The organism is Streptomyces sp. NPDC005374 (genome assembly GCF_042872225.1).
Lineage (GTDB): Bacteria > Actinomycetota > Actinomycetes > Streptomycetales > Streptomycetaceae > Streptomyces.
In genome coordinates, this window is sequence record NZ_JBIAKA010000007.1 from 1 (window position 1) to 113,790 (window position 113,790).

At 70.9% G+C, this 113,790-nt stretch carries 95 protein-coding genes and 2 pseudogenes; 38 read left to right on the forward strand and 59 right to left on the reverse strand.

All coding sequences use genetic code 11. From position 1 onward, the window contains the following. Positions 1 to 254, reverse strand: a pseudogene (locus tag ACFYRX_RS18735) (serine/threonine-protein phosphatase); the annotation flags it as partial. A gap of 388 nt (positions 255 to 642) precedes the next feature. Here ACFYRX_RS18735 and ACFYRX_RS18740 point away from each other — a divergent pair. Together ACFYRX_RS18740 and ACFYRX_RS18745 are read left to right on the forward strand one after the other, a co-directional pair. Beyond that, complete coding sequence (locus ACFYRX_RS18740) at positions 643 to 858, forward strand: DUF6243 family protein (RefSeq protein WP_389100882.1); 216 nt, start codon at positions 643 to 645, stop codon at positions 856 to 858. A gap of 639 nt (positions 859 to 1,497) precedes the next feature. Beyond that, entirely contained in the window at positions 1,498 to 1,863 is a 366-nt protein-coding gene (locus ACFYRX_RS18745; protein ID WP_389100884.1) for a hypothetical protein, read from the forward strand. A gap of 448 nt (positions 1,864 to 2,311) precedes the next feature. Here ACFYRX_RS18745 and adh read toward each other — a convergent pair whose 3' ends face one another. The 6 genes from adh to xylB form a co-directional block, all read right to left on the reverse strand. Continuing rightward, entirely contained in the window at positions 2,312 to 3,835 is a 1,524-nt protein-coding gene (gene adh / locus ACFYRX_RS18750) for an aldehyde dehydrogenase (protein WP_389100886.1), read from the reverse strand. A 56-nt stretch (positions 3,836 to 3,891) separates the two neighbouring features. After that, positions 3,892 to 5,172 (reverse strand): GAF domain-containing protein, encoded by a 1,281-nt coding sequence (locus ACFYRX_RS18755; RefSeq protein ID WP_389100888.1) that lies wholly within the window; start codon positions 5,170 to 5,172, stop codon positions 3,892 to 3,894. Positions 5,173 to 5,280: 108 nt separating this feature from the next. Then, positions 5,281 to 5,880, reverse strand: coding sequence for an N-acetylmuramoyl-L-alanine amidase (locus ACFYRX_RS18760; RefSeq protein WP_389100890.1), 600 nt, complete (start codon positions 5,878 to 5,880; stop codon positions 5,281 to 5,283). Positions 5,881 to 5,909: 29 nt separating this feature from the next. Further along, a complete protein-coding gene (locus ACFYRX_RS18765; protein ID WP_389100892.1) occupies positions 5,910 to 6,923 on the reverse strand; it encodes an acetamidase/formamidase family protein in 1,014 nt (337 codons plus the stop codon). A 276-nt stretch (positions 6,924 to 7,199) separates the two neighbouring features. Beyond that, entirely contained in the window at positions 7,200 to 8,408 is a 1,209-nt protein-coding gene (locus tag ACFYRX_RS18770) for an ROK family protein (protein WP_389100893.1), read from the reverse strand. A 60-nt stretch (positions 8,409 to 8,468) separates the two neighbouring features. Beyond that, positions 8,469 to 9,914 (reverse strand): xylulokinase, encoded by a 1,446-nt coding sequence (gene xylB / locus ACFYRX_RS18775; protein WP_389100895.1) that lies wholly within the window; start codon positions 9,912 to 9,914, stop codon positions 8,469 to 8,471. Between the two features lie 146 nt (positions 9,915 to 10,060). On the opposite strand from xylB, the gene xylA reads away from it, so the two are divergent. Both xylA and ACFYRX_RS18785 read left to right on the forward strand, forming a co-directional pair. Next, positions 10,061 to 11,227: a xylose isomerase gene (gene xylA / locus ACFYRX_RS18780; protein ID WP_389100897.1), complete on the forward strand. Its 1,167-nt coding sequence runs from the start codon at positions 10,061 to 10,063 to the stop codon at positions 11,225 to 11,227. Positions 11,228 to 11,407: 180 nt separating this feature from the next. Continuing rightward, positions 11,408 to 11,863, forward strand: coding sequence for a hypothetical protein (locus ACFYRX_RS18785; protein WP_389100899.1), 456 nt, complete (start codon positions 11,408 to 11,410; stop codon positions 11,861 to 11,863). A gap of 9 nt (positions 11,864 to 11,872) precedes the next feature. On the opposite strand, the gene ACFYRX_RS18790 is transcribed toward ACFYRX_RS18785, so the two are convergent. Both ACFYRX_RS18790 and ACFYRX_RS18795 read right to left on the reverse strand, forming a co-directional pair. Next, entirely contained in the window at positions 11,873 to 13,213 is a 1,341-nt protein-coding gene (locus tag ACFYRX_RS18790) for an esterase-like activity of phytase family protein (protein ID WP_389100901.1), read from the reverse strand. 147 nt (positions 13,214 to 13,360) lie between these two features. After that, positions 13,361 to 14,041, reverse strand: coding sequence for a TetR/AcrR family transcriptional regulator (locus tag ACFYRX_RS18795; protein ID WP_389100903.1), 681 nt, complete (start codon positions 14,039 to 14,041; stop codon positions 13,361 to 13,363). Between the two features lie 119 nt (positions 14,042 to 14,160). Between ACFYRX_RS18795 and ACFYRX_RS18800 the strand changes: the two genes are divergently transcribed. Both ACFYRX_RS18800 and ACFYRX_RS18805 read left to right on the forward strand, forming a co-directional pair. Then, entirely contained in the window at positions 14,161 to 15,006 is an 846-nt protein-coding gene (locus ACFYRX_RS18800; RefSeq protein WP_389100905.1) for a patatin-like phospholipase family protein, read from the forward strand. Between the two features lie 52 nt (positions 15,007 to 15,058). Beyond that, complete coding sequence (locus ACFYRX_RS18805) at positions 15,059 to 16,234, forward strand: cytochrome P450 (RefSeq protein WP_389100907.1); 1,176 nt, start codon at positions 15,059 to 15,061, stop codon at positions 16,232 to 16,234. On the opposite strand, the gene ACFYRX_RS18810 is transcribed toward ACFYRX_RS18805, so the two are convergent. Both ACFYRX_RS18810 and ACFYRX_RS18815 read right to left on the reverse strand, forming a co-directional pair. Beyond that, entirely contained in the window at positions 16,214 to 17,494 is a 1,281-nt protein-coding gene (locus ACFYRX_RS18810) for an SWF or SNF family helicase (RefSeq protein ID WP_389100909.1), read from the reverse strand. The two genes, ACFYRX_RS18805 and ACFYRX_RS18810, sit on opposite strands and share 21 nt — an antisense overlap. Next, positions 17,491 to 20,334, reverse strand: a complete 2,844-nt coding sequence (locus tag ACFYRX_RS18815; RefSeq protein ID WP_389101639.1) for an SNF2-related protein — start codon at positions 20,332 to 20,334, stop codon at positions 17,491 to 17,493. The genes ACFYRX_RS18810 and ACFYRX_RS18815 overlap by 4 nt, the downstream gene beginning before the upstream one ends. A 235-nt stretch (positions 20,335 to 20,569) precedes the next feature. Here ACFYRX_RS18815 and ACFYRX_RS18820 point away from each other — a divergent pair, with 235 nt between their 5' ends. Beyond that, the gene (locus ACFYRX_RS18820) at positions 20,570 to 21,628 is read left to right on the forward strand and encodes an acyl-CoA desaturase (protein ID WP_389100910.1); all 1,059 of its coding nucleotides are present in this window, start codon (positions 20,570 to 20,572) and stop codon (positions 21,626 to 21,628) included. Between the two features lie 132 nt (positions 21,629 to 21,760). After that, the gene (locus ACFYRX_RS18825; protein ID WP_389100912.1) at positions 21,761 to 21,940 is read left to right on the forward strand and encodes a hypothetical protein; all 180 of its coding nucleotides are present in this window, start codon (positions 21,761 to 21,763) and stop codon (positions 21,938 to 21,940) included. Positions 21,941 to 21,994: 54 nt separating this feature from the next. On the opposite strand, the gene ACFYRX_RS18830 is transcribed toward ACFYRX_RS18825, so the two are convergent. Both ACFYRX_RS18830 and ACFYRX_RS18835 read right to left on the reverse strand, forming a co-directional pair. Then, positions 21,995 to 22,897 (reverse strand): hypothetical protein, encoded by a 903-nt coding sequence (locus ACFYRX_RS18830; RefSeq protein ID WP_389100913.1) that lies wholly within the window; start codon positions 22,895 to 22,897, stop codon positions 21,995 to 21,997. A gap of 136 nt (positions 22,898 to 23,033) precedes the next feature. After that, positions 23,034 to 23,330: a hypothetical protein gene (locus ACFYRX_RS18835; RefSeq protein WP_389100915.1), complete on the reverse strand. Its 297-nt coding sequence runs from the start codon at positions 23,328 to 23,330 to the stop codon at positions 23,034 to 23,036. 409 nt (positions 23,331 to 23,739) lie between these two features. Here ACFYRX_RS18835 and ACFYRX_RS18840 point away from each other — a divergent pair, with 409 nt between their 5' ends. Further along, positions 23,740 to 25,095: an NAD(P)/FAD-dependent oxidoreductase gene (locus ACFYRX_RS18840; RefSeq protein ID WP_389101641.1), complete on the forward strand. Its 1,356-nt coding sequence runs from the start codon at positions 23,740 to 23,742 to the stop codon at positions 25,093 to 25,095. Between the two features lie 66 nt (positions 25,096 to 25,161). Here the strand turns inward: ACFYRX_RS18840 and ACFYRX_RS18845 are convergent. Beyond that, a pseudogene (locus ACFYRX_RS18845) lies at positions 25,162 to 25,450 on the reverse strand (PadR family transcriptional regulator); the annotation flags it as partial. 43 nt (positions 25,451 to 25,493) lie between these two features. Here ACFYRX_RS18845 and ACFYRX_RS18850 point away from each other — a divergent pair. Then, positions 25,494 to 26,249: an alpha/beta fold hydrolase gene (locus ACFYRX_RS18850; RefSeq protein WP_389100917.1), complete on the forward strand. Its 756-nt coding sequence runs from the start codon at positions 25,494 to 25,496 to the stop codon at positions 26,247 to 26,249. Positions 26,250 to 26,255: 6 nt separating this feature from the next. On the opposite strand, the gene ACFYRX_RS18855 is transcribed toward ACFYRX_RS18850, so the two are convergent. Then, complete coding sequence (locus ACFYRX_RS18855) at positions 26,256 to 26,855, reverse strand: class I SAM-dependent methyltransferase (RefSeq protein WP_389100919.1); 600 nt, start codon at positions 26,853 to 26,855, stop codon at positions 26,256 to 26,258. Between the two features lie 153 nt (positions 26,856 to 27,008). Here ACFYRX_RS18855 and ACFYRX_RS18860 point away from each other — a divergent pair, with 153 nt between their 5' ends. From ACFYRX_RS18860 to ACFYRX_RS18880, 5 genes are all read left to right on the forward strand, one after another. Further along, complete coding sequence (locus ACFYRX_RS18860; RefSeq protein ID WP_389100921.1) at positions 27,009 to 27,782, forward strand: MHYT domain-containing protein; 774 nt, start codon at positions 27,009 to 27,011, stop codon at positions 27,780 to 27,782. Positions 27,783 to 27,848: 66 nt separating this feature from the next. Next, positions 27,849 to 30,374, forward strand: a complete 2,526-nt coding sequence (locus ACFYRX_RS18865) for a nitrate- and nitrite sensing domain-containing protein (RefSeq protein ID WP_389100923.1) — start codon at positions 27,849 to 27,851, stop codon at positions 30,372 to 30,374. Continuing rightward, positions 30,371 to 30,808: a roadblock/LC7 domain-containing protein gene (locus ACFYRX_RS18870; protein WP_389100924.1), complete on the forward strand. Its 438-nt coding sequence runs from the start codon at positions 30,371 to 30,373 to the stop codon at positions 30,806 to 30,808. Before ACFYRX_RS18865 ends, ACFYRX_RS18870 begins: the two co-directional genes overlap by 4 nt. A 22-nt stretch (positions 30,809 to 30,830) precedes the next feature. Further along, positions 30,831 to 31,241 (forward strand): DUF742 domain-containing protein, encoded by a 411-nt coding sequence (locus tag ACFYRX_RS18875; protein ID WP_389100926.1) that lies wholly within the window; start codon positions 30,831 to 30,833, stop codon positions 31,239 to 31,241. 129 nt (positions 31,242 to 31,370) lie between these two features. Continuing rightward, positions 31,371 to 31,976, forward strand: coding sequence for an ATP/GTP-binding protein (locus tag ACFYRX_RS18880; protein WP_389100928.1), 606 nt, complete (start codon positions 31,371 to 31,373; stop codon positions 31,974 to 31,976). 34 nt (positions 31,977 to 32,010) lie between these two features. On the opposite strand, the gene ACFYRX_RS18885 is transcribed toward ACFYRX_RS18880, so the two are convergent. Then, positions 32,011 to 32,439: a PPOX class F420-dependent oxidoreductase gene (locus ACFYRX_RS18885; protein WP_389100930.1), complete on the reverse strand. Its 429-nt coding sequence runs from the start codon at positions 32,437 to 32,439 to the stop codon at positions 32,011 to 32,013. A 92-nt stretch (positions 32,440 to 32,531) separates the two neighbouring features. On the opposite strand from ACFYRX_RS18885, the gene ACFYRX_RS18890 reads away from it, so the two are divergent. Beyond that, complete coding sequence (locus tag ACFYRX_RS18890) at positions 32,532 to 32,945, forward strand: roadblock/LC7 domain-containing protein (protein ID WP_389100932.1); 414 nt, start codon at positions 32,532 to 32,534, stop codon at positions 32,943 to 32,945. A gap of 127 nt (positions 32,946 to 33,072) precedes the next feature. Continuing rightward, entirely contained in the window at positions 33,073 to 33,957 is an 885-nt protein-coding gene (locus ACFYRX_RS18895) for a DUF6397 family protein (RefSeq protein WP_389100933.1), read from the forward strand. A 1-nt stretch (position 33,958) separates the two neighbouring features. Here ACFYRX_RS18895 and ACFYRX_RS18900 read toward each other — a convergent pair whose 3' ends face one another. Together ACFYRX_RS18900 and ACFYRX_RS18905 are read right to left on the reverse strand one after the other, a co-directional pair. Continuing rightward, on the reverse strand, positions 33,959 to 34,825 hold the full coding sequence (locus ACFYRX_RS18900) for an acyl-CoA thioesterase (RefSeq protein ID WP_389100935.1): 867 nt from the start codon (positions 34,823 to 34,825) through the stop codon (positions 33,959 to 33,961). 37 nt (positions 34,826 to 34,862) lie between these two features. Beyond that, a complete protein-coding gene (locus tag ACFYRX_RS18905; protein WP_389100937.1) occupies positions 34,863 to 37,376 on the reverse strand; it encodes a DEAD/DEAH box helicase in 2,514 nt (837 codons plus the stop codon). Between the two features lie 145 nt (positions 37,377 to 37,521). On the opposite strand from ACFYRX_RS18905, the gene ACFYRX_RS18910 reads away from it, so the two are divergent. After that, positions 37,522 to 38,316 carry a metal-dependent hydrolase gene (locus ACFYRX_RS18910; protein ID WP_389100939.1) on the forward strand — a complete coding sequence of 265 codons (795 nt, stop codon included), beginning with the start codon at positions 37,522 to 37,524 and terminating at the stop codon, positions 38,314 to 38,316. A gap of 32 nt (positions 38,317 to 38,348) precedes the next feature. Here ACFYRX_RS18910 and ACFYRX_RS18915 read toward each other — a convergent pair whose 3' ends face one another. From ACFYRX_RS18915 to ACFYRX_RS18930, 4 genes are all read right to left on the reverse strand, one after another. After that, on the reverse strand, positions 38,349 to 38,609 hold the full coding sequence (locus ACFYRX_RS18915) for a type B 50S ribosomal protein L31 (RefSeq protein WP_328745183.1): 261 nt from the start codon (positions 38,607 to 38,609) through the stop codon (positions 38,349 to 38,351). Between the two features lie 85 nt (positions 38,610 to 38,694). After that, positions 38,695 to 39,165, reverse strand: a complete 471-nt coding sequence (locus ACFYRX_RS18920) for a DUF5709 domain-containing protein (RefSeq protein WP_389100941.1) — start codon at positions 39,163 to 39,165, stop codon at positions 38,695 to 38,697. Positions 39,166 to 39,729: 564 nt separating this feature from the next. Next, positions 39,730 to 41,511: an ABC transporter ATP-binding protein gene (locus tag ACFYRX_RS18925; RefSeq protein ID WP_389100943.1), complete on the reverse strand. Its 1,782-nt coding sequence runs from the start codon at positions 41,509 to 41,511 to the stop codon at positions 39,730 to 39,732. After that, complete coding sequence (locus tag ACFYRX_RS18930; protein ID WP_389100944.1) at positions 41,508 to 43,298, reverse strand: ABC transporter transmembrane domain-containing protein; 1,791 nt, start codon at positions 43,296 to 43,298, stop codon at positions 41,508 to 41,510. The genes ACFYRX_RS18925 and ACFYRX_RS18930 overlap by 4 nt, the downstream gene beginning before the upstream one ends. A gap of 182 nt (positions 43,299 to 43,480) precedes the next feature. Here ACFYRX_RS18930 and ACFYRX_RS18935 point away from each other — a divergent pair, with 182 nt between their 5' ends. Together ACFYRX_RS18935 and ACFYRX_RS18940 are read left to right on the forward strand one after the other, a co-directional pair. Continuing rightward, positions 43,481 to 44,290 carry a hypothetical protein gene (locus tag ACFYRX_RS18935; protein WP_389100947.1) on the forward strand — a complete coding sequence of 270 codons (810 nt, stop codon included), beginning with the start codon at positions 43,481 to 43,483 and terminating at the stop codon, positions 44,288 to 44,290. 492 nt (positions 44,291 to 44,782) lie between these two features. After that, positions 44,783 to 46,153 (forward strand): cation:dicarboxylate symporter family transporter, encoded by a 1,371-nt coding sequence (locus ACFYRX_RS18940; protein WP_389100948.1) that lies wholly within the window; start codon positions 44,783 to 44,785, stop codon positions 46,151 to 46,153. A 38-nt stretch (positions 46,154 to 46,191) separates the two neighbouring features. Here the strand turns inward: ACFYRX_RS18940 and ACFYRX_RS18945 are convergent, their stop codons facing one another. Next, positions 46,192 to 46,668 (reverse strand): MarR family winged helix-turn-helix transcriptional regulator, encoded by a 477-nt coding sequence (locus tag ACFYRX_RS18945; RefSeq protein WP_389100949.1) that lies wholly within the window; start codon positions 46,666 to 46,668, stop codon positions 46,192 to 46,194. A 94-nt stretch (positions 46,669 to 46,762) separates the two neighbouring features. On the opposite strand from ACFYRX_RS18945, the gene ACFYRX_RS18950 reads away from it, so the two are divergent. Then, a complete protein-coding gene (locus ACFYRX_RS18950; RefSeq protein WP_389100951.1) occupies positions 46,763 to 48,643 on the forward strand; it encodes an ABC transporter ATP-binding protein in 1,881 nt (626 codons plus the stop codon). A 62-nt stretch (positions 48,644 to 48,705) separates the two neighbouring features. Then, positions 48,706 to 49,560 carry an endolytic transglycosylase MltG gene (gene mltG / locus ACFYRX_RS18955; protein WP_389100953.1) on the forward strand — a complete coding sequence of 285 codons (855 nt, stop codon included), beginning with the start codon at positions 48,706 to 48,708 and terminating at the stop codon, positions 49,558 to 49,560. Positions 49,561 to 49,572: 12 nt separating this feature from the next. Here the strand turns inward: mltG and ACFYRX_RS18960 are convergent, their stop codons facing one another. From ACFYRX_RS18960 to ACFYRX_RS18985, 6 genes are all read right to left on the reverse strand, one after another. Continuing rightward, positions 49,573 to 50,658 carry an NAD(P)-binding domain-containing protein gene (locus ACFYRX_RS18960; protein ID WP_389100955.1) on the reverse strand — a complete coding sequence of 362 codons (1,086 nt, stop codon included), beginning with the start codon at positions 50,656 to 50,658 and terminating at the stop codon, positions 49,573 to 49,575. Positions 50,659 to 50,700: 42 nt separating this feature from the next. Continuing rightward, on the reverse strand, positions 50,701 to 51,843 hold the full coding sequence (locus ACFYRX_RS18965; RefSeq protein ID WP_389100957.1) for an LLM class flavin-dependent oxidoreductase: 1,143 nt from the start codon (positions 51,841 to 51,843) through the stop codon (positions 50,701 to 50,703). A gap of 4 nt (positions 51,844 to 51,847) precedes the next feature. Then, positions 51,848 to 52,870 (reverse strand): ABC transporter substrate-binding protein, encoded by a 1,023-nt coding sequence (locus ACFYRX_RS18970; RefSeq protein WP_389100959.1) that lies wholly within the window; start codon positions 52,868 to 52,870, stop codon positions 51,848 to 51,850. A gap of 69 nt (positions 52,871 to 52,939) precedes the next feature. Then, on the reverse strand, positions 52,940 to 53,770 hold the full coding sequence (locus ACFYRX_RS18975) for an ABC transporter ATP-binding protein (protein WP_389100961.1): 831 nt from the start codon (positions 53,768 to 53,770) through the stop codon (positions 52,940 to 52,942). Further along, complete coding sequence (locus ACFYRX_RS18980) at positions 53,743 to 54,732, reverse strand: ABC transporter permease subunit (protein ID WP_389100963.1); 990 nt, start codon at positions 54,730 to 54,732, stop codon at positions 53,743 to 53,745. The genes ACFYRX_RS18975 and ACFYRX_RS18980 overlap by 28 nt, the downstream gene beginning before the upstream one ends. A 144-nt stretch (positions 54,733 to 54,876) precedes the next feature. Next, positions 54,877 to 54,960: a putative leader peptide gene (locus ACFYRX_RS18985; protein ID WP_349817350.1), complete on the reverse strand. Its 84-nt coding sequence runs from the start codon at positions 54,958 to 54,960 to the stop codon at positions 54,877 to 54,879. A 122-nt stretch (positions 54,961 to 55,082) separates the two neighbouring features. Between ACFYRX_RS18985 and ACFYRX_RS18990 the strand changes: the two genes are divergently transcribed. Then, a complete protein-coding gene (locus ACFYRX_RS18990) occupies positions 55,083 to 55,505 on the forward strand; it encodes a secondary thiamine-phosphate synthase enzyme YjbQ (protein WP_389100965.1) in 423 nt (140 codons plus the stop codon). Positions 55,506 to 55,780: 275 nt separating this feature from the next. Here the strand turns inward: ACFYRX_RS18990 and ACFYRX_RS18995 are convergent, their stop codons facing one another. Then, positions 55,781 to 57,238, reverse strand: a complete 1,458-nt coding sequence (locus ACFYRX_RS18995) for an MFS transporter (RefSeq protein ID WP_389100967.1) — start codon at positions 57,236 to 57,238, stop codon at positions 55,781 to 55,783. 295 nt (positions 57,239 to 57,533) lie between these two features. Between ACFYRX_RS18995 and ACFYRX_RS19000 the strand changes: the two genes are divergently transcribed. Then, positions 57,534 to 58,586, forward strand: coding sequence for a zinc-binding dehydrogenase (locus ACFYRX_RS19000; protein WP_389100969.1), 1,053 nt, complete (start codon positions 57,534 to 57,536; stop codon positions 58,584 to 58,586). 127 nt (positions 58,587 to 58,713) lie between these two features. On the opposite strand, the gene ACFYRX_RS19005 is transcribed toward ACFYRX_RS19000, so the two are convergent. Further along, the gene (locus ACFYRX_RS19005; protein WP_389100971.1) at positions 58,714 to 62,100 is read right to left on the reverse strand and encodes a S8 family serine peptidase; all 3,387 of its coding nucleotides are present in this window, start codon (positions 62,098 to 62,100) and stop codon (positions 58,714 to 58,716) included. A 67-nt stretch (positions 62,101 to 62,167) separates the two neighbouring features. Continuing rightward, entirely contained in the window at positions 62,168 to 63,001 is an 834-nt protein-coding gene (locus ACFYRX_RS19010) for a DUF3152 domain-containing protein (protein ID WP_389100973.1), read from the reverse strand. 98 nt (positions 63,002 to 63,099) lie between these two features. On the opposite strand from ACFYRX_RS19010, the gene ACFYRX_RS19015 reads away from it, so the two are divergent. Genes ACFYRX_RS19015 through ACFYRX_RS19025 form a run of 3 tightly spaced genes read left to right on the forward strand, consistent with a single transcriptional unit; the run spans position 63,100 to position 65,821 of the window. Then, the gene (locus ACFYRX_RS19015; protein WP_389100975.1) at positions 63,100 to 63,795 is read left to right on the forward strand and encodes a response regulator; all 696 of its coding nucleotides are present in this window, start codon (positions 63,100 to 63,102) and stop codon (positions 63,793 to 63,795) included. Positions 63,796 to 63,818: 23 nt separating this feature from the next. Continuing rightward, positions 63,819 to 65,279, forward strand: a complete 1,461-nt coding sequence (locus ACFYRX_RS19020; protein WP_389100977.1) for an ATP-binding protein — start codon at positions 63,819 to 63,821, stop codon at positions 65,277 to 65,279. Beyond that, on the forward strand, positions 65,276 to 65,821 hold the full coding sequence (locus ACFYRX_RS19025) for a hypothetical protein (protein WP_389100979.1): 546 nt from the start codon (positions 65,276 to 65,278) through the stop codon (positions 65,819 to 65,821). Before ACFYRX_RS19020 ends, ACFYRX_RS19025 begins: the two co-directional genes overlap by 4 nt. Here ACFYRX_RS19025 and ACFYRX_RS19030 read toward each other — a convergent pair. The 5 genes from ACFYRX_RS19030 to ACFYRX_RS19050 form a co-directional block, all read right to left on the reverse strand. Further along, complete coding sequence (locus tag ACFYRX_RS19030; protein WP_389100981.1) at positions 65,787 to 66,203, reverse strand: ArsR/SmtB family transcription factor; 417 nt, start codon at positions 66,201 to 66,203, stop codon at positions 65,787 to 65,789. The two genes, ACFYRX_RS19025 and ACFYRX_RS19030, sit on opposite strands and share 35 nt — an antisense overlap. Positions 66,204 to 66,355: 152 nt before the next feature. Further along, positions 66,356 to 66,730 (reverse strand): hypothetical protein, encoded by a 375-nt coding sequence (locus ACFYRX_RS19035; protein WP_389100983.1) that lies wholly within the window; start codon positions 66,728 to 66,730, stop codon positions 66,356 to 66,358. A gap of 335 nt (positions 66,731 to 67,065) precedes the next feature. Next, on the reverse strand, positions 67,066 to 68,823 hold the full coding sequence (locus tag ACFYRX_RS19040; RefSeq protein ID WP_389100985.1) for a SpoIIE family protein phosphatase: 1,758 nt from the start codon (positions 68,821 to 68,823) through the stop codon (positions 67,066 to 67,068). 101 nt (positions 68,824 to 68,924) lie between these two features. Continuing rightward, positions 68,925 to 69,197, reverse strand: coding sequence for a hypothetical protein (locus tag ACFYRX_RS19045; RefSeq protein ID WP_389101643.1), 273 nt, complete (start codon positions 69,195 to 69,197; stop codon positions 68,925 to 68,927). 14 nt (positions 69,198 to 69,211) lie between these two features. After that, entirely contained in the window at positions 69,212 to 70,033 is an 822-nt protein-coding gene (locus tag ACFYRX_RS19050) for a phytanoyl-CoA dioxygenase family protein (protein ID WP_389100987.1), read from the reverse strand. Between the two features lie 70 nt (positions 70,034 to 70,103). On the opposite strand from ACFYRX_RS19050, the gene ACFYRX_RS19055 reads away from it, so the two are divergent. Beyond that, a complete protein-coding gene (locus tag ACFYRX_RS19055) occupies positions 70,104 to 70,886 on the forward strand; it encodes a helix-turn-helix domain-containing protein (protein ID WP_389100989.1) in 783 nt (260 codons plus the stop codon). A 6-nt stretch (positions 70,887 to 70,892) separates the two neighbouring features. On the opposite strand, the gene ACFYRX_RS19060 is transcribed toward ACFYRX_RS19055, so the two are convergent. From ACFYRX_RS19060 to ACFYRX_RS19090, 7 genes are all read right to left on the reverse strand, one after another. Next, complete coding sequence (locus ACFYRX_RS19060) at positions 70,893 to 71,762, reverse strand: metal ABC transporter permease (protein WP_389100991.1); 870 nt, start codon at positions 71,760 to 71,762, stop codon at positions 70,893 to 70,895. Further along, positions 71,759 to 72,574 (reverse strand): metal ABC transporter ATP-binding protein, encoded by an 816-nt coding sequence (locus ACFYRX_RS19065; protein ID WP_389101645.1) that lies wholly within the window; start codon positions 72,572 to 72,574, stop codon positions 71,759 to 71,761. Before ACFYRX_RS19065 ends, ACFYRX_RS19060 begins: the two co-directional genes overlap by 4 nt. A 5-nt stretch (positions 72,575 to 72,579) precedes the next feature. Beyond that, positions 72,580 to 73,518, reverse strand: a complete 939-nt coding sequence (locus tag ACFYRX_RS19070; protein ID WP_389100993.1) for a metal ABC transporter solute-binding protein, Zn/Mn family — start codon at positions 73,516 to 73,518, stop codon at positions 72,580 to 72,582. A gap of 95 nt (positions 73,519 to 73,613) precedes the next feature. Continuing rightward, positions 73,614 to 74,534 (reverse strand): amidohydrolase family protein, encoded by a 921-nt coding sequence (locus ACFYRX_RS19075; RefSeq protein ID WP_389100995.1) that lies wholly within the window; start codon positions 74,532 to 74,534, stop codon positions 73,614 to 73,616. 120 nt (positions 74,535 to 74,654) lie between these two features. Beyond that, positions 74,655 to 75,923, reverse strand: coding sequence for a VWA-like domain-containing protein (locus ACFYRX_RS19080; protein ID WP_389100997.1), 1,269 nt, complete (start codon positions 75,921 to 75,923; stop codon positions 74,655 to 74,657). Next, a complete protein-coding gene (locus ACFYRX_RS19085) occupies positions 75,920 to 77,146 on the reverse strand; it encodes an AAA family ATPase (protein WP_389100999.1) in 1,227 nt (408 codons plus the stop codon). Before ACFYRX_RS19085 ends, ACFYRX_RS19080 begins: the two co-directional genes overlap by 4 nt. 51 nt (positions 77,147 to 77,197) lie before the next feature. Next, positions 77,198 to 78,559 (reverse strand): hypothetical protein, encoded by a 1,362-nt coding sequence (locus ACFYRX_RS19090; protein WP_389101001.1) that lies wholly within the window; start codon positions 78,557 to 78,559, stop codon positions 77,198 to 77,200. Positions 78,560 to 78,681: 122 nt separating this feature from the next. Here ACFYRX_RS19090 and ACFYRX_RS19095 point away from each other — a divergent pair, with 122 nt between their 5' ends. After that, positions 78,682 to 79,848, forward strand: coding sequence for a cytochrome P450 (locus ACFYRX_RS19095; RefSeq protein ID WP_389101003.1), 1,167 nt, complete (start codon positions 78,682 to 78,684; stop codon positions 79,846 to 79,848). Between the two features lie 43 nt (positions 79,849 to 79,891). On the opposite strand, the gene ACFYRX_RS19100 is transcribed toward ACFYRX_RS19095, so the two are convergent. Continuing rightward, positions 79,892 to 80,665, reverse strand: coding sequence for a hypothetical protein (locus ACFYRX_RS19100; protein WP_389101005.1), 774 nt, complete (start codon positions 80,663 to 80,665; stop codon positions 79,892 to 79,894). Then, positions 80,662 to 81,921 (reverse strand): glycosyltransferase family 4 protein, encoded by a 1,260-nt coding sequence (locus ACFYRX_RS19105; protein ID WP_389101007.1) that lies wholly within the window; start codon positions 81,919 to 81,921, stop codon positions 80,662 to 80,664. The genes ACFYRX_RS19100 and ACFYRX_RS19105 overlap by 4 nt, the downstream gene beginning before the upstream one ends. Before the next feature lie 237 nt (positions 81,922 to 82,158). On the opposite strand from ACFYRX_RS19105, the gene ACFYRX_RS19110 reads away from it, so the two are divergent. From ACFYRX_RS19110 to ACFYRX_RS19135, 6 genes are all read left to right on the forward strand, one after another. Next, entirely contained in the window at positions 82,159 to 83,367 is a 1,209-nt protein-coding gene (locus tag ACFYRX_RS19110) for a cysteine desulfurase-like protein (RefSeq protein WP_389101009.1), read from the forward strand. A gap of 46 nt (positions 83,368 to 83,413) precedes the next feature. Next, positions 83,414 to 84,202: a DUF427 domain-containing protein gene (locus tag ACFYRX_RS19115; RefSeq protein ID WP_389101011.1), complete on the forward strand. Its 789-nt coding sequence runs from the start codon at positions 83,414 to 83,416 to the stop codon at positions 84,200 to 84,202. A 135-nt stretch (positions 84,203 to 84,337) separates the two neighbouring features. After that, entirely contained in the window at positions 84,338 to 87,712 is a 3,375-nt protein-coding gene (locus tag ACFYRX_RS19120) for a pyruvate carboxylase (RefSeq protein WP_389101013.1), read from the forward strand. A gap of 104 nt (positions 87,713 to 87,816) precedes the next feature. Beyond that, complete coding sequence (locus ACFYRX_RS19125; RefSeq protein ID WP_389101015.1) at positions 87,817 to 90,537, forward strand: glucosidase; 2,721 nt, start codon at positions 87,817 to 87,819, stop codon at positions 90,535 to 90,537. Continuing rightward, a complete protein-coding gene (locus ACFYRX_RS19130; RefSeq protein WP_389101017.1) occupies positions 90,534 to 91,991 on the forward strand; it encodes an alpha-amylase in 1,458 nt (485 codons plus the stop codon). The genes ACFYRX_RS19125 and ACFYRX_RS19130 overlap by 4 nt, the downstream gene beginning before the upstream one ends. Positions 91,992 to 92,098: 107 nt before the next feature. Further along, positions 92,099 to 93,574: an MFS transporter gene (locus ACFYRX_RS19135; RefSeq protein ID WP_389101647.1), complete on the forward strand. Its 1,476-nt coding sequence runs from the start codon at positions 92,099 to 92,101 to the stop codon at positions 93,572 to 93,574. Here the strand turns inward: ACFYRX_RS19135 and ACFYRX_RS19140 are convergent. From ACFYRX_RS19140 to ACFYRX_RS19180, 9 genes are all read right to left on the reverse strand, one after another. Beyond that, a complete protein-coding gene (locus ACFYRX_RS19140) occupies positions 93,549 to 94,319 on the reverse strand; it encodes a response regulator transcription factor (protein ID WP_389101019.1) in 771 nt (256 codons plus the stop codon). The two genes, ACFYRX_RS19135 and ACFYRX_RS19140, sit on opposite strands and share 26 nt — an antisense overlap. A gap of 205 nt (positions 94,320 to 94,524) precedes the next feature. Beyond that, the gene (locus tag ACFYRX_RS19145; RefSeq protein ID WP_389101649.1) at positions 94,525 to 97,428 is read right to left on the reverse strand and encodes a glycosyl hydrolase 115 family protein; all 2,904 of its coding nucleotides are present in this window, start codon (positions 97,426 to 97,428) and stop codon (positions 94,525 to 94,527) included. 252 nt (positions 97,429 to 97,680) lie between these two features. Continuing rightward, positions 97,681 to 99,375, reverse strand: a complete 1,695-nt coding sequence (locus tag ACFYRX_RS19150; RefSeq protein ID WP_389101021.1) for an NlpC/P60 family protein — start codon at positions 99,373 to 99,375, stop codon at positions 97,681 to 97,683. A 137-nt stretch (positions 99,376 to 99,512) separates the two neighbouring features. Continuing rightward, complete coding sequence (locus tag ACFYRX_RS19155; protein WP_389101023.1) at positions 99,513 to 100,574, reverse strand: NAD-dependent epimerase/dehydratase family protein; 1,062 nt, start codon at positions 100,572 to 100,574, stop codon at positions 99,513 to 99,515. 135 nt (positions 100,575 to 100,709) lie between these two features. Then, a complete protein-coding gene (locus tag ACFYRX_RS19160) occupies positions 100,710 to 101,963 on the reverse strand; it encodes a glucarate dehydratase family protein (protein WP_389101025.1) in 1,254 nt (417 codons plus the stop codon). Next, positions 101,960 to 102,868 (reverse strand): 5-dehydro-4-deoxyglucarate dehydratase, encoded by a 909-nt coding sequence (locus ACFYRX_RS19165; RefSeq protein WP_389101027.1) that lies wholly within the window; start codon positions 102,866 to 102,868, stop codon positions 101,960 to 101,962. The genes ACFYRX_RS19160 and ACFYRX_RS19165 overlap by 4 nt, the downstream gene beginning before the upstream one ends. A 25-nt stretch (positions 102,869 to 102,893) precedes the next feature. Continuing rightward, entirely contained in the window at positions 102,894 to 103,838 is a 945-nt protein-coding gene (locus tag ACFYRX_RS19170) for a carbohydrate ABC transporter permease (protein ID WP_389101029.1), read from the reverse strand. Further along, a complete protein-coding gene (locus ACFYRX_RS19175) occupies positions 103,835 to 104,755 on the reverse strand; it encodes a carbohydrate ABC transporter permease (RefSeq protein WP_389101031.1) in 921 nt (306 codons plus the stop codon). The genes ACFYRX_RS19170 and ACFYRX_RS19175 overlap by 4 nt, the downstream gene beginning before the upstream one ends. After that, on the reverse strand, positions 104,752 to 106,086 hold the full coding sequence (locus ACFYRX_RS19180) for an ABC transporter substrate-binding protein (protein ID WP_389101033.1): 1,335 nt from the start codon (positions 106,084 to 106,086) through the stop codon (positions 104,752 to 104,754). The genes ACFYRX_RS19175 and ACFYRX_RS19180 overlap by 4 nt, the downstream gene beginning before the upstream one ends. A gap of 172 nt (positions 106,087 to 106,258) precedes the next feature. Here ACFYRX_RS19180 and ACFYRX_RS19185 point away from each other — a divergent pair, with 172 nt between their 5' ends. Next, complete coding sequence (locus ACFYRX_RS19185) at positions 106,259 to 107,134, forward strand: fructosamine kinase family protein (protein ID WP_389101035.1); 876 nt, start codon at positions 106,259 to 106,261, stop codon at positions 107,132 to 107,134. Between the two features lie 213 nt (positions 107,135 to 107,347). On the opposite strand, the gene ACFYRX_RS19190 is transcribed toward ACFYRX_RS19185, so the two are convergent. Then, on the reverse strand, positions 107,348 to 109,519 hold the full coding sequence (locus ACFYRX_RS19190; RefSeq protein ID WP_389101036.1) for a hypothetical protein: 2,172 nt from the start codon (positions 109,517 to 109,519) through the stop codon (positions 107,348 to 107,350). Positions 109,520 to 109,654: 135 nt separating this feature from the next. Further along, positions 109,655 to 110,038, reverse strand: coding sequence for a DUF5997 family protein (locus ACFYRX_RS19195; protein ID WP_389101038.1), 384 nt, complete (start codon positions 110,036 to 110,038; stop codon positions 109,655 to 109,657). Between the two features lie 58 nt (positions 110,039 to 110,096). Between ACFYRX_RS19195 and ACFYRX_RS19200 the strand changes: the two genes are divergently transcribed. Next, on the forward strand, positions 110,097 to 110,885 hold the full coding sequence (locus tag ACFYRX_RS19200) for a LysR substrate-binding domain-containing protein (protein WP_389101040.1): 789 nt from the start codon (positions 110,097 to 110,099) through the stop codon (positions 110,883 to 110,885). A 147-nt stretch (positions 110,886 to 111,032) separates the two neighbouring features. Here ACFYRX_RS19200 and ACFYRX_RS19205 read toward each other — a convergent pair whose 3' ends face one another. Both ACFYRX_RS19205 and ACFYRX_RS19210 read right to left on the reverse strand, forming a co-directional pair. Then, positions 111,033 to 112,199 carry a GDSL-type esterase/lipase family protein gene (locus tag ACFYRX_RS19205; RefSeq protein ID WP_389101042.1) on the reverse strand — a complete coding sequence of 389 codons (1,167 nt, stop codon included), beginning with the start codon at positions 112,197 to 112,199 and terminating at the stop codon, positions 111,033 to 111,035. A gap of 16 nt (positions 112,200 to 112,215) precedes the next feature. Beyond that, positions 112,216 to 112,785, reverse strand: a complete 570-nt coding sequence (locus ACFYRX_RS19210) for a TetR/AcrR family transcriptional regulator (RefSeq protein ID WP_389101044.1) — start codon at positions 112,783 to 112,785, stop codon at positions 112,216 to 112,218. A 70-nt stretch (positions 112,786 to 112,855) separates the two neighbouring features. Between ACFYRX_RS19210 and ACFYRX_RS19215 the strand changes: the two genes are divergently transcribed. Further along, positions 112,856 to 113,353 carry an FBP domain-containing protein gene (locus ACFYRX_RS19215; protein ID WP_389101045.1) on the forward strand — a complete coding sequence of 166 codons (498 nt, stop codon included), beginning with the start codon at positions 112,856 to 112,858 and terminating at the stop codon, positions 113,351 to 113,353. Positions 113,354 to 113,790: the final 437 nt, after the last annotated feature.

The window sequence follows — 113,790 nt, forward strand, 5'->3', positions numbered from 1 at the left end:
AGCACGCTGTCGTAGACACTGCCCTGCAGGTCGATCGGCTCACCACCACCAGCGCCGCCGTCGCCGTCGCCGTCGTCGCCGGTCGCGGTCAGCCGGATCAGCCGGCGGCCGATGAGGTCGACGAACAGGAACGACACCCGCCGCGCACCGAGGCGCTTTTGCAGGTCGTGTGCCACCACGTCGACGGACTCACCGGGCGCGGCCGCTTCCGCAGCGGCCAGCAACTCGCCCAGTTCCAGATCTCCACCCTCCACAGCACCCTCCCATCGGCTGCCGCACCTTCTTCCCCGGATCTCCCCACCCTCACCTGAAACACCCATCCTGCCTGGTCAGAGGCAGGCACTGCCGGAAATCGAGGTAGGCGCCCGACGGCTGGAGAGCGACGCGGGCGCCTTCCTGGCGCCCTTTGGAGGAGACCCGGTTTCCGCAGCGGTTCGTCACCAGGAGCTTCTTCGTCTCGAGAGAACTTGGTGTGCGGGGCCGACGGAACCGGGTAACGTCTCGGTCATGTTCATCCAGTTCTTCCAGACGCCGATTTACGAGTGAGGCCGTGACGGGCCCCTGTTGATGTCCATCGACGTCGCCGCGCCCGCCCCCCACCGATGAATCCGTAGATCACTTCACATCATTCCGGGAGAACCCATGACCGTGAGCAAGAACATCAACAACCCCGTCGGCATGGGCGGCGGCCAGCGCAAGAAGCTGTCCCGCGCCGAACGGCAGAACAACGGTCCGCACCGCAACCTCGACCGCCAGAGTGCCGCCGAGCAGAAGGCGGAGCTGGTGCGCAAGATGCGCGAGAAGACAGGCGCGGCCGAGGGCGCCGGGCAGACGAGCGACGACACCGCGCAGAGCTGACGCACCACCGCCACAGGGCGGCACCGCATGGGGCAGGGCCCGGACCGCGACGCGCGGTCCGGGCCCTGCGGCCGTACCGGGCGCAGCCGATCCCGGCCGGCACTCGACCGAAACCCGCATCCCAGCCGACCACCCGGGGCATCCGCGGATTCGGCAGCGCCCTCTTTTCTGTGCCTATCCGTGGGCGCAAGCCGGGAAAATTTGGAGCGCGCTCAACGGCAACGACGTCACTGGCGGCGTGACCAAATACCTGACCGAGGACGAGTCCGACGGGCAGCAGTTCCGAGGCGCCCGGAAGAACACCGTCGCCAAACAGGCCGTGAGCGACATCACCGATCAGAGATTCGAGGTGGCTTCGGTATCGTCGGCAGCGCCGTCGGTCTGGCCCAGTACCCGGAGCAGGTCTACAACTACGGCTCGAAGGAAGGCACCAGAAGTACTCTGGAAGGCTTTCTTCAGCGACTGCTACGCCGAAGCCGCTCCCAAGACATGAGTGGTGGGAACCGGCCCGAGAGCGCCTCGTAGGATTCCGGGACGCTCTCGGGCCGGTCCCCGGAGAAAAAATGGATTCGGATGAAGATGACGGCATTTATCACGGGTGAGAATTTTCTCGACGAAATCCTGGCCCAGGTACCCGAGATGTCCGACAGGGTCAGGAGCCGCATCAACTCGGCTCCGTCCGACGAAACGAACTCCGAAACGGTCGACGACATCAAGGGCGACCATTACGGCCTGCTCTGGGAACTCTTCGCATACGTCCTTGAGCCCGCACTCGGCTCCGCGCAGCGTCCGGAGGATCTGGTGGAGCGGTGCTTCGCGTTCCTCGAAGGCGTCGCCTCGTCCGTGAGTACGTCACTGCGGGGCAATCTGGATGTCGTCATCGAGGACTACCTGTCCGGTTCCCTGGGTGACACGGCCTACCCGTTCGCAGGGCCCGCCTTCCAGGCCGCCATGGTTCGGAACCTCGCCGACCAGGGCGGCGACCACCCGGAGGAGTGGCGGTGAATCCATGACAAAGGGAACAGAACCGCCGTCGGCGCGGCCGGCACGGCTGCGAGTCCGCGAACGGCACTGTCCGGACCGCATACGCCCACGCGGGTCCTGCCTTCCGCGCGCTGATGACCGAGTGGATGACGGAGGAGGGAATCGAAGTTCCCTGCCTCAACAGGACGCCTGGCGGGCTGCCGCCTCCACGGAGAGCGCCCTGGGCCTCGAACTGTCGGCGGCTGAACGTGAGCGACGCTGAGGCGATCCGAAGCACCCGAGGCACTTGATGCCTGCACCAGGTCGCGAGACATGGCCTGATGGAGCTCCGAGTGGCCCGTGACTGGCCCGGAGAATGCGCGCTTTCGCAGCTGTTCGCGACGGAGCGTCATTATGTAAATGCTTGAAGTGGCTGCAGGTCTCGGTTGCCTGGAGGGTAAAGGTCCCTCCAGGCAACCGACGTGAAGCTCTAGAAGAACCCAAGTTTCTTCGGGCTGTATGAAACAAGAAGGTTCTTCGTCTGCTGGTAGTGGTCCAGCATCATCTTGTGTGTCTCCCGCCCGATCCCCGACTGCTTGTACCCGCCGAAGGCGGCGTGCGCCGGGTACGCGTGGTAGCAGTTGGTCCAGACGCGGCCGGCCTGGATCCCGCGGCCGGCCCGGTACGCCGTGTTGATGTCCCGGGTCCACACACCCGCGCCGAGCCCGTACAGCGTGTCGTTGGCGATCTTCAGGGCGTCGTCGAAGTCGTCGAAGGAGGTCACCGAGACGACGGGGCCGAAGATCTCCTCCTGGAAGATCCGCATACGGTTGTCACCCTCGAAGATCGTCGGCTGCACGTAGTAGCCGCCCTTCAACTCGCCGTCGTACTCGATGCGTTCGCCGCCGGTGAGGACTTTCGCGCCCTCCTGCCGGCCGACGTCCAGGTAGGAGAGGATCTTCTCCAGCTGGTCGTTGGAGGCCTGGGCGCCGATCATCGTGTCGGTGTCGAGCGGATGGCCGGGCTTGATGAGCTCGGTGCGGGCGACGGCCGCCTGGAGGAACTCGGAGTAGTTTCCGCGCTGGATGAGCGCCCGGGACGGACAGGTGCAGACCTCGCCCTGGTTGAGGGCGAACATCGTGAACCCTTCGAGGGCCTTGTCGCGGAAGTCGTCGTCCTGCGCCCACACGTCGTCGAAGAAGATGTTCGGTGACTTGCCGCCGAGTTCGAGGGTGACCGGCTTGATGTTCTCGGAGGCGTACTGCATGATCAGCCGCCCCGTCGTGGTCTCTCCGGTGAACGCCACTTTGGCCACTCGCGCGCTGGACGCGAGCGGCTTGCCGGCCTCCACGCCGAAGCCGTTGACGATGTTCACCACACCCGGCGGCAGCAGGTCCGCGATCAGGCTCATCCAGTAGTGGATGGAGGCAGGGGTCTGCTCGGCGGGCTTGATGACGACCGCGTTGCCGGCGGCGAGCGCCGGGGCGAGCTTCCACACCGCCATCAGGATGGGGAAGTTCCACGGGATGATCTGCGCGACGACACCGAGCGGCTCGTGGAAGTGGTACGCCACCGTGTCGTCGTCGACCTCGCCCAGGGAACCCTCCTGCGCGCGGATCGCCCCCGCGAAGTACCGGAAGTGGTCGATGGCCAGCGGGATGTCGGCGGCGAGGGTCTCGCGCACCGGCTTTCCGTTCTCCCAGCTCTCCGCGACGGCGAGCCGCTCCAGGTTCGCCTCCATCCGGTCGGCGATCTTCAGCAGGATCCCGGAGCGCTCGGTCGTCGAGGTCCGGCCCCAGCCCGGGGCGGCGGCGTGCGCCGCGTCCAGCGCCCGCTCCACGTCCTCCGCGGTGCCCCGCGCGACCTCGGTGAACGGCTGCCCGTTGACCGGGGAGGGGTTCTCGAAGTACTGGCCGCGCGCCGGCGCCACGTACTCGCCGCCGATGAAGTGGTCGTAGCGCGCCTGGTAGGAGACGATCGCGCCCTCGGTGCCGGGTGCCGCGTAACGGGTCATTCTGGCCAGCCTCCTTCAGCAGCGCCGCCCGCCGTTGGGCGGCTCTGGGCGCGAGGTTAGGAGCGCGGACGTTGCAACCACGTTGCCGCCGGTGCGGCCAGCTCCGACTCCAGTGCGGCGAGACGGGCCCGGACGCTCGCCGTGGGACGCACGGCGGCGAGCGCCCGCCATACGTCGACGTCGTCCTCGCCCCACGGGGTGTGCGCCCAGTCGGCGAGCAGGTCGGGATCGCGGCGGGCGATCAGGGCCGTACGCAGCCCGTCGGCGACCCGGCGCCTGAGCCGTACCACCGCCGGAGCCTGCGAGGCCGGCAGCAGCGGACCGGAGTAGCCCCGGGCCGCCCCCGTGACCGCCCCGCTCTCCAGCCGCCGTTCGACGAGGGCCACGTCCGACTCGACCGCCATGGTCAGCCGGTACGGCCGCGAGGCCAGCAGTCCCGGCCCGAGAACCCTGCGCAGTCTCGCCAGTTCGGCCCGCAGCGTCACCGGTGTCACCGACTCGTCCTCGTACAACGCGCACAGGAGCTCGTCCCCGGTCAGCCCCTCCGGATGCCGGGACAGCAGGACCAGGATCTCGCTGTGCCGACGGCTGAGCCTGGTCCTGTGACCGCCGCTGACCAGTACTGCCTCGTCCCGGCCCAGCGCGCTCAGTTCGGGGACGTCGGTGGCGGGCCGCTGCGGGAGGAGCAGCGCCAGCTGGGACTCGGCGGCCCGCGCGACCGCCTGGACGAAACCCAGACTGTGCGGATGCGCCAGCCCGTTCCCGCCGGTGATGTCCACGGCCCCCAGCACCCGCCCGGTCCGCGGGTCGTGCACCGGCGCCGCCGCGCAGGTCCAGGGCTGCACCCGGCGGATGAAGTGCTCCGCCGCGAACACCTGCACCGGCCGGTCCACCGCCACCGCGGTACCCGGCGCGTTCGTCCCGACGGCCGTCTCGGCCCAGCGCGCCCCCGGCACGAAGTTCATCCACTCCGCCTGTCGCCGGGGCGTCGCGTGACCCTCGACCCAGAGCAGCCTGCCGTGCTCGTCGCACACCGCGAGCAGGTGCTCCCCGTCGGAGGCGAAGGTGCCCATCAGCTCACGGAACAACGGCATGACCCGCGCCAGCGGATGCTCGGCCCGGTACACGCCGAGGTCACCGTCGCTGAGGTCCACGCTCGCCGTCCCGTCGGGCCCGACACCGGCCCGCGCGGAACGCCGCCACGAGTCGGCCACCACCGGGCGCACCGGCCGCTGCACCGTGCCCGCCTCGGTGAACGTCTCGTGCGCACGCCGCAGCAGCCGGACCTGCTCGACGGGGTCGGCCCCCGGTTCCAGGGCCACCCATGGATCGGTCAACTCGCACTCCCCGGAAGGCGATGTGGCTGGGGACATCGTGACTCCGGGTGCGCGCGCAGACAACCACTTCGACCGGCGTCACCTCAAGCGATGTGCCTCTCGCGCAGATCAGGCCAGGTCGACCATCCTCATGTAGCGCGCCCAGTCCCAGTACGGTCCCGGGTCGGTGTGGTCCGTGCCCGGCACCTCGTAGTGCCCGATGATGTGCTTACGGTCCCTGGGGATGCCGTATCTCTCGCAGATGTCCGCGGTCAGTACCGCGGACATCTCGTACAGGGCGTCGGTGAAGTAGGCGGGCTTGTCCACCCACCCCTCGTGCTCGATGCCGACGCTGCGCGTGTTGTACCCCCAGTTCCCGGCGTGCCAGGCGACATCGGCCTCCCGGACGCACTGCGCGACATGACCGTCGGCCGACCGGACGACGTAGTGCGCGGACACCTGCTTCGCCGGGTTCCGGAAGATTCCCAGGGTGTCGGTGTAGGACTCCTGGGTGACATGGATGACCACCCGGTCGATGTCGTACGACCAGGGGCGGTCCGAGTTCGTGTAGTTGGAGGTTGTCGCGGGCTGCCATTCGGCGAGCGCGTGGTCGACCGGCTGGGGAGCCGCCCCGGCCAATGTCTCGGGAAGCAGCGCGTACGGTACGGCAGCGAGGACGGCGCCCTTCAGCAGCCGCCGTCGGTCGAACAGCGGTCTTGCGCGTTCCAATGATCAAGTGCCTTTCCTGTCGGCGGTGTTCAGCCCCGCAGGGCCGCCGCGATCTCACGGAGCCGGTGGTGCACCCCCCGGTGAGTCTCGCGCGCGGGCAGCCATTCCTTGCGGATCTTCGCCACGCACGTGTAGTTGGTGTCGCACACGTTGGCCAGCGGAGACTCCACGGCCTGGGTCGCGAACTGGTAGGCGTCCAGTTCGCTGAACCCGTAGTCGCGCACCAGCCACTGCACGAGGTCGAGCTGCGATATCCGGAACGCGTCCTCCAGCGGACGTGCCGAACCGGTCGAGACGATGTGGGTGTCCGACTCGATGCGCGGCCAGGGCGTGGCGATCCCCTTGAGCAGCTCGACGACGACCACGGTGTTCATGGCGCACTCGACGGCGACCCCGCAGGTCTCGCCCTCGCCCTGCCGGGCGTGTCCGTCGCCGAGGCTGAGCAGGGCGCCCTCCACGTTGACCCCGAGGTAGCAGGTGACGCCCGCCCGCATCTCCGGTGTGTCCATGTTCCCGCCGTGCGCGTCGGGCACCAGCGCCGAGCGCACCTCCAGATTGGCGGGTGCGACCCCCACCGTGCCGTGCATCGGGTCCATGGGCAGCTCGATCTCGATGTCGCTGTCACGGGCCCGGAACAGTGCGGTGCGCCGCGTCCGGTCCAACTGCCAGATCCACACGGTCTCCGGCAGCGGGGGCTGGAGTGTGGCGGTGGTGTGCGTCGAGGTGAGCGCGCCGAACAGGGGGACCGTCGTCGACGCGGCCCAGTCCCGGGCCGGTTCGATCGACACGAAGTGCACGGCGACCGTGTCGCCCGGCTCCGCGCCCTCGATGTGGAAAGGGCCGGTCTGCGGGTTGAGGAAGGGGAACTCGCACACCTCGGACACCAGGTCCTTTTCCGAGCGCACTCGTCCCGCGAAACAGTCCTCCGTGTACAGGTCGAGAACCGTGCCGGGGGCGATCCGGGCCACGGGTGGCGCACCGCCGAACGTCCAGGCGTACTCGCCGGGTTCGGGTCGCACGGTCAGGATCCTGGGGTCGCTCATGGCTGTACAGCTCCGTTCTGGGCGGGTTCGTCGAGCCGGAAACAGGCGGGGCGGATACGGGAGGGGCGGATACGGGCGGGGTGGACACAGGCGGTGCCGGCCATGCGCTCCGGGTGCCGCCGTATCCGCACGCTCCGGAACAGGACCGTGGTTGTGTGCCTCGCGTGGATCACGGTACGGCGCCTGCCGATGGGGCAGAAGGGCGCTGGGGGTTTCGGTGGACAACCTTGGCGATGTGGACAACTCGCTCACCCGACAGGGTGAACCAGCGGGGGTTCAGGCCCGTTCGCCCACAACCGCCGGGTTGTCCAGCACGGCCCGCACCACCGAGTGCGCGGCTCCCAGCAGCGGCCCCTGCGAACCCAGCCGGGACACCGACACCGGACAGGCCGGGCCCGCCGTGCGTCGGGCCAGTTCGTCCCGTAGCGACGGCAGCAGCCAGGGCGCGAGCCCGGCCAGCGCACCGCCGAGCACCACGGCTTCGGGGTCCAGCAGATTGACCGCTCCGGTCAGCGCGATGCCGAGCGCCTCGCCCGCTTCGCTGAGCGCGCCTCGTACCTTCTCGTCGCCGTCCGCGGCGTGCTGGGCGAGCAGGCCCACACGGTCCTCGCCAGGCTCCAGCCCGGCCGTCCGCAGCACCGCCTCCTCACCGGCGTACTGCTCCAGGCAGCCCCGGCCCCCGCACGGGCACCGGGGACCGTCCGGGCGGACCGGCACATGGCCCAGCTCGCCCGCGAAACCGCGGGTACCGCGCAGCAGTTGTCCGTCCACCACGAGCGCCGCGCCGATGCCGATCTCCGCCGAGACGTGCAGGAAGTCGTGCGGAGTGCCGTCGCCGAGCCAGAGTTCGGCCAGCGCACCGAAGTTGGCCTCGTTGCCCACGGTCAGCGGGAAGTCCTCGGGCAGCAGAGTGCCCAGGTCGGTTTCGTGCCAGTCGAGGTTCGGGGCGCGGACGACGGTCCGGGCGTCCCGCGCGACCAGCCCGGGCACCGCCACGGCGAGCCCCGCGGGCCACAGCCCCTCTGTCTCGGCCTCCGCCACCACCCGGCGCACCAGGGTGGCGAGTTCGGCGATCACCGGCTCGGGGGAGCGGCCCCGGTTCGTGCCGTACCGCACCACCCGTGCACGCACCTGCCCGCGCAGATCCACCGCGCAGACCGCGAGGTGGTCCACCCCGACCTCGGCGCCTATCCCGGCAGGGCCCCGCCCGCTGACGGCGAGCGCGGAGCCCGGTCTGCCGACCCTTCCCGGACGCTCGGGGCCCAGCTCTTCGAGGAGCCCCGAGCGTATGAGCTCGTCGACGAGGGTCGACACCGCGGCCCGGGTCAGACCGATGTGCGAGGCGACCGCGGCACGCGACAGCGGCCCCTCGGAACTGACGGCGTGCATCACCCGGGCCAGGTTGCGACGGCGCATGCCCTGCTGGGTGTCGGGCAGGCCGCGGCCGGGACCTGCCGGGTGGGCGTCGTGCAGCGGTGCGGTCATGCCTCCCTCGATCCTCAGTGGATCCGCGTTCCCGTCCTGGGCCGACCCGTGTCCCCGTCGTCAGCCGGCCTGCGTCCCCCGCTCCAGCAGCGGCGCCGCGTCGGAGAGTACCCCGGCGATCCTGGCCAGCGTCTCCTCGTCCCGCTCCACGGCCTCCAGCACCGGTCCGGCGGCCGTGTTCCAGCGCCGGGCGACCGCGCCCGGGTCCTCGCCGGTCAGCAGTCCTGCGGCCTGCGCTGCGGCGCCGAGGGCGACCAGCTCCTTGGCCTCGGGCACCTGGACGGGGCGTCCCGAGAGCCGTCGTACGGTCTGCCGCCAGGCCGTGCCCTGGGCGCCGCCGCCGATCAGCAGCAGTGGCGTCGAGCGGTCCGCGTCCTCGTCGAGCACCAGGTCCAGAGCTCCGAGCAGGGCCTGTACGGCACCGTCGTAGGCCGCCTGGAGGAGCTGGCCGCCGGTGGTGTCGTGGCGGAGCCCGTGCAGCAGTCCCGAGGCGTTCGGCAGGTTCGGGGTGCGCTCGCCGTCCAGGTAGGGCAGCAGGGTCACCCCGGAGGCCGGCTCCACCGCCTCGCGGTCCAGGCCCAGCAGAGCCGCGACGCGGTCCACGGCGAGTGTGCAGTTCAGGGTGCAGGCCAGCGGCAGCCAGTCACCGTGGGCGTCGGCGAAGCCCGCCACGGTGCCGGTCGGGTCGGTGGGACGCCGCTTCGACACGGCGTACACCGTGCCCGAGGTGCCCAGGCTCATCACCGGCGTCCCGGGGCGCAGCCCGAGGCCCAGCGCGGCCGCCGCGTTGTCACCCGTGCCGGGGGCCACCAGGGTGCCCTTGGAGAACGGCAGGTCATGTCCGTCGCGGACGGTGCCCGCGACCTCGCCGGGCCGGACCACGCGGGGGAGCAGAGCCGGGTCGAGCCCCACGTGCGCGAGGATCTCGCTGTCGTACGACTCCGTCGCAGACGCCCACCAGCCCGTGCCGGAGGCGTCACCGCGGTCGGTCGTGCCCTGGCCGGTGAGGCGTTCGGTGAGGTAGTCGTGGGGCAGGCGCACGGCCTTGACGGCGCGCAGGGCCTCCGGCTCGTGCTCGGCGAGCCAGGCCCACTTGGTGACCGTGAAGGAGGCGCCGGGCACGCTTCCGGTCCGCTCCGCCCAGGCCTTCGGGCCGCCCAGCTCGTCGATCAGCCGCTGGGCCTGCGGCGCGGAGCGCACGTCGTTCCAGAGCATCGCCGGGCGCACCGGCTCGCCCCGCGCGTCCAGCGTGACGAGCCCGTGCTGCTGTCCGCCGATCGACACCGCGGCGGCCTCGCGGGCCGCGTCCCCGCACTGGCGCAGGGCCTCGTTGAGCGCGTCCCACCACTGACGCGGGTCGCTCTCGCGGCCGGCCCCGGAGGACACGGTGTGCGGTGCCTGGCCACTCGCGACGACCTGGCCGGTGGCCGCGTCGACCACCAGTGCCTTCGTGGACTGGGTGGACGTGTCCACGCCGACGACGAGCGGACCCTCGGCTGCTGACATCGGGCTCTCCCTTGTTGCACGGCTCATGATCTTGAAATGGCTCGGGTCTCCACCCGGAGACGCCTTGTCTCTTCCCAGAGACGTGTGCGCATACTAATTTGTAAAGCGCCATGACGAAATAGTCCGGAGCAGCGAGGAGCCGCGTGATGAACTACCAGCCCACCCCCGAGGACAGGTTCACCTTCGGCCTGTGGACCGTCGGCTGGCAGGGAAGGGACCCGTTCGGCGACGCCACCCGCCGTGCCCTCGACCCGGTCGAGACGGTGCAGCACCTGGCAGGGCTCGGCGCCCACGGCGTGACCTTCCACGACGACGACCTGATCCCCTTCGGATCCTCGGACAGCGAGCGCGAGAGGCACATCAAGCGCTTCCGTGAGGCCCTGGACTCGACCGGCATGAAGGTGCCGATGGCGACCACCAACCTCTTCACGCACCCGGTCTTCAAGGACGGCGCGTTCACCGCCAACGACCGCGAGGTGCGCCGCTACGCGCTGCGCAAGACGATCCGCAACATCGACCTCGCGGCCGAGCTCGGCGCCGAGACCTACGTCGCCTGGGGCGGCCGTGAGGGCGCCGAGTCCGGCGCCGCCAAGGACGTACGCGTCGCGCTGGACCGCATGAAGGAGGCCTTCGACCTCCTCGGCGAGTACGTGACGGAGCAGGGCTACAACCTGAAGTTCGCGATCGAGCCCAAGCCGAACGAGCCGCGCGGTGACATCCTGCTGCCCACCGTCGGCCACGCGCTGGCGTTCATCGAGCGCCTGGAGCGCCCCGAGCTGTACGGCGTGAACCCCGAGGTCGGCCACGAGCAGATGGCCGGGCTGAACTTCCCGCACGGCATCGCCCAGGCCCTGTGGGCGGGCAAGCTCTTCCACATCGACCTCAACGGTCAGTCCGGCATCAAGTACGACCAGGACCTCCGCTTCGGCGCCGGCGACCTGCGTGCCGCCTTCTGGCTCGTCGACCTCCTGGAGAGCGCCGGTTACGCCGGGCCCAAGCACTTCGACTTCAAGCCGCCGCGGACCGAGGACCTCGACGGCGTGTGGGCGTCGGCCGCGGGCTGCATGCGCAACTACCTCATCCTCAAGGAGCGTGCGGCCGCCTTCCGTGGGGACCCGCAGGTCCAGGAGGCCCTGCGCGCCTCGCGTCTGGACGAACTGGCGCAGCAGACCGCGGCGGACGGCCTGAAGTCGCTGCTCGCGGACCGCAGCGCCTTCGAGGACTTCGACGTGGAGGCGGTCGCCGCGCGCGGTATGGCCTTCGAGCAGCTCGACCAGCTCGCCATGGACCACCTGCTGGGCGCGCGCGGCTGAACGAAGCCCACGCGCGTGTGCCGTCGGCCGTGAGTGGCCTTCACCGACGGCACGCGCGCGTGCGCATCGATCGCCACCTCTGCGCGGAATGTTCCGGAATCATGCCATCCAGGGCATGAGGCCGTATCAACTGCCGTGCGGGGGTCGCCCCGTGACCGGTTCGAGGCGACTCTGGACGGTATGGCCATGCCGCCGGTACCGCCCCAGCCGCCCGGACCGCCGGGTGGGACACCGCCTCCGGGCGGTGGCTTCGGACCACCCCCCGACGACTTCGGGCACAAGACCCCGAACCCGTACGGAGGTCTGCCGTCGACCCAGCCGATGGGACCGGTCGGCGACCCCGGCCCGAACGGTCCGAGAAGGCGCCGGAGCCCGCTCTTCGCTCTGCTCGCCGTGATCGCGGCAGCTGTGGCCGTCGCCCTCGTCGTGTTCTTCATGGCGAGGGGAAGCGACGACTCGCCGGACAAGGGCCCGGCTCCGCAGACCAGTACGAGCAGTTCTCCCCAGCCGTCGTTCAGCCTGCCCACGCAGCTTCCGAGCGAGTTGCCCAGCGAACTCCCGTCGCAGTTCCCGACCGACATACCCAGCGAGTTCCCGAGCGACCTGGAATCACTGTTGCCGTCCCTGCTCGGCTGACGCGGCCCCTCAGAGGCCGTGCGGCAGCCTCACGTACGTCACCGTCGTCTCCACCCCGCTGTCGACCAGCCGGCCCTCGGCGTCGAACGCGCCGGATCCGTCCGTCATCCCGAAGTCGTTGTCGTTGATCAGGGCGAGCGTGTCGCGGTCCACGCGCGCGACGCCCTCGATCTTCCCGGGCACGCCGTCGACCGTGCGCAGGTCGACGACCAGCTTCTTGGCGAGCACGGGGACGCCGGAGGCCGCCGGGTCGTCGAGCTGCTCCAACGACGGTGCCGTGGTGTCCTTGTCCCAGGCGCTGCCCAGGATGTCGGAGGACCGGTCCAGGCGCACCAGTTGGAGCCGCGCGGCCTTGTCGGTGCGTTCCTCGACCAGCAGCCGGTCACCGCCCACGGCGACCACCGAGGAGATCTTGAGCTCGGAGGTGTCGTCCTCGCTCGGGTCCACGACGTTCACCGGGTCGAAGCGGTACGCGTACTCGGCGGTGACCGCCTTCCTCTTCGGTGAGAAACGCAGCAGCCGGGTGGTCCGGGAGGCCTCTCCGGCGCCCGTGTCCGGCAGCGACAGGGGACTCTGCACGGCCAGTACCAGGTCGCCGCCGGGCAGTTGGGCGAGCCCCTCGAAGCCACGGTTGATCTTCCGGTGGAGCAGGACGGAGGGCAGCGCCTCCACCACCGGGTAGCCCGCGCCGGTGAGGTTCAGCCCCTTGGGGACATAGCGCGTGAGGACCTTCCCGCGCGCGGAGACGTGGACCAGGCTCGGACCGTACTCGTCGACGAGCCAGAAGCTCCCGTCCGAGGCCCGCACGACGCCCTCGGTGTCCAGGCCGTTCGGGTTGTACGACAGAGCCGTGAGCGCGTTGTAGTCGTACGGCGCCTCGTCACGCCCCGCCTGGTCGGGCAGCCCCGTGACGGCCTTGCCGGAAGCGGTGGTGACCGGGATCGCGTCCAGCACCTTCACGGTGTCGCCGGTGACGCGGATCTTCACGATCGCCGGGTCGAAGCCCGGCACCGGGAACGTGCGGCGCTTGGTGCCGTCCACCTTGATCTGGCCGTTGGGGCCACGGTCGGTGACCGTCCAGAACTCGCCCTTGCGGCCCGCCGGGTAGATGTCACTGCCGATGCCGCCGAGGTCCACCCCGCGGTCGTCGTCCACCGTGCCCGGCAGCAGCCTGTTGCTGAACGCGCCGAGCGGGATGTCGCCCAGCGTCGCCGTCCGCACGACACGGGCCTCGCCGGAGGAGGCGCCCGCAGCGGGGCCCGCCGCGAACAGGGCGGCGACCAGGACGAGGGGTACGCCCGCCGCGGCGGTGCGTCTGGCGGTGCGTCGGCCGTCGGCGTGCGGGGACATGGGGCCTCCTGGGGACCAAGTTCGGTGACAGCGGCCAGATTTGGGCCCCGTCCGGAACGCCGTACGACCGACGGGTGAACACACGGCGTCGGCCGCGCGGCGGCCCGACATCGCGGTACGCGCGCGTGCGCCTCGTGAGGCGCGTGCTCATCCAGCGGCGGCGCGGGGTGGCCGGTGCGGGCCCAGTCCCTGGAGGACATCACCGAGTTGGTCCGCCGTGAGCGCGGGGGAGGGGAGGGGCGGAGCGGCGGGCGAGGCGCGCAGTCCGTCGAGGAGGAGAGCCAGTGGGCGACGCCAGGCCTCCGGGGTGACGGTCGTGGCCAGGGAGGGTACGGCTCGTCCGAGCGCGGCCAGCGCGAACAGGACGTCCTCCGTGGTGACGTCCGCGCGGATGCTTCCCTCCTCGCGCCCCCGGCGCAGCAGCGACTCCATGGTCGCCCGATTGTGGGCGTGCACGGCCTGCAACGAGTCCACGCCCTCGAGATGCGTGGTCATCAGATCGTTCGTGCCGCGGTCGGTGGCCAGGACGGCGAACACGGCCTCCAGATAGCCGACGAGCCCCTCCCAGGCGTCCGCCGAGGCCCGGGCCTGCTCACCGGCGGCCATGGTGCCCGCCAGCGGCTCACGGAAGACCGCGTCGACCAGCGCGGCACGGCTGGGGAAGTGGCGGTAGAGCGTCGCGTTCCCCACCCCCGCCCGCCGGGCGATCACGTCCAGGGGAGCCTCGAGACCCTGCTCCGTGAACACCTCGTGAGCGGCCTCGACCAGCAGTTCACGGTTGCGCCGCGCATCGCGCCGTCGCGCCGGTGCCGTCGCGTCGTTCGTCATGATCGCCCTTCCACGGTACCGGGGAGTGCTCCCCGGTAGTGATGCTATCGTCGATCGGGCAAGTGGGGAGTGCTCCCCATTTCGATGGAACCTGATGGACCTTGATGGAGGGAGTGGACATGGCCAGTACGGCGCTCGTCCTCGGCGGGGGCGGCCCCGTCGGCGGAGCGTGGATGACGGGAGTGCTCGCCGGCCTGAGCGACGCCGGTGTCGAGCCGACCCGCGCGGACGTCGTCATCGGCACCTCGGCCGGCGCGATCTTCGGCTCGCGTCTGCTCGCCGGTGAACCCGCACGCGAGCTGTACGAACGCCAACTGACCGGTGCCGACCGGGTGGACCTCGGTGTCAGCCTCGCTCAGACGCTCCGCTTCCTGTGGGCCGCGCTGGGCTCCCGCGACCCGGAGCGTTCAGTACGGCGCCTCGGTCAGGCCGCGTTGAAGGCCCGCACGGTCCCCGAGTCCGAGGTGTTCCCCGTACTGGGACCGCTGCTGCGCGGCGTGCGGGAGTGGCCCGAGCACACGCTGCGGATCACGGCCGTCGACGCACTCTCGGGGCAACTGACGGCCTTCGACGCCGAGTCGGGCGTCACACTCCTCGAAGCGGTCGTCGCGAGCTGCGCGGTTCCGGTGATCTGGCCCCCCATCACCCTGGCCGGGCGCCGCTGGATGGACGGAGGCAGTCGCTCCACGGCCAACATCCACCTCGCGCACGGCCATCACCACGTCCTGGCCATCGCCCCGATCGACGCCGCCGTGGGCCCCCACGCGAGCGCCGAGCGACAGGCGGCCGCCCTCGCCGCCGAAGGCGCCCACGTCACCCTCGTGACTCCGGACGCCGCCGCCCGTCGCGCCATGGGACGTGACATGACGTCCGACGCCCGCCGCCCCGCGGCCGCCCGAGCCGGTCATGCCCAGGCGAGCGCGTTCGCGGCATCGGTGCACCCGGTCTGGCGCGCGGAGCAATAGAGGGCGCTTCGGGACGCCGTAACCCTGGCGACCACGACCGAGAGGAACCACGATGCCCGCCCCCACCCTGGAGGAACTGGCCCCGGACGGTCACGACCTGGCCCAGGACCCTTACCCCGTGTACGCCGCGCTGCGGGCCAAAGGTGCCGTGCACCGCGTCCTCGTCCCCGGGAGCGGTGAGAGCTGGCTCGTGGTCGCCCATGACGCGGCGCGGACCGCGCTGAGCGACCCGCGTCTGCGCAACGACATCCGGCACTCCTCGTCCTGGCACAGCGACGGCGGGCACGCCGTCGGGCGCAACATGCTCCAGACCGACCCTCCGCAGCACACGCGGCTGCGCCGGCTGGTGGCGGCACGCTTCACGGCCGGGAGCGTCGCCGCCCTGCGCCCGAGCATCGAGGCCGTAGCCCTCGAGCTGCTGGGTGGGCTCCCGGAGCGGGGGACTGCGGACCTGGTCGCCCGATACGCGCTGCCCCTGCCGGTCACGGTGATCTGCGACCTGCTGGGCGTGCCCGCCGCGGACCGCAGCGCGTTCCACTCCTGGTCCGACGGGCTCGTCATGCCCACCTCGCCCGAGGCCGCGACCGCCGCCGCGACCGCACTGACCGAGTACCTCGCCGAGCTGGTCGCCCCAGGAAGCGAACGGCGGGCGACCGGACTGCTCGGCGATCTCGTGGCGGACGGCGGTCTCGGCCCCGATGAACTCCTCGGCATGGCCTTCCTGATCCTCGTCGCGGGCCACGAGACGACGGTCGACCTGATCTCCGCAACCGTCCACGCACTGCTGGCACACCCTGACCAACTCGCCCTGCTCCGCGCCCAACCGGACCTGGCCGAGGCCGCCGTCGAGGAGTCCCTGCGCTACAACTCACCCGTCCACGCCACGGCGTTCCGGTTCGCGGCCGAGCCGCTCGACCTCGACGGCACCCGTATCGAGGCGGGCGACTCCGTGCTGGTCTCCCTCGCCGCCGCCTCCCGCGATCCGCTGCGTTTTCCCGACCCGGACCGCTTCGACCTGCGGCGCCCCACGCGCGGGCACCTGGGATTCGGCCACGGCCCGCACCACTGCCTGGGGGCCCCGCTGGCCCGCGCGGAGACGTCCGTCGCCCTGCGGCTGCTGTTGCGCCACCGGCCCGCCCTCGCCTTCGCGACCGACCCGGACACGCTGACCCGGCGCAGTAGCACCCTGCTCAGGGGACTGACCGAACTACCCCTGCGGTTCGGCTGAGGCGACCTCCGTCGAGGCCAGAGCGGTCGCCGGATCCAGGACGGCCGGACCCGCGGGCACCCAGCGTCCCCGCTCGTTCCGGTACGGCCACCAGCGCCCGTCCCGGCTCAGACGTATCTGGGCGGGCGCACCGACGACCGTCCACCGGTTGCCCGTCGCCCTGAGCGCCGGCCGCTCGTCCTCGTCCCAGGCCGAGTCCAGGGCGGCACGCGCGCGTGCGAGGGCGTCGCCTGCGGGCGCCCACTCGTCCTCCAGTACGGACAGTGCTGCCGCACCTCCTAGGCCCCACGCACGCGTGGCGTGCGCCAACGCCTCCGGGTCGCGTCCCGATCCGGAGGCGAGCCGATCTGTCACGGCCTGGTCGGGCGCCCCGACAGCCAGCCGCACCGCGTCCTGGGCGACCGTCAGTTCGACGTCCGGAGAATCCGGAGAAGAGGCGGGCCCTCTCAGAGCCTCCGCGAGCAGCCGATGGGCCTCTACGGCGGCCCGGGCGGCCAGATGACGGACGGCTACCGGGTCGACTGCCGGTCCCGGCGGGGCCTCGGTGTCCAGCGAGGGCGGTCGGCCGGGGCCCTCGGGCAGTTCCGCCGGCGAGGGCAGGGGTGGCAGGATGCCGCCGGCCGCGTACGCCTCGGCCGCGTCCACACCGTCCGTCCTCCCGGGCTCGGAAGGCTCCTGTGCGGGCGCGGCGCTGCGGGTCTGGAGGTCCTCCAGGAGGGTCTGCTCGCTCCGGCCGCGCATGAGCAGCAGGACGAAGGGGTCCTGGTCCAGCAGGCGGGCCACCTGGTAGCACAGGGCTGCCGTGTGACCGCAGTGGTCCCAGGTCCCGCAGTCGCACTCCGGTTCCAGATCGCCCGGACCCGGCAGCAGCTCGATGCCGGCACTCGCCGCGTCCTCCACCAGGTGCGGTGGCATCTCGCGGTCCAGCAGCGCGGCGACATGACCGGCTCGTTCGACGGCCATGTCCAGGAACCGGTCCCACTGTTCGGCGGACAGCTCGGACAGCAGGACGTCGGCCCGGTGCGGGGTGCGGTCCCGGTCCTGGACGACAGCGGTGATGCGCCCCGGACGCACCGACACCGCGCCCACCGCACCCGCGCGGGCGAGTGCGCGGCCCGTCTTGACCTGCCTGGAGTCCATCGCGGCGTCCTCCAGTGCACGCAGCCACGCCTGGCCCCACCAGGTGTGTGCGAAACCTCGCCCGTGCGCGGGCGGCAGCGCCGTGAACGTCCGCTCGTTCTCCGTGTCCTGTCCCGTCATCGTGCGCCGCCTCGCAGTTGCACGAAATCGGCCAGCTCCGCGTCCGTCAGCTCGGTCAGTGCCGTCTCTCCGGCGCCGAGGACCGCGTCGGCCAACTCCTGTTTGCGGTGCAGCATGTCGGCGATACGGTCCTCGATGGTTCCCTCGGCGATCAGCCGGTGCACCTGCACGGGACGGGTCTGTCCGATGCGGTACGCGCGGTCGGTGGCCTGCGCCTCGACGGCGGGGTTCCACCAGCGGTCGTAGTGCACGACATGTTCGGCCCGCGTCAGGTTCAGGCCGGTACCCGCCGCCTTCAACGACAGCAGGAACACGGGCACTTCACCCTCCTGGAACCGCCGCACCATCGCCTCGCGCCCGGCGACCGGCGTCCCGCCGTGCAGGAACTGCGAAGGCACACCACGCGCCGTCAGATGGCGCTCGATGAGACGGGCCATGCGCACGTACTGCGTGAACACCAGGACGCTCGCCCCTTCGGCGAGGATCGCGTCGAGGAGCTCGTCCAGCAGTTCCAGCTTGCCGGAGCGGCCGGTGATCCTCGGTTGCTCCTCCTTGAGGAACTGCGCCGGGTGGTTGCAGATCTGCTTCAACCCCGTCAGCAGCTTCACGATCAGTCCGCGCCGCGCCATGCTGTCCGCCTCGGAGATCTCAGCGAGCGTCTCGCGCACCACCGCCTCGTACAGACCTGCCTGTTCCGGGGTGAGCGACACGGCACGGTCGGTCTCGGTCTTCGGCGGCAGCTCCGGGGCGATTCCAGGATCCGCCTTGCGGCGCCGCAGCAGGAAAGGGCGCACCAGCCGGGCCAGACGCTCCGCGGCGGCCGGGTCCTGACCGCTCTCGACGGCCTGGGCGTACCGGGCGCGGAAGGCGCCGAGCCGGCCCAGCAGGCCCGGAGTCGTCCAGTCGAGGATCGCCCACAGCTCCGACAGGTTGTTCTCCACCGGGGTGCCGGTGAGCGCCACGCGTGCGCGTGCCCCGATCGAGCGCAGCTCCCGCGCGGTCGCCGAGTACGGGTTCTTCACGTGCTGCGCCTCGTCCGCCACCACCATCCCCCAGGCCGTCTCCGCCAGCCGGGACGCGTCCAGGCGCATGGTGCCGTACGTGGTGAGGACGAACTCCCCATCGGCCAGGCCGTCGAGCTCGCGCCGTGGACCGTGGAAGCGGCGCACCGGGGTACCCGGCGCGAATCTCTCGATCTCGCGTTGCCAGTTGCCCATCAGGGACGTCGGGCAGACCACGAGAGTGGGCCCGGCGGTGGCCATGTCGGTCTGCCGGTGCAGATGCAGGGCGATCAGAGTGACTGTCTTGCCGAGTCCCATGTCGTCGGCCAGACAGCAGCCGAGTCCCGAGGAGGTCATGCGGGCCAGCCAGTTCAGGCCCCGGCGCTGATAGTCCCGCAGCGTGGCGGCGAGCGCGGCGGGTTGCGGGACGGGCTCCTGGGACTCCGGGTCCGCGAGGCGGTCCCGCAGGGCCGCCAGCCATCCGGTGGCCTGCACGTCGACCATCCGGCCGTCGACCTCGGCGGCGCCCGTCAGAGCGGCGCTCAGCGCGTCGACGGGCGTCACCTTGCGGTCCTGTCGGGCACGGGCGCGGCGGACCTCGTGCGGATCGACCAGTACCCACTGGTCGCGCAGCCGCACGACGGGGCGATCGGCCTCGGCGAGCCGGTCGAGTTCCTCGGGCGTCAGCTGGTGGTCCCCGAGTGCGAACGACCAGTCGAACGCGAGCAGTGCGTCGGCGGACAGGAACGACGGAGCGGCGGAGGCGGCCCGATCGCCGTCGTCGGGCGGACCGACGGTCACGCGCGCGGTGAGCTTTCTGGTCAGCTCCTTCGGCCAGTGCACCCCGACCCCGACGCCGGCGAGGCCTCGAGTGCCCTCGCCCAGCAGGTCGCCGACCTCCTCGTCGGCCAGTTCCACGGCGTCCGGCACTGAAGCCGAGAGCAGCGGTGTGAGCGGCGGCCAGGCGCGTGCCGCCCGGCGGAGCGCGAGGAGAACGTCCATGCGCGCGCGGGGACCGAAGGCCGCCGATCCCGCCCACACGTCGGCGGCGTCGGCGACGATCGTCGGATCGCTGACGTCGTGCGCCTGGAGAACGGCCCGGAAGGAGGGTGCCCCGTCGGCGTCCGGGCTGTGCGTCTCGATGCGCAACGAGACGCGTACACCCGCGTCGTGGCCCGCGGCGACATCCGCCGCCCACGCGCGCTGTTCGGGCAGGTGCTGCGGCTCCTGAGCGGCGTAGGCGGGTCCGCCGGTCACGAGAGGCGCCGCGGGGGAGCGGGGCAGGGCGTCGGCGACCGCGTCCAGGAAGGCACGCAGCAACGTCTCCGGGTCGGGCAGCCTGAGCGGCTCGGCGGTGTCCAGGGGTACGGCGTGCGCCTCGGGCGGCATCGCGGCGGCGAGCCGACGGATCCGCTCGACGTCCGCCGTGCCCAGCGGACCCATGCGCCAGGCGTCGTGGTCGGTCCGGGACAGCCCGGGCAACAGGAGCCCGCGCGCCAGGTACTGCAGGGCCAGCACTGCCGCCGAACCCCAGAACACGGTCGACCGGTGACCGTGCGTGGAGGCACGCGCACGCGTGAGAACCGGGAGGGCCATGCGGACCGGCAGCAGCACCGCGGGCAGGCTCACCACCTCCACATCGCTGTTGCCGGGCACCACGAGCGTCAGCTCCTCGAGCGTCCCCGACGCGACAGGGGGCGGCGGTGTGCCGTCGGGCCGCCAGAAGGCCGCACGGCCCGTTCGAGCGGGGTCCCCGGGTACGAACACGGCGCAGCAGGAGGCCAGTTCGGAGATCTCGGACGGTGATGCCGCAGGGAACCGCTGGACAGAGATCGCGATGCTCCTCAAACTTGACTACTTCGTCGGAGTGGTCGAGGGTACATCACCTCTCGGACTCACGGAGGGGGAGGAGTGCGGAGCGGGTCGCATTCGCGCAGGGGTGTCGTCAACCCCCTGCGAGTTCCGGCGCTGCCCCCCCGTGTATACACGGGGGGTTGCCGCATGGTCGCGACAGGTCATCGGTTCGTACGTTTTCTCAGGTCAGCACCTTTTCTGAGAGAACCGGAGTCCGGCCATGTCCCAGAGCGCCGCAACCGTCGCACCGCACCCGCGCGGTACGTCCGGCTCCCCGCCCGGAGGAAGCGAGTTCGCGCCACTCCTGCGCGCGGTGCAGGGGCAGGGCCTCCTGGATCGCCGCCACGGCTGGTACGCCCGGGCCATCGCCGTCAACACGCTCGTCCTCGCCGGCCTCGTCACGGCCGTCGTCCTGTCCGGAGACTCCTGGCGGACCCTGCTGCTGGCCCCGCTCCTCGCCGCGTTCTGCGCCCGCACCGCCTTCTTGGGCCACGACGCCGGCCACGCCCAGATCACCGGCGACAAGGCGACCGGCCGTGCCATCGGCCTCATCCACGGCAACCTGCTCCTGGGGATGAGCTACTCCTGGTGGAACCACAAGCACAACCGGCACCACGCCAACCCCAACCACATCGACAAGGATCCCGACGTCGCCGCGGACGTCCTCGTCTTCACCGGCGAACAGGCGAAGGGACGCACCGGCTTCAAACGCCGGCTCACCCGCCACCAGGCCTGGCTCTTCTTCCCGCTCACGCTCCTCGAAGGCGTCGCTCTGAAAATCCAGGGCTTCCGGGACCTGCGCCGCCAGGGGCCACGGGAGCGCGCGGTGGAGGGTGCCCTTCTGGTGACCCATGTCGGCGCCTACGCCACGCTGTTGCTGACCACCATGCCCCCCGGTAAGGCGCTGGCCTTCGCGGCGCTCCATCAGGCGCTGTTCGGCCTGCACCTCGGGATGGCCTTCGCCCCCAACCACAAAGGCATGGAGATGCCTGACCCGGCCGGCGAGCCCTGGGGCCACCTGCGCCGCCAGGTACTCACCTCCCGCAACATCCGGGGCAGCGCCCTCACCGACTGGTTCCTCGGCGGTCTCAACTACCAGATCGAACACCACCTCTTCCCCAGCATGCCCCGGCCCCATCTGCGACTCGCGCAGCCGCTCGTGCGCGCCCACTGCCGGGATCTGGGTATCTCCTACACGGAGACCGGACTCCTCGACTCCTACCGACAGGCACTGAGCCACATGCACCAGGTGGGGGAGCCACTGCGGGCCGACCACTAGGACACCTACGCATCCGGGACGTCTCAGGGCGTGGTCTCAGGGATGTCTCAGGGTCGCGGTCCGGAACCACCGGAAGCACAGACCCGTTTCTCTGGACAGAGAGCGGCAACCGCCGCGAAGGAGGCGACGTACATGTCGAAGAACGCGAAGATCGCCGCAGGGGGTGTGGCGGTCGGACTTCTCCTGTTGATCTGGCTGCCCTGGTGGGCCGCCCTCCTGATCGTCCTGGGAGTCCCGACCGCCGCGTACCTCACACTGGACCCCTCGCAGCGGCGCAGGCTGCGCCGGGTCACCCGCAAGGAACTCGGCTGACACCCGCGCACCGGCCGGGAGCGCCACAGGGCCCGGCCGGTGCGGTACGGCGGCTCAGCTGGGCCGTACGGCCATCTTGTCGAGCGCTTCCAGCAGCCCCGGCAGCTCGGGTCCCCGGCCCACCGGCAGGACCTCCCCGGGCTTGTCGTCGAGAAGCACGAACGCGATGTCGTCGGTCCTTGCCACCAGCGACCAGCCGGGACCGTCGGCACGCAGCGTCCGAGCATCGCCCGACGCGAAGGACGAGCGGACGCGGCCGAGGGGCGGCGTCGTCTCCACATAGGCGCGGGCCTCCGCGAGAACACGCCGGACACCGCTTTGGCCCCTGGGCGTCTCCCTCTCGGCCTCGCCCGCGGCCTTGCTGACCGAGGCGCCGCGGCCCGTTGCCTCGTCGGTCGGGCCTTCGTCGTCCGGAGCTCTGCCGTCCCCGCCGGTCCCACCCTTCGGGCTGGCAAGGTCCGCGTCGTTGATCTGCTCCCGCCACATCGCCCACTGGAGCGCGATCTCGTCGGCCCCCAGGCGCCGCTGGGCCGCTCCCCAGGTGGAGGTGTCCGGCGGCGTCAGCGCAGGGCCGTCGGCGGTCTCCGGGTCGGGGTCGTGCGGCGCCGGCACACCGGGCGCGGCAACGGCGATCGCCAGCGGCCAGCCGGGCAGTGCGGCCACGACGGTGTGCTCCTCGGGAGACAGGTCGTACTCCATGCCGCAGTCCCAGGACGCGATGGCGACAGCGACCAGTGAGACGTCGTCGACCACGACCGTCCACCTGGCGCCGCTGCCGTCCTGGCCGATCACCAGGCCGTACCCGTCGGCGAGCGGCGCCAGACCGAGCGACGCGCAGGCCTCCGGATAGTCGTCGCCCAGCACGCTCGGGAACTTCGCCGGCGTCAGCAGCACCGCCGTCAGCACATAGAGCGCGTCGTCCGCGTCGGCGACGGCGTCCTCGTCCGTCCCGGCCATCCCAGCCTCCCGATAGGTTCGTCCAACGGCGCGCACCCTAGTGTGCCGGGAAGGTGCTTGTCACGACTCCCAAGTACACCCGGAGCTGCAGTTTTCCGGTTGGACAGGGGCGAAACGACCATCCGTTGCCGGCCGGTCAGGCCGTCGGCAGTCCGAGGAGCGCACGTGCCACCGTACGCGGCGACTCGTCGCGCTCCCGGGCGAGGGCGATGACGGCCCGGCACGCGAGTTCGTTCACCCCGAACGACAGCGCCTCCGGAGAAACCCAGGTCGAAGCGTCCTCGATCCCGTCCTGGTCGTCCTCCGCACAGGCCGAGACATACGCGGCGGCGGCCTCGAACAGATTGTGAGAACGCGTCTCCCCGCCGGTGTGCTCCTCGGTACGCATGGAATTGACCAATCTCGTACCGGACTTGCGGATCCTGCCCCACATGCCGACCACCTTCCCCCTCAGTGCTGTGGTCTCGCCGAGCGTTCGTCTTCTGCTACCCAACGTAGGGTCGGAGCCCTGGCGGCAGAAGTGGGCGGGCCGGTGGGCCTGACTGTTCTCGAACGCCGCCACGACCTGGTCGCCCGGGGAGGTGGAGCGAACGGACCTGCCCACGGGCGTCATACGGCTCGAGTGCCTACGCCCACACGCTGAGCCGAGGGCGACTCCCCGGCAGGCACGGTCGGCCCGTCGCCCCGCAGAAGGGCCGGAACACGGCCAACCCACTTGGCGGGGCGGGATACTTGCCTCTTCTCACGACGCGGGCGATCAGGGGAGCGGATCGGTGAACTCAGCCTCAGGGACGGGCCGTCGGGGCGAGCGCGACAGTCGGGGCGGGCGACGCGCAGTGGTTGTGGGCGGAAGCCTCGCGGGGCTCCTCGCCGCGCACGTCCTGGCCGGGTATGCCGACCGGGTGACCGTCGTCGAGCGCGACCGGTTCCCGGACGGGGCCGGGTCACGGCCTGGGGTACCGCAGGGCCGGCATCCGCACGTCCTGCTGCAAGGCGGGCAGGTGGCCATGGAGTCGCTGCTGCCGGGCTTCCTGGCGGAGTTGCGGGAGGCGGGGGCGCCGAAAGTGGGCATGCCGTCGGACATGGTCCTGTGGCAGAACGGCCGCTGGTTCCGCCGTCTGCCCGCGACGACGCACATCTACACCGGTTCCCGAGCGCAGCTGGAGGAGCTGGTGCGGCGTCGGGTTCTCGCCAATCCGGCGATCACTGTGGTGGAGGGGACCGATGCCGTCGGGCTTCTCGGTGACGCCTCGCGGGTACGGGGCGTGCTGCTGCGGGACCGCTCGGCCGGGGCCGGCGCGGAACACCGGGCTCTGGAGGCCGACCTTGTCGTCGACGCCTCCGGCAGCGGCACCAAGGCGCCACAGTGGCTCGCGGCGATCGGTGCCGGGACCCCGCAGGAGGAGACCATCGACACCGGCCTCGCCTACGCCTCCCGTGTCTATCGCGGCAAGACGGGCGTCCTCGACGGCGAGACCCTCGGCTACTACGTCTACCCGGGCCCCGACCAGGTCCACGGCGGCGGTGCGCTGCCGCTGGAGGACGGCAGCCACCTGGTCATCGTCTCGGGGCTGAGGGGCGACGAACCGCCCACCGGCGACGCCGAGTTCGAGACCTACACCAAACGGCTGGCGCATCCCCTCCTGGACCGGTGGCTCGACGACGCCGAACCCCTCTCCCCGGCCTTCGGCTACCGGCGGACCGCGAATGTCCGCCGTCGCTACGACCTGCCCGGCCGCCACCCGGCCGGATTCCTCGCCACCGGCGACGCGCTGTGCACCTTCAACCCGATCTACGGGCAGGGCATGGCCATCGCCGCGATGAGCGCGGTCGCCCTGCGCGACGCCCTGGCCGACCGGCGCCGCACGCCCACCACACGGCGTGTGCAGCGGAGGATCCTCGCGGCCTCCGGTCTCGCGTGGGACATCTCCGCCGGGGCGGACCGCAGGATGCCGGGCGCGGTCGGCACCGCGGTCGACGACGGGCCCGCGGACCGCATCGCCGGGTGGTACCTGGGCCGGGTCACGGAACGGTCCCCCGGTGACCCGGTCGTGGGACGGGCCTTCCGTTCCGTGCTGACCCTCTCCGCGCCCGTCACCGCCCTGTTCGCTCCACCCGTGATCCGGGCCGTCCTCTTCCGCCCGCCCGGCCCGACACCCACCGAGCCGCCGACGACACCGGAGCAACCGGACGACTGAGCGGAAATCAGCCGCCGAAGGCTCTGTCGTTCCTCGAGGTGCGGGTCGGCACACCATGTGCAGCCGTCAGCCGCCGAGTGACGCGAGCGTCTCCCGCAGCCGGCCGAGTTCGGCCCGGGATGTGACACACGCGATGGTGAGCACGGCTCAGCGGCTGGTCACCTTCGTGGAAGAAGCTCGCGATCCCCTCCGGAAAGGCGAGCCGACGCCGTAGTACGGTCGCCCGGGCGTCCGCGTCGTCCGGATGTCGGAGAAGTGCGAGGACCGTGAACCACCGGTTCTCGTCGGTGATGTCACGCGCCGTCGGTTCGGCGAGCCTGTGGAGCAGGTCCCGCCGGCCTTCGTCGGTGAGCGTGGGACAACCTGGCCGTCTCCAGCGATCCGAGAGAGAAGACACCATGAAGCAGACCGAGTTCGACGACGACGGAAGCCTCATCCGCTGGACCGAGACACCCGGCGAGGAGCCGGCACGCGTGTATGTGCACGGGCTGGGGGCGACCTCGGCCGTCTACCACGCGCACGTCGCGGCCCGGCCCGAACTCGCCGGTCGGCGCAGCCTGTTCGTCGACCTGCCCGGGCATGGCATCAGTGACCGTCCCGAGCGCTTCGGATACACGCTGGAGAACCATGCGGACGCCCTGGCGGCCGTACTGGACGCTGCGGGTCTGACCGGCGCCGAACTGATCGCGCACAGCATGGGCGGGTCCGTGGCGCTCGTGCTCGCCCACCGCAGACCCGAGCTGGTCTCACGGCTGGTCCTCACCGAGGCCAACCTCGACGCTCTGCCCCCGGAAACGGCGGGGAGCAGCTGGATCGACGCCTATGCGGAGGACGACTTCGTCGCCGACGGCCACGCACGCGTGCTCGAGAAGGCGGGCCCCCGGTGGGCGGCGACCATGCGGCTGGCCGATCCACGCGCACTGCACCGAAGTGCGGCAGGGCTCAGGCGCGGATCGACGCCCATGATGCGCACGATCCTCGAAGGGCTCGCGATCGACCGGGTGTACGTCCAGGGCGAGCTCAGCGGCGAGCTGGAGGGGTGGGAGAGGCTGGAGGGGGCAGGCGTGCGCGTGGTGACCGTGCCGGGCGCCGGTCACAACGTCATGTTCGACCAGCCCGACGCCTTCGTGGCGGCCGTCGCCGGGACAAGGTGAGCGCCGTCAGTCCTCGCGGACGGACAGGGCCAGGAACCGGGCGTCCTCGTCGACGTACGACGTCATGCGCCAGCCCGAACCGGCCAGCAGGGGACCGAGGTTGGGCTCCGCGCGCAGGTCCTCCGGGGTGATCTGCCGCCCTTGGCGTGCGGCGAGCGCTGCCCTGCCGATCGGATGGAACAGGGCCAGGATGCCGCCAGGGCGAACCACGCGGGCCAACTCGCGCAGATTCTCGGCCGGTTGGGGCAGATGGGAGATCAGGCCCGCTCCGAAGACGGCATCGAGCGACCGGGAGCGCAACGGCAGCGCGGCCACGTCGGCGAGCAGCAGCCGCCCGTGCCGGTCCCTCCCGGCCCGTACGGCGGCCTCCAGCATGGCCGGAGTCAGATCGGCCCCCACGACCACTCCGGAAGGCCCCACGGCCGCACGCAGGGGCGACAGGGCCCGCCCGGTGCCGCAGCCCGCGTCGAGCACACGGTCGCCCTTCCGCAGCCCGAGGCCGGCGACCGCGGCGGCGTAGGCCGGACCGTCGTCCGGGAATCTGGTGTCCCAGCCGGCGGCGCGGGCCGAGAAGAACTCCTGGACATGTGTGTGGTCGTCGCTCATGTTCCGCATGTTCCCTCACCGACACGGATGGGAGCCTCTGTGCACATGTTCGAGCGGGACGCGATCGTTCAGGTGCACCTCTGCGTCATATTCCAACACCTTTCGAAATGTGTCCTCTTTGTGTGCCCCCGCCCCGACTAGCGTCCCTTGGCCATGGGACACCTGGACCACGCAGCCCTGGGCTGGCTGACGCCCACACTTTCGTACGTCATGGCCTGTATCGGCGCCGCGCTAGGCCTGCGCTGCACCGTCCGCGCGCTCGGCGCGACCGGACGGTCACGCCGCAACTGGCTCATCACCGCGGCCTCGGCCATCGGAACCGGCATCTGGACCATGCACTTCGTGGCCATGCTCGGTTTCAGTGTCAGCGGCACCGACATCCGCTACGACGTACCACTGACCATCGCGAGCCTCCTGGTCGCGATGATCGTCGTCTCCGCAGGCGTCTTCGCGGTCGGCTACAGCCGTGACCGGGTCCGCGCGCTCTTCCTGGGCGGGCTCACCACCGGCCTGGGTGTGGCGAGCATGCACTATCTGGGCATGGCGGCAGTACGCCTGCACGGAGACGTCGAGTACGACCCGGTGCTCGTCGGACTCTCCGTCCTCATCGCCGTCGTCGCGGCGACAGCCGCCCTCTGGGCAGCGCTCAACATCAAGTCGCCCGTCGCCGTCACCATCGCCTCCCTCATCATGGGGGCCGCGGTCAGCAGCATGCACTACACCGGGATGTTCGCGGTGAGTGTGCGGGTCACGCCCTCCGGCGACGCCCTGCCCGGGGCGACGGCGATGCAGTTCATCTTCCCGCTGGCCGTCGGCCTCGGCTCCTATCTGTTCCTGACCTCGGCCTTCGTCGCGCTGTCGCCCACGACGGGAGAGCGCGCGGCCTCCGCCTCCGCCCAGCGAACGGTCGAGAACGTCCCCTCCTAGCGGCGGATCCGAGCCCCGGACGACCCCGACCACACGCCCTCGAATCCACTCCCGAGCGAGGAGGCCATGCGTACACCGCGTAGGACCCCCACAGCCGGCGCCGAGGCGCCGCCCACGACACCCGCGCGCGGCCGTCGCGCACATGCCGGACCACCGGCCGACGAGGCCCGCGACGACCCGGCGGAATCGGTGCCGGAGGACATACCCGCGCGCGCGGGACACTGGCGGATGCGCCCCCGCACGGTCCGCGCCAAGATCGTCTGCCTGCTCATGGTGCCCGTCGTCTCGCTGCTCGCCCTGTGGGCGTACGCGACCGTCAGCACCGCCCAGGACGTGTCCCGGCTACGGCAGTTGCAGCACGTGGACGAGGCCGTCCGCTCGCCCGTCGCCGACAGCGTGACCGCGCTTCAGGCGGAGCGTGCCGCCGCGGTCCGCTACGCGACCGATCCGTCCGCCGCGCAAGGCGACGAACTGCGTGAACTCGCCAAGCGCACCGACCGGGCCGTGGCGCGGCTGAGGCTCGGCGACGACAACACCGTCGCCGACAGCGAGGAACTGCCCGCAGGCGTCGCCCAGCGGCTCGAAGCCTTCGTGAGCGGCGCCGAGCGACTGCGTTCCCTGCGCACCGCCGTGCTGGACCGCAGCGCCGGTTGGGACGAGACGTACGGCCGCTACACCAGGACCATCGACGGTGCCTTCGCGGTGGGCGGTGCCCTCACCGGCATCCAGGACGCCGATCTCGGCTCCGACGCGCGCGTGCTGCTCGAGTTCTCCCGCGCCGAGGAATCGCTGGCCCAGGAAGACGTCGTGCTGGCGAGCGCGCGCATGGCGGGCGTCCTCGCCGGAGAACGGCTGCGGCTGTTCACCGGCGCCGTCGACACCCGCCGGGCCCTCACCGAGGGCGCCGTGGCCGACCTGCGCGGCTCCGACCGTGTCGCCTGGCAGAAGGTCGCCGACAGCGGCGCCTACGCCACCGTGACCGCCGCCGAGGACAGGACACTCGCAGCGGCACCCGGTGTCCGCGCCGTCGAGTCGACGCCCGAGACCACCTGGCAGGCGGCCCACACGCGTGTGCAGAGCGGCATGCGGACCGTCGAACAGGCGGCCGGCAGCGGCGTCGCCCACCGGGCCGACCCGTTCACCCGGGGGCTCCTCACCCCGGCGGGTGCCGCGGTCCTGCTCGGTCTTGTCGCCGTCGCCGCCTCCCTCGTCATCTCCGTGCGCATCGGACGCGGCCTCGTCGTCGAACTCGTCAGCCTGCGCAACAGCGCCCTCGAGATCGCCCGCCGCAAGCTCCCCGAAGCCATGGAGAGGCTGCGCGCGGGCGACGAGATCGACATCCGGTCCGAGGCCCCGCCGGGACAGCCCGCGGAGGACGAGGCCGGCCAGGTCGCCGAGGCCCTTGCCACCGTGCACCGTGCCGCCCTGCGGGCCGCGGTGGAGCGCGCCGAACTCGCCAGCGGTATCTCCGGGGTGTTCGTCAATCTCGCCCGCCGCAGCCAGGTTCTCGTGCATCGCCAGCTGAGCCTGCTCGACAGCATGGAACGCCGCTCCGACGACCCCAACGAGCTGAGCGACCTCTTCCGGCTCGACCACCTCACCACCCGCATGCGCCGCCACGCGGAAAGCCTGATCATCCTCTCCGGAGCGGCACCCGGCCGGGCCTGGCGCATGCCGGTGTCGCTGACCAACGTGGTCCGCGCTGCCGTCTCCGAGGTCGAGGACTACGCGCGCGTGGAGGTACGCCAGCTGCCCGACGCATCCGTCGTCGGTGCGGCGGTCGCCGACCTCACCCACCTGCTGGCCGAGATCATCGAGAACGCGGCCCAGTTCTCACCACCCCACACGCGCGTGCGGGTCACCGGCGAGCCCGTCGGCAACGGCTACGCCATCGAGGTCGAGGACCGCGGACTGGGCATGGGCAAGGAGACCCTCGCCGAGGCGAACCGACGCATCGAACAGTCCGAGGCGCTCGACCTGTTCGACAGCGACCAACTGGGCCTGTTCGTGGTCAGCAGACTCGCGGCCCGGCACGGCATCAAGGTGCATCTGAGCACCTCGCCCTACGGCGGCACCACCGCGGTCGTCCTGCTGCCCACGGCGCTGCTGCACGTCAGGGCGGCGGAACGTTCCCCCGCCAAGGCCGTGGAGCGGGAACGACCCACGGAGCGCGAGTACGCGCGTGTGCCCGCCGCCGAACGCGACCAGGACTCCGTCCCCGCCCCGGCCGAGCGGCCCGCCCTGGTGGCACCCCGGACGGCCGCGGCCGACAGGGGAACGACCGACACACCGCCCTCCGGAGTCACCGCCTTGCGCCTGCACCGACCACCCGACGAGCCCGAGGACTCCGATGAACTCCCCCGCCGGGTACGCCAGGCGAACCTCGCTCCCCAACTGCGTGCACAACGCTCCGAGGAAGCGGCCCCGGCAGCCGCCCACCGGGACGACGACGGCCGTACCCCCGAGGTCGTTCGGGACCGGATGGCGGCGTACCGGGAAGGCTGGGCGCGCGGGGGCGGCAGGCAGCCCGGTCGTGGCGCCACCCCAGATTCCCCAGCGGGCAGAGACAGCAGCGAAGGAGACCGAGGATGATCCAGGATCCGAGTATGAGGGCCGCTCAGAGGTCCGGCGAACTCGACTGGTTGCTGGACGACTTGGTGCTGCGCGTCAACGAGGTACGGCATGCCGTGGTGCTCTCCAACGACGGCCTCGCGGTGGGTGCGTCGACGGACCTGCGCCGCGAGGACGCGGAACATCTGGCCGCCGTCTCCTCCGGCTTCCACAGCCTGGCCAAGGGCGCGGGCCGGCACTTCGGGGCCGGAGGAGTGCGCCAGACCATGGTCGAGATGGACGACGGCTTCCTGTTCGTAGCCGCCGCGGGAGACGGGTCCTGTCTCGCCGTCCTCACCGCCGTGAGCGCGGACATAGGCCTGGTCGCCTACGAGATGGCACGACTGGTCAAACGCGTCGGCGAGCACCTCTACACGGCGCCGCGCGTGGGCGCGCGGCCGCCCGCCGCCGGATGAGAGGGAAGGGCGGTCGGCACGAATGACCGAGGACATGGGCGCCCCGCACGAACAGGGCAGCCAGTGGTACGACGGCGAGGCCGGGCCCCTCGTCCGCCCCTACGCGATGACGGGCGGACGCACCAAACCCGGCCCCAGCGGGGTGCGTTTCGACCTGATCGCCCTCGTCACCCTGAACCCGGGCGCGCCCGGCATCGGCGACGACACGGCGCTCGGGCCGGAACACCGGGCCTTGATCGACCTGTGCCGCACGGAGACGCAGTCGGTGGCGGAACTCGGCGCCGGCGCCGACCTTCCCGTCGGTGTCGTCAGGGTGCTCCTGGGAGACCTCCTGGAGCTCGGCTGTGTCACCGTCAGCCGCCCGGTGCCCCCCGCGCAGCTGCCCGACGAACGGATTCTGCGCGAGGTGATCGAAGGGCTTCGGGCGCTGTAGATGAACGTTCAGAACCGGGCAATAAGTGGTCCAATCCCCCGAAGGGGAGTTCCAGTTGTCATGATGCTGATTTCGCGACCCCGCATTGACGTCGCCGCCCGTTGCCGGCCCTCCCGAGAGAAGTGATCGATGGTCTCCGAGAACTCCGACGCCGAGGGCGGCGAGACGACCGCCCTCGCGCTGAAGATCCTGGTCGCCGGTGGTTTCGGCGTGGGCAAGACCACCCTGGTGGGCGCGGTCAGTGAGATCAGGCCGCTGCGCACCGAGGAACTGCTCAGCGAAGCGGGCCAGTTGGTGGACGACACCGACGGCGTGGACCAGAAGGTCACGACGACGGTCGCCATGGACTTCGGGCGCATCACCATCCGCTCCGGACTGTCCCTCTACCTCTTCGGCACCCCGGGCCAGGACCGTTTCTGGTTCCTGTGGGACGAGTTGTCGCAAGGGGCGCTGGGCGCCGTGGTCCTCGCGGACACCCGGCGTCTGGAGGACTGCTTCCCAGCCGTGGACTACTTCGAGCACCGGCACATCCCGTTCGTGGTGGCCGTCAACTGCTTCACCGGCAGCCGGACCTACGGCGCCCACGACGTCTCCCGCGCCCTGGACCTGGACCAGGGCACACCCGTGGTGCTGTGCGACGCACGGGACCGTGACTCGGGGAAGGAGGTGCTGATCCGGCTGGTCGAGTACGCCGGGCGGATGCACACCGCCCGGCTCCTCGACTCGGTGGGCTGACCCGGACCCGGACCGGGTCCGGCTTACCGGCAGGTCACGCCGCGACGGCCTTCTCCGCCAGCACCCTGTCGATCGTCACGCGGACGAGGAGTTCCCCGGGGACACCGTTGCGGGTGCCGAACTCCTCGGCCCGTTCCTCACCCATGTACCGGGCTCCTATCCGGCCCGCCCAGTGCCGGACCTCGTCGAGATCCTCCGATATGCGGGCCCGGCCCTGGAGCACCACGTAGTCGAAGGGCGGCCGGTCGTCGTCCACACACAGCGCGACGCGCCCGTCCCGCACGAGGTTGCGGCCCTTGACGGTGGCCTTGCCGGTGTTGAAGACCAGGTCGTCACCGTCGAGCACGAACCAGATCGGCGCCACATGCGGACTCCCGTCGGCCCGGACGGTCGACAACTTACCGGTGCGGGTGCCGTACGAAACGAACTCCCGCCATTCCTCATCGGTCATCTTCTGTGCCATGTCCCCATTCTCCTTGCCCCGTTGACGGTCGTGGGGAAGGCTTGCAGGGATCCTCCGGGCAGGAGGAGACGTCACACGGGGAGACGGGACACATGCCGGAGAAGCGGAGCCTCGGCTGGCTGCTGGACGACCTGACCGAGCGCGTCGACCACGTGCGGCACGCGCTGGTGCTGTCCAACGACGGCCTGGTCACGGGCGCCAGTACCGGACTGCGTCGCGAGGACGCCGAACATCTGGCCGCCGTCTCGTCCGGACTGCACAGCCTGGCCAAGGGCTCCGGGCGCCACTTCGGTGCGGGACAGGTGCGGCAGACGATGGTCGAGTTCGACGAAGCGGTGCTGTTCGTCACCGCGGCGGGCACCGGCAGCTGCCTGTGCGTACTCAGTGGCTCGGACGCCGACATCGGCCAGATCGCCTACGAGATGACGCTCCTCGTCAACCGCGTCGGCGAGCACCTCGACGTGGACCCCCGCCAGCCCGAGCGGAACTCGGCGACAAACCTCTGACCTGCACGTTCTTCGGCCCCCGTGGAGTTATCCACAGGCTCGTCGCGTATCTCGCCCGACCGGCTACGGTTTGTGTCACGGCGAACGCACACAGCGTGAGCGACAACTCCACGGGGGAGAGCGACACATGTCCGGCAGCATCATCACCCAACGCCACCACCAGCTTTGCGCGCCCAGTCGCGCCGCACGTGAACTCGGGCTCAAGCGAAGTGAGTTCGACCTCGCCGTGCACCTCGGACAGATCCGGACCCTCCCCGACGAAGGAGGCGGAGGCCGACGCGTCGCCCACTCCGAGCTCGACCGGCTCCGTGAGTCGGAAGGCTTTCCCGACGCACTGCGCCGACGCGTGCGGGTCGTGGGCACCACCGAGGGCGCGGAGGTCATGGACGTCCCCGTCGGCAGGTTCACCCGCCTGGCCCGCCTCGGCCTCGTCTCACCGGTGCGCTTCTACCTCAACCGGTACCGGGCCGTGGTGTGGCTGTATCTGGCCGAGGAACTCGAGCAGTTCACGGCAGCCGAGGAGAACACCCCGCTGCTGACGGCTCGGCGTATGCCGGAGGGTTTGCGCGGCATGCTGGACGCGGGCGTGGACCTGCGCGCCCGCAACTGGCGCCAACGCCACCGCGGGTTCCTTCTGCGTCTCACCGAGGACCCCTGGGAGAGCGCCGGTGTCCTCGCCGCCTTTCTCGACCCCGCCCAGATCGCGGAGCTCGTCCCGGATCCGTACGAGCGGTCCCACCTCGGTCGCTTCCGGCCGGGACCCCCGGCCCACGGCACACAGGGCACGCCTGCCGCGCACCTCATCGAGAAGATCATGACGGCGGACCACCCGGACGAGATCGAGTGGCTGCGCACCGATCTGGCCCGCGCACTGGAGGAAGCCCGCGGTCTCCGGCCCGCGCCACGCCCCACGGGCCGGCGGATCTCCTCCGCCCGGCCGCAGGACACACCGACACCCCGGGAGGAACCGGCGCGCGGCCTGCGGGGTTGGCTCCGGCGCAGAAGCTCCTGAGCTACAGCGGCCGGAACAACCCTTCCTGGACCACGGACACCAGCAGGCGTCCCTCCAGGTCGTAGATCCGGCCGCGCGCCAGACCTCGTCCACCCGTCGCGATCGGCGACTCCTGGTCGTACAGGAACCACTCGTCCGCGCGGAAGGGCCGGTGGAACCACATGGCGTGGTCCAGCGACGCGATGTCGAAGGTCCGCGCGCCCCACAGGGGTTGGACCGGGAGACGGACAGCGTCCAGGAGGGTCATGTCGCTCGCGTAGGTCAGCGCGCAGGTGTGCACGACCGGATCGTCGCCGAGCGGCCCGACCGCACGCATCCACACCGCGCTGCGCGGCTCGGCGTCCTTGATTTCCTCGGCGCTCCAGCGCAGCCGGTCCACATACCGGATGTCGAACGGCTGTCGGCGTGCCATCCGCTCCAACTGCTCGGGCAGTTCGCCCAGATGCTCCCGTATCTCGTCGGTCACCCTCGGCAGGTCGTCGGGTGCCGGGACCTTGCGGGCGGGCGGCAGCTGGTGCTCGAAGGGACCTTCCTCAGGCTTGTGAAAGGAGGCGGTGAGATTGAAGATCGTGCGGCCCTGCTGCACGGCGGTGACCCGGCGGGTGGTGAACGACCGCCCGTCCCGCACCCGCTCGACCTGGTACACGATCGGCACCCCGGGCCGGCCCGGGCGCAGGAAGTACGCATGCAGCGAGTGCACCGGACGGTCGCCCTCCGTGGTGCGGGCGGCGGCCACCAGCGCCTGGCCCGCCACCTGGCCGCCGAAGACCCGCTGGAGGGACTCGTTCGGGCTTCGGCCCCGGAAGATGTTGAGCTCGATCCGTTCCAGGTCGAGCAGGTCGACGAGCTTCTCGGCCGGGTTCGTCATGCGTGCGTCTCTCCTTGGCTCACAACTGGCCTACGGCTCACAGCTGGCCGACATCGGTGACCCGGACGACCGCACGGCCCTCCGTGTCGGAGGCGGTGAGGTCGACCTCCGCGCTGATGCCCCAGTCGTGGTCGCCGTTCGGGTCGGCGAAGGTCTGCCGCACACGCCACAGCCTGTTCTGCGGCTCCTCCTCGATCTGCAGCAGCTTCGGGCCACGGGCATCCGGCCCGGTGCCGAGGTCGTCGTATTCGTCCCAGTACTTGTCCATCGCCTCGCCCCACGCCTCGGCGTCCCAGCCGGCCTCGGCGTCCATCTCGCCGAGCTGGTCGACCTGGTCCAGGGCGGCGAGTTCGACGCGGCGGAACATGGCGTTGCGGACCAGGACACGGAAGGCGCGCGAGTTGAGGGTGACCGGCTTGACCTCGTCGGCCTTCTCCTGAGCCTCCTCGGCGGTCATCACCTCCGGGTTGGCGAGTTGCTCCCACTCGTCCAGCAGACTGGAGTCGACCTGGCGGACCGTCTCGCCGAGCCACTCGATCAGATCCTGCAGGTCCTCGGACTTGAGGTCGTCCGGGATGTTGTGGTCGAGCGCCTTGTAGGCACTGGCGAGGTAGCGCAGGACAATGCCCTCGGTGCGGGCCAGGTCGTAGAGGGAGACCAACTCCGTGAAGGTCAGGGCCCGTTCGTACATGTCGCGGATGACGGACTTCGGGGAGAGCGGATGGTCGCCGACCCACGGGTGGCTCTTGCGGTAGGTGTCGTACGCGTGGAAGAGCAGCTCTTCCAGAGGCTTCGGGTAGCTGATGTCCTGGAGGCGCTCCATGCGCTCCTCGTACTCGATGCCGTCCGCCTTCATCGCGGCCACGGCTTCGCCCTTCGCCTTGTTCAGCTGGGCGACGAGGATCTGCCGAGGATCGTCCAGCGTGGACTCGACGACGGACACCATGTCCAGGGCGTAGGACGGCGATTCGGGGTCGAGCAGCTCGAACGCGGCGAGCGCGAACGTGGACAGCGGCTGGTTGAGCGCGAAGTCCTGCTGGAGGTCCACGGTGAGGCGGACGATGCGGCCGGTGGCGTCGGGCTCGTCGAGTTTTTCTACGATGCCGCCGTCCAGCAGCGAGCGGTAGATGGCGATGGCCCGACGGATGTGCCTGAGCTGCTGCTTGCGCGGCTCGTGGTTGTCCTCAAGGAGGTGCCGCATCGCCTCGAAGGCGTTGCCCGGGCGGGCGATCACCGACAGCAGCATCGTGTGCGTCACCCGGAAGCGGGAGGCCAGCGGCTCCGGATCGGAGGTGATCAGCTTCTCGAAGGTGTTCTCCGTCCAGGCGACGAAGCCCTCGGGCGCCTTCTTGCGGACGACCTTACGGCGCTTCTTCGGGTCGTCACCGGCCTTGTTGAGCGCCTTCTCGTTCTCGATGACGTGCTCGGGAGCCTGGGCGACGACGTAGCCGGCCGTGTCGAAGCCCGCCCGGCCCGCGCGGCCTGCGATCTGGTGGAACTCGCGGGCACGCAGGGTGCGGACGCGGTTGCCGTCGTACTTCGTCAGTGCTGTGAACAGCACAGTGCGGATGGGTACGTTGACGCCGACGCCGAGGGTGTCCGTGCCGCAGATGACCTTCAGCAGACCGGCCTGGGCCAGCTTCTCCACCAGTCGCCGGTACTTGGGCAGCATGCCGGCGTGATGGACACCGATGCCGTGCCGGACGTAACGGGAGAGGTTGCGGCCGAACTTGGTGGTGAAACGGAAGTTGCCGATCAGTTCGGCGATCTGGTCCTTCTCCTCGCGCGAGCACATGTTGATGCTCATCAGCGCCTGCGCCCGCTCCACGGCCTGGGCCTGCGTGAAGTGGACGATGTAGACCGGCGCCTGCCTGGTGTCGAGGAGCTCGGTCAGCGTCTCGGTGAGCGGGGTGAACTTGTACTCGTAGGAGAGCGGCACGGGCCGGATCGCCGAGCGCACCACCGACGTCGGCCGACCGGTGCGCCGGGTCAGATCCCCCTCGAACATCGAGACGTCGCCGAGCGTGGCCGACATCAGGACGAACTGCGCCTGCGGCAGTTCCAGGATCGGGATCTGCCACGCCCAGCCGCGGTCCCCCTCGGCGTAGAAATGGAACTCGTCCATGACGACCTGGCCGACGTCCGCGCCCTTCCCGTCACGCAGCGCGATCGACGCGAGCACCTCTGCGGTGCAGCAGATGACGGGTGCGTCGGCGTTGACGGAGGCGTCACCGGTCAGCATGCCGACGTTCTCGGTGCCGAACATCTTGCACAGCTCGAAGAACTTCTCCGAGACCAGCGCCTTGATCGGTGCGGTGTAGAAAGTGACCTCGTCGCGGGCGAGGGCGGCGAAGTGCGCGCCCGCCGCGATCATGCTCTTGCCGGAGCCGGTGGGCGTCGACACGATCACGTTCGCCCCGGAGACCACCTCGATCAGCGCCTCCTCCTGATGGGGGTAGAGCGTGAGACCCCGCTCCCCGGCCCACGACTCGAAGGCTTCGTAGAGGGCGTCGGGGTCGGCGGTCGGCGGCAGGCGATCGATGAGGGTCACGGACCCATCTTGCCTGGCGACCTCCCCTATAGGGGAATCGGTTGCGGGCAGGAAGATCATGACCAGTACGCTGTGTCGCCGACGGGGCGTCAGCGCAGTCGGTCAACTGGACAGTGGCACACGAGGAATGGGGCGGGCAACGCCGATGATGGGACCAGCACACTCGCTGTCGGGGGCCGCGGCCTGGCTGGGCGTGGGAGCGGCGGCGGCCGCCACGGGGCACACCATGCCGTGGCCCGTTCTGCTGGCGGGAGCCCTGATCTGCGCGGGCGCCGCGCTCGCTCCCGACCTCGACCACAAGGCGGCCACGATCTCGCGGGCCTTCGGGCCGATCTCGCGGGGCCTGTGCGAGATCGTCGACAAACTTTCGTACGCCGTCTACAAGGCCACGAAGAAGCAGGGCGACCCGCGTCGCTCCGGCGGGCACCGCACGCTCACGCACACCTGGCTGTTTGCCGTGCTGATCGGTGCCGGTGCCTCGGCGGCGGCGATCACCGGCGGCCGCTGGGCGGTGTTGGCGATCCTGTTCGTCCATATGGTGCTGGCCATCGAAGGCCTGCTGTGGCGGGCGACGCGTGGCTCCAGCGCCGACGTGCTGGTCTGGCTGCTGGCGGCGACCAGTGCGTGGATCATCGCCGGCGTCCTGGACAAGCCGGGCAACGGCTCGAACTGGTTGTTCGACCAGCCCGGCCAGGAGTACCTCTGGCTGGGGCTGCCTATTGTCCTGGGTGCACTCGTGCACGACATCGGCGACGCGTTGACGGTTTCCGGATGCCCGGTCCTGTGGCCGATCCCGGTTGGCCGCAAGCGCTGGTACCCGATCGGACCGCCCAAGGTCATGAGGTTCCGGGCAGGCAGCTGGGTCGAGCTGAAAGTGCTGATGCCGGTGTTCATGCTGCTCGGCGGAGTGGGCTGCGCGGCGGCGTTGAACTTCATCTGATTCATCCGGGGCCGCGACGTCGGCCTGTCCCGTCAGCTGCTCTGACCGGCCCCGCCTCCGTACCGCCGCTCGAAGGCGGCGACGCGTCCCTCCGAGTCCACCGTGCGGGCCTTGCCGGTGTAGAAGGGGTGGCTCTCGGAGGAGATCTCCACGTCCACCACCGGGTAGGTCTCGCCGTCGTCCCACTCGATGGTCTGCTCGCTGGTGGCGGTGGACCGGGTCAGGAAGGCGTAGCCGGCGGAACGGTCGCGGAAGACGACCGGGTGGTAGACGGGGTGCTTGTCCTGCTGCATGGCTGCTCCTCGGAGGGCGCGGTGTACAAACGCGGGATTCCGCGCCGACCGTGCGGTGGGTGGTGGGCGGCAGGGGTCGGGTCGGTCAGCCCGACAGGGATTCCTCGTCGACGATGTGCATCGCGGCCTCCTCGGCGGACGCCGCGGCACCGTCGATGCCCACGTCCGTGGCGATCAGCGCGCTCTCCTCGTCCTCGTGCGCGCCTTCATCGGGGGCTACGAGGCGACCGGAGCGCATTGCGCCGACCTCATTGTCCAGGAGCTCGCCGTCGGTGCCGTCGGAGTCGCCGAGACCGTCGCCGTCGGGGGCGACGAGGTCGGGCATTTCCTCGGCGAGCCGCTGGTCGAGCGTCTCACCCCGCTGACGCTCCGTGGCTGTCACACCGGTGTGCTCCACCGCCCACGGTCGGTCGGGCGGGGACCAGCCGCGGTCGAGGGGATCGCCGACTCCGTCGTCCTCCAGGGTGTCCTCCGCGTCGAGCAGACCCGAGTCGTCCTGGATCTCGGATCCGTCGGGCTGGTAGACGTCGTCTCCCCATCCGTCGGAGCTGTCCACGGGTACCTCCAGGTGATGGGGACGGACCCGGTCCTCGCGCGGCCCGGGGCGGGCCACGGACTCCCGGGACACTTGCCGCACCCGTCGGCGAACCGTGCTGTCCGCGGGCGCTCCCTGAGCCGGTGCTGCTGTCCAGCCTTCCACCCCCTTTCGGGACCGCGCAACGGCACGGGACCGTTGCGCCGCGCGGAACCGGCAAAGAGTGGGCGCCCGGATGGCGGCCCGGACGGCCAACGGGGCGTTGGAACGCCGGGCGTGGACGGTGGCCGGGGCTCTGGGATGCCGGGTTACGACTCTGGTGCGAGGTGCCGGTTCGGCGGTAGGGCCTGTCTCTGGGCGGCGAGGTCTCGACGCCGAGTTCTGGGCGGCCTCGGCCTGCTCACCTCGCCCATCGCACAGAGGCCCGCGAGACTGCGCCAGCCGCCAGCCGCCAGCCGCCAGCCGCCGGCCATCGAGCCGCCAACCACCGAGCCGCTTACTGTTCTGGCGGGACTGCCCCGGCACAGTCGGGCACAGAATGCCCCGGTGTCGTCGCCCCGGACCGGGTGCCGGCAGCGCCGAGCATCACCCGTGCCACGACCTCCACAGTGCCGCGTACGCCCCATCCGCCGCGACCAGCTCGTCATGGCTGCCGAGCTCGCTGATACGGCCGTTCTCGACGACGGCGATGACGTCCGCGTCATGGGCGGTGTGCAGCCGGTGGGCGATCGCGACCACGGTGCGGCCTTCGAGGACACGGGCCAGGGACCGTTCCAGATGGCGGGCCGCGCGAGGATCCAGCAGGGACGTCGCCTCGTCCAGGACGAGCGTGTGCGGGTCGGCGAGTACCAGCCGGGCCAACGCAACCTGCTGGGCCTGGGCCGGTGTGACGGTCAGCCCGCCCGAGCCGACCTCGGTGTCCAGGCCGTCGTCGAGCGCTCGCGCCCACTCGTCGGCGTCGACCGCGCCCAGGGCGGCCCAGAGCTCGGCGTCCGAGGCCGCCGTCCGGGCGAGCAGGAGGTTGTCGCGCAGGGAGCCCACGAAGACGTGGTGCTCCTGGTTGACGAGGGCCACGTGCTCACGGACCCGCTCGGCGGGCATCCGGGACAGTTCGGCGCCGCCCAGGGTGATGATGCCGTCCCGGGGTGCGTAGATGCCGGCCAGCAGCCTGCCCAGGGTGGACTTGCCTGCACCAGACGGGCCGACCAGTGCCAGCCTGGTGCCGGGCGCGACTTCGAGGGACACCTTGCGCAGGACGTCCACGCCCTCCAGGTAGCCGAAGTGCACCCGGTCCGCGTGCACGTCCCGCCCGTCGGGGGTGAGCCCCGCGTCGCCACTGGAAGGCTCGATGTCCCGGACTCCGACCAGCCGGGCCAGCGACACCTGCGCCACCTGGAGCTCGTCGTACCAGCGCAGGATGAGCCCGACCGGGTCGATGAGCATCTGCGCGATCAGTGCGCCCGTCGTCAGCTGGCCGACCCCGATCCAGCCCTGGAGGACGAAGACCCCGCCGACCATCAGCACCGACGAAAGGATCATCACGTGGCTGACGTTGATGCACGGGAACAGCACCGACCGCAGCCACAGTGTGTAGCGCTCCCAGGCGGTCCACTCCTTGATCCGCTGCTCCGACAGCTCGATGCGACGGGCGGCGAGCCGGTGCGCCTCGACGGTGCGCCCGGCGTCCACGGTCTCCGTGAGCGCGGCGGCCACGGCGGCGTAGCCGGCCGCCTCCGAGCGGTAGGCGGACGGCGCCCGCTTGAAGTACCAGCGGCAGCCGAGAACGAGCGTAGGAAGGGCGAGCAGCACTGCGGCCGCCAGTGGGGGTGCCGTGATCACGAGTCCGCCGAGCAGCAGGGCGGCCCACACCACGCCGATCGCCAGTTGTGGCACGGCCTCCCGCATGGCGTTTCCGAGCCGGTCGATGTCCGTCGTGATCCGGGACAGCAGATCACCGGTCCCGGCGCGTTCCAGGACGCCCGGCGGCAGGCCGACCGACCGTACGAGGAAGTCCTCGCGCAGGTCGGCCAGCATCTGCTCGCCGAGCATCGCACCGCGCAGCCGCACCTGCCGTACGAACACGGCCTGGACGATCAGCGCGACCACGAACAGGCCGGCCGTCAGCTCCAGATGGAGCTCACGCGCCCCGTCCGTCACCCGCTCGACTAGGTCGCCGAGGAGCCAGGGCCCGACCATGGAGGCGACGACCGAGACCGTGTTGACGGTGACGAGGAGCACGAAGGCACGTCGGTGCCGGTGGAACAGTTCGGCCACGTACGCGCGTACGGTCGCGGTGGCTCCGACGGGCAGGGTGTTCGCCGTCGTCGGTGCCGCCGGGTCGTACGCCGGTGGCGCCACGCCGATCATGCTGTCTCCTCGATTTCTTCCAGTTCGTTCAGAACGTCGTCGAGCGCGGCCTCTTCGTCCGTCTCGCGGGTCACGACCGCCCGGTACCGCGGTTCCTTGTGCACCAGCTCGCGGTGCACGCCGACGGCCGCCACCTCACCCTCGTGCACGAGCACGACGCGGTCGGCGCGGTCCAGGAGCAGCGGTGAGGAGGTGAACACCACGGTCGTGCGTCCGGCGCGCAAGTCCCGTACTCCCTCGGCGATCCGCGCCTCGGTGTGCGAGTCGACGGCGGAGGTCGGCTCGTCCAGGACGAGTACCTCGGGGTCGGTGAACAGCGACCGGGCCAGCGCGAGCCGCTGGCGCTGGCCTCCGGACAGGGACCGTCCCCGTTCGGTGATGCGCGCGTCCATCGGGTCCTCGGCATCGAGGGACCCCTGCACCAGCGCGGTGAGCACGTCCGCGCACTGCGCGGCCGCGAGCGCCGCCACGGCACCGACGTCGCCCGAGGCGGGCACGTCGAGCAGTTCCCGCAGGCTGCCGGAGAGCAGGACCGGGTCCTTGTCCTGGACGAGGACAGCGGTGCGCGCCGAGTCGAGCGGCAGCTCGTCCAGCGGCACCCCGCCCAGCAGGACCGATGTGCCGGCGTCCGAGGGGTGTCCGCCCAGCCGTTCGGCCAGCAGCCCCGCCGCGTCCGGGTCGCCGCACACCACCGCTGTGAGACGGCCCGCGGGGGCGAGCAGACCGGTGGCCGGGTCGTACAGGTCCCCGGACGGCACGACCGCCGTGTCCAGTGAGCCTTCGGCGGACGTGGCCCGCTCCAGGGACAGCACCCGAGCCGCCCGCGTGGCCGAGGGCCGGGAGAAGGAGTACGCCATGGCGATCTCCTCGAAGTGCCGCAGCGGATAGGTCAGGATCATCACCGAGCTGTAGACGGCGACCAGTTCACCGACCTCGACGCGGCCCTGGCGGGCCAGGTGGACGCCGTACCAGACGACCGCGATCAGCAGCAGTCCCGGCAGCAGCACCTGGATCGCGGAGATCAGGGACCACATACGGGCACTGCGCACGGCCGCGTGCCGGACCTCCTGGGAGGCGCTGCGGTAGCGGTCGAGGAAGAGTTCCTCGCCGCCGATGCCTCGCAGCACCCGCAGGCCGGCGACGGTGTCGGTGGCCAGCTCGGTGGCGTGGCCCGCCTTCTCCCGCTGGACGTCGGCGCGTCTGGTCGCCCGGGGCAGCAGAGGCAGTACCGCAAGGGCCATGACCGGCAGGCCCACGGCGACCACCGCACCGAGCGTCGGCTGGTAGACGACCAGTCCGACGCAGACCACGACGACGGTGACCGCCGCCGCGGTGAACCGTGACCAGGCCTCCACGAACCAGCCGATCTTCTCGACGTCGCCGGTGGAGACGGCCACGACCTCACCGGCCGCGACGCGTCGGGTCAGCGCCGCGCCCAGGTTGGTGGCCTTGTGGGCCAGGAGCTGCTGGACGCGCGCGGCGGCCGTGATCCAGTTGGTGACGGCGGTCCGGTGCAGGAAGGTGTCGCCGAGCGCGCTGCCGAGACAGCACAGCGCCAGCAGACCGCCGGCGAAGGCGAGTCTGCGCCCGGAGTGGTCGACGACCGCCTGGACGGCCACGCCGACGCAGAAGGGCAGGGCGGAGACGGAGAGGAAGTGCAGCAGTCCCCAGGCCAGCGACTTGAGTTGTCCGCCCAGTTGGTTCCTGAAGAGCCACCACAGGAACCGGGGGCCCGAGCGGGCGTCCGGCACTCCCGGGTCGGGATACGGAAGGTCTTGGATCTGCATGACGTGTGACGTCCCAGTGGCTCGTGTCAGGGGGGTGGGAGGGAGCCGCACACGGCGGCTGCAAACCGTGAAAGGTTCGCGGCAGAGCGCGGTCGGAGGCAAACGGTTTTCCGCTGCGACGCCCAGATCCGGCTGCGCCGACCGGACCGGACTTGGCCGGGCCATGGTGCGACGATGGAGCAATGCGAGGCGGCGGAGGCGCACGATGTGCCCTGGTGACGACGACGGTCCTGGGGGCGGTGCTGGTCCTCCTGGGCGGGTGCGACGGCCACGGCCCGGCATCCGGCGACGGCACGCACACCGGAGCAGCGGACAAGGCCGTGGACCGACGGACGGACGGAGCGGCGGACGGGCCGACGGACAGGCCGGCGGACGGGGCGGCGGACGAACCCTCCCCCCTTCCCGCCGCGGGCGACCGCATCCCCGGCGTCGGCGACCGCCTCCAGCGCCGGATCCCCGCGGATTCCCGCCAGGTGGTCGCGGTATACGGCGACGGCAAAAGCTCCGCGGACGCGACCGTCGTGCTCTACACCCGGCACGGCCCAGGTTGGGACCGGGTCCGGGGCTGGCCCGCGCACAACGGCAAGAAGGGCTGGACCACCGACCACCACGAGGGTGACAAGCGCAGTCCCGTCGGAGTGTTCACACTCAGCGACGCGGGTGGTGTGCTTCCGGACCCCGGCGCGCGGCTGCCGTACACGAGGTCCGCCGCCATAGCCGCCCCGCGCTGGTGGCCCGAGTCCTACTGGCACGACTTCGACTACGTGGTCGCCATCGACTACAACCGTGTCGAGGGCACCCCTCCGAACGACACGACACGGCCCGAGGGATACGCCAAGGGCGGAGGAATCTGGCTGCACATGGACCACGGCAGCGGTACGTCGGCCTGCGTCAGTGTGTCCAGGTCGGCGATGGTGTATCTGCTCCGCGCGCTCGATCCGGACCGGCATCCCGTGGTGGTGATGGGGGACAGGGCGGACCTGAAGGCCTGAGCCCGCCGCAGGAGGCGGCGCCGTGGCGGGGGATGCCCGACTCGCCGTGGAGCACCGCCATGAAGCGACGGAGCGTCATGGCCATACCCAGGGACGCGACCCGGTCGTCCGGACCGCCGGGCCCTCCGACCGCCGTATCGCCAGGGTGACACCCCGCTGTGCCCCGCCTTCGACATCAAGCCGATCGAATACGACTCGACTCACCTAACTTGCCTGTTCAGCCGTGTGACGACCGCGGTCACGTCGCTCGTCGCCGTCGGCCGGGACCCACCGCGAACACCCGCGCCACTCGCCGGGACCTCAGTGACGGCCGAACCGGGCTGTGTGCGATGTGTCACACGGGATCGGATTTACCTGGCTGAAACGCGGCAGTCTCCTGCGAGATCAACGGCGCCAGCAAAGTGATCGCCACGGAAGCCGCTTTCCGTATCGCAGAAGTCCTGGTTGTTCTGTTTCGGCTTCTGCGCGTCCCCATCGCTTCAAGGAGTGCCCGTGCCGCCGTCCGTCCCGTCCCTGCCGCGACGCGTCGCACACATACTGCGAACCTCTCTGTTCGCGCAGGTCGCCTGCGCGCTCGTGCTCGGCATCCTCGTCGGAAAGCTGTGGCCCGACTTCGCCTCGGACCTCCAGCCGCTCGGCGACGGCTTCACCCGGCTGATCAAGACGATCATCTCGCCGCTGGTGTTCTGCGTGGTCGTCGTCGGCATCGCCAAGGCCGGTGACCTCAAGGCGTTCGGCCGGATCGGGCTCAAGGCGCTGATCTGGTTCGAGGTGGCGAGCACGCTCGCGCTGCTCATCGGCCTCCTCGCCGCCAACATCGTCCAGCCCGGTTCGGGGATGCACGTCGATCCCTCGACGCTCAACTCCGCGGCGGTCGACGCCAAGACGGGCGGCGGACACCTGCCGTCGACGACCGAGTTCATCGTCAACGCGCTGCCGACCAGTTTCATCGGCGCCTTCGCCGAGAACTCCCTGCTCCAGGTGCTCATCCTGGCCTGTCTGGTCGGCGCCGCGCTGCTGCACCTCGGCCACACCAAGGTCCCGCAGGTGCTGCCCGCCATCGAGCAGGCCCAGGAGATCATCTTCGCGATCGTCGGCTTCGTGATGCGCCTCGCGCCGATCGCGGTGTTCGGCGCCATGGCCGTCCTGATCGGCCAGTACGGCCTCGGCGTCATCGAGACCTACGCCAAGTTGATCATCCTCTGCTACGCGGCCGCCGCGCTCTTCATCACGCTGCTCGCCGTCGCGCTCAAGGCGCTCACCGGGATCAGCCTGTGGAAGTTCCTGCGCTACATCCGCGAGGAGATGCTCCTGGCGCTCGGCACCGCGTCCACCGAGTCCGTCATGCCGCGCGTGATGCAGAAGCTGCGCAAGGCCGGTGCCCGCGACGACGCGGTGGGTCTGGTGCTGCCCACCGGCTACTCCTTCAACCTCGACGGTGCCTCGCTGTACCTCTCCATCGGCACCCTGTTCATCGCCCAGGCCGTGGGCGTCGACCTCAGCCTGAGTCAGCAGATCACCGTGGTCCTGGTGCTCATGCTGACCAGTAAGGGCATGGCGGGCATCCCCGGCTCGGCCTTCCTCGCCCTGTCCGCGACCGCCTCCTCGCTCGGTGCCATCCCCGCCGGCGCCGTCGCCCTGCTCCTCGGCGTGGACCGCATCATGGACTCGATGCGCGTCGTGACGAACCTGCTCGGAAACTGCGTCGCCGTTTTCGCGGTCTCCCGCTGGGAGGGGGCGCTCGACATCGAGCGGGCCAGGAAGGTCCTGGACGGAGAGGACGTCGAGCCCCTGGCGGACGAGCAGCCCACCGTCGTACCGGTCGAGGCCGCCAAGGAGCCGGCGGCCGCCGAGGCCGGCTGACCGAAGTATCCGCGCAGACCGCGGCCACCGCTCCGGCGCTACGGAGCGGTGGCCGCGGTCTGTTCAGCCGTGTGCGACCAGCTGTGTTCGTCCACCAGCGTGTCCAGGAGTCCGCCGAGCGCCCGGCGCTGCTCTTCCGTCAGGGGGGCGAGGATCTCCTCCGCGGCCGCCCTTCGTACGGCGTGCAGTTCCCGAAGAACCTTCACCCCGTCGTCGGTCAGCTCGATGCGGATCACCCGCCGGCTGGCCGGATCCGGCACCCGCCGCACCTTCCCGCTCGCCTCCAGCCCGTCGACGAGCGTCGTCACGGCACGCGGTACCACCTCCAGCCGCTCCGCGAGGTCGGCCATGCGCGGCGGAGCGTCGCAGCGCGCGAGGGTGCGCAGCAGCCGGGACTGGGCGGGGGTGACACCGAGACCGCGCTGTCCCAGATGGCGCTTCTGGATGCGGTGCACGCGGTGCGTCAGCCGCAGCAACTGCTCGGCGAGCAGACCGTCGGAATCGGGGGTGGTCATGCGGGAACAATATCAGGACCTAGTTCATTGTGAGCATAGGTAACAATGAGCTAGGCTCCGCTGACCCTGACCATCTCACCTTCCGCAGGAGACCATGCCCCGCGATCACATCGACTGGACCCCCGCCCCCGGCACCTCGACCGACCAACCCCGTCAGGTGCGCCGTATCCTCCGGCTCTTCAAGCCCTACCGCGCCAAGCTCGCCGTGGTCGGCCTGCTGGTCGGCGCCGCCTCCCTGGTCACGGTGGCCACCCCGTTCCTGCTGAAGGAAACGCTGGACGTGGCCATCCCCGAGGGTCGCACCGGACTGCTCAGCCTGCTCGCGCTGGGCATGGTCCTGAGTGCGGTACTCACCGGCATCTTCGGAGTACTGCAGACCCTGATCTCCACGACGGTCGGCCAGCGCGTCATGCACGACCTGCGCACCGCCGTCTACGGCCGCCTGCAGCGCATGTCGCTCGCCTTCTTCACCCGCACCCGCACCGGCGAGGTGCAGTCCCGCATCGCCAACGACATCGGCGGTATGCAGGCCACCGTCACCTCGACCGCCACCTCCCTGGTCTCCAACCTGACCAGTGTGGTCGCCACGATCATCGCGATGGTCGCCCTCGACTGGCGCCTGACCGTCGTCTCGCTGCTCCTGCTCCCGGTGTTCGTGTGGATCAGCCGCCGGGTCGGCAAGGAACGCAAGAAGATCGTCACCCAGCGCCAGAAGCAGATGGCCGCAATGGCCGCGACCGTCACCGAGTCGCTCTCCGTCAGCGGCATCCTGCTGGGCCGCACCATGGGCCGCTCCGACTCGCTCACCCGGTCCTTCGCCGACGAGTCCGAGAGTCTGGTCGACCTCGAAGTGCGGTCGAACATGGCCGGTCGCTGGCGCATGGCCGTCATCGGGATCGTCATGTCCGCGATGCCCGCCGTCATCTACTGGACCGCGGGCATCGCCCTGCAGCCCGGCGGCCCGGACATCTCCATCGGCACCATCGTCGCCTTCGTCTCGCTCCAGCAGGGCCTGTTCCGCCCGGCCGTGAGCCTGCTGTCGACCGGCGTCCAGATCCAGACCTCGCTCGCGCTCTTCCAGCGCATCTTCGAGTACCTCGACCTGCCGATCGACATCACCGAGCGGGAGAACCCGGTCCACCTCGACCGCGTCAAGGGCGAGGTCCGCCTGGAGAAGGTGGAGTTCCGCTACGACGGCGGCGAGGGCGACGAGGCCAAGGACAAGCGGGGCCCCATCCTCGACGGCATCGACATCGACGTCCCCGCGGGCAGCAGTCTCGCCGTCGTCGGCCCGACCGGCGCGGGCAAGTCCACGCTCGGCTATCTCGTCCCGCGGCTCTACGACGTGACGGGCGGCCGGGTCACTCTCGACGGGGTCGACGTCCGCGACCTCGACTTCGACACCCTCGCGCGCGGTATCGGAGTGGTCTCCCAGGAGACGTACCTCTTCCACGCCTCGGTCGCCGACAACCTCCGCTTCGCCAAGCCGGACGCCACCGACGAGGAGATCGAGCAGGCGGCGCGGGCGGCCCAGATCCACGACCACATCGCCTCGCTGCCCGACGGCTACGACACCGTCGTGGGCGAGCGCGGCCACCGGTTCTCCGGCGGTGAGAAGCAGCGCCTGGCCATTGCCCGGACCATCCTGCGAGACCCGCCCGTCCTCATCCTGGACGAGGCGACCAGCGCCCTGGACACCCGTACCGAGCACGCGGTCCAGGAGGCCATCGACGCGCTCTCGGCCAACCGCACCACCCTCACCATCGCGCACCGGCTGTCCACGATCCGCAGCGCCGACCAGATCGTGGTCCTCGACTCGGGCCGGGTGGCCGAGCGTGGTACGCACGAGGAACTGCTGGAGAGGGACGGACGGTACGCGGCGCTCGTACGCCGGGACGCCCGACGGGATCCGGCGCACGGGGAGGCGCAACCGGAACCGGGAAACCGCGACGCGCAGCTGGAACCGACCAGCTGAACCGAGACCGACAAGCCGAAGATATGCCCGGAATATCACGGTATGAGGGTTACCGTGCCCGCATGCACATGAACACTCCGCCACGGAGCACGATTCGACTGACGCGCCGGGGCCGACTCGCCCTCATCGCGACCGGGGCCGTCGTGGCCGGCACCGCCGTGGCGGTGCCGTTGCTGAGCCTGGAGGGAGCGGGGGAGGGGGAGAAGAAGCCCACGACGCTGGTGATCCCTGAGGGTCGGCGGTCCGGGCAGATCTACGACGCCGTGGACAAGGCCCTCGCCCTGCCCCCGGGCACCGCCAAGAAGTCCCTGGCCAAGGCGCACCTCAAGCTGCCGAACGATGCCGAGGGCAACCCGGAGGGCTACCTTTTCCCGGCGACATACCCGCTGGAACAGAACGGAAAGAAGACCACGCCCGAGGCGCTGCTCGCGTTCATGGTGGACACCGCGAACAAGAAGTTCAACGGTGCCCCCATCGCGGCCGGCGCCCAGCGCAACGCGATGAACGTCTACCAGGCAGTGACCATCGCGAGCATCGTCCAGGCCGAGGCGGCCACCAAGGCGGACATGGGCAAGGTGGCCCGGGTCATCTTCAACCGCCTGGAGCGCGGGATGCCGTTGCAGATGGACTCCACCATCAACTACGCGCTGAACCGCTCCACGCTGCGGACGACCACCGCGGACATCCGGATCGACAGCCCCTACAACTCGTACCAGCGCATGGGCCTGCCGCCGACCCCCATCGACAACCCCGGTGAGGACGCCATGCGGGCCGCGATCTCCCCGACGCCGGGCGACTGGCTGTACTTCGTGACGGTGAAGCCGGGGGACACCCGCTTCACCAACAGTTTCGCGGAACACCAGCGCAACGTGGCCGAGTTCAACAAAGGGCGGCAGAAGTCGCCGCAGGCGGGGTGACTTGACGGGGCGTCAGGCGGCGACGGGCTCCGCCGTCAGCAGCCGCCTGATGTCCCGTACGGCGGCTCGGCCTGCGCGGTTGGCGCCGATGGTGCTCGCCGACGGGCCGTAGCCGACGAGGTGGATCCGCGGATCGGCGACCGCGCGGGTGCCCTCGACCCGGATCCCACCGCCCGGCTCGCGCAGCTTCAGCGGGGCCAGATGATCGACGGCGGGCCGGAACCCGGTCGCCCACAGGATGACGTCGGCGTCGACACGGCGTCCGTCGTTCCACTCCACGCCCTCGGGCGTGATGCGGTCGAACATGGGCCGGCGGTCCAGGACCCCCTCCGCGATCGCCTGCCGGACCGTGTCGTTCAGCGGCAGCCCGGTCACCGACACCACACTCTTCGGCGGCAGCCCCTGCCGCACCCGCTCCTCGACCAGCGCCACGGCCTCCCGGCCGAAGTCCTCGGTGAAGGGGCCCTCCCGGAACACGGGCTCACTCCTGGTCACCCAGGTGGTCGCGGCCGCGTACGGGGCGAGTTCCATGAGGTGCTGGGTGCCCGAGGCGCCCCCGCCCACCACGACCACCCGCAGCCCGGCGAACGCCTCGGGCCCGGGGTACTGCGCCGTGTGCAACTGCCGTCCCCGGAAGGTCTCCTGCCCCGCGTAGCGCGGCCAGAACGGCCGGTCCCAGGTGCCCGTCGCGTTGATCAGCGCCCGCGTCGACCAGGTGCCGTCCGAGGTCTCGACGAGCAGCCGGCCGTCGGTGCCCTCACTCGTCGAGCGCACCGCACGGACGTCGACGGGCCGCCGTACCCGAAGGTCGAAGGCCCGCTCGTACGCCGCGAAGTACTCGGCGATCACCTCCGAGGACGGCCGCTGCGGATCGGCGTCCGTGAGCTCCATCCCCGGCAGCGCGTGCATGCCGTGGACCTTGCCGTACGTCAGCGACGGCCACCGGAACTGCCAGGCGCCGCCGGGGGCGGGGGAGTGGTCCAGCACCACGAAGTCGCGCTCCGGCTCGAAACCGGTGCGGCGCAGGTGAAAGGCGCTGGACAGACCCGCCTGACCAGCGCCTACGACGACGACCTCGACCTCGCGCGTGTTGTTCACCTTTCTACCAACCGCGCGAAGGTCCTGGATCTTCCCGGATGCTCAGCGTCCGCCCGCCACCAGGATCGGTGCACCGGTCCGCGCACCCTTGTCGACCAGCCCGCGTGCCGCCAGCTCGGGTATCACGCCCTCGCCGAACCAGTACGCCTCCTCCAGATGCGGATACCCGGAGAGCACGAAGTGCTCGACGCCGAGCGAGTGGTACTCCTCGATCAGGTCGGCGACCTCGGCATGACTGCCGACGAGGGCCGTACCCGCGCCACCCCGGACAAGACCGACGCCCGCCCACAGGTTCGGGTGGATCTCCAACTCGGCGCGGGAGCCCCCGTGCAGGGCCAGCATCCGCTGCTGGCCCACCGACTCGCTGCGCCCGAGAGCGTTCTGCGCGGCCGAGATCGTGTCGGGATCCAGGTCGTCGAGCAGCCGGTTCGCGGTCGCCCAAGCCTCCGCCGAGGAGTCCCGGGAGATCGTGTGCAGCCGGACCCCGAAGCGGACCTCACGGCCCTCCCGCTCGGCCAGCGAACGGATCCAGTCGATCTTCTCCTTCACCTGTGCGGGCGGTTCGCCCCAGGTCAGATACACGTCCGCGTGCCGCGCCGCGACCGGCCCGGCCGCCGGGGAGGAACCGCCGAAGAACAACTGCGGCAACGGGTCGGGCGGCAGCGCGGTCAGCCCGCCCTCGACCTGGTAGTGGGCGCCGTCGAAGTCGTACGGCTGTCCCCGCCACACCCCCCTGACCACCGACAGGAACTCGTCCGTGCGGGCGTACCGCTGATCGTGGTCGAGACGGTCCCCGAAGCGCCGCTGTTCGGTGGAGTCACCGCCGGTGACGACGTTGAGCAACAGCCGCCCACGCGTGAGGCGTTGATAGGTCGACGCCATCTGGGCGGCGAGTGTCGGCGAGATCAGCCCCGGCCGGAACGCCACCAGGAACTTCAGCCGCTCGGTGTGCTGGGCGAGGGCCACCGTGGTCAGCCAGGCGTCCTCGCACCAGGTGCCGGTCGGGGTGAGCACCGCCTCGAAGCCCAACTGCTCGGCCGCCTTGGCTATTTGGACGAGGTACTCGATGTCCGGCGGCCGGACGCCGGGCACGTGCCCGGCGTGGTTCGAGCCGTAGGCGTGCCGGTCCACCAGAGTGCGGCCGTCGCCACCCGTGGGCAGGAACCAGTGGAGTCGCACGGTCATGGCGTCAGCCCTTCGAGGTGCGGGGCGGCGTGGTGGAGGGCGGCAGGTCACCGTTGTAGCGGCTGTCCACGAAGGCGCCGAAGTCGACCTTCTTCGGGATGAGCTTCAACGAGGTGAAGGCGTCCGCGATCTCCTGCTCGGAGGCGATCAGCGGCTTGTCGACCGCGACCGAGATCCGGCTGGCGTTGGTGCGCTTCACCGATGCCAGCGCCACCTCGTACGGCAGCCCGGTCTCCTTCGCCCAGACCTTGGCCCACTCCTCCTGATGGCCGTAGACCCAGGCGGTGGCCCGGCGCAGTCGGTCCAGGTAGTCCTTGATGGCGGCGGCCTTCTTCGTGTCCTTCAGCGCGCCGGGCGCCGCGACCTGGAAGGTCAGACCGTTGGTCACGCCCTCGCCCGTGGTCAGCACGCGGCCCTGCTTGGCCTGCAGGATCTGCGAGGTGTACGGGTCCCACACCGCCCACGCGTCGACCTTGCCGGAGGTGAACGCGGCAAGGGCGTCCGCCGGTTGGAGGTACTTGACCTTGACGTCGCTCAGGGTGAGTCCGGCGGCCTTGAGGGAGGCGACCAGTTGGTAGTTTGCCGACGAACCCTGGGCCACGGCAATCGATTTACCCTTGAGCTGCTCGGGCCCGCTCAGCTTCGAATCGTTCGGTACGAGGATGGCGTCGCCCTTGGACGTGCCGTGGAAGGCGGCCACCACCGAGATCTTCGAGCCGGCGCCGGCGGCGAACACCGGCGGGGTGTTGCCGACGCCGCCGATGTCGACGGCCTTGGCGTTGACGGCCTCCAGAAGCGGCGGACCGGAGGTGAAGGTCGACCACTTGATCTTGTAGTCGAGGTTCTTGAGCTCTCCGGCGGCACGCAGGATGGCCTCCGAACCGCCCTTCTGGTCACCGACGTTGAGTGTGAGGGAGCCCTTGCCGTCGGTGTCGCTGCCCGTACCGGCGGAGGCGTTTCCACCGCAGGCGGTGAGCAGCAGGGCGAAGGGGAGGAGCAGTGCGGCGGGGGCGAGGCGGCGTCGCATGGGGAGATCCGTTCTGTGGAACGTGGTTGACGAGCGGGTGAGTGCAACCCGGCTTTCGGGTGGGGGAGTTCAGGCGGCTTCGGCGGTGGTGTCGACGCCGAGGCGCTCCAGGAGCCGGCCCCGGATCTCCGCGAACCGGGGATCGGCGATGTCGCGAGGCCGGGCGAGGTCGATCTCCTGCTCGTGCGCGATGACGCCCTCGTCCATGACGAGGACACGGTCGGCGAGCAGGACGGCCTCCTCGACGTCGTGCGTCACGAGCAGCACCGCGCAGCCGCGGCGCTGCCACAACTCGCCCACCAGACGCTGGGCGTTGATCCGGGTGAGGGCGTCGAGCGCCCCGAACGGCTCGTCCAGCAGCAGGAGGTCGGGTTCGCGCACCAACGCCCTTGCCAGGGAGGCGCGCTGGGCCTCGCCACCGGACAGCGTCTTGGGCCAGGCGTCACTGCGGTGGCTCAGGCCGACCTCGTCGAGGGCCTGGTCGGCGACGGTACGCGCGGGCTTGCCGGGCAGGCCGAGCAGGACGTTGCGCCACACCTTCTTCCACGGCATCAGCCGGGGCGCCTGGAAGGCGACCGCCTTGCGGCGCGGGACCAGGACGGTGCCCTCGATGTCCCGGTCGAGCCCGGCGAGGACACGCAGCAGCGTGGACTTGCCGCAACCGCTCCGGCCCAGCAGTGCCACGAACTCGCCCGGACGGACGTCCAGTTGAAGGTTGTCGATGACGGCACGCCCGTCGAAGGCGCGGGTCAGGCCCTCGACCCGCACGGCGTGCGCAGGGCGGGCTGCCTCGGCCTGGGGCGTCCTGGATGCCGTGGATTTCTTGGGTGCTTCGACCCCGGGTGTCTCGGTGGACTCGGACACCTGGAGGGTCACCGGCCCGTGAACGTCGGTCGCCATTGCAGCAGCAGCCTTTCGAGGGAGCGGACGATGAGGTCGGCGAGCAGGCCGAGGAAGGCGTAGACGATCAGGCAGACCACGATGACGTCGGTGCGCAGGAAGTCCCGCGCCTGCACCATCAGGAAGCCGATGCCGGAGTCCGCGTTGACCTGCTCGGCGAAGACCAGCGCGAGCCAGGCGATGCCGAGGGAGTAACGCAACCCGGTCATGGCGCCGGGCAGCGCGCCCGGCAGGATGACATGCCGGACGAGTCCCCAGCGGGAGAGGCCGAGGGACTCTCCGGCCTCGATCAACTGGGCGTCGACGCCGCGGATGCCCGCGTACACGTTGAGGTAGAGCGGAAAGGTCACGCCCAGCGTGATGATGGCGATCTTCGGGGCCTCGCCGATGCCGAACCAGATGATGAACAGCGGGATCAGACCCACGAACGGCACGGTCCGCAGCATCTGCACCGGGGCGTCCACGATGTCCTCGCCGATCCGGAACAGGCCCGAGACGAGAGCGAGTCCGGTGCCGATGAGCGCGCCGAGGAGCAGTCCGCCCGCGACCCGCTGGAGTGAGGTCGTCATGGCCGAGGCCAGCGAGCCGTCGGCGATCAGATCGCCCCCGACGTGGGCGATGCGGCCGGGTGAGGCGAGGACGTCGGCGGCCAACACGCCTGTACTGCTGAGGAGTTGCCAGAGCGCGAGCAGCAGCAGGGGGCCTGTGGTGCGGCGCAGCCAGCGGGGGACGCGGGTGCGGCGGGAGGACGTGGGGACGATGGGTTCGAGGTCGACAGGAGCGGAGACGGGGTGGACGTCGCTGCGGACGGTCTCGCCAGGAGGGGGCTCACTGGGCGGAGTCCCGTTGGGGGGTGTGTCGCCGAGAAGACTGTCCGCGGGGTCAGCGGGGGCGGTTTTCGGAGATGATATTTCCGAAATATCGGGTTCGGGAGAGCCGGGCGGGGCATGGCTGATGCTCATGGATGCTCCACGGAGGGGACAGCGGCCGATGAGGGGAGGCGGCCAGGCGCCGCCACGTCAGCCGCGCGTCACGGATCGGAGATCAGCGCGGACTGGACGTACGGGTAGGGCGGAACGCAGGCGCGGAGAGGGCGAGAGAAGGCGTCAGCAGCCGCGGCGACACGCGGCGGAGGCCACCCGCAGCAGGTCGATGTGACCGCGCGTGGTGAGGAGAGCTGAACGCAACATGGGGCCGAAAGTAGCCAGTCGGCATGGCCACGGTCAATGGTGTCTCGCGGAGTGGACCAGTCGTATCGCAGGGTGAGCCGCGCAGGACGTGTGAATACGGGCGGAGGGGTGAGGATGGGGGCATGTCAGACGCCTTCACCACTCGAGTCCTGAACGTCGCCTCCGGATCGTCGGAGCGGATCGTCGACCTCACCGGCGACTGCGAGACCTTCCTGAGGGAGGTCGCGGCCGGCCGCGACGGCCTCCTCAACGTCTTCGTCCCGCATGCCACGGCCGGCGTCGCGATCATCGAGACGGGCGCGGGCAGCGACGACGACCTGCTCGCCGCCCTCCACACCCTTCTCCCCGCCGACGACCGCTGGCAGCACCGCCACGGCAGCCCCGGCCACGGCCGCGACCACGTCCTCCCGGCGATCGTCCCGCCGCACGCGACGCTGCCGGTGCTGAACGGGCAGCTGGAGCTGGGGACTTGGCAGTCGGTGTGTCTGGTGGATATCAACCGGGACAATCCGCACAGGCGGGTTCGGCTGTCGTTCATGGGCTGAGGGTGGGGCGGGCGTCCCGTCTCGGGCTCGAAGTGCACCCGTCACTTCGGCAGGTGCGCTTCCCGTGGTCGCCGGAGAGGGTGTCGCCGGCCCGGGGAGCGGGCCGCCGCCGGCGTCGGGCTGGGGGCAGATAGGGTCTGGGGCACACCGTGGTGCGGTTCCCGGTCGGGTGCCCGTAGGCCCACCGAGTCATGGGTGCACGCCGATGTGGTCGTGCGTGTCCGGATCGCGCGGTGCGGGGTAGCCACTCGGGCGCCCCGCACCGGTGGGGAGGGTCAGGCCGCCTGGCCCACGGCGGCCTCGTCGAGGCGCTTGCCTCTCGGGATCAGGAGGGCGAGCAGGCCCCCGACGGTGACACAGCCGACGACCAGCCAGAGTCCGTCGGTGAAGCCCGTGTCCAGGTAGAACTGGGTGCCGTGCAGGACCGTCCCGTGCTGGGCCATGACGACGAAGGCCAGTTGGGAGACGACGATCTGGGCGACGCCCTGGCCGAGCGTCTGGGCGCCGTTGGCCAGGGCCTGCTCCTCGGGAGTGACCACCTCGATGATCATGATGGGGATGACGGCCACGACCACGCCGGTGCCCAGACCGGCGATGACGCCCATCCCGATGATCTGGCCGGCGCTGTGGTGGAGTTGGGTGCCGATGGCGTATCCGAGCACCGCGAGTCCGCTGCCGGTGCCGAGCAGGATCCGAGCGTCCATCCGCCGGGCCAGATAACCGGTGCCGACGGCCCCCACGATGATCATGGCGCTGATCGGGCTGGAGACGATGGCGTTGTGCGTGCCGGACCAGCCGAGTCCCTCGGAGACGGTGGGGATCTTCGGCATCAGTATCAGCAGTTGGATGACCACGCCGACGGCGCTGAGCGAGCCGGCCGCGACGGACGTGGCCAGCAGTACGCTCCACACCGAACGGCGCCGTGTCATGGAGAGCGGGAACAGCGGCTCCGCGACCCGGCGTTCGACGAACACGAAGGCGATCAGCACGACGAAGGATCCGGCGACGTAGGCGAGGAACCTGCCGCTGCTCCAGCCCCAGTGCGAGCCCTGGCCGACGGCGTAGACGAGCCCGGTGACCCCGCCGCCCAGGAGGATCCCGCCGGGCCAGTCCATCCGTCCGCCGCGCTCACGGACCGGGCTCTCCGGGACGAGGACGGCGACCAGCAGGAAGCTGACGGCGGTGCTGATGGCCATGAACCACAGCACGCCTCGGAAGCCGTGGTTGTCGAGGAGCCAGCCGGACAGGAAGGGCCCGCCGAAGGCGACGAGACCCACCCCGCCCGCCATGATGCCGCTGGCGAGACCGACCCAGCGGCGTGGGAAGACATCCCTGGTGATCGCGTAGGCGAGCGGGGCGGCCGCCGCGTAGATGCCCGCGATGCCGCGTCCGATCAGCAGGGTGCGGTAGTCGGTGGCGACGGCGGCGACCAGGTCGCCCACGAGTCCGAGCCCGGTGGCGAAGAGCAAGGCGCGCTTCTTGCCGAACAGGGCCGCCGCCTTGATCACGAACGGCAGGAAGAACGTTCCGGTCAGCAGGGTCATCAGGGTGAACCAGGCGATCTGGGTGGTTCGGAAGTGGATCGCCACCTCGGCCTGCGAGACACCCGACAACGCGGCGACGAGCGAGACCAGTTGGACCGACCACAGCAGCGCCACGACGACGAGCGCGTTGCGGGTGCTGGAGCGTGTTGCCTCTGGAGGGGGCACGGGCGCGGTCTGGATCTGGGACATGAGGACCTTCCCTGAAAGGTCGGAGACACACGCGGTGGCCCTATGCCAGGTCACGGGTCCTGTGCCTCGCCGGAGCGGACAACGGTCGAGAGCCTTGGATGCTCTTCGGCCAGCCGTAAATTAGACCCAGCGGTCGATATAATCAATAGGGCTGTCGGGTGTCTAGTTTGTACCTTGCGGTATAAACTGCTCGATCGCTGCAGGGGTATTGAGTGTACCGATCGGTCAAAGTATGGTTCCGTGCGCAACGCTGCCCGCTTGCCCTCGTGCACGAGCCGCAGAAGGAGCCCTCACCATGGCCACGATGAAGTCCGTGAAGACGGGTGCCCCGAACACGATCGACGTCGTGGAGGCCGAGCGCCCGGTGCCCGGTCCCAAGGACGTCCTCGTCCGGATCCGCGCCTGCGGCATCTGCGGCACCGACACCTTCTTCGTCGAACTCGGCGGTACTCCCTACGGACCCGAGGGCCCCACCGACTCGGTCGTTCCGCTGCCCCTCGGGCACGAGCCGGCAGGTGAGATCGTCGAGGTCGGCGCCCAGGTCGACGGGCTGAAGGCGGGCGACCGGGTGGTGGTCAATCCGCAGGGCGTTCCCTCCGGCATCATCGGCTGCGGTGGTGCGCACGGCGGTATGAGCGAGTACCTGCTCCTGGAGGATGCCGAGGTGGGCAGGACCGTGGCCGTCGTCCCGGACACCCTGCCCTTCGACGTGGCCTCGCTGAACGAACCGATGGCCGTCGCCCTGCACTGTGTGAACCGCTCCGGGGCGACCCCGTCCGACAAGGTCCTCGTGTTCGGCGCCGGGCCCATCGGCCTGGGTGTCACCATCTGGCTGAAGCTGCGCGGGGTGCAACACGTGGTGGTCGCCGACGTACTCCCCGAGCGCTTGGACACGGCGCTGGAGATCGGCGCCGACGCCGTGATCGACTCCGCCGCCGAGGATGTCACCGCTCGGCTGGTCGAGTTGCACGGCGAGGCCGCCAACGCGTTGGGCCAACCCCGCGCGGGCACCGACCTCTACATCGACGCGGCCGGCGTCCCGGCCGTCTTCAACTCCACCGTCGACGCGGCCAAGTGGGGCGCCAGGCTGGTCATGGTCGCCCTGCAGAAAAAGAGCGCCGACCTCGACCTCGGCGGCATGCTTCGCAGCGAGCTGACGCTCATCTCCTCCCAGGGCTATCCCACCGAGATCTTCGAGGTGACTCCCGAACTCGCCGCACACCAGGAGAGGTTCGCCCGACTGATCAGCCACCGGGTGCCGTTCTCCGACGTCACCCGGGCCTTCGACCTGGCCCGCACCCCCGGCGCCGCCGAGAAGGTCGTCGTCACCTTCGACGACCCCGAGTAGGCGGAAGGGCGAAAAGGGGGGTCGCATCGACGTAGTGGGTGACGCGTGACGCACCGCTGCCCGGGACAACGGCGAGGCCGTCCCGGGCAACGGTTGCGAGCGAGGTGTTACGAGATGTCGCGGGGTGTTACGGAGTCGTCAGATAAGCCCTTTCGATCGTCTGGTTCAGGGTGTTGCCGTCCCGGTCGGTGAGTTCCGCGCGCAGGGAGACGGAGCCCGCCTTCGCGGGGTGCTTCAGGGACAGGTGGGTGCCGCCGACGGACTTGGCCGACTGCCAGGTGGTGCCGTCGTCGTACGACACCTGGAAGGCGAGCTTCGCCGGGTGCTGTCCCGCCGCCGCGCCCTCGACGGTGAAGGGGACCTCGAAGCGCTTGCCCGCCTTCGCCGTGCCGGCGAGGGTCAGGTCGGGGCTGAAGCGGATCGTCGACAGCGGCACTGCGGCGAAGTCGCCCTCGGGGGTGGCGGCCGAGTGGAAGGTCCACTCCACGTGGACGCGGGTGCTGACCCCGTACACGGCCGGGTCGCGCGAGTGGTCCACCGTCAGCTTGTAGGCGGTGTCCTGCGCCGGAAGCGTGTACTCGGTGAGACCGTCGGTCACCGGGGTGTCGTAGTCGTCGGGGATCTCCTTGCCGTTCGCCTCCAGCCTGGACGTCCCCGAGGTCATGTAGCTGATGCCCCAGTGCCCGGAACCGTCGCCGAACAGCGGCAGGTATGCCCTGAGGGTGTTCCCGGAGCGGCCCGCGCCGGGGTAGCCCCTGGCGACTCCGATGTCCTCGGGCCGGTTCATGACCGGTCCGAACACGCCCACGGCGAACCGCTCCTGGTAGGTGCGGCCGGCCTGCCAGGTCCTCGGCATGCGCATCTGGAAGCCCTCGAAGACCGAGTCGCGGCCCTCTCCCGAGACCTGCCAGGTACGCAGCGACCACTTCACGCCGTTGTCGAGGATGTACTCGGTGCTCCGGAACGGCAGGTCCCCGCGCATGTCCGCCCAGCTGGCCACCAGCCGGCCGTCGGGCAGGTGTGCGGTCACCTCGGCCTGGACGCGCCGGCCGTCGACCGGCTCGCCCACCTGGAGATTCACCTTGGCCAGTTGCTTGCGCCCGACCTTCGCGGTGAAGCCGTCCAGGCTGCCCTCGCGGTACCAGCCCAGGTTGTAGTTGACCGGCTTGCCGTCCTTGTCCTGGCCTGCCCAGCCGCCGGAGTACAGGGACGTCAGCCCGTCCACGGATCCGTCCGGGCCGAGCCGTCCGAACCGGGAGCCCTCGAAGGTGGGCAGCAGGAACTGGAGGGAGGCGTCGTTCTCTCCCTCGCCGCGTCCATAGCCGACCGCGACCGAGGCGTCGTTGTTCACGGCGGCCGGGTCCGGCACGGTGATGTCCACCGGCTTCGCCTGGCGCGCGTCGACGTCGACCGTCGTGTCCTTGTCCAGCCGCAGCCTGGGCTGGATCAGCACCGCGTGTTCGGCGGACGACAACGACGGGTGGATCATCCCGGTGAGGAGGTAGTCGGCCTTGGGCAGCCGTACCGTCAGCTCGCCGTCCTGCTCGTCGGCGTACTCGGCGTAGAAGTCGCCGTAGAGGTCCGAGACCGAGGTGAGGGCGTCGGCGGTCGCCTTGCCGTCCTCGTCGGTGTGCCTGAGGGTGAGCGAGTACGACTCGACCTCGCGCTCCACGCCGACGGCGGACCGCACCTGCACCTTGCCGTCGGCCGAGGTGGCAGACACCGAGCCGCCGAAACTGCCGTCCGCGGTGCCGGCACGGGTGTCCGCCGTGACCTCGGCGCTCGCCTCGCCGCCCGCCGGTACGGTGATGCGCTGCGGGGAGACGGTGAACATGCCCTCGGCGGCGGGCTTTTCGTCCACCGCGTAGGCGTCGACGGACAGGTCGAGGGTGACCGGCTCGGTACCGAGGTTGCGGTAGGTGAGCTGCTTGGTCACCGTCTTGTCGTCGTCGTGCGGCCACTGCTGGACGCCGAAGTCGACCGGCCCCTGCTCGGTGACGACGCCCTGGTCCAGTGCCCGGACCACGTCGACACGTCCGGTGCCCTGCTGGAACGAGCTGTACGCGCCCGGCTTCGCGGAACCGGTCAGTACCGCCTTCAGGCGCTCGCCGCCCCAGCCGGGGTGCTGCTGCGCGAGGAGCGCGGCGGCGCCCGCGACATGCGGGGTCGCCATCGAGGTGCCGTCGAGCGTGAGGTACCCGGGGACGTCGGAGGGATTCCACTCCTCCAGGGAACTGCCCGCGGCCGCCGCGGCCGTGATGGCGACACCGGGCGCGGTCAGGTCCGGCTTGACCCCGCTGTCGCCGACGCGCGGACCGCGGCTGGAGAAGTCGGCGAGCGCGTCGGACTTGTCGACCGCGCCGACGGTGAGCGCGGACGCGGCGCTGCCGGGCGAGCCGACGGTCCGTTCGCCGTCGCCCTCGTTGCCGGCCGCGATGACGAAGAGGCTGTCCGACTCGGCGGAGAGCCGGTTGACGGCCTCCTCCATCGGGTCGATGCCGGGGGAGTCGGTGCCGCCCAGGCTCAGGCTGACGACGTCCGCGCCCTGGGCCACCGCCCACTCCATGCCGGCGATGATCCCGGAGTCGGTGCCGCCGCCGTTGTCGTCAAGGACCTTGCCGTTGAGGAGCTGGGCGCCCGGCGCGACCCCCTTGTACTTCCCGCCCGACTTCGCGCCGCTGCCGGCCACCGTGGACGCCACGTGCGTGCCGTGGCCGAACCTGTCGGTGGTGGTGCCGGTGCCGCTGAAGTCCTGCTCGGCAACCACCTTGCCCGCCAGGTCGGGGTGGCCGGTGTCGATGCCGGTGTCCAGTACGGCCACCTTGGTGCCGGTGCCGTCGAATCCCGCGGCCCAGGCGGTCGGCGCGCCGATCTGCGGAACGCTCTTGTCCAGAGAGGCCTGACGTCTGCCGTCGAGCCACAGTTTCTCCACACCGGCCGAGGCGGTGAACTCCGCTGTCCCCGCTGCGGAGTTGTGGGTGAGCGTCTTCCAGAACTCGGTGCCGCGCTTCTTCGCGGAGCGCATCGCCCTGCCGTTGACGACGGGCAGCTGACGGCCCATCCGTGCCCCGGCCTCGGTGAAGGGGCTCGTCGAGGGGGCCTTCTTGCCGCGGAACGTGACGATCAGCGGCAGGTCGGAACGGCCCTTGTCGTCGTAGCCGTCCTTGACCAACTGGGTGACGTCGAACAGCCGTGGGTCCAACGCGCCCTTGGCCAGCAGCAGTTCGGCGTCACCGGGGACGACCCGGGTGTGCCCGGCGACGACCCGGACCGAGAACGGCACGCGCTGACGGCCCTCGGCCCGCTCCACCCCCGAGACCTGGCCGGTGCCGTCCACCCGGACCCGGTCACCGGTGACCAGGGTGACCGTGCGCACCGCGGAGGCCGTACGGGCGCTCTTCCCGGTAGGGGCGTCGACGGCTCCCGCGCCGGCCGGCAGCCCGGCCAGTACCAGGGTCACCGAAGCCACTCCCGCGGCCAGGGACGCGTGTCTGCGGCGTACGCGTAACTCCATCTGAACTCCAGTTCGTTGGTGAATCAACGGGGGGAGCCATGGCGGTATCCATGGCGGGATCAGGACGTCACGGGACGGCGGGCCCCGTGAGGAGACGGCCGTCGCTGTCGTACGGCCAGACATTGGGGACGCAGCCGAGCAGGCCCTTGATCTGCTGCATCATCGCCGGGGCCGGCTGCCCCTTGCCCGGGCACGTGACATGGCCGTGGCTGAGGAAGTGGCCCACCTCGTGGTTGATGATCAGGGAGCGGTACCCGACGACGTCCTTCGGGTAGAACTCGGTCGCCAGCACCCAGCGTCTGAGGTTGACCATCACGATGTGGTTCACGCTGCAGTTGACCGTGCCACCGGTGTCCAGGCCGCCCTCGGCGCAGATCTTGTCGACGGTCGCCGGGGTGGCGAGGCGCACCACGAAGTCGGTGGGGCCGCTCGACACCCGCTGGAACGCCGAGTGGCCGTCGGCCGTCCAGCCGCGCGGGTCGGCCAGGGTCCGCTCGACCTGTGCGGCGACATCGGCGGGCGTGATCGTGATGCCGTTCTCCACCTCGACCCGGTAGCGCAGGGGCGTGCCCTTGCCGACTCGTTCGCTCCCGCCGGACGCGGTGACGAAGGTCCCGGGACCGCTCTCGGGGAGGGGCGTCGTGGAAGGTCTGGGGGGAGCGCTGGACGGGGGTCGAGACGGTTCCGGTGGCTGGGTCGTCCCCTGCGGCTCAGGGCTCGCGGCAGGTGAGGGCGCCGCGGACGGCCGTTCCGTGTCGGACGGCAGCCACGCCACCACCGCGCCACCGACGGCTGCGAACGCCGCCAACGCGGCCAGGCCGCCCGTCAGTTGCCTCTTCACGCTCCGCTCGGAGCGCTTGCGGCGACGGTGGCCGGTGCGGTTCTGTTTGTGCGCTGTCACGGTCGTTCACGATGTGATCGCCATGTGATCGGACCTGGCCCGGAAGGTAACGAACCAATAACGCTCGTTGTGGTCATGTCCCTGTGGATACTGTCCGCATGCCACGTGTACTGCTGATCGAAGACGACCCCGCCGTGCGGGAGGGGGTCGCCCTGGCCCTGCGCCGTCTGAGCCATGACGTCGCCGCCACCGCCACCGGTGAGGAGGGGATGGACCGGCTGCGGTCCTTCCGGCCGGACATCGTGATCCTCGATCTGATGCTCCCCGGCATGACAGGACTGGACGTGTGCCGGGGCATCCGGGCCGTCGACCAGACCCTGCCGATCATCATGGCGACGGCACGGGGTGACGAAGTGGACATCGTTGTCGGTCTGGAGGCCGGCGCCGACGACTACGTCGTCAAGCCCGTACTGGCCCGCGTGCTCGACGCGCGCATACGCGCCGTCCTGCGCCGGTCGGCCGGGAGCGCGCCCGGCGCCGAGGGCCTGCCGAAGATCGACACCTACGGCGACCTGGCCGTCGACCGGGCCGGCCTGACCGTCGCCCTCGACGGCGAGCACATCGCCCTGGCCCCCTCCGAGTTACGGCTGCTGCTCACCCTCTCCGCCTCACCGGGCCAGGTGTTCAGCCGCCAGCAACTCCTGGAAGCGGTCTGGGAGCACGACTACCACGGCGACGCCCGTCTGGTGGACGCCTGCGTCAAACGACTGCGCACCAAGATGTCCGAGCCGCCCCGCGCACCTCGCTACATCCACACCGTGCGCGGCTTCGGCTACCGCTTCGCGGCGCCGTGAGGGGGCGCGGGCTGGGTGGCGCCGTGCGGACCCGCAGGCTGCGCGGACTGCGTGCCCGTCTGGTGGTGGCCTTCGGGCTGGTCGCCGCCGTCGCGGCCATCGCGACCGGTGCCCTGACCTTCCGGGAGGCGCGCACCGCAGTGCTCCAGCAGAGCCAGGACGCCGTCATACGGCAACTGCGGGCCCAGCTCAACCAGCACGCGGCCGAACTCGGCCATCCGCCGGACGAGTCGGCGTTGCGGCGGTTCGCGGAGAAGGTGGCGGACACCGAGGCGCAGGGAAGCTGGCGCGTGCTGGTGACCTACGGGGACCGCAGCGGCTCCTCCGTGCCCGGCGACGCCTTCACCGAGGTGACGCCCGCCCTGCGCGAGGCGGTCGACGCCAGCCGGGCGACCGTCTTCCAGCGGGTGCGCGAGGGCGGCCGTACCTCACTCGTCGTCGGCATGTCGATCGCGTTCGGCGCCCCGGACCAGTCGGGGGCCGTCACCGGCGTACGGGTCTTCCTGGTCGTGCCGCAGACGACCGAACAGGCCTACGTCGATGCTCTGGTCACCGCTGTCGAACGGGCCATGGTGGCGGCCCTGGTGCTCGCCGTCGTGCTCGCCCTCCTCGCCGCCCGCGGGGTGCTCGTGCCGGTGCGCAAACTGCGGCACGCCACCCGCCGGATCGCCGAAGGACGTCTGGACACCCGGCTCGCGGTCAACGGCTCCGACGAACTCGCCGACCTGTCCCACACGTTCAACGAGACCGCGGCCGCCCTGGAGACGTCGGTGGCGGAGCTGCGCGAGATGGAGGCCCGGGCCCGCCGCTTCGCCGCGGACGTCTCGCACGAACTGCGCACCCCGCTCGCCGCCATGTCCGCGGTCACCGACGTCCTCGACGAGGACGCCGCCCGGCTGGACCCGGACACGGCCACCGCGGTCCGCCTGATCAGCGAGGAGACCGTGAAACTCGCCCGGCTCGTCGACGACCTGATGGAGATCTCCCGCTTCGACGCGGGCGCGGCGGTGCTGCACCTCGACGAGATCGACCTCGCCGAGTCGATCCGGCGCACCCTCGCCTCCCGCGGCTGGACGGACACCGTGGGGACCGAACTGCCGCCCCCGCACGCGGTACGCGGACGGGTCGACCCGCGCCGCCTCGACGTGATCGTCGCCAACCTGGTCGGCAACGCGCTGAAGCACGGCGCCCGCCCGGTGCAGGTGCGTCTGAGCGCGGCCGACGCGGTGGCCGTCATCGAGGTTCGGGACAGCGGCCCAGGCATCCCGCACGGCGTACTGCCGCATGTCTTCGAGCGGTTCTACAAGTCGGACACCGCCAGGATCCGCTCCGAGGGCAGCGGCCTCGGCCTGTCGATCACCGCCGAGAACGTCCGTATCCACGGCGGCACCGTCCGCGCGGCCAACCACCCGGCGGGCGGAGCCGTCTTCACCGTGGAACTTCCGCTGCGGCGGGACGAGTCGCCCGAGGAGAACCCGTCATGAAGACCCTGCACCGCGTCCTGCCGCTGACGCTCCTCGCGCTCACCTCCTGCGGGATCCCCGCGACCGGGGTGGTGCAGGCAGGCGGTCCCGCGAGCGGAACCCTGCCGATCACGTCGGTCTACTTCGTCAACGGCGGCGGACTGGTCGCCATGCCGCGCACGACCGAACGGCCCGGCGACCCCGCGGCGGCGCTGCGCCTGCTGCTGGCCGGTCCGATGGCCGGGGAGGGGCGTTCGGGCGAGGACATCTCCACCGAGATCCCGGCGCTGCCGACCTCCATGGCGCTCCCGCCCGCCACCGCCGACTCCACCGGGCAACCGCCGCCGGACGAGCCGACGGTGACGGCGAAGGGCGACGCGTTGTCGATCCGACTGCCCCAGGGCATGGGCCCGTTGAGCGACATCGGCCTGCGACAGGTGGTCTGCACGGCTGCCGCCGCGTACCGCTTCACCCGTCCGTCCGCCGACCCGGTCACCGCCGAAGTGGTCTACGGCGGTGGTCGCAGGGTCAGGGGGTCGGACGAGGACTGCCCCGGTCCGTGAGGAGGTTTCCCGCCGGGGATCCGGGTGGTGGCGGGGGACTCGACGGTACGGGGGTGTCGGCCTGTTGGAGCTGGGTGAGGAGTTGGTTCTGGCCGGCGAGGAGCTCGGTGAGGATGCGGCGGGCGGCGCGCAGCAGTTCGGCGACGTCGCCGCCGGCGAGCGCGTAACTCACCGTGGAGCCCTCCCGGATGGACACGACGATGCCGGAGCGCCGCAGTACGGCCAGCTGTTGGGAGAGGCTGGACGGCTCGATGTCGAGGTCGGCGAGCAGGTCGCGGACGGGCACGGGCCCGTGCTGGAGCAGTTCCAGGACGCGGATGCGCACGGGATGGCCGAGCATGCGGAAGAAGTCCGCCTTGGCCTGGTAGAGGGGGACGTGCATGGGTGCTCGCTCCCTGCCGCACGGTACGGGGTCGTCGATGCCGATCCTGCTGGTCGGGGACGCCTGGCGGCCACGGATTGGACTCATGTGGATGTGGCGACTTGAAGAAGTCTTCACATGGCGGGCGCGCGGCATCCCCGACCGGGACGAACCTAGATCTCCAACTGCTCCTCCACACGCCTGAGTTGGTGGCGTGCCATGGCCAGGTTCGAGCGAGCCTTGTCGAGGACCAGATACAGGAACAGCCCGTTGCCGTTGCGGCCGGTCACCAGGCGGATGAGGTGGTACTGGCTGCCGAGCGTGATCAGGATGTCCTCGATGCTGCTCTTGAGTCCCAACTGCTCCATGGTGCGCACCTTGGCCCGGATGACGTCGGTGTTGCCGGCCGCCGCGACCGTCATGTCCAGGTCCTTGCTGCCGCCGAGCGTGCCCAGCGCCATTCCGCTGGTGTAGTCGACGACCGCGGCCGCCATCGCCCCTTCCGTCCCGGCCAGCATCTCCTTCAACGACACTTCCACACTCGCCACGGGGCCTCCCTAGTGCCTGTGGTTCGCGGCGGGCCACGCTGGGCCCGACCGCCGGATGGCCGGACCGTATGCGCGTCGCGGTGGTCGGGGACGGGAGTCTTCGGGACTGTCCCCCGTTGACTGAACGCCACCCCGGCGAGACCGTCTGCCGGGCACAACTGCCTTTCCCGGGGCCGAAGATGACGTCTTTGCGGGGTGTGCGGTCCGCGGCCGCCGCCGCGAGGATCCGTTGCCCGGGGACGACCGCCGCTGAACGTCCCGGTCGCCCGTCGGGCCCGCCTTCGCCCAGGTCGGACAGGTCGGCGTCCTGAAGTCCACCAGGGTCCGAGCCGCGCTCAGAGCGTGCGCGCCGCCAGCAGCGTGATGTCGTCCTCCGAGCCGGCCGGGGCCAGCCGGTCCAGGACGGTGTCGAGGACGTCCGGGAGGGCGTGCGCGGAGGTGATGGGCATTGCGGTGAGTGCGGCGAGGCCGATGTCGATGTCCTCGCCGCGCCGTTCCACGAGCCCGTCGGTGCAGGCCAGCAGCAGGGTCCCCGGCGGCAGCGGGCAGAGCCGGCTGTCGTACCCGCCGAAGCCCGTGCCCAGGGGAGGGCCGACGGGGAGGTCCGCGAGCTCGGGGGCGGTGCCCGGCCGGACCAGCAGGGGCGGGACATGGCCGGCGGTGGCCAGGACGGCGTGTCCGGCGACGGGGTCCAGGAGGGCCAGGACGCAGGTGGCGACGCGGTCCAGGTCGAGCGCGTTGGCGGTGCGGTCCGCCTCGGTGAGCAGCCGGTTGGGGGCGAGCCCCTGCAGGGCCAGCGCGCGGAGCAGGGAGCGGTACTCGCTCATGGCCGCCGCGGCGCGCACCCCGTGCCCCATGACGTCCCCGACCACGAGCAGGGTGCGGCCGCAGGGCAGGGCGACGGCGTCGAACCAGTCCCCGCCGACCTCGGCGCCCCGCCCGGCGGGCAGATAGCGGCTGGCGATCTCCACGCCGGGTCCCGGTGTGTGCGGAGTGGCCAGGAAGGCGCGCTGCATCTCCAGCGCGGTCTCGTGCTCGTGGGTGTAGCGCAGGGCGTGGCCGATGCCTGTCGCGGCCCGCGAGGTCAGCAGCTCCAGCAGCTCGACGTCGTCCTGCGTGAACTCGGGGGAGTCCGCTCTGCGCCCGACGATGACGGCCCCGACGGGCTCGCCGCCGGCCATGAGGGGCAGATAGGCCACGGAGTGCAGCTCCAGGGCCCGGTAGCGCTCCAGGCGCTGCCGCGTGGGGGCGAGCAGGCGCACGGTGTCGTCGTCGGGACGGTTGAGCACGACGGGTTTGTGCTCGGTCAGCACCTGGGCCATCGAGGAGGTCGCCTGGTGGAATATCACTTCGCCGCTTCTGGTCACGGGGGTGAGCGGCTCGGGCATGCCGGGAGCGGCGGCCACCGCCATGCGGCGCAGCCGTACCGGGACGGGGGTGGCCGGGGGCCTGCGGGTGCCCTCGGGGTCGAGCACGTCCACGACGGCGTAGTCGGCGAACCGCGGCACCAGCAGATCGGTCAGCGCCCGGCAGGCGGCGGCCGCGTCCAGCGTGCCGCCGACCCGGGCGGCTGTCTCCTCCAGCAGCTCCAGGCGCTCCTGGGCCCGCCGCAGCGACTCGCGCTGCCGAATGCCCTCGGTGACCTCCATCACGACCGCGGCGACACCGAGGATCTCGCCGTTCTCGCCGTCGAGCCGGTGGAAGGCGCCGAGCCACCAGCGCTGCACGTCCGCCGGGTCGACTGCCACCCGGCTGTCGAACACCACGGTCTGCGGCCGGCCGGTGCGGAGCACCTCGCGCGCCACCTCCGCCGATGCCCCGGAGCCCGGGATCACCTCCGGCATGGGACGCCCGAGGTGCTCCTCGACGGGCAGCCCGTTGACGTCCGCCAGGGCGTCGTTCAGGTAGAGATAGCGCAGTTCCGTGTCCAGGACCGCGACGGCCGCCGACGTCCCGTCCAGGAACCGGCGAGCCGTCCACAGCTCGGCCGGCACCTGCCCGGCCCCCGCCGTCCGGGCCGCCTCCGACAGCTCCCGAAGGGTCTCCGAAGGGAGGAAGGGAGCCGAACGCGCGGACACGCGGGGGTGGGTCATCAGGTGTGATTCCTCGAAGAATGGAGTCCGATTCGTCATACTTATGGCGTATTGGACCACATTCGAGCCCTCGAAGCTATGAGCTGCATCTCATCCGTCGCCTACAGGCCCCCATCGACCAGCTTCTCGAAGAAGAACTCGTGCTTCAGGAACGACGTCTCGTGCTCCGCCCCCGGATACGGCGGGACGAGCGGTGCGGCCTGGAACAGCCGCCAGCCGTCCTCCAGGGCGGCCACGCCCGTCCCGTACGGCGGCTCGTCGCTGTCCCCGGTCGTGGGACGGGTGGCGCCCGTGCCGTCGTAGCGGGCCCAGCCGACGACCCGGGAGTCGAGGGCGGAGGTGTCCAGGTACAGGACGAGAACCTGCTGGCGCACGGTGTTCGGGACGCTCACGCCTTGCTCCTCTGTGCGCCGGGCCGGTTCGCGATGCGGGTGGCCCAGTGGTCGATGTCGAAGTCGGGATCGCCGGACAGGGCGCGCCACAGCCTGATCCGGTTGAGGATCTCCAGCCGGCCTGTGGCCGCCTCGTACCAGGGGAAACCGCGCCCCAGCTCCTCGCGGACGGCCGGAGCGTCCAGGTCCGCGGTGTCCCACAGCCGCACCTGCGGCACGGTCGGGTTGAAGCGGATCTTGTACATGTGGCGGACGGTGTCGCTGTCGTTGCGCCGGCCGCCGTGCCAGATCCCGTGGTGCAGCAGGACGACCGTGCCGGCCGGACAGGTCAGCCGGGTCTGGCCGAGCAGGTTCTGGTAGCGGCCGGTGTCGGACTCGTTCGTACGGCGCAGATGGCTGCCCGGGACGATGAGCGTGCCGCCCATCTCGGCGGTGACCTCCCCCGGGTAGTACATGAGCTGCACGTCGAACGCGTCCTGCCGCAGATCGATGACGGCGTCCGCGTGCAGCGCCTGCGCGCTGCCCTCGCGCGGTGCCCGGGTGTGCACGAAGTGGTGGTCGACATCCGGATCCGGACCCACCAGACTCCGCAACGCGCCCGCGACGGCGGGCAGTTCGAGGAGCCGGCGGGCGAAGGAACCCTCCGGGAAGGCCTTCGGCACAGGGGTGCCGTACGGCACGGCGGGCAGCCCGGCGGCGAAGACCCCGAACGCCTCCTCGTTCGTCTCCGGAGGCACGACGCCGTCCAGGCGCAGGAATCCGTGGGCCACGAACCGCGCCACCTGGGCGGAGCTCAGCAGCTGTGGTGTGGTTGACATACGGCAACCGTAGGAACTTCCGCCCCAGCGGTCGTGGGGTGTATTCGACGACCACTGGTAATTTTCCACCATGACGCGCCATGTCGACCTGGCCCTCGACCGGCCGCCCCACGTGGAGAACGCGGGCGTCGGCGTGCACGGCTCCACGGGCCCGCACGACGTGTTCCGGCTCCCGCGGCTGTGGCAGCTCCACCTCTACGGCTACTCCGGCACCCTGGAACTCGGCGGCTCCCGGCACCCGATCCGCCCCGGGCACCTGAGCCTCGTCCCGCCCGACACCGAGGTGCACTTCCACTACGACGCCACGCGCTGCGAGCACCTGTACGCCCACTTCCGGCTGCCCGGCGACGGCGAGCGGCGCCGGGTGCCGGTGATGCAGGACGCCGGCGCGGACGCGGCCGTCCTGCGCGGGCTGCTGCGGCAGACCCTCGCGGCGAGCGCGCAGTCCCCGGTACGGGCCTCCGCCGAGCTGTGGACGGTGCTGTGGCGCACGACCGGCCTCACCGGCGCCGCCGAGAGCCGCCCCGGTTCCCGGCACCCCGCACTGCGCACGGCCATCGCGCACATCGAGGAGCACCTGGCAGGCCCCCTGACCGTTCCCGGCATCGCCCGTGTCGCCGGGGTCTCGCACACCCACCTGACCCGGCTGTTCCGTGCGGACACCGGGCTGACGGTCGTCGCCCACATCCGGCGCCGCCGCATGGAACGCGCCCGGCACCTGCTGATCGCCTCGACGCTGGCGATCCCGGCGATCGCGGCGACCGTCGGGATCCCCGACCTGCAGGCGTTCAACAAGACGTGTCGCAAGGAGCTCGGCGCGTCCCCGCGCGCGGTCCGGGAGCGGAGCGGATGAGCCGGTTCAGGCGGGCACCGGAACCGTTCGCAGGGTGTCCCGGTGGCGGGTGCGGTATCTGCCGACCGCGCCGCAGCCGACGTAGAGGACGAACGAGATCGTCGTGACATAGGGGCTGATCGGGATGCTGCTGCCCAGGGCCAGCAGGATGCCGCCCTCGATCGACACCAGGGCGAAGACCACGCTGAGCAGGGGCAGCAGGACCGGCGACGCGGTGACGCGGGCCGCGGCCGCTGCCGGGGTGATCAGCAGGGACAGGACCAGCAGGGCGCCCACGACCTGGACCGACAGGGCCACCGCGAGCCCCAGCACGATCATGAACGCGAAGGACAGCCCTCGCACCGGGACACCGCGGGCCTCCGCGACGTCGGGGTCGGCGCTGGCGAAGGTGAGCGGGCGCCACATCACCGCGAGGGCGATCAGGACCACCGCGGAGGTGATGAGCAGCCAAGTCGTCTGCGGGGTGTCCACGGCGACGATCTGACCGGTGAGCAGGCCGAACTTGTTCGCCGCACGGCCCTTGTACAGGGCGAGGAAGAGCACCCCGAGACCCAGTCCGAACGGCATGAGGATGCCGATCACCGAGTTGCGGTCACGGGCGCGGCTGCCCAGCAGGCCGATCGCCCCGGCCGCCAGGAGCGATCCAGTGATCGAGCCCGCCACGATGTTCATGCCCAGCAGCAGCGCTCCGGAGGCGCCCGCGAACGACAGCTCGCTGATGCCGTGCACCGCGAACGGCAGGTCGCGCATCGCGACGAAGACCCCGGCGAGGCCGCCGACCAGACCGAGGGCGGCGCCGACGATGAGGGAGTTGCGGACCAGGGCGAGGAGTTCGCCGTAGTCCTGGAAGTTGAACAGCTCGTGCCAGACCGTCATGGGTGGACCTCCTCGGGCACGTGGTGCGCGTGCTCGTCCAGGGCGCCGACCACCACGACCCGGCCGTGCACGTGGACGACGTCGACCCGGGTGCCGTACAGCCGGGACAGGGACTCGGAGGTGAGGACGTCTTCGGGAGTACCGACGCGGTGGGCGCCGGGGGCCAGGTAGAGCACCCGGTCCACCAGGTCGAGCACCGGGTTGATCTCGTGAGTCACGAACACCACCGCCGTGCCGTGGGAACGGCGGCGGGCGTCCACCAACTCGGTGACGGCGCGTTGGTGATGGAGGTCCAGGGAGAGCAACGGCTCGTCGCACAGCAGGATCCGGGGATCGGTCGCCAGCGCCTGCCCGATCCGGACGCGCTGACGCTCACCGCCGGACAGCATGCCGACGGGCACGTCGGCGTACGACGAGGCGCCTACGGAGGCGAGGATCTCGTCGACGCGCCTGCGCACGGCGGCCGTTCGCAGGCGCGGGCCGAAGCGGTGCCCGTCGATGCCGAACCGCACGAGGTCGCGGGCGCGCAGCATCGCCTGCGCCGACAGCGTCGCCTGCTGCGGGACGTACCCGATGTGCCGGGCCGCCTCACGGGGAGCGCGGCCGAGGACCGTCAACTCCCCGGCGGACAAAGGCTGTCGGCCCAGCAGGGCCCGGACGAAGCTGGTCTTGCCCGCCCCGTTCGGGCCCAGTACCGCGAGGAACTCCCCTGGCCGGACATCGAGTTCGAGACCCTGCCAGACCGTGCGGGCGCCGTAGGACAGGGCGGCGCCGCGCAGGCTGATCACGGGCGGGGATACGGGCGGGGGTATCGGGCTCACTTGGCCAGGGCGTTCGCGAGCGCGTCGACGTTGCCGGTCATCCAGGTGAGGTAGTTCTTGCCGCTCGGCAGGGTCTCCGTCACCGGAACCACCGGGATGCCCGCCGCCCTGGCCGCCTGCTCGGACTTCTCGGTCTGCGGGCCCGAGGTCTGCGCGTTGTAGACCAGTGCCTCGACCTGCTTGTCGGAGAACAGGGCGAGCGCCTCCTGGAGGACCTTGGGGGAGACGTCGGTGCCCTCCTCGATGGCCTCGCTGAACTCGCCGGGCGTCTTGTCGACCAGGCCGCTCGCCCCGGTCATGTACAGCGGCACGGGCTCGGTGATGGCGATCGCCGCACCGGCGTGCTCCTTCTTGATCTGCGCCTCCTTGGCCTCGAGCGGCTTCAGGTCTGCCTTGAAGGCTTCGGCGTTCTTCGTGTAGAAGGCGGCGTTCGAGGGGTCGGCCTTGCCGAGGGCGGCGGCGATGCGGTCGGTGACCTTCGCGACGGTGGGGAAGTCGTACCAGACGTGCTCGTTGAGCTCGCCGCCCTTGGGGGCGGTGTGGCCGGAGACCTTCACCGCGTTGATCACCTCGGCGGAGGAGTTGCCGCCGCTCTTCAACATCCGGTCCACGAAGTCGTCGTAGCCGCCGCCGTTCTCGACGACGACCTTCGCCTTCGACAGGGCCAACTGGTTCTGGGTGCTGGCCTCGTAGGAGTGCGGGTCCTGGTCGGGGTCGCTGATGACCGAGGTGACGGAGACCTTGTCGCCACCTATGCGCGAGACGATGTCGCCGTACACGTTGGTGGAGGCGACGACGGCGACCTTGGACGCCGCGGCCGGGGCCGCGGACGCGCTCCCGTCGCTCCCGGAGTCCGTGGAACTGCCGCACCCTGCCAACAGGGCGACGGAGGCGCCGGCGAGCAGCGCCAGACGGCGGGACGGGGACGTGAGCATGGATCCTCCAAGCGCGGTTCTGATTGCCCCCTCACGCTAGGTGGAAATGATTGTCGTAAACAGGTCCGGTGGCTGTTATATGAAAATCGTTGCCATTAATTGACTTTCCCCTGGTCCGGGGCCTCGGTGAGCAGCCGCCGCGGGTTGGCGATTCGGAAGGCGTAGGCCGCCGCTCCGCCCAGACCGTGCCCGGGATGTTGCGGCGGCTCCGCGTACGGCCGGTCCGAACCCTGGACCACCGCGTCCACGCCGAGAGCCCGGACGACGGACTCGACCGCCCGGGGACCGTAGGAAGAGGTCTCGACGAAGACCAACGGGTCCGGCCGTGTCGTCACACCGCCTCCGCGGGCGGCGAACCGTTCCCCGTGCAGCGGGGCGAGTCCGGCGAGCAGCGCGAAGCACACCCGCAGACGTGGGTGGCGGGGCCGGCCGTGGGCGCGGAAGGCGAACCAGGCGGCGTGCATCTGCTGGACGTAGGGGACCATCGCGGGCCACCAGCCGGGCCCCTCGGAGCCGCCGGCCGCGGGTCCCGGGTGGACGAAGAGAGGGAGGCCGCGCTCTTCCAGCAGATCCAGCAGCGGGGCGCAGCTGGCGTAACCGGCGGCGTCCGCAAGGGCGTTCGCGGGCAGCTGGAGGCCGACGAACCCCTGGTCGAGGGCCTGCGCCGTCGCCTTGGCATCGATGTCCCGCACATTGGCGGCGGCCCACGCCCCGAACGGTTCGGGCAACGCGACCGCGCCCTCGTGATAGGCGTCCAACAGCGGCCGCGCCTCGGCCCCGGGCAGCCACTCCACGCCGATCGGCGCGGACAGCGAGACGAGCGCCAGGCCGAGGCCGTCGGCGGCGGCGAGCTCCGCACGCAGGGCCACGTCGTGGTCGGCGGGCGGGAGTTCGTAGGGCGGCTCACCGTCCAGATACAGGGTCCAGCCGTCGAGATACGGCGGCTCACGGCGCGACCTCAAGGCCGTCACCAGCGAGGGGCTCCACAGATGCTGGTGCACGTCGACATTGGTCATGACGCTCCTCCCGCCCGGGCGCGCAATGTGCTCCGGACATTGCAGGCCCCCATGATCTCGTGGCCGACCGCCTCCACGTCCACCCCGTGGCCGACGTGGAAGCAGCCGCCTGCCCGCCGCTCACCGCGTACCGGACACCGAGCCGATCTCCACCACCCGGGCCCATGCGGGCGGTGACCTCGGCACGTACTCGGGATCGTTCTCACTCGCAGCCCAGCTCGCCCCATCGCGCGGGAACAGCCCGATCACCGTACGGCACGCGGGCCGCGCGCTCGGCCAGGGCGTCTGACCGTCGGTGAGGGCCACGACGACGTCCGGCCGGGGCCGCGAGCGCAGTGCCCTGTCGAAGCCCGCGCGCAGATCCGTACCGCCGCCGCCCACCAGCGGGATGCCCTTGGCCCGGCACAGGGAACGCGCGAGCCCGGCCGCCGCGTCGCACGACAGCACCTGGACCAGGTCACGACGGCCGCCCACGGCACGGGAGATGGCGGTGACCTCCAGGAGCGCGCTGCCCAGTTCGTCGTCGCTGACCGAACCGGAGGTGTCGATGACCACGCACACCCGCGGTGGCCGGCGCCGCAGGCTCGGCAGCACCGCGCCGGGCACGCCCGCCGAGCGCCGCGAGGGACGGCCGTAGCTGTAGTCGTCGCCCGCACCTGCCCCGGAGACCGCCGAGCGCATCGCCGCGCCCAGCAGGTCCCGCCACGGCTGCGGCGGATGGAACGCCTCCTCCGCCCAGCGCCGCCAGCCCTTCGGGGCGTTGCCGGGGCGCGCCTTGATGCCCTGTGCCACCCGGAAGCGGACCGCGTCCCGCTCCTGCTCGCTCAAGCCGTCGGCGCCGTCGGGGCCCAGGTCCCATTCGCGCTCCAGACCGTCGGCGCCGCTGCCGCAGTCCAGCCAGGACAGGTCCAGCGTCAGTGGCCCGAGGCTGATGTCCTTCAGGTACTCCTCCATCAGCAGTCCCGCGTCCAGCCGCAGGCGATGCGGGAGAACGGCACCCCGCGGCCGGACCAGCCCGTCGCCGTACACGTCGTCGTTGATCTCGCAGTCGGCGGCGATGTTCATCCGCAGCCGGTCTCCCACCCCGGTCAGTCCGTGTTCCCGGGCGACCCGGTCACCGCGCCCGTGATGGTCGCGCAGCAGATGCGACACCTCGTGCACCCACACGCCCGCCAGCTCCTCCACCGGCATCCGGTCCACGAAGGCAGGCGAGACATAGCACCGCCAGTGCCGGTCGACGGCCATCGTCGGTACCTGCCCCGACTCGACGGTGTGCAGGGCGAAGAGCGCGGTGGCCAGATAGGGGCGGACCCGGGCGGCGTGGAGGCGGGCGGCGAAGAGCTTGTCCCGGTCCAGTCCGCCCGTCCGCTCGCGGGTGTCCGTGCTCATCGGCGGGCCTCGGCGGCGAGCGCCGCGCGGTCCGCCCGCCGGGACAGCGCCACCGTCCCGGCGAACCTGTCGATCGCCTCCGGCAGGTCCCAGTCCTCCTGACGCAGCGAGGCGAGCGTGGTGGCGGGCACGACCACCAGGTCCGGGGCTCCGGTCTCCAGCGCCCGGACCAGCACCGCCCAGGCCGCGTCCCAGCGGGCCCGGTCCGGACGGGCACGTACGGCCGCCACCACACCGTCGAGGACCGCCTGCCGCAGGTCTCCCCGCTCGGGCAGGACCGCCCCCGCGGGATCGGCGAGCACCTCCTCGGGGTCCGGGAGGTCGAGCCGGTCCAGGCTCGCCAGCAGTTCCAGCCCGGGGCCGTCCCCGACCGTGCCCCGGACGAGCGAGGAGAGCACGTCCCGCGAGGAGCCGGCCGCGGTCGCGAAGGCGATCAGGGACAGCGTCATGTCCCAGCTCCGGGGCGACGGCCAGGGCCCGCCCCGCCGGGTCTCCCCGGTGGGCAGCCGGTGCACGAGCGTGGGACGCGCGGCGAGCAGCCCGCACACCGCGCGCCGGGCGAAGTCCACGGCCTCCGGAAGCCTGCGCGGGTCGAGCCGTGGCAGGGTGGCCCGGGGCCAGGTCCCGCCGAGCCCGCGTACGACGACCTCGTGGTCGTGGGTCCACTGGAGATGGACGAACCGGTTGGCCAGCGGCGGGCTCAGCTCCCAGCCGTCGGCCGCCGAGGAACGGGGGTTGGCGGCGGCCACGATCCGCACCCCGGGCGGCAACCGGAGCGCGCCGATCCGCCGTTCCAGCACCAGGCGCAGCAGCGCGGCCTGCACGGCGGGCGGCGCGGTGGACAGCTCGTCCAGGAACAGCAGTCCCCGGCCGGCCCGCACCAGCCGGACCGCCCAGTCCGGCGGGGCCATCGGCACGCCCTGGGTCGCGGGATCGTCCCCGACCACGGGCAGTCCCGAGAAGTCGGACGGTTCGTGGACGCTGGCGATCACCGTGGTCAGCGGCAGGTCCAGGGTCGCGGCGAGCTGCGTCAGCGCCGCCGTCTTGCCGATGCCCGGCTCACCCCACAGCAGTACGGGCAGATCGGCGGCCACGGCCAGGGTGAGGGCTTCCAGCTGGTCGTCGGGGCGGGGTTCGGTCGTGGAGTCGCGAAGAAGCGTCAACAGGTCGGCGGCGATGTCGAGTTGGGAGACTGGAGCAGGAGCAGGAGCGTGAGTGGGCATGGGTGATCACCTTGTGGCTAGGAGTGGGCGCAGAGAAAGGAGAGGGAACTCTCAGCGGGCGGTCGCGTGGCGCGGGTGAGTGCGGTGGCCATGGGAGTGACGGCCGTTCAGACGGGGGCGGAACCAGGCGGGGCCCGGTCCTGCCAGCCCCGCTCTGAACAGGCCGTAGCTGACCCGTCGTAGCGCGGCCGCCTCCAGCTCGTCGCGCAGGGGGCCGGTGCGCAGCAGCGCCTCGGGCCCGAGCAGTTCCTCCACGACGGCCAGCGCACCCGCGGTGTCGCCGTGCGCCAGACGTTCGCGGACACCGTCCAAGCTGTGCGGTCGACGGTGTGCCTCGTCGATGGCCCGCAGACAGGGGAGCGGCGTGCCGGTCAGCGCGACCAGCAGCTCCTCCCGTCGGATCTCGGCCGGGTCGTGGTCCAGCGGGGCCAGTACCCCCTCGACCAGACCGATCCGGTGTTGGGCGCCCCGGCACTCCACGAGCCGTGGCTGTCCGGCCTGTTCGGGAGCTCGGGGCGGTCCGGTGGCCGCGTGGTCCGGCACCAGTGCGGCGGCGACCAGGGGGTGCAGTCGATCGGCCTCGACAGCGCCGGTGCGGAGCAGTTCGAGGTCGGGGAGAACCCAGGTCGCCGCGTCGGGCAGGACCGGGAGCCTGCCGGTGGTGTCGGCGGGCGTCGGCGTGCGTATCGAGGCGTCGTCCGCGGCGAGCTCCAGCAGCAGCCGACGCCGTCCGCCGCAGCGCACCAGCACGCGTCCGGCGGACCGGCCCTCGTCACCGAGCAGGATCCGCGCCTCGGCCACCCATCGGTCGACGGCACAGCCGTACGGCACGCAGGCGAGGAACTCTGGTTCCTCCCAAGGGAGTTGAGCGCCGGGCGGACCTGCCCCCGCCCGCTCCTGCAGCTCACCGGCCCGGCCCGCGTCCCACAGATGCCGGTGCAGGTCCAGACGGAACCGTCGGTGGGGGCGCGGATGCGGATGCCGTACGGCGTCGGCCGCGGAGCGGGACCACAGGGAGAGGCTGATCCGCTGTCCGGCGTCCGCCCAGGCGGGCGCGGTCCGGACCACCAGATGCGCGGGGCCGCCGTCGGTGTCGTAACGGGCCAGCGGCACAGTCAGCCCCGGCCGCAGCAGCCCGTCCGGAGCGACTCTCGGCATGTGCCAGCGCAGCAGGTCGGGAGCGAGGGAGCGCAGGTCGGCCCGGATCCGGGCCGCGAGTTCCCGGCCGTGACCACGCGCCACGGCACGGAGGTTCAGATCGACGTCGAAGCCCGCTGCGGCACACGCCCCCGCCCAGTCCCCGGCGCGGCGACGGACGGTCGCGGTCTCGATCATGGAGGCCGGCACGGCGTACTCGCGCACGCGCGGCCAGAAGGAAGTACGGAAATCCTCGTGCGCGATCGAAGGGAGCATCAGCACTCACCTTGCGCGGACGGGACCCCCCATCGTTCAGGAGTGTGAGTCGTCATCGTGCTGGAGCGTAAGGCCTCCCCACGCTCATCCGCCACGCCTTTTCCGCCGGGTTAGCCTGCAACGTGATCGAATTCCCGCTCGGCGCCGCCACCACGCTGGCCGAACTCGCCCAAGACCCGCACCCGCGCCTGGCGGAACTCCGCGCGCACGAGCCGGTGTCCTGGCTGCCCGAACTGAACGGCTGGCTGGTGACCCGCCGAGATCTCGCGCTCGACGTGATGCGCAATGCCGGGACCTTCACCGTCGACGACCCCCGCTTCTCGACCGCGCAGGTCGTCGGACCCAGCATGCTGTCCCTGGACGGCGACGAGCACACCCGCCACCGCGACCCGTTCACCGCGCCCTTTCGCCCACGTGAAGTACGGGACGGCTTCGCCGAGTTCATCGAGCGGGAGACCGACCGCCTGGTCACGGGCATCGAACCGGCGGGCACGGCCGAACTCCGGCGCGCCTTCGCAGGACCGCTCGCGGTGGCCGTCGTGACCGAGGCACTCGGACTGGTGGGCGCCGACACGGGCACGGTGCTCTCCTGGTACGAGGCCATCGTGCGGACGGTCTCCGACATCACTGCGGGCCACACGGCGGGCGACACGGCGGGCGAGGCGGCGTACGCGCAGCTGCGGGCGGCGGTGGAAAGCACCGTCACCGCCGGATCCGGTTCCTCCTCCTCGCTCCTGGTCTCGGCGGCAGACCGCCTGACGCTGCCGGAAGTCGCCTCCAACGCCGCGGTGCTGATGTTCGGCGGCATCGAGACCACCGAGGCGATGATCACCAACGCGCTGCTCCATCTCCTCGGACATCCCGACCAACTCGCCCTAGTCCAGGCCGACTTCGGCCTGCTCGACGGTGCGATCGAGGAGTCGCTGCGTCTCGAACCCGGCGCGGCCGTCGTGGATCGCTACGCGACCTGCGACACCACCCTCGGTCCGGCCGCGATCAGCAAGGGCGACCTCGTCACCGTCTCCCTGACCGGCGCCAACCGGGACCCGGCCGTCTTCCCCGACCCCGACCGCTTCGATGTCCGCCGCGCCAACGCCCGTCTCCAGCTGGCCTTCGCCCACGGCCCCCACTACTGCCTCGCCGCCCACCTGGCCCGCCTGGAGACGCGCATCGCCCTGCGGCACCTCCTCGACCGCCTCCCCGCCCTCCGTCTCGACCCGGGCCGCCCCGCCGCCCCGCACGGCCTGGTCTTCCGCAAACCGCCCACGCTGCACGTGCGTTGGCGATGACCCCTGACGCCTCGACGCCATCCACGGCCCGGGCGGCCGCGCCTCAGCCGGCCCGTGTCACCTCCAGGGACAGGTCGTTGTCGACGGTGAAATACGGCCGCACGACGGCACTTCCGAGCGTGGTGCCCGGGTAGACGAAGACCGCCTTGCGGTCCGCCACGTCGTCAAGGAGGCGGGCGATCCGGATCTGCGGGGAACCGGGAGCGGGCCGTACGAACATGTCCCAGATCCCGATGTCCAGGTCCTCGTCGTCGACCGTGAACGAGAAGCCCCGCCCGTCCTGAGAGGCCGTCGGCCTCAGCGTACGGACGACGCCGGCGCCGCGCCGCAGCCGCAGCCGCACCTCGGCGTCCTCCAGCGGCGGGGCGCCGTGCAGCCGGGCCGTGACGGTGAGCCCCCGGTCCGTGACGTCGACGCGGTCGGCCTCCGCGTGCGCCGGCCGCATCCAGGTCCTGACCGCCAGGTAGCCGTCCTTGGTGACATAGGGGACCCGGACGGCCAGTGGTCCCGGCCGCTCCCGCAGGTGCCCGCCGACAAGGGCCCGCAGGTCTCGCGGACCGGGGCGCAGACGGGTGCGCTCGGAGTCCTGGAGCAGATACACGTCCCACCGGCCCTCCGCGAGCACGGGATCCGCGCCCAGTACGGCACGCGCGTGGCCCTCGTCGCCGGGATCCAGGTCGAGGACGTGCAGGGTTTCCTCGGGCTGCCCCTTCTTCGGGCGCAGCCGCAGCAGCAGCCGGTGCCCGTGGGCCTCAGGTACCTCGAAGGTGATCCGGCCCTGCGCGTCGACCGCGCATCCGGCACGTGGCGTGGTCACGACCGCCCCTTTCGTACGACGCGCAGCGCACCGCTCGCCGCGGCGAGCGCGGAATCGCGCGCGGCGAAACCCCGGGCGGCCAGAGTGACGCCCGCGCGTTCCCGCACGACAGGTCGTCCCGCCCTCCTCGCCGAGACGGCCTCCGTGAGGAGCCGCTCGGCCTGTTCGACGACGGGAGCCGGAGCGAACCGCCGCGCGTTCTCCAGGGCCGCGCGGCTCATCCGGCGGCGCAGTCCGTCGTCCCGGACCAGCTCCAGCAGGGCGGCGGCCAGCGCGTCACGGTCCCCGACCGGCACCAGCCGGCCGTCGACGCCGTCCGCGATGATCTCGGCGGGGCCGTGGGGGCAGTCGGTGCTCACCACGGGCAGCCCGCAGCGCATCGCCTCCACGATGGTCATGCCGAAGGGCTCGAAGTCGGAGGTGGCCGCCCCGATCGAGCCCTTGACCCACTCCGCCTCCATCGGGGCCGCGGGGCCCATCAGGAAGACGTTGTTCCACAGTTTCAGGTCGGCTATGAGGCGTCGCAGCCGGTCGTGCTCGTCCCCCTTGCCGTAGATGCGCAGCTGCCAGTCCGGGTGGTCGGCCGCGACCGTGGCGAAGGCCTCGATGAGAAGGTCGTACCGCTTCACCGGGACCAGCCGTCCGGCCGCGACGATCACCTTCGCGGAGCCGTCAGCCGCCGGCAGCACCGGATCCGGCACGCTGTTGGGCAGCGCCTCGACCCGTACGCCGGGCAGCCGCATCCGGTGCCGGTAGGCGGTCGCGTCCGCCTCGGTCACCGTGGTGAGCACGTCGAGCCCGCGGTAGGCCCGGCGCAGTGCGGTACGCAGTCGGGGCGAGTGGTTGTTCAGGGTGAGGTGCTCCTGTCCGACCCGGGCGACATGGCGGGGCGCCTCGCGCGCGAGATGCACGTTGAGCCCGGGCCGGGTGCCGATCACCACCTCGGCGTCGGTCGTGGCGAGGGCCTCGGCTATGCGCTGGTCGGTCAACTCGCTGTACTGCCCGTACCGGTACTCGGAGCGCGGGAAGACCCGCGCCGGTCTCAGATGCGAGGGGTGCTCCTTGTCCTGCCGTAGATCGACCAGCGATCTCAGTGCGACCCGGGGGTCCAGCACGAAGGTCGGACGCTCCCGGTGCCGCAGCACCGAGACGATCTCCACCTCGTGCCGCTCGGCGAGGGCCTGGGCCAGATTGAAGGTGGTGGTGATGGTGCCTCCGATCCCGTAGGCGTTGTGAAGCAGGAAAGAGATCTTCATGTCGGGCTAGACCACCGGGCATTGCCTCCGGTTGACCTTCGTTACCCATTCGTGGTGTCCTCGCCGCCTTGGCGTCATGCCGTGTACGGGTATGCGGGGTATGTGAGACAGCCCTTGTCCCCGCCCTGGACGTACGTGGCCTCGTCGGCGGGGGCGATGGGAGGTCGGCGCCCAGGCCGAGCCCGCGGTCGGCGTGACAGGCTGGGATTCCCGAACCGGCCGGACCGAGGAGCCCACGTGACGTACGACATCGCCGCCATCCGCTCCCACTTCCCGGCCCTGGCCGCCGGCACCGCCCACTTCGACGGCCCCGGCGGCACCCAGACCCCGCAGCCCGTCGTCAGGGCCATCGCCGACGCCCTGTCGCAGCCCCTGTCGAACCGGGGGCGGATCACGCTGGGGGAGCGCAACGCGGAGGCCCTCGTCACCGGGGCCCGCCGGGCCATGGCCGACCTGCTCGGGGCGGAGCCGTCGGGGATCGTCTTCGGTCGCAGCGCCACCCAACTCGCCTACGACTTCTCGCGCACCCTCGCCAAGAGCTGGTCGCCCGGCGACGAGGTGGTCGTCACCCGCCTCGACCACGACGCCAACATCCGCCCCTGGGTCCAGGCCGCCGAACAGGCCGGTGCCACCGTGCGCTGGGCCGAATTCGACCCGGAGAAAGGAGAGTTGACGGCCGATCACATCCGATCCGTACTGTCCGGGCGTACCCGCCTCGTCGCCGTCACCGCCGCCTCCAACCTCATCGGCACACGGCCCGACATCCGCGGGATCGCGCGCCTGGCACACGAGGTGGGGGCACTCGTGTACGCCGACGGCGTCCACCACACCGCCCACACCCTCGTGGACCTGGACGGACTCGGCGCGGACTTCTACGCCTGCTCCCCGTACAAGTTCCTCGGCCCGCACCACGGAGTCCTCGCCGCCCGCCCGGAGCTGCTGGAGACCCTGCGCCCGGACAAGCTCCTGCCCTCCACCGACGCGGTCCCCGAGCGCTTCGAACTGGGCACGCTGCCCTACGAGTTCCTCGCGGGGACGACAGCGACCGTCGACTTCCTCGCCGACCGGCTGGACGCCACGGCCACCGGCACCCGGCGCGAGCGGCTGACCGCCGGATTCGCCGCACTCGAAGCCCACGAGCACGTCCTGCGCACGGAGATCGACAAGGGACTGGCCGCCCTGGACGGCGTCACCGTCCACTCCCGGGCCGCCGACCGCACCCCGACCGTGCTGCTCACCTTCGAGAACCACAGCACGGCCGACGCGTACGCCTTCCTCGCCGAGCGCGGCGTCCAGGCCCCCTCCGGCGCCTTCTACGCCGTCGAGGCCTCCCGTCACCTCGGCCTCGGCGACACCGGCGGCCTGCGCGTCGGCCTGGCGCCCTACAACGACTCGCAGGACGTCGACCGGCTCCTGACCGGGCTGTCCGATTTCCTGGCGAGGTGATCCGGGGCAGAGTAGGAAGGAGCGCACCGGCGAAGGAGAGCCGCCCATGACCACGTTCCCCACCGCACGAGACGTACGGACCACCCCGGAAGGCCTGCTGTGGGAGCCCAGCGCACGCTGGGTGCGCGGCCGCAAGGGCGACGTCACGGTCGTCGACAGCCGGCACCCCGTCCTCGTATGGGAGCCGGACAGGCCCGTCCCGCTCTACGCCTTCCCGCGCTCCGACGTCCGCGAGGACCTGCTGCGCCCCGCGAAGAACCCGCAGACCGGCAGCCACACCGGATCACAGGTCTTCTACGACCTCGAGGTCGACGGCGAGCTCGTGGAGAACGCGGCCTGGACCTTCCCGGCCGCCGACCTGGCCGGCCACATCGCCTTCGCGTGGTTCCTGCGCTGGGGCAGCGGGCTCGACCACTGGTACGAGGAGGAGGAAGAGATCTTCATCCACCCCCGTGACCCGCACAAACGCGTCGACGCCATGCCCAGCAGCCGTCATGTCCAGGTGGAGATCGACGGGACGCTCGTCGCCGACACCCACCGACCCGTCCTGCTCTTCGAGACGAGCCTGCCCACCCGGTACTACATCCCGCGCGAGGACGTCCGTCTCGATCTGTTCGACGCCAACGACTTCCGCACCGGCTGCCCGTACAAGGGCTGGGCCGAGTACTGGTCGTCACGGACCGAGACGAACATCGTCTGGAGCTATCCGGACCCGCTGCCCGCCGTCGGCGCGATCAAGGGGCTCCTCGCCTTCTACAACGAGGCCGTCGACATCACCGTGGACGGGGAGCGTCTGGAGCGTCCGGTCACGCCGTTCACCGAAAGGCTCAAGTGACCTCCGGCGGGCACGGCGCCCGTACCCGCGCGGGCCGTCCCGAACCGGTCCCCGACACGTGACCTGACTCTCATGGCCACCAGCGGTCTTTGCCGAGACCATGGGGGCGTCACCGACAGGCCGAAGGGAACGGGAATGCTCCGCAAGGTACTGGTCGCCAACCGTGGTGAGATCGCGATCCGCGCGTTTCGCGCGGGATACGAGGTGGGCGCGAGGACGGTCGCCGTCTTCCCGCACGAGGACCGCAACTCACTGCACCGACTCAAGGCCGACGAGGCCTACGAGATCGGCGAACCGGGCCATCCCGTGCGGGCCTACCTCTCCGTCGACGAGATCATCCGCGCCGCCCGCCAGGCCGGCGCCGACGCCGTCTACCCCGGCTACGGCTTCCTCTCCGAGAACCCCGAACTGGCGCGGGCCTGCGAGGAAGCGGGCATCACCTTCGTCGGCCCGAGCGCCGACATCCTCGAACTGACCGGCAACAAGGCCCGCGCGATCGCCGCCGCCCGCGCTGCCGGTGTGCCGGTCCTGGGCTCCTCGGAGCCCTCCACCGACGTGGACGAGCTGGTCAGGGCCGCCGAGGACGTCGGCTTCCCGGTGTTCGTGAAGGCGGTCGCCGGTGGTGGCGGACGCGGTATGCGCCGCGTCGAGGACCCCGCCCAGCTGCGCGAGTCCATCGAGGCGGCCGCACGCGAGGCCGCCTCGGCCTTCGGCGACCCGACCGTCTTCCTGGAGAAGGCCGTCGTGGAGCCCCGCCACATCGAGGTGCAGATCCTCGCCGACGGCCAGGGCAACGTCATCCACCTCTACGAGCGCGACTGCTCGGTCCAGCGCCGCCACCAGAAGGTCATCGAGCTCGCCCCCGCGCCCAACCTCGACCCCGGGCTGCGCGACCGGATGTGCGCCGACGCCGTCCGCTTCGCCCGCGAGATCGGCTACCGCAACGCGGGCACCGTGGAGTTCCTCCTCGACCGCGAGGGCAACCACGTCTTCATCGAGATGAACCCGCGCATCCAGGTCGAGCACACGGTCACCGAGGAGGTCACCGACGTCGACCTCGTCCAGGCCCAGCTGCGCATCGCCGCCGGTGCCAGCCTCGCCGACCTCGGCCTCTCCCAGGAGACGGTGCAGCTGCACGGCGCCGCCCTCCAGTGCCGTATCACCACCGAGGACCCCGCCAACGGCTTCCGCCCGGACACCGGCCGCATCAGCGCCTACCGCTCACCCGGCGGCTCCGGCGTCCGGCTCGACGGCGGCACCACCCACGCCGGTACGGAGATCAGCGCCCACTTCGACTCGATGCTGGTCAAGCTCAGCTGCCGGGGCCGGGACTTCACCACCGCGGTCAACCGGGCCCGGCGTGCCGTGGCCGAGTTCCGCATCCGGGGCGTGTCCACCAACATCCCGTTCCTGCAGGCCGTCCTCGACGACCCGGACTTCCAGGCGGGCCGGGTCACCACGTCGTTCATCGAGCAGCGCCCGCACCTGCTGACGGCCCGTCAGTCCGCCGACCGCGGAACGAAGTTGCTGACCTACCTGGCCGACGTGACGGTGAACAAGCCGCACGGTGAGCGGCCCGAACTGATCGACCCCGTCTCCAAGCTGCCCCGGACCCCCGCCGTCGAGCCGCCCGCCGGCTCCAAGCAGAAGCTCACCGAGCTGGGCCCCGAGGGCTTCGCCCGGTGGCTGCGCGAGTCGCCGACCATCGGCGTCACCGACACCACGTTCCGCGACGCCCACCAGTCGCTGCTCGCCACCCGGGTCCGCACCAAGGACATGCTCGCCGTCGCCCCCACGGTCGCCCGCACCCTGCCCGAGCTGCTCTCCCTGGAGTGCTGGGGCGGCGCCACCTACGACGTCGCCCTGCGCTTCCTCGCCGAGGACCCCTGGGAGCGGCTCGCCGCCCTGCGCGCGGCCGTCCCCAACATCTGCCTCCAGATGCTGCTGCGCGGCCGCAACACCGTCGGCTACACCCCGTACCCGACCGAGGTGACGGACGCCTTCGTGCAGGAGGCGGCGGCCACCGGCATCGACATCTTCCGCATCTTCGACGCGCTCAACGACGTCAGCCAGATGCGCCCCGCGATCGAGGCCGTACGACAGACCGGAACCGCCGTCGCGGAGGTCGCCCTGTGCTACACCTCCGACCTGTCCGACCCGAACGAGCGCCTCTACACGCTCGACTACTACCTGCGGCTCGCCGAGCAGATCGTCGACGCGGGCGCACACGTCCTGGCCGTCAAGGACATGGCGGGCCTGCTGCGCGCCCCGGCGGCCGCGAAGCTCGTCTCGGCGCTGCGCCGGGAGTTCGACCTGCCGGTGCACATCCACACCCACGACACCTCGGGCGGCCAGCTCGCCACCTACCTGGCCGCGATCCAGGCGGGCGCCGACGCCGTGGACGGGGCCGTGGCCTCCATGGCCGGTACGACCTCGCAGCCCTCCCTGTCGGCGATCGTCGCCGCGACCGACCACTCCGACCGGCCCACAGGGCTGGATCTGAGGGCCGTCGGCGACCTGGAACCGTACTGGGAGAGCGTCCGCAAGATCTACGCGCCCTTCGAAGCGGGCCTCGCCTCCCCGACCGGGCGTGTCTACGACCACGAGATCCCCGGCGGGCAGCTCTCCAACCTGCGCACCCAGGCCGTCGCGCTCGGCCTCGGCGACCGCTTCGAGGACATCGAGGCGATGTACGCGGCCGCCGACCGGATCCTGGGCCACCTGGTGAAGGTCACCCCGTCCTCCAAGGTGGTCGGCGACCTCGCCCTGCACCTGGTCGGCGCCGGAGTCGCACCGAAGGACTTCGAGGAGAGCCCGGACCGCTTCGACATCCCCGATTCGGTGATCGGCTTCCTGCGCGGCGAACTCGGCACCCCGCCCGGCGGCTGGCCCGAGCCCTTCCGCACGAAGGCGCTGCAGGGCCGCGCCGACGCCAAGGCCGTCCAGGAACTGAACGCCGAGGACCGCACCGGCCTTGAGAAGGACCGCCGTTCGACCCTCAACCGGCTGCTGTTCCCCGCCCCGACCCGCGAGTACGAGACACACCGTCAGTCCTACGGCGACACCAGCCTCCTGGACAGCAAGGACTTCTTCTACGGCCTCCGCCCGGGCAAGGAGTACGCGGTCGACCTCGAACCGGGAGTCCGCCTCCTCATCGCGCTGGAGGCGATCGGCGAGGCCGACGAGCGGGGTATGCGCACGGTGATGTCCACGCTCAACGGCCAGCTGCGGCCCATCCAGATCCGTGACGTCGCCGTCTCCTCCGACATCCCGACCACCGAGAAGGCCGACCGCTCCGACCCCGGCCATGTCGCCGCGCCATTCGCAGGCGTGGTCACGCTCGCGGTCTCCGAGGGCGACGACGTGACGGCGGGGGCGACCGTCGCCACCATCGAGGCCATGAAGATGGAGGCCTCGATCACCGCCGCGAAGTCCGGCCGGGTATCCCGCCTGGCCATCAACAAGATCCAGCAGGTGGAGGGCGGCGACCTGCTCGTCGAGATCGCCTGAGCCGGAACGCAGTCGCCCGCTTCCGTTCAGCTCACCGGCATTGCGACCCGCGCCGACCCGTCCGAGTCTGGACGCAGGCAGCCGGGCGGTGAAAGGGACGGGCGATGACGACGGACAGCGGCACACCGGACGCCGAGCGGCGGCGACTGGCCGAGGCCGACGCGGGCACGGCCCCCTGGCGGCGCTGGGGGCCGTACCTGAGCGAACGTCAGTGGGGCACCGTCCGCGAGGACTACAGCGACAACGGCGACGCCTGGTCGTACTTCACCCACGACCAGGCCCGCTCCCGCGCCTACCGCTGGGGCGAGGACGGCATCGCCGGAGTCAGCGACGAGAAACAGCGGCTGTGCTTCGCCCTCGCCCTGTGGAACGGCCGCGACCCCATCCTCAAGGAGCGGATGTTCGGCCTCACCAACGCCGAGGGCAACCATGGCGAGGACGCCAAGGAGTACTGGTTCCACCTCGACAACACGCCCACCCACTCGTACATGAAGTACCTGTACAAGTACCCGCAGGCAGAGTTCCCCTACGGTGACCTCGTCGACACCAACCGGGCCCGCGGCCGCGAGGACTTCGAGTACGAACTCCTCGACACCGGCGTCTTCGACGAGGACCGCTACTTCGACGTGTTCGTCGAGTACGCCAAGGCCGGCCCGGAAGACCTCCTAGTCGAGATCACCGCCCACAACCGCGGCCCCGACGAGGCGGTGCTGCACCTCCTGCCGACCCTGTGGTTCCGGCACACCTGGTCCTGGGCGGGCGGCACGGCGGTACCGGGTCTGGCGCAGCAGTCGCCGGGCGTGATCCGGGCCGAACACGAGGAACTGGGCGCCCGCTGGCTGTACTTCGAAGGCGACGCACCCGGCCTGTTCACCGACAACGAGACCGACAACGAGCGCGTCTTCGGCAGCCCCAACAGCACTCCCTACGTCAAGGACGGCATCGACCGGTACGTAGTCCACGGCGAGCGGGAAGCCGTCAACCCCGCGCGCACCGGCACCAAGTCCGCCGTCCACCACGTCCTGACGATCCCCGCAGGGGACAGCGCCCGCATCCGCCTGCGCCTCACCGACACCGAACTCCCGGATCCCTGGGGCGAGTTCGACGCCCTTGTCACTGTCCGGCGCACCGAGGCCGACACCTTCTACGCGGGTGTCACGCCACCGGCGATGGGAGAGGAGGAGCGGCGGCTCGTCCGGCAGGCCCTCGCCGGGATGCTCTGGAGCAAGCAGTACTACTACCTGGATGTCGAGCGCTGGCTCGCCGAACACGGCGTCGACCCGCTCGCCGCCGACCCGCGCATCCGCAACAGCGCCTGGTACCACATGGTCAACGACGAGATCATGTCGATGCCGGACACCTGGGAGTACCCCTGGTTCGCCGCCTGGGACCTCGCCTTCCACACCCTCGCCCTGTCCATGGTCGACATCGGCTTCGCCAAGTCCCAGCTGGACCTGCTGCTGCACCGCCTCTATCTGCACCCCAACGGCCAGATCCCCGCGTACGAATGGAACTTCGGCGACGTCAACCCGCCCGTGCACGCCTGGGCCGTCCTCTTCGTCTACGAACTGGAGAAGCACCGCACCGGCCACGGCGACCGCGCCTTCCTGGAGAACGCCTTCCACAAGCTGACGAAGAACTTCACCTGGTGGCTCAACCGCAAGGACGCCGACGGCAACAACGTCTTCCAGGGCGGTTTCCTCGGTCTCGACAACATCGGCGTCTTCGACCGCAGCGCCCCGCTGCCCACCGGCGGCCAGCTCGACCAGGCCGACGGCACCGCGTGGATGGCGCTGTACTGCCAGAACCTCCTCGACATCGCCATCGAACTCGCCGTCGAGAACCCCGTCTACGTCGAGCAGGCGCAGATGCTCTTCGAACACTTCGCGTGGATCGCCGTCGCCATGAACCGCATCGGCAAGGACAACGCCAGCCTGTGGGACGAGGAGGACGGCTTCTTCTACGACGTCCTCAGGCTGCCCGACGGCACCGCCACCCCGCTCAAGGTACGGTCCCTGGTCGGCTTGATACCGCTTGCGGCGACGAGCGTCATCGGCGGCCGTGCGGACCGCGAGTTCCCCGAACTGGTGGAAGGGGCACGGGACTTCATCCGTCGCCATCCGGCAGTGGAGGCCTTCGTCTCACAGCACCCGAGCACAGGTCCCACCACCGACGGCCGGTACCTCTTCGCGCTGTTCGGCGAGGACCGGCTGCGCCGCGTCCTGGCCCGCATGCTCGACGAGGACGAGTTCCTCGGTCCGCACGGCATCCGGTCCCTGTCGAAGCACCACGCGAAGCACCCGTACACCTTCGACGTGCACGGCGAAACGTACGGTGTCGGATACCTGCCCGCCGAGTCCGACTCCGGCATGTTCGGCGGGAACTCCAACTGGCGCGGCCCGGTGTGGTTCCCGATGAACATCCTGCTGATCCGCGCCCTGCTCAACCTGCACGGCTACCACGGCCCCGACTTCACCGTGGAGTGCCCGACCGGCTCCGGACGGCAGTTGAACCTGTACGAGGTCGCCCGGGAGATCTCCGACCGGCTCACCGCCACCTTCCTGCCCGGCACCGACGGCCACCGCCCGGTGCACGGCGCGCAAACGGTGTTCGCCAAGGACCCGCACTGGAAGGACCTGGTCCTCTTCTACGAGTACTTCCACGGCGACAACGGAGCCGGACTCGGGGCCTCCCACCAGACCGGCTGGACGGGGCTGGTGGCGGCCACCGCGACCCTGTTCCACTCGATCAGCGAGAAGGACTGGCACCGGGGCGGCCGGGAGTCGCTGCGGCCGACGGGGGAGAGGGAGGAACCGCTGTCATGACCGTGATCCACGAGATCAACACCCTGGTCTGGCTGGGGGAGTTGGGCCGCCGCCACAGCCGTCCCGTCACCCTCGCCGATGTGCCCGGCGAGGCCTGGGACTCCGTCGCCCGGCCCGGCGTGGACACCGTCTGGCTGATGGGCGTCTGGGAACGCAGCCCGGCCGGACTGGAGATCGCCCTGCGCGACGAGGGGCTCATGGCCTCCTTCCGCGACGCCCTGCCCGACGCCACCGAGGCGGACATCGCCGGATCGCCGTACTGCGTACGGAACTACGTCGTCGACGCCGCCCTCGGCGGACCGGAAGGACTGGCCGAGGCCCGAACCCAACTCGCCGCACGGGGACTGCGGTTGATCCTCGACTACGTCCCCAACCACGTGGCCCCCGACCATCCCTGGCTGACCTCGGACCCCGACCGGCTCGTCCGCGGCACCGCCGACGACCTGGCCCGCGCGCCGGGCGACTTCATCGAGGCCGGGGGACAGGTCGGGGCGCAGGTCTACGCCCGTGGCCGGGACCCCTACTTCCCGCCCTGGCCCGACGTGGTCCAGCTGAACGCCTTCAGCGAGGCCCTCCGCGAGGCGACCGTCGAGACGCTCGTGTCCATCGGCGACCAGGCCGACGGCGTGCGCTGCGACATGGCCATGCTGCTCATGAATGACATCTTCGGAAAGACCTGGGGCGACCGCGCGGGAACGGCCCCCGCAGAGGACTTCTGGCCCCACGTCATCCCGCGCGTACGGGCCCGCCACCCCGGCCTCCTCTTCGTCGCCGAGGCCTACTGGGACCTGGAATCGGCGCTTCAACAACAGGGTTTCGACCACTGCTACGACAAGCGCCTCTACGACCGTCTGCTGCACGAGAACGCCGACTCCGTCCGGGCCCACCTGGGTGCCGACCTCACCTACCAGCGCGGACTCGTCCGTTTCCTGGAGAACCACGACGAGCCACGGGCCGCCGCCACCCTGCCCGGCGCCCGGGGACGGGCAGCGGCCGTGACCGTCGCGACCCTGCCCGGAGCGACCCTCTGGCACGAGGGCCAGGTCGAGGGACGCCGCGTACGGCCGCCCGTGTTCCTCAGGCGCGGACCGCAGGAACCGGTCGACGAGCAGTCACGTGAGTTCTACGGCCGCCTCCTGCCCGCCGCTGCCGCCGTGCGCCGGGGCGACTGGCGGCAGCTGACCCCGACGGGCTGGCCCGACAACGACACACACCGCAACCTGCTCGCCTGGACCTGGACCCACACGGACGCCCGCCACCTGATCGTCGTCAACGACTCCGACCGCCCGGCCCAGGCGAGAGTGCCCCTGCCCTGGGACGACCTGCGGGGCCGCGAACGCCGGGCGACCGACCTGCTCACCGGTGCGACGTACGACCGTGACGGAGACGAACTGACCGACTCCGGACTGTTCGTGTCCCTGGACGCCTGGGGGTTCCACGTCCTCAAGTGGTGACGTGCACGGCGCGGGCGTACGGTCGAACGGAGACCATGAGCACCGACCCGCAGGCGAGTTCTGCTCCACGGACCACCACACCGGACTCCGGTGGCGGTGGGAACTCCATGGCCCTGCTGGTCATCGCGTCCTGCCAGTTGATGGTGGTGCTCGACATCACCATCGTGAACATCGCGCTCCCGGACATCCAGCGCGCACTCGACTTCTCGACCACCAGCCTGGCCTGGGTGGTCAACGCGTACACCCTCACCTTCGGCGGACTGCTGCTGCTCGGCGGGCGGGCCGGGGACATCCTCGGCAGACGGCGGGTCTTCATCTTCGGAGTGCTGCTGTTCGTGCTCGCCTCCCTGCTCGGCGGACTCGCCCAGAACGAGACGCAACTCCTCGCCGCCCGCGCCCTCCAGGGCGTCGGCGGCGCCATCGCCTCCCCGACCTCCCTCGCCCTGATCAGCACGACCTTCCGCGAAGGACCGGAACGCAACCGGGCGTTCGGTGTCTTCGCCGCGGTCTCGGCGGGCGGCGGCGCGATCGGGCTGCTCGCCGGCGGGGTCCTCGTCGAGTGGCTGAACTGGCGATGGGTGCTCTTCGTCAACGTCCCGATCGGACTGCTCATCGCGCTCGCCACGCCCCGCTGGATCAGGGAGTCCGAACGCCATCCCGGCAGTCTCGACATCACCGGCGCACTGACCTCCACCGGCGGCATGGTGCTCCTGGTGTACGGCTTCATCCGGGCCGCCCAGGAGGGCTGGCGGGACGCGCTCACGCTGGCGTCGTTCGCCGCGGCCGTGCTGCTCCTCGTGGTGTTCGTCCTGGTCGAGAGGCGGTCCCGGCAGCCGATCACCCCGCTGCACATGTTCGCCGACCGCAACCGCGCGGGCACCTACGGCATCATGCTGTGCCTGGCCGCCGCGATCTTCGGCATGTTCTTCTTCCTGACGCTCTTCACCCAGAACGTGCTGGACTTCAGCCCGCTGGCGACCGGGTTCGCGTTCCTGCCGGTCAGCGTCGTCATCGCGATCGGCGCCGGGCTCGCCTCCCGCTTCCTGCCCACGTACGGGCCCAAGCCCTTCATGGTGCTGGGCGCGATCCTGGCCGCGGCCGGCCTCGGCTGGCTGACCCTGACCGACGTGCACTCCACCTACGCGGGCAGCGTCCTCGGGCCGATGCTCGTGTTCAGCCTCGGCATGGGCATGGAGTTCGTCTCGCTGACGCTGATGGCCCTGTCCGATGTCCCCACGGAGGAGACCGGGGCGGCCTCCGGGCTCCTCAACGCCACGCAGCAGGTGGGCGGTTCACTGGGGCTGTCCATCCTGGTCACCATGTTCGGCACGGCCAGCACCAACGAGGCGGACAAGCAGATCCCCCGCTTCCTCGCCCAGGCCACCCCGGGCGAGCGCGCGCTCTTCGAACGCACCCGTGTACTCCCTCGGCCGTGGTCCGACGAGGTCCTCACCGCCGGTGCCTCGGCCGCCTTCGTCATGGCCGCGATCTTCACCGTGCTCGCCGCGATCATCGCCGTCATGGTGATCCAGGTGCGCCCCTCCGACCTGGAACGGCTCAAGGGCGGGCCGCCGTTGCCGTAGGGACGAGCCCGAGCCGCTGCGCGTGCAGCACCGTGCTGACGCGGTCGTGGGTGCCGAGTTTGCGGTAGACATTCGAGATGTGCTTGTGGACCGTGCGCTCGGAGATGCCGAGCCTGCGGCCTATGGACCCGGCCGTCAGGGCGTCGCCGAGCAGGAGCAGCACCGTTGTCTCGCGGGGCGTGAGCGCCAGGTCGGCCACCTCCTCGGACGGGGAGCCGAGCCGCCGCAGGAGGTGCCGCTGCTGCTCGACAGCGGACAGCAGGGGCTGCAACTGCTCGGCGAGGCGCACCTCGTCGTCGGTGAAGTCCCGGCCGGAGCGGTAGACCATGCAGCCCGTGACGGGCGTGGTCGACTGCGGCAGCGGAATCCCGAGGACGTGATCCACGTCCAGGAGGTCGTCGAGGAGCCGCGCGGTCGGGCTCCCCGGCCAGGAACGACCGGCCACCCGACGGGCGGTGACCGGCGCCCGGCCGGCCCGGTCCGCGTAGTGCCGGGCCAACGGGTATCCCTCGCGCAACAGAGCCATGTCGTCCTCCGTGAGCGCGGCGAACTCCGCGGTGGCACCGGGGGACAGCCCGAGCGTGCCCTCGCTCTCGTTCCAGTTGTCCAGCTTGTAGATGAGGGCGTCACCCCCGCACAGGACCGGCAACCGGTCCGCCAGCAGGGGCCACAGCTGCTCGGGGTCGCGTTCGTGGAGGGCGGCCACGGCGACCGACAGCACCCGCTCATACGCAGTTGTACCCATACCGGCCCAGTACCTCGCTGACCCACACTTCATCCGAGCAACATCGAAGTTCTCGCATGTACTCCAGCACATTGAAGCTCCGGCGGGCCGCGGTGGGGGAGGCGGCCCGCCGGCTACGCCTGTCCCCGTACCGGACGACCGCGCCGGCCGCTACTCGTGCGGGCCGCCGGAACAGGGGACCGGCGGCCCGCACGGACCATCGGACCTACTGGTCCGGCGCCTGAAGGACCGGGCTCGGAGCGGGTTCGGGGTTGAACACCGGATGGAAGCTCTCCGACGGTGCGAGATAGGTTGCGGGCAGTCCGCCCGTGTCGATCACGATCTGGTCCACCGCGATCGCGGGATCGACCATGAAGATCCGCAGCACATGCTCGCCGGCCTCGGCGACCGTCACCGTGGTGGTCAGCTTCTCGACGCCGTCCTCCACCTGGCGGGCCCAGGCGTCCCCCCGGTTCCCGGTCGCGAAGGCCTGCCCCGACAGCACGGTGACCGGCTGGTCGTCGAGCCCGACGGCCACCCGGCGCTGCCCGCGCTCGTCGAGGGAGGGCAGCCGGAAGACGGTCACGGGGAAGGTACCGGTGCTGTCGAACCGCACCCGGTACCTCAACTCGGGCGCACGGGAGGCGAAGTCACCGGTGACGGGAACCGCCGTGGAGGGAGCTGCCTCGACGGCTCCGGTACGACGTCCGAGGCCCCGCACGGTCCGCCAGCGGCAGCCCCCTCGCGCCACCCTCCGGTCGGCGTGCGCGGCGTCGATCGACACATACCCGTGGGCCTCGGCGAAACCACGGGCCCGTCGACGGCTGTTGACCACGCGCAGCGGCACGTCGAAGCGCTGCCCGGCGCCCGCGAACACCACGACGGCCTCCTGCGCCCCCTCGGGAACGCGGTCCCAGTCGACCTCCACCCACACCCGCCGCTGCTCGGTGAGCGAGCCGCCCGCCGTGCTCAGCACCACCCAGGGGTGACTGGCCTCGGCCGTCCAGTCCAGGGGCAGGAACCCGGTGTTGAAGACGTCGACGAAGCGCCGGTCGCGCGTGTACGAGGAGAACGACAGGGGCCGGTCCGCCCCCGTCTCGTTGCCCTCGGCCGCGACCCCGAGCCCGGACGTCTCCTGCCGGGCCACCCTGGTGACGGCCGGGCGTCCCGGGGCCTTGGGTATCTGGGACGGATACGGATTGATGTACCCGTCCCACTTCCCGCCCGCCACCTGGGTGTTGTACCGACTGGTGAGCGCGGCCTCCGCGGTGTGCGCGGCCAGCGCCAGATCCGCGAGGCGGTTCGCCCCGGCACCCCGGCCCTGGCGGACGGCGAGCGCGTTGCGGTCCGCCCAGTAGTACTTCAGGTTCATCAAGTACGCGCCGTGCACCGGGTATTCGACCAGCTCGTAGAAGGCGTCCCGATATACCTCGGGCAGGTCGGCGCCCACCGTCCGGACGCGGGCGAGCAGTTGGTCGTACGCCGCCATCCTGCGCCCGGCCTCGTCGCCGTGGTGGACGACCGAGAGGATGCCCGGAGCGATGAACTCGGGGCGCAGCTCCCCGGCGAGACGGTAGTACTCCGTGCGGATCTCGGCGATCTCCCGGGCGTGGAGCCGCCCGAACTGCTTCCCGGCCCACTCGGCCAGGAAGTCCTCGAGCTCGCCGGCCTCCCGGCGGTCCACGTCCCAGGCCATGTCCATCGCGAACGACAGGCCGGTCTCGATCGACTTGAGGTCACCGACGTTGAAGATCCACATACGGTCGGTGCCGTGCTCGTACACCCGCCGCAACTCCTGCCAGACCTTGGCCACTTGCGTGGTGTCCAGCCACAGGTAGCTCTTGGGGCGGCCCCAGTAGGAGAGGTGGTAGTAGATGCCGTTGCCGCCAGGGCGTGCCCGTTCCGCCTCGTTCGGGAGCTGGCGCATGTTGCCGAAGTTGTCGTCCGGCCAGATCAGCGTGACGTCGTCGGGGACCCGGACGCCCGCGTTGTACAGCTCAAGGACCTCCTTGTACGGGATGAAGATCTGCGGTTCGGCCGCGGGCCCGACTTCTTCGGCGAGGATGCGGCGCTGGTCGGCGATGATGTCGTTCATGACGACGACCTTCTCCGGGATCGTCGTGGCGTTCTTCGTCTCCAGCGCGCTGTCGTGCAGACCGCGCATGCCGAGTGTCCAACTGCTCTCGTACGCGGCGTTCTGCCTCGCCCGGGCCCTCCAGTAGTCGGAGATCACGCCGGGGTTGACGGTGTAGTCGTAGACCGGGGCGGTGCCGTCGGCGTTCGGGTGCTCCGCGATCCACGGCTCCCACTCGTGGACGCCGTTGCGCAGCAGGGCTTCCGGGTGGCTGGAGCCGACGACGATGCCGTAGCGGTCGGCGAGTTCGGGGTTCTCCCGGTACTTGTTGAAGAAGTCGGAGTACGGATGCATGGCCGGCCACAGGTAGTTGGCCTTCAGCCGGAGCAGCAGCTCGAAGACGCGCTTGTACGTCTCGGGGCCGATGTTCTTGTCGGGCTCCTGGGTGCGGTGGGACCAAGTGGTCAGGTTCTGCTCGTCGTTGATGAAGACGCCGCGGTAGCGGACCGACGGCTCCCGGCGCTCGAAGCGGTGCGCGGGCACGGTCACGGTGTCGCGGCGCTCGACGGGGACGTCGGCCCACCAGTACCAGGGGGAGACGCCGATGCGTTCCGAGGTGTCGTAGATCCCGTAGACGGTGCCGCGCCGGTCGCTGCCCGCGATCACCAGCGCGCGGTCCACACCGGGTACCGGGTGTTCGATCACCTGCGTCACCGAGGCCTCCCAGCGGCCCTTCACCCGGGACACGTCCAGGCGGCCCTGTGCGGCGAGGCGGTCGATGGCGGGGCTCGCGCCGAGGGTGCCCACCAGGACGAGCAGGGGGGTGCTCCGGGGCAGCGTGCGCAGCAGGTCGGGTCTCGCCCCGGAGACCCGCTCCACGTCCGCCTGGAGGTCGCCCGCGGCGCGGACGACGGCGGGGTCGTCCGCCGCGTCCACGAAGACGGCGACGGCGGCGCCTCCCGCCGCCAGCGGGAAGTCGGGACGGTCCGACGAAGCCGCGTGGGCGTCCGCCGGGATCAGTACGGGGAGGAAGGGGGCCGCGCCGACGGCGGCCATTCCCCGGAGGAAGGACTTGCGGGTCCATTGCTGGTGCGGCACGAGACGCTCCCCCAGATTGGCATGGTCAGGCCAGAAAGCGCTTTCTCGGGAACCCTAGGGGAGGGGCTGTCGGGCGTCCAGAGGCGTGCGTGAGGGGAGTGGCGTCGGGTGTTCCGGGATGGGCCGCGGTCGGGCGCCGACCGTACGGCCCTCCGCGTCAGGCGGACCGTACGGCCTTTCGGGTCACCGCGGACCGTACGGCCTTGTGGGTCAGGCGGGTCGTACCGCACCGCGGATGATCGACTCGCCGGCCGGGTAGATCGACTCCTCGCGGATGGACGATCCCGGGCCCGGCGCGTGGATCATCATGCCGTTGCCGGTGCACAGGCCGACGTGGCTCAAGTCGTCGTGGAAGAAGACCAGGTCACCGGGTTGCATCGCGTAGAGCGCGACCGCCGTGCCGTAGCTCGCCTGGCCGACGGAGGTGCGGGGGAGGGAGACGCCGGCCACCTTCCAGGCGGCCTGGGTGAGACCCGAGTTGTCGTACGACCCCGGGCCCGCCGCGCCCCAGACGCAGGGCTTGCCGATCTGGGAGCGGGCGAAGGCGAGCACCTGGATGACCTTCGAGTCGTAGCCGGGGTCGGCAGAGGGCAGGGCGGAGGCGGGGTCCACGGGAGCCGCGGTCTGCTGCGGTGCCTGCCACTCCGGCTCGGGGGCGCGGGGGGCCGGGATGAACGGGATGGCCTGGGTGACGATCGGGACGCCCTGGCTGGAATCGACCGGTGGGGACGCGAGCGCGGTGCCGTAACCGGCGGTGTACTCGGGGAGGACCGCGGTGGGTTGTGCGGTGTAGTCGGGCGCGACGGTGTTGAACTGGCCGGTGGTGTAGGGGAGACCGGTGCTGAACTGGCCGCTGTGTTCGGGAAGTCCGGTGCTGTATGCGCCGGTGGTTTCGGGAAGTCCCGCGCTGTATCCGCCGTTGGATTCGGGAAGTCCGGTGCTGAACTGGCCGGTGGTCTCGGCGAAGCCGGTGTTGAACTGGCCCGAGTATTCGGGGAATCCGGTGCTTTGCGGAGCGTACCCGGCGGGCGTCGCCGTGCCGAGCTGTCCGCTGTACTCGGGGATCCCCGTGCTGACCTGCGCGGTGTACTCAGGCATGCCCGTGCCGAGTTGTGCACGGTATTCCGGGAAGCCTGTGGTGGTCTGTGCGGTGTATTCCGGCAGGCCCGTGCCCAGTTGACCGCCGTACTCCGGGAAACCGGTGCCGACCTGGCTGGTGTATTCCGGGAGGCCCGTGCTGCTCTGCGCGGGGTACTCCGGGAAACCCGTGTCGGGCCGCGGGGTGCCCACGACGGGTATCTCGCCGGTGCCGGTGAGGTTCTGCGGGGCGGGTTCCGGTGTCCACATGGGCGCGGGGTCCGGCGCGGCGGTGAGCGCGGCCGGAGCTGTCTCCGGTGCGCTGGGCAGGGCGAGCACGGGCCGCGCGGCCAGCTCCGGAACGGGCCGTTCGGCGGGCTGGAGCGCACGTGCCACGGGGGCGTCCGTCTGGCGCGGGCGCCGTGTCTCGGCCGGGCGGGCCGCGACCCGGTCGGCCGGTAGGGTCGCCGCGACGAACGGTCCCAACTTCGCGCGGGCCACGCCGTACCACTGCCGGGCGATGGCATCCAGGCCGGGCTCGCTGCCGGACCCGCGGCCGCCGTCCGTACCCGAACCGCTACGGCTGCGCGCGCTCGACGCCGTCGCGGCCGCGCGTGTGGCGTTGTAGGTGCCGGAGTCGTTCTCGGCCCGGTCGTAGAGGTTGGTGATCCGCCGGCTCACCTCGTCGGGGCTCGGTCCCTCGTCCGCGGCTGCGTTCCCGGTCTGCGAGAGGAGAGCCGCCGAGGCCATCGCGGCCGTGGCGAGCGCGGAGTTGCGCTTGGCCGGGAGGCTGAACCCTCCATTGCGCGAAGTTCGATCCGGCGCCATGAAAGACGTGCCCCTTCCGTCGTGCTGCTCGCCCGTCAACTTAGCCAACTTGTGAGGCTCACGTGAAGATTGAAGTGTGAAAAGTGTGAGATGTAACTGTGACCTTCGTCGCGTCGGGCAGGCGCTCCCGGTGAAGATCAGCTCCTGCCGCGCTGGTGGCGCCAGGTTTCGTAGTGGTCGAGGATCGTCTCCTCGACAGGGCGGTAGGTGATGCCCAGTTCGTTCCGACTGCGGCTGTTGTCCACCTTGAAGCGGATACCGAGGTGCTTTCGGATGTAGTCCTGGGTGAGGCCGAAGGCGGGGCCCAGGACGCGCACCGGCCAGTGGGGGAGCGCGGTGCGCGGGATGCGCAGGCCGCGGGGGTGGCGGGTGCGGATGATGCGGGCCATGTCGTGGAACGACGTCATCGTCTGGGCGGCCAGGATGTACCGGCCCTTCGCGTCGGGCCTCTCCGCGGCCGCGATGTGCGCGTCGGCCACGTCACGGACGTCCACCGTGGTGAAGCTGAAGTCCGGGGCGCCGTAGAAGAAGTAGCCCTTGAAGAGCTCCTCCAGGAGGAAGAGGCTGCCGGACTCGGAGGCGGGCGCGAGCGACGGGCCCAGGATCAGACCGGGGTTGACGGACACCATGCGCCAGCGGTCCTGCGCGGCCTCCGCGTCCCAGGCCGCACGCTCGGCGACCGTCTTGGCGTAGTGGTACGGGTTGTTCTCCACCGTGCTGGAGGTGTTGAAGTACCTCTCCGAGAGCACCTGGTCGTCCATGTCCCGCACGTCGGCGTAGTCGCCGAAGATCGCGCCGACGGTGGAGGTGAACACCAACCGCTCGACCGTCGGGGTCCGTTCGATGCCGGCGAGGACGTTGCGGGTGCCGGTCAGGGCCGGGTCGACCATGTCCTTCTGGCCGTCCTTGATCCGCTCCGGCATGAAGAACGGCGAGGCCACGTGGAAGACCACCCGGCAGCCCGCCATGGCCTCGTCGAAGGAGCCCTCGGTCAGCAGGTCCGCCTGGAACAGCGCGAGGCGGTCGGGGAACTCCGCCTCCATCTCCCGCAGCGGCGCCGTCTTCGCCGTGTTCGCGAGGCTGCGTACGGTGGTGTGCACCTCGTAGCCGCGCTCCAGCAGCCGTCGCACCAGATGGCTGCCGACGAATCCGCTGCCGCCCGTGACCAGGACTCTGCCCGACCGCGCACCCGTGCCCATGACGTCACTCCTCCATCCAGGGGGCTGACATTGAAGCACTGTGTGTGCGGAGAGGAGTTGCGGGTCGGCCTTCCCGGGAGTCGGAAAAGGCAAGGCGCCCGGGTTCGCCGGGCGCCTTGCCTCATGGGGGTCCTGTCACCAACGGGGAAGCCTGAGTCGGTAGTCGGGCTGGAACCGCTGCATGTATCCGGTGTCGTCGCGGCTGCGTACCCCGGAGTCGACGTAGAGGCGGTGCAGCCGGTCCAGGGCGTCGTGGTCGAGTTCCACACCGAGGCCGGGTCCGGTGGGCACCCTGACCTCACCGTCGCGGAACTCCAGGACGCCGGGGAGGATGACGTCGTCCGCCGAGTTCCACGGGTAGTGGGTGTCGCAGGAGTGGTCGAGGTTCGGGATCGCCGCGGCCACATGGGTCATGGCGGCCAGGCTGATGCCCAGGTGCGAGTTGGAGTGCATGGACAGGGCGAGCCCGAACGCCTCGCAGACCGCGGCCAGTTCACGGGTGCGGCGCAGGCCCCCCCAGTAGTGGTGGTCGGTGAGGAGGACCTGGATCGCGTTCTGCTCGATCGCCGGCTTCAGGTGCTCCCAGGCGATCACGCACATGTTGGTGCCCAGCGGCATAGGCGCGTCCTTCGCCACCGCGGCCATGCCCTCGATGCTCTTGGTCGGGTCCTCCAAGTACTCCAGGACACCGTCGAGTTCATGGGCCACGTACGCGGAAGTCTCCACCGTCCAGGCCGTGTTGGGGTCCAGGCGCAGCGGCTGGCCGGGGAAGGCCTCCGCGAGCGCCTTGATCGCGGCGATCTCCTCGTCGGGCGGGAAGACACCGCCCTTCAGCTTGAACGACCTGAACCCGTACCGCTCCTGCATCAGCCGGGCCTGCTCCACGATGCCGGCCGGGTCCAGGGCCGCGCCCCAGTCGTCGCCGACGGCGGCACGGCCGTCGAGGGCCGGATGCTCGGCCCACTTGTAGAAGAGGTACGCGGCGAACGGCACCGAGTCCCGGACCGTCCCGCCGAGCAGGTCGCTGACCGGGCGGCCGAGCAGCTTGCCCTGGGCGTCGAGGCAGGCCACCTCGACGGCCGAGGAGGTCCAGCCGCCCTCGTGACTCGAAGGCACCGTGGGCAGCAGGGCGGCGTCGATCGCGGCCGAGACGGCGGTGGTGTCGAAGACGTCCATGCCGACGACCACCTTGGCCGCCGCCTCGAGTCGCTCCAGGCGGGCGACCCCGCCGGGGGACTCGCCCAGGCCCACCGTGCCGTCCTCCAGGACGAGTTGGAGGATGATCCGCAGGGCCAGGGGTTCGTGCACGCCGTTGGAGTTGAGCAGCGGCGGGTCGCGGAAGGCGATCGGGGTGACGATCAGTTCCTTGATACGGGTCGGCTCGCTCATGCGGCGACCACCTCCAGACCGCGGTCGATGAGCTTCGCCAACCGCGCGATGTGCTCGGGGCTCGGATCGACGAGGGGCGCCCGTACGCCACCGACGTCCAGTCCACGCAGGGCCACTCCGGACTTGACGAGCGCCACGGCATACCCCGGTACCTCGTCGCGGAGCTGGACGAGGGGGCCGTAGAACTCGTCGAGGAGTGTGTCGAGCAGCGGCCGGTCGGCCTCGGCCAGTGCCCGGTGGAAGGCGAGGGCGATCTCGGGCGCGAAGGCGAACACGGCGGAGGAGTACAGCGGGACGCCGATGCCGTGGTAGGCGGGCGCGGTCATCTCCGCCGTCGGCAGGCCGTTGAAGAACTGGAAGTTCTCCGTGCCGGGCACGGCCCGCACCGCGCGCACGATGCGGTGCATCCGCTCGATGTCGCCGAGGCCGTCCTTGAGGCCGACGACCTTCGGCAGCGCGGCGATCTCGGCGGCCGTGTCCGCGGTGAGGCGGGCGGTGCCGCGCTGGTAGAAGATCACGGGCAGGTCGCTCGCGGCGGTGACCTCCTCGACGTACCGCACCAGGCCCCGCTGCGGGGCCGTCACGAGGTACGGCGGGAGCAGCAGGATGCCGTCGGCGCCCGCGCGGGCGACCCGGTCGGCGTGGTCGCGGGCGACCGGGGTGGGGCCGCCGGCCGCAGCCAGGACCGGTACCCGGCCCGCGGTCGTCTCGACGGCGACCCGGGTGGCCCGCTCGATCTCGTCGGGCGTCAGCGCGTGGAACTCACCGGTGCCGCAGGCGACGAACACGCCGCCCGCACCGGCCGCGACGCCGTTCTCGATGTGCTGGGCGAGCCGTTCCTCGTCCAGCGAGCCGTCCGCGGCGAACGGGGTCACCGGGAAGAACAGCACTCCTTGGAACTTCATGTCTCCCTCAAACGTGGGGGGTCGGTCAGCCCTTCGTGGCACCGGCGGCGATGCCGGTGACCAGGGAGCGCTGGAGCAGCAGGTAGACGATCAGGCTGGGTATCAGGGCGATGACCGCACCGGCGAGGACCACACCGGAACCGACCTCGGGGTCGGTGCGCAGGATGGACAGGGCGACGGTGACGGTGTAGTCGGTGGGGTCCTTGGCGGCGATCAGGGGCAGCAGGTACTGGTCCCAGATCATGATGAAGCCGAGCACGCCCGCCACGCCGAGGGCGGGCTTGCACAGCGGCAGGATGATCTGCCACAGCATGCGCAGCTCGCCGACGCCGTCGAGGCGGGCCGCCTCCTCGATCTCGGTGGGGATGTCCCGCATGAACTCGGTCAGCATCATCACCGAGAAGCCCCAGGCGCCCAGCGGCAGGATCACGCCCCAGACCGTGCCCTTGAGGTCCATGTGGACGACGGGCACGTCACCGAGGACCAGCGACAGGGGGATCGCGATGACCTCCTCGGGGAGCATCAGCGTCATCATGAACAGCATCATGATCAGCGCCTGGCCGCGGAACCGGTGCCTGGCCAGCGCGTACGCGGCCAGCGTGCACACCACGAGCTGGAGCAGCAGGCCGCCGCCCGCGATGACCAGCGAGTTGCCGAGGTAGTCCCAGATGCCGCGCTCGCCCGCCACCGTGAAGTTCGACAGCGTGCTGTCGTGCGGCAGGAAGGAGAGGGAGGAGCCGCTGGGGTTGGTGGTGAAGGCGCCGGAGAAGATCGTCAGGAAGGGCGCCGCGAAGACCGCGAGGGCGATCACACAGAGCAGGATCCTGAGGCCCCAGGCGACACCGGGCCTGTCGTTCCAGCCGAGGGCGGTGTCGAAGCGGGCCGGGGTGGTCCGCTGCGCCTTGGTGCTCCGTCCGGCCGGGGTGTCAGGGGCCGCCGGCCGGACGGAGTCGATGACGGGGGCGCTCATCGCGCTTCTCCCCTCTTGCGGAGGTGGTTGACCATGACGGTGAGCAGGAGCGTCACGCACAGCAGGACGACCGAGGCCGCGGAGGCGCCGCCGATGTCGTTGCGGGTGAAGCCCAGGGTGTAGGCGCGGGTCATCCAGACGTCGGTGGACCCGGCGGGGCCGCCGCCGGTGAGGACGTAGACCTCGGTGAACACGCGCAGTCCGCGGATCGTGGCGAGCGTGAGCACGATCATGAGCGCCGGACGGATCGCGGGCAGCGTGACGTACCGCAGCCGCTGCCACAGCGAGACACCGTCCATCGCCGCCGCCTCGTACAGCGAGCGGTCCACGCCCGCGAGGCCGGCGAGGAAGATCACCATGTTGTACGGGGCCCAGATCCAGATGCCCATCACCATCGTCGAGTACAGCGCGATGTCCGGGTTGTCGAGGTACTGGACCGGCCCGAGCCCGAGGAGGTGCAGCCCGCTGTTGAGCAGGCCGTCTGAGGTCGGGTAGTACATCAGCCGCCACAGCTCGCCGACGACCGCGGTGGCCGTGACGGCGGGCAGGAAGACGGCGGTACGCAGGAACTTCAGCGAGCGGGCCTGGCCCTCCAGGAGCAGGGCGAGGGCGAACCCGAGCAGGATCGCGCCGACCGCCTGGCCGATGCCCAGGATCAGGGTGTGCCCGATGGCGTCCTGGAAGCGGTGGTCCGTCAGGACCCTCGTGTAGTTGTCGAGGCCGATCCACTTGTCGCCGAGGAAGGGCCGCACGTCGAAGAAGCTGAGCCAGACGCCCTTGGCCATCGGCCAGAACTTGAACACGAGGGCGAGCAGCAGCCCCGGAGCCAGGAACAGCCAGGGGACGACGGCCCTCTTGTCGAAGGCCCTCCTGCCCGTGCCTTTGCGCGCCGCGGGGGCGGAGACGGTAGCGGTCATTTCAGCAGGTCCTGGTCCTTGAGGTCACCGGCGAGGGTGTCGTTGAGCTCCCGCAGCTGCGAGCGGACGTCACCGCCGCAGTACGTGAAGATCGAGTTGAGCGCGTCGGCGGTGTCCTGCTTGATCGGGGCGAAGTCCGGCGCGTTCGGGAACTGCTGGGAGGCGTCCTCGTAGGCCTTCTGTACGACGCTCCAGCGGGCGTCGTTCCTGACCTTCGCGGCGTCCAGCGTGGAGTTCACGGGGATGCGTACGACGGGCTGGTGGCCGTCGACGCTGGTCATGGCGATCTTCTGGCCCTCGGGCGAGACGAGGAACGCGGCCAGCGCCAGCTCCTGCTTGTCCTTGCCGGTCTTGGCACCGAGGTAGACGTTCTCACCGTCGGCCAGCACATCGCCGCCGGCCGGGCCCGCGGGGGCGGGGACGACCTCGTACTTGTCCTTGCCCGGCGTGGCGTCGAAGGTGGTGATGTTGTACGGGCCGGTCATGTACATCCCGGCGTTGCCGTCCTGGAAGTTGGTGGCCGTCGCGGTGACCGCGGTGATCGCGCCGGGCTGGAGGACGCCCTTCTTGCCGCAGAAGAGGTTGTCCTTCATCCAGGTCACGGCCTTCACCGCGGCGGCGGATTCCATGGCCGGGCTGTACTTTCCCTTGCCGTCCGACGCGATGATCTGTGCGCCGCCCTGCCACAGGAAGCTCGAGCCCCACCAGGCGGCGTAGCCGTTCTGGGCGCTGCCCGGTGCGACGATGCCGTAGGTGTCGGCCTTGCCGTCACCGTCCGGGTCCTCGGTGGCGAAGGCCTTGGCGACGGAGAGCATCTCCTGCCAGGTCTTCGGTGCCTTGAGCCCGAGCTTCTTCAGCCAGTCCGTGCGGATCATCAGGGTCTGGGCCTGACGGGAGTACGGGATGCCGTAGTGCTTCCCGTCGATGCCGACGGTGGACGCCCAGGACTTGCCGGTGATCTGGTCGCCGCCCGTGACCGAGGCGGGATCGATCGGCTTGAGCAGGCCCTGGCTCTGGTAACTGCCCATCAGCGCCGTGTCGTTGATCATGACGTCCGGCAGGTCCTTGGTGGACGCGCGGCTCTGGAGCTGCTGGTCGAAGTTGATGACCGGCTGGTAGTCGATCTTGATGCCGGTCTTCTTGGTGAAGGCGGCGAAGACCCGGTCGTAGGTGGCGGCCGAGTCCGGATTGCTCCGGGTCCAGACCTCGAGCGTGTTCGGATCGCTGCTGCCCGCGCTGCCGGAGCCGGAGCCACAGGCGGCCGCCCCGAACATCAATCCCGCGACGGTGGCCGCCGCGGCCAGGCGGCGTCGTCGTCGGCGATCGCCCATGGGTACTCTCCGTTCATATTCGTGAACCCGCTTCACGAATCTAAATGATCGCCCAAGCTACGAATCGTTTCGGCCGTATGTCAAGACATGGCCGGGAGATTTCACCGAGGCTGTACAAGGCCACTGACAACGTTGTTGCGCACAAGCGGAGGGTGGGCCACCGTGGCTGACCATGAACACGAGCGTGTACGACGACGAAGGGCCCGGCGCCGCCGCGGCACGGTTCACCGGCCGCCCGGTCACCTCCGTACGCCTCCTGTCCGACGTGTTCACCGAGGTCACGCTCGACGACGGGCGCGTGCTCATGGTCAAGCGCGCCGACACGGCCGGGGAGGCGCGGGCGGAGGCCGCGGGGCTGCGCTGGCTGGCCGAGGCGGAGACCGTCCGGTTGCCGACGGTGCACGGACAGGAGGCCCGTCTCCTGGTGACCGACCTGGTCCCACGGGGCCGGCCGAACCGGGACGCGGCGCTCGACCTGGGCCGGTCCCTGGCCGAACTGCACGCCACCGGCGCGCCCGCTTTCGGCTCGGCACCGCCCGACGGTCCGCGCGAGGCGTACATCGGGCGGGCGCCCATGCGCAACGCCGAGGGCGTCTCCTGGCCCGAGTGGTACGCCGAGCACCGGGTCCTGCCGTATCTGCGGCGCGCGGTGGACGACGGCACGGTCGCTCTCGCGGAGGCCGAAGTGATCGAGCGGCTCTGCGACCGGCTGCCGGACCTCTCGGGCCCCGCCGAACCGCCCGCGCGGCTCCACGGCGACCTGTGGAACGGCAATGTGCTGTGGGGCGCCGACGGCCACGCCTGGCTGATCGACCCGGCCGCGCACGGCGGCCACCGCGAGACCGACCTCGCGATGCTCCACCTCTTCGGCTGCCCGCACCTGGACGAGGTGCTGCGCGGCTACGAGCAGGTGGCGCCCCTCGCCGACGGCCGGGCCGACCGCATCGGACTGCACCAGCTCTTCCCGCTGCTGGTGCACGCCGTGCTGTTCGGACGGGGATACGCGGAACAGGCGCTCAGTACGGCGAAGGCGGCCCTGGAACGGTGAGAACCGGTCCGGGACCGCCTACGAGCGCGAGGAAAGCGAGGGGGCTGGACTTTTGGAGAGTGGTGGAGAAGGAAGCCCCCTCATGGCCTCGTCGCCCGGTGTGACGTCGAGGGCGAGGAAAGCGGAAGGACTGGAGGAGAAGTCAACACCCCGAGGGGCTCGTCCTTGGAGAAGGAAGCCCTTCCATGGCCTCGCCTTGAGCAACCGTAACAGTCACTCGGGGATCAAGTCGCGCAGGTTTTCCGGGGTGATGACCACCGAGTCCGGATGCAGCCCCTCGGGACGCTCCAGGCCGATGTAGGTGACCGGCACGTCCGGGACCGACTCGGCGTCCCAAGTCGCCACCGCCGTCCCGCCGTTCGCCATCAGTCCGGTCAGATACCCGACCGTGAGCTGCTCGCGCTCGACGATGCCGCGCACCAGCGTCGCCACCGACGCCTGGTTGCCCTCGACCCGGTTCTGCGACGGACTGCCCTTCAGATACAGGTGAAGCCAGCGGGCGTGCCAACTCCCGTCCTCCGCACGCCGGAACGCCAACGGCAGCGCCACTCGCCCCGGCCCGCGCAGCTCCGACTTCATCCGCACGGTACGCGCTTCGAAGGGCCGCCCCCGCTGCTCGCCCTCACGCAGCATGAACCCGAAGAACGACTCCTCGGCGTCCTCGAACCCCTCCCCGGAGTAGATGTTGACCTGCGGGACGATGTACGTGCTCCGCACCGCCCCGAGCCGGAGGTTGATGAACTCCGATGCGCCGTCGGGTGCGTCGGTGATGTCCCCGGAGTGCTCGCCCTCCACCTCACTGAGGTTGGTGTACGACAGCCACGACACCGTGTCGTACTGGGCGTCCAGCAGCAGCGCCGACAGGTCGTAGTCGGTGACGCGCTGCTTCTGCTTCCAGTACACGAAGAACCGCAGCAGCTCCCCGTCGACCGGCGAGACCGACCCGCGCGGCAGCACCCCGAGCCCGGCGGCGGTCGCCCGCCCGCTGAGCGGAAGCGCCACGTCGAGGACGTCAGGGTCGACCAACAGCCGCTCCGGAGACGGGAGTCGACGGCTGATCTCCGCGTCGAGCGCGGCGATGAGCCGCTCCCGGTCCGCCTCCGGTAGGGCCGCACGCGTGTCGTCGACGACATGTGCGCGGCCGCCCCGGTTGATGAACACCCGCCGACGGCCCGTCTCCTCGCCCCGGTTGTGCAGGTACTCGCGCACCGACAGCACGACCCGCCCGGAGACCTGCCCGACGACCTGCTCGGCCGCCGTCACCACGGCGTTCCGCTCCTCCGGCGTGGCAGCGGTGCGCAGCAGCCGGTCCAGCGCACGGAAGAGCCTGCCGGGCGCGGACGTGAGCAGCTGCGCCGCCCCGGTGACGTCGTCAGCGCCGAGCAGTGCCTCGACCCGGCCGTCGAACGTGTACGCCTTCTTCTCGCCCCGGGCGACCGCGAACACCTCGGCCGCGCCCGGCCACTCCGGGTACTCGTGCGGGTGCAGACGCTCGCCGAGCCGCTTGAACGCCTCGCGGTGCGTGAGGACGTCGGCCACCTTGGCCGGGGCCGCCGTCACGACCGAGTCGAGCCCCGCGAGCAGGGCCCGGCGGGCCGGCCGCGACAGCGCCCGGAACCGCGTCGGCTCCTGGAGGGACACGTCCCCGCCCGACAACGCGCAGGCCAGCCGCAGCACATCGGTGACGGTGTCGAGCAGCGGGGTCGAACCCGCCTTCAGCCGGGCCGCGTTGACGACGGCCCGGTTCTCCCGCACCGGGATCGCCTCCGGCTGGGGGCCGTCCGCACAGTGCCCGGCGAGGACCCCGAGGTCGGCCAGGTGCTCGTCACCGAGCGGCGTGGTGCTGCCGGCCAGCGCCAGGTAGAGCGCGGTGACCTCGTCGTCCACGGCGCCGCCCAGGTGCAGGACGGTCAGCCGGTCGCCCACCGCGGCCGTCAGCTCGTCATGGGCGGCGAGCATCTCGTCGTAGGTGTGCCGGTAGGTGCCGTACGACGGCAGGGTGAGCAGGTTGACCACACCGGAGCGGAGCTGGGCGAGTACGCCGGGGCGGGCCTTGTCGTCCTCCAGCGCCTCGGTCACGCAGCGCATCCAGAAGTCGAAGGTGTCCGGCACGTTCGCCGGGAAGTCCTTGAAGTAGACGTTGTGCCGCACATGGTCGCCGACCAGCTCGCGCACCGTGTCCAGCGTGTGCGCGGCGGTGTCTACGACCGTGCCCTCGGACAGCCCCGAGAACCGCTTCAGCGCGTCCGCCGACAGCTTGAAGCCGACGGACATCAGCGCGGCATCGAACTGCCGCGCGACGACGTCACCCTGCCCGACGGGTCCCGCGGGGGAGGGGATGCGAAGGGTGTGCCGGATGACCAGGCGTTCCAGACGGTGGACCATTCCGGCATGCTCGCAGAGGTGTTCGACTCTGCGCACGGGAGTTTCCGCGCGTGCCCCGGCTCCCGGAGGCCCCTTCGCCAGGGCCTGTCCGGCGGATCAGGCCCCGCGCCGCCGGCATGATCCGCCGGACAGGCCCTAGTCCTGCTTGGCCTGGTTCTTCTCCTTGATGCGCGCGGTCTCCTTGCGGACCTCCGCCTGCGTGGCGCGCTCCTTCTCCAGCCACTCCGGCTGGTCCTGGCGCAGCGCCTCGATCTGCTCGGTGGTGAGCGCCTCGGTGACCCCGCCACGGGCGAGTCCCGCGATGGACACACCCAGCCTCGCCGCGACGACCGGGCGGGGGTGCGGGCCGTTGTTCCGCAGGTCCTGCAGCCACTGGGGCGGGTTCGCCTGGAACTCGTCCAGTTCGGCGCGCGAGACGACACCCTCCTGGAACTCGGCGGGGGTGGCGGGGAGGTACACACCCAGCTTCTTCGCCGCGGTCGCGGGCTTCATCGTCTGGGCGCTCTGGTGCGACTTCATGGAATCAAGACTATCGGCCGCGCACGGGGCCGCCGACCACAGTGGGTAGCCTTGCCGCGTGACAGACTCGCCAGATTCCCCTTCCTTCCGGCTCGCGTACGTCCCCGGGGTGACGCCCGCCAAATGGGTGCGGATCTGGAACGAACGCCTCCCGGACGTCCCCCTGCAGCTCCTCCAGGTCTCCGTCGCCGAGGCCTTCGACGCGTTGCGGGACGGGAGCGCGGACGCCGGTCTCGTCCGGCTGCCGGTCGACCGTACGGTGTTCAGCGCGATCCCCCTCTACACCGAGACGACGGTGGTCGTGGTCCCCAAGGACCACGTGGTGACCGCGGCGGAAGAGGTGACCTTGGCGGACCTGGCCGACGAGGTCGTCATCCACCCGCTCGACGACGTGATCGGCTGGGACCGGCCTCCCGGCGAGCCTGCCTTCGAACGCCCCGCCACCACTGAGGACGCCGTCGAACTGGTGGCGGCGAACATCGGTGTCCTCGTCGTCCCGCAGTCGCTGGCCCGCCTCCACCACCGCCGCGACCTCACCTACCGCCCGGTCACCGACGCCCCGGAGTCCGGCGTCGCCCTTTCCTGGCGCGAGGACGCGACCACGGACATGGTCGAGGACTTCATCGGGATCGTGCGGGGGCGGACCGTCAACAGCTCGCGGGGGCGTACCCAGCCGGAGCCGGAGCGCAAGCAGCGGTCCGAGAAGGGCGACGGACGCAAACCGGCGGCGGGTGCCCGCAAGGGCGCGGCGCGTGGATCTTCCGGCGCAGCGAAGGGCTCCCGCGGCGGGTCCGGTGGCTCGAAGGGCGCGGGCGCCCGACGGGGCAAACCCAAGCGCAGGGGCTAGCGTTCCCCGGAGCCCGGAGCCCGGAGCCCGGAGCCCGGAGCCCGGAGCCCGGAGCCCGGAGCCCGGAGCCCGGGCCGTGGTGCTTCTGGCGCGCGAGGCGGACCCACCCGGTGATCAGGCTGCCCCGGGACGCGCGGGCCCGTCGCCTCAGTCGCTGCCGAACGCCCCGTCCGCACCGAAAGCCGCCCCGGCGAAGCGTTCCCCGATCAGCCGATGCGTCGCCGCGTCCGGGTGGAGGCCGTCCGGCAGGGGCAGCTCCGCCGAGTCGGCCTCGCCGTACAGTTCGAGGCCGTCCAGGTAGTGCAGGTCCGGGTCTTCGGCCCTCTGCTTCACGATCCGTGCCAGTTCCTCGCGGATCACCCGCAGGGTCAGCTTCCCGCTCGCCTTCTCCGCGGGGTCGCCCATCGTCAGGAACCGCAGCCGGCCCTCGCCGATCTCACCGAAGTCCGGGAAGCACGGGCCCGGCGTGTCCTCGTGGAGGGGGCACAGGATGGGCGAGACGACCAGCAGGGGTGTGTCGGGGTGGCCCTCGCGGACCGTGTCGAGGAAGCCGTGGACGGCCGGCCCGAAGGCGCGCAGCCGCATCACGTCGTGGTTGACGAGGTTGATGCCGATCTTGAGGCTGATCAGGTCGGCGGGGGTGTCACGGACCGCCCGCGCGGTGAACGGGTCGAGTAGCGCGCTCCCCGCCAGTCCCAGGTTGATCAGCTCCACACCGCCCAGCGTCGCGGCGACCGCGGGCCATATGCGCGTGGGGCTCGCCGCGTCGGATCCGTGGCTGATCGAACTGCCGTGGTGCAGCCACACCCGGCGGCCATGGGCAGGGGCGGGCTCGACGGGTGCGTCGGTGCGCAGGGCGATCAGCTCGGTGGTCTCGTTGTGCGGCAGCCAGATCTCCACGTCCTTGACCTCGCCGGACAGTCCGTCGAACCGGACGGTGCCGGGCCGGCCGGGCCGGACCTCGGAGGTCCCCGCGGTCATGTCGACGGTGATGACATGGCCGGCCCGCACACTGCCCTGCCCGGCCGGACGGCCGTCGACGACCAGGTCGTACACACCGTCCGGGCGGGGCGGGGCGCCCACGTAGGCCCGCTTGGTGGGGAGCGTGTCCAGTTCCACCGCGGTGGCCCGGGTGCGGAATGCCAGCCGTACGCCGGAGGGCTGGGACTCGGCCATGGCGAGCTGTCCGTCGGTGTTCTGGGCGCGGGCCCGGGCGGGCAGCCGGTGCGGCAGCACCCCGTGCTCGGTGCGCTCCACGTCGAGGGCGCCGCGCAGCAGCTCGGCGGTGACGGGTGTGGTGATCCAGTCGTGCATGTCCTCAGCCTGTCGGTCAGCGGGTGGGCCAGTTGCGCAACAGGGCGTCGAGGGCGTCCAGGATGCGGGTCCAGGACTCCTCGGAGCCGGGGGAGCTGTGGCTGAACCCTCCTGCCCCCTCCAGGCTCGCGTAGCCGTGGAAGGTGCTGCCCAGCAGCCGTACGGCGTGGGTCCGGTCGGGTTCGGGCAGGTCGTAGCCGCGCAGGATCGCCCGCATCATCTGCGCGTGCCGTACGCCGGCGCTCGCGGCCGCGGTCTCGGCGTCGAGCCGCATCCGGGCCGCGGCCGCACGGCCGGGGTGTGCGTGGGCGTAGTCGCGGTAGACGTTGGCGAAGGCGGTCAGGGCGTCCTTGCCGGCCCGTCCGGCCACGGCGTCGGCGGACAGGTCGGCGAGCTCCTCCAGGGCGAACAGCGTGATCCGGGTCATCAGGTCCTGGGAGTTCCTGACGTGCGAGTACAGGCTCGCGACCTTGACGTCGAACCGCCGGGCGAGCTCCGAGACGGTGACGTGCTCGAAGCCCACCTCGTCGGCGAGCTCGGCGCCCGCCAGGACCAGTCGTTCCGTGGTCAGCCCCGCTCGTGCCATGACCGTCCTCTCGTGAGCCTGAAGTAATTATGCATTTGCCTAAGAGGTTTAGGCAATCTAGCGTGAACCTATGGAACCGCTGACCGAACAAGAGATCCGTGCCGCCTTCGTGAACTGCACCAAGGGCGAGACGAAGCGGCTGTCCGTCCCGCGTGATCTGGCCGACCGGCCCTGGAAGGATCTGGACTACCTCGGCTGGCGCGACCCGCAGGCCCCCGACCGCGCCTACCTCGTCGCCGTCCTGGACGGCCGCCCGACGGCCATCGCGCTGCGGGCCTCCGCCGCCGGGTCTTGGCAGACGCGGCGGAGCATGTGCTCGATGTGCCTGACCACCCATGCCGGAGGGGTCTCCCTGCTTGTCGCACCGAGGGCGGGCAAGGCAGGGCAGCAGGGCAACTCGGTCGGCGCCTACATGTGCGACGACCTCGCCTGCTCGCTGTACGTGCGGGGCAAGAGGGACGCGGGTGCCGGCGCACGGCTCCACGAGACGCTCACCCTGGACGAGAAGATCCGGCGCACGGTGACGAACGTCGCCGCTTTCGTCGCCAAGGTGACGGGAGCCGTGTGACGGGGGCCGTGTAAGGCCCCCTGGCCCACCGGGAGTTCAGGCCGTGTACGTCGCCTGCTGTGTCGTACTCACCCCGTCACATCGTCCGCCCGGCTGAGCAGCCCTGCCACAGCGAAGTGCCGTCGGGCCGTACGGGGTTGGCCACACCGAAGGCGACCTCGGGCTCCGAGCCCGGAAGTAGGCATGGGTCGGGTCCTCGGCCCCCTCATGGAAAGGCACGAACTCGGTGCCGGCCGGTATCCCGAACGGTGTGCGAGTTGCCGACCGCGATAAGGAGGAGGCGAGTGACGGTCAACGGGTCTGAAGCGGCTCATTCCGATCGAACGTCCCGGATCGTGCAGCGGAGTCCGAAGTCACCCGATTCCGCGGGGCGGTTCGAAGGGCGCGGTCACCGGGTCGGCACGCGGAACCGTGAGGTCCCGTCGGCCGTCTGCGGC

What these genes read in the sequence shown, in the direction of transcription:
- ACFYRX_RS18875 (WP_389100926.1), top strand. Translation starts at nt 30,831, where the DNA reads ATGACCGAGGACATGGGCGCCCCGCACGAACAGGGCAGCCAGTGGTAC.
- ACFYRX_RS19160 (WP_389101025.1), bottom strand. Translation starts at nt 101,963, where the DNA reads ATGAGCGAGCCGACCCGTATCAAGGAACTGATCGTCACCCCGATCGCC.
- ACFYRX_RS18915 (WP_328745183.1), bottom strand. Translation starts at nt 38,609, where the DNA reads ATGCAGCAGGACAAGCACCCCGTCTACCACCCGGTCGTCTTCCGCGAC.
- ACFYRX_RS19070 (WP_389100993.1), bottom strand. Translation starts at nt 73,518, where the DNA reads ATGCTCACGTCCCCGTCCCGCCGTCTGGCGCTGCTCGCCGGCGCCTCC.
- ACFYRX_RS18860 (WP_389100921.1), top strand. Translation starts at nt 27,009, where the DNA reads ATGGGACACCTGGACCACGCAGCCCTGGGCTGGCTGACGCCCACACTT.
- ACFYRX_RS19215 (WP_389101045.1), top strand. Translation starts at nt 112,856, where the DNA reads ATGGAACCGCTGACCGAACAAGAGATCCGTGCCGCCTTCGTGAACTGC.
- ACFYRX_RS19115 (WP_389101011.1), top strand. Translation starts at nt 83,414, where the DNA reads ATGACCACGTTCCCCACCGCACGAGACGTACGGACCACCCCGGAAGGC.
- ACFYRX_RS18770 (WP_389100893.1), bottom strand. Translation starts at nt 8,408, where the DNA reads ATGACCGCACCGCTGCACGACGCCCACCCGGCAGGTCCCGGCCGCGGC.
- ACFYRX_RS18980 (WP_389100963.1), bottom strand. Translation starts at nt 54,732, where the DNA reads ATGAGCATCAGCCATGCCCCGCCCGGCTCTCCCGAACCCGATATTTCG.
- ACFYRX_RS18835 (WP_389100915.1), bottom strand. Translation starts at nt 23,330, where the DNA reads ATGTGGGGCAGGATCCGCAAGTCCGGTACGAGATTGGTCAATTCCATG.
- ACFYRX_RS18890 (WP_389100932.1), top strand. Translation starts at nt 32,532, where the DNA reads ATGCCGGAGAAGCGGAGCCTCGGCTGGCTGCTGGACGACCTGACCGAG.
- ACFYRX_RS18810 (WP_389100909.1), bottom strand. Translation starts at nt 17,494, where the DNA reads ATGACGGGACAGGACACGGAGAACGAGCGGACGTTCACGGCGCTGCCG.
- ACFYRX_RS19090 (WP_389101001.1), bottom strand. Translation starts at nt 78,559, where the DNA reads ATGCTCCCTTCGATCGCGCACGAGGATTTCCGTACTTCCTTCTGGCCG.
- ACFYRX_RS19165 (WP_389101027.1), bottom strand. Translation starts at nt 102,868, where the DNA reads ATGAAGTTCCAAGGAGTGCTGTTCTTCCCGGTGACCCCGTTCGCCGCG.
- ACFYRX_RS19195 (WP_389101038.1), bottom strand. Translation starts at nt 110,038, where the DNA reads ATGAAGTCGCACCAGAGCGCCCAGACGATGAAGCCCGCGACCGCGGCG.
- ACFYRX_RS19205 (WP_389101042.1), bottom strand. Translation starts at nt 112,199, where the DNA reads ATGCACGACTGGATCACCACACCCGTCACCGCCGAGCTGCTGCGCGGC.
- ACFYRX_RS18850 (WP_389100917.1), top strand. Translation starts at nt 25,494, where the DNA reads ATGAAGCAGACCGAGTTCGACGACGACGGAAGCCTCATCCGCTGGACC.
- xylB (WP_389100895.1), bottom strand. Translation starts at nt 9,914, where the DNA reads ATGTCAGCAGCCGAGGGTCCGCTCGTCGTCGGCGTGGACACGTCCACC.
- ACFYRX_RS18745 (WP_389100884.1), top strand. Translation starts at nt 1,498, where the DNA reads ATGTCCGACAGGGTCAGGAGCCGCATCAACTCGGCTCCGTCCGACGAA.
- ACFYRX_RS18990 (WP_389100965.1), top strand. Translation starts at nt 55,083, where the DNA reads ATGTCAGACGCCTTCACCACTCGAGTCCTGAACGTCGCCTCCGGATCG.
- ACFYRX_RS18865 (WP_389100923.1), top strand. Translation starts at nt 27,849, where the DNA reads ATGCGTACACCGCGTAGGACCCCCACAGCCGGCGCCGAGGCGCCGCCC.
- ACFYRX_RS19150 (WP_389101021.1), bottom strand. Translation starts at nt 99,375, where the DNA reads ATGGCGCCGGATCGAACTTCGCGCAATGGAGGGTTCAGCCTCCCGGCC.
- ACFYRX_RS18985 (WP_349817350.1), bottom strand. Translation starts at nt 54,960, where the DNA reads ATGTTGCGTTCAGCTCTCCTCACCACGCGCGGTCACATCGACCTGCTG.
- ACFYRX_RS18965 (WP_389100957.1), bottom strand. Translation starts at nt 51,843, where the DNA reads ATGACCGTGCGACTCCACTGGTTCCTGCCCACGGGTGGCGACGGCCGC.
- ACFYRX_RS18790 (WP_389100901.1), bottom strand. Translation starts at nt 13,213, where the DNA reads ATGTCCCCGCACGCCGACGGCCGACGCACCGCCAGACGCACCGCCGCG.
- ACFYRX_RS18870 (WP_389100924.1), top strand. Translation starts at nt 30,371, where the DNA reads ATGATCCAGGATCCGAGTATGAGGGCCGCTCAGAGGTCCGGCGAACTC.
- ACFYRX_RS18785 (WP_389100899.1), top strand. Translation starts at nt 11,408, where the DNA reads ATGGCCATGCCGCCGGTACCGCCCCAGCCGCCCGGACCGCCGGGTGGG.
- xylA (WP_389100897.1), top strand. Translation starts at nt 10,061, where the DNA reads ATGAACTACCAGCCCACCCCCGAGGACAGGTTCACCTTCGGCCTGTGG.
- ACFYRX_RS18805 (WP_389100907.1), top strand. Translation starts at nt 15,059, where the DNA reads ATGCCCGCCCCCACCCTGGAGGAACTGGCCCCGGACGGTCACGACCTG.
- ACFYRX_RS19155 (WP_389101023.1), bottom strand. Translation starts at nt 100,574, where the DNA reads ATGGGCACGGGTGCGCGGTCGGGCAGAGTCCTGGTCACGGGCGGCAGC.
- ACFYRX_RS19105 (WP_389101007.1), bottom strand. Translation starts at nt 81,921, where the DNA reads ATGAAGATCTCTTTCCTGCTTCACAACGCCTACGGGATCGGAGGCACC.
- ACFYRX_RS19170 (WP_389101029.1), bottom strand. Translation starts at nt 103,838, where the DNA reads ATGAGCGCCCCCGTCATCGACTCCGTCCGGCCGGCGGCCCCTGACACC.
- ACFYRX_RS19145 (WP_389101649.1), bottom strand. Translation starts at nt 97,428, where the DNA reads ATGGCCGCCGTCGGCGCGGCCCCCTTCCTCCCCGTACTGATCCCGGCG.
- ACFYRX_RS18825 (WP_389100912.1), top strand. Translation starts at nt 21,761, where the DNA reads ATGTCGAAGAACGCGAAGATCGCCGCAGGGGGTGTGGCGGTCGGACTT.
- ACFYRX_RS18900 (WP_389100935.1), bottom strand. Translation starts at nt 34,825, where the DNA reads ATGACGAACCCGGCCGAGAAGCTCGTCGACCTGCTCGACCTGGAACGG.
- ACFYRX_RS18765 (WP_389100892.1), bottom strand. Translation starts at nt 6,923, where the DNA reads ATGAGCGACCCCAGGATCCTGACCGTGCGACCCGAACCCGGCGAGTAC.
- ACFYRX_RS19190 (WP_389101036.1), bottom strand. Translation starts at nt 109,519, where the DNA reads ATGGTCCACCGTCTGGAACGCCTGGTCATCCGGCACACCCTTCGCATC.
- ACFYRX_RS18740 (WP_389100882.1), top strand. Translation starts at nt 643, where the DNA reads ATGACCGTGAGCAAGAACATCAACAACCCCGTCGGCATGGGCGGCGGC.
- ACFYRX_RS18880 (WP_389100928.1), top strand. Translation starts at nt 31,371, where the DNA reads ATGGTCTCCGAGAACTCCGACGCCGAGGGCGGCGAGACGACCGCCCTC.
- ACFYRX_RS19180 (WP_389101033.1), bottom strand. Translation starts at nt 106,086, where the DNA reads ATGGGCGATCGCCGACGACGACGCCGCCTGGCCGCGGCGGCCACCGTC.
- ACFYRX_RS19080 (WP_389100997.1), bottom strand. Translation starts at nt 75,923, where the DNA reads ATGAGCACGGACACCCGCGAGCGGACGGGCGGACTGGACCGGGACAAG.
- ACFYRX_RS18970 (WP_389100959.1), bottom strand. Translation starts at nt 52,870, where the DNA reads ATGCGACGCCGCCTCGCCCCCGCCGCACTGCTCCTCCCCTTCGCCCTG.
- ACFYRX_RS18950 (WP_389100951.1), top strand. Translation starts at nt 46,763, where the DNA reads ATGCCCCGCGATCACATCGACTGGACCCCCGCCCCCGGCACCTCGACC.
- ACFYRX_RS19050 (WP_389100987.1), bottom strand. Translation starts at nt 70,033, where the DNA reads ATGTCAACCACACCACAGCTGCTGAGCTCCGCCCAGGTGGCGCGGTTC.
- ACFYRX_RS19085 (WP_389100999.1), bottom strand. Translation starts at nt 77,146, where the DNA reads ATGCCCACTCACGCTCCTGCTCCTGCTCCAGTCTCCCAACTCGACATC.
- ACFYRX_RS18855 (WP_389100919.1), bottom strand. Translation starts at nt 26,855, where the DNA reads ATGAGCGACGACCACACACATGTCCAGGAGTTCTTCTCGGCCCGCGCC.
- ACFYRX_RS19135 (WP_389101647.1), top strand. Translation starts at nt 92,099, where the DNA reads ATGGCCCTGCTGGTCATCGCGTCCTGCCAGTTGATGGTGGTGCTCGAC.
- ACFYRX_RS18975 (WP_389100961.1), bottom strand. Translation starts at nt 53,770, where the DNA reads ATGGCGACCGACGTTCACGGGCCGGTGACCCTCCAGGTGTCCGAGTCC.
- ACFYRX_RS18800 (WP_389100905.1), top strand. Translation starts at nt 14,161, where the DNA reads ATGGCCAGTACGGCGCTCGTCCTCGGCGGGGGCGGCCCCGTCGGCGGA.
- ACFYRX_RS19015 (WP_389100975.1), top strand. Translation starts at nt 63,100, where the DNA reads ATGCCACGTGTACTGCTGATCGAAGACGACCCCGCCGTGCGGGAGGGG.
- ACFYRX_RS19140 (WP_389101019.1), bottom strand. Translation starts at nt 94,319, where the DNA reads ATGGGTACAACTGCGTATGAGCGGGTGCTGTCGGTCGCCGTGGCCGCC.
- ACFYRX_RS18995 (WP_389100967.1), bottom strand. Translation starts at nt 57,238, where the DNA reads ATGTCCCAGATCCAGACCGCGCCCGTGCCCCCTCCAGAGGCAACACGC.
- ACFYRX_RS19210 (WP_389101044.1), bottom strand. Translation starts at nt 112,785, where the DNA reads ATGGCACGAGCGGGGCTGACCACGGAACGACTGGTCCTGGCGGGCGCC.
- ACFYRX_RS18925 (WP_389100943.1), bottom strand. Translation starts at nt 41,511, where the DNA reads ATGATCGGCGTGGCGCCACCGGCGTACGACCCGGCGGCACCGACGACG.
- ACFYRX_RS18885 (WP_389100930.1), bottom strand. Translation starts at nt 32,439, where the DNA reads ATGGCACAGAAGATGACCGATGAGGAATGGCGGGAGTTCGTTTCGTAC.
- ACFYRX_RS19055 (WP_389100989.1), top strand. Translation starts at nt 70,104, where the DNA reads ATGACGCGCCATGTCGACCTGGCCCTCGACCGGCCGCCCCACGTGGAG.
- ACFYRX_RS19125 (WP_389101015.1), top strand. Translation starts at nt 87,817, where the DNA reads ATGACGACGGACAGCGGCACACCGGACGCCGAGCGGCGGCGACTGGCC.
- ACFYRX_RS18930 (WP_389100944.1), bottom strand. Translation starts at nt 43,298, where the DNA reads ATGCAGATCCAAGACCTTCCGTATCCCGACCCGGGAGTGCCGGACGCC.
- ACFYRX_RS19000 (WP_389100969.1), top strand. Translation starts at nt 57,534, where the DNA reads ATGGCCACGATGAAGTCCGTGAAGACGGGTGCCCCGAACACGATCGAC.
- ACFYRX_RS19175 (WP_389101031.1), bottom strand. Translation starts at nt 104,755, where the DNA reads ATGACCGCTACCGTCTCCGCCCCCGCGGCGCGCAAAGGCACGGGCAGG.
- ACFYRX_RS18795 (WP_389100903.1), bottom strand. Translation starts at nt 14,041, where the DNA reads ATGACGAACGACGCGACGGCACCGGCGCGACGGCGCGATGCGCGGCGC.
- ACFYRX_RS19040 (WP_389100985.1), bottom strand. Translation starts at nt 68,823, where the DNA reads ATGACCCACCCCCGCGTGTCCGCGCGTTCGGCTCCCTTCCTCCCTTCG.
- ACFYRX_RS19075 (WP_389100995.1), bottom strand. Translation starts at nt 74,534, where the DNA reads ATGACCAATGTCGACGTGCACCAGCATCTGTGGAGCCCCTCGCTGGTG.
- ACFYRX_RS19005 (WP_389100971.1), bottom strand. Translation starts at nt 62,100, where the DNA reads ATGGAGTTACGCGTACGCCGCAGACACGCGTCCCTGGCCGCGGGAGTG.
- adh (WP_389100886.1), bottom strand. Translation starts at nt 3,835, where the DNA reads ATGACCCGTTACGCGGCACCCGGCACCGAGGGCGCGATCGTCTCCTAC.
- ACFYRX_RS18935 (WP_389100947.1), top strand. Translation starts at nt 43,481, where the DNA reads ATGCGAGGCGGCGGAGGCGCACGATGTGCCCTGGTGACGACGACGGTC.
- ACFYRX_RS19120 (WP_389101013.1), top strand. Translation starts at nt 84,338, where the DNA reads ATGCTCCGCAAGGTACTGGTCGCCAACCGTGGTGAGATCGCGATCCGC.
- ACFYRX_RS19025 (WP_389100979.1), top strand. Translation starts at nt 65,276, where the DNA reads ATGAAGACCCTGCACCGCGTCCTGCCGCTGACGCTCCTCGCGCTCACC.
- ACFYRX_RS18945 (WP_389100949.1), bottom strand. Translation starts at nt 46,668, where the DNA reads ATGACCACCCCCGATTCCGACGGTCTGCTCGCCGAGCAGTTGCTGCGG.
- ACFYRX_RS19185 (WP_389101035.1), top strand. Translation starts at nt 106,259, where the DNA reads ATGAACACGAGCGTGTACGACGACGAAGGGCCCGGCGCCGCCGCGGCA.
- ACFYRX_RS18830 (WP_389100913.1), bottom strand. Translation starts at nt 22,897, where the DNA reads ATGGCCGGGACGGACGAGGACGCCGTCGCCGACGCGGACGACGCGCTC.
- ACFYRX_RS18820 (WP_389100910.1), top strand. Translation starts at nt 20,570, where the DNA reads ATGTCCCAGAGCGCCGCAACCGTCGCACCGCACCCGCGCGGTACGTCC.
- mltG (WP_389100953.1), top strand. Translation starts at nt 48,706, where the DNA reads ATGCACATGAACACTCCGCCACGGAGCACGATTCGACTGACGCGCCGG.
- ACFYRX_RS19030 (WP_389100981.1), bottom strand. Translation starts at nt 66,203, where the DNA reads ATGCACGTCCCCCTCTACCAGGCCAAGGCGGACTTCTTCCGCATGCTC.
- ACFYRX_RS19130 (WP_389101017.1), top strand. Translation starts at nt 90,534, where the DNA reads ATGACCGTGATCCACGAGATCAACACCCTGGTCTGGCTGGGGGAGTTG.
- ACFYRX_RS19060 (WP_389100991.1), bottom strand. Translation starts at nt 71,762, where the DNA reads ATGACGGTCTGGCACGAGCTGTTCAACTTCCAGGACTACGGCGAACTC.
- ACFYRX_RS18895 (WP_389100933.1), top strand. Translation starts at nt 33,073, where the DNA reads ATGTCCGGCAGCATCATCACCCAACGCCACCACCAGCTTTGCGCGCCC.
- ACFYRX_RS18910 (WP_389100939.1), top strand. Translation starts at nt 37,522, where the DNA reads ATGATGGGACCAGCACACTCGCTGTCGGGGGCCGCGGCCTGGCTGGGC.